The organism is Arthrobacter sp. cf158, assembly GCF_900106835.1.
Classification (GTDB): domain Bacteria; phylum Actinomycetota; class Actinomycetes; order Actinomycetales; family Micrococcaceae; genus Arthrobacter.
Genome location: NZ_FNNR01000010.1, coordinates 55944 through 166525, shown reverse-complemented (window position 1 = coordinate 166525; position 110582 = coordinate 55944). Strand labels below are relative to the sequence as shown.

The window sequence follows — 110582 nt, the reverse complement described above, 5'->3', positions numbered from 1 at the left end:
CGGAGCTTGTTCCTTGCCCTTTCGCTGCGGGGCTCGGAATCGGCGAGGATGGATTCGATGATGTCCTTGACCTGCTCGCGCATGGTCAGGTCATCCGCACAGGGTGTTGCATCATTGCCATGCTGGCGTGCGTCATCCGCCCCGCCACCGGGTGAGAGAGAGCCCTCGTCTTGAGCCATCGGCTATTCCTTTATGTGTGTCCCCCGCTGGCTATGCCAGACAACTGCCCGCCCACAAAAGTGTGGGCACTGTCACGAATCTAACAGAGAAAGCTCAAGGCCCCCTTCATGCCGGACGCGCCTCCGGCACGGAAGTTCCCCAGCACGGAAAACTGTGTCGCTGGGGCACTACCCCTGAGATGCTTGAGAGGTGACCTCCCTTTCGACGGACGCACCCCGGACCGCACTCAGCTGGAAACTGCTGCCCGCCCTGCTGCTTTCCTTGTCCGGCGTGCCACTCTTCGCATCGTTACCTCTCAGGACGCCGGGCAACGAACTGCTGGGATACGGCCTCCTGGCCACAAGCGTGGTCACTGCCGCCGTCATTGACCTGCGTCTGATGCGGCACCTGGCCCTGATCGCGGCAGGCATGACCATCTTCAGCCTGGTTCCACTCAATGCGGACCTGAGCACCGAACACATGGCACTCATGGGCGGAGCCTTGGCGCTGGCTGTACTGGTTCCTTGGCTGGTGTCCCGCTTCGTTTACCGTGAAGACATCATCAGGTTCCCGGTGAATACGGGCCGTAAATGGCCGCTGGCCGCAAAACTGTACCTCATGGGCGTCGTAGCGCTGGGCTACTTCATCCTGCCGGTGTACCTGATCAGCACGGGGGTCTACCAAAACTGGCCGGATGCTTCCGATCCCGAGGTCTTCTGGCGGCTCTTCCTGGGCGTTAACGCCGTGGGAATTTGGGACGAGCTGTTCTTCATCTGCACCACGTTCACCCTGCTGCGCCAACACTTCCCCGACTGGCTGGCCAACCTCCTGCAAGCCGTGGTGTTCTCGTCATTCCTGTGGGAGATCGGCTACCAGTCGTGGGGTCCGCTGCTGACGTTCCCGTTCGCGCTCTTGCAGGGGTACACCTTCAAACTCACCAAGTCATTCACCTATGTGGTGTCCGTGCACCTGCTTTTCGACTTTGTGCTGTTCCTGGCGCTGGTCCACGCACACAACCGGGAGTGGCTGCCGATCTTCCTGTACTAGATTTCAGCGGTATGAGGTTTTCAGCGCTACTGGAGTTTCAGCGCTCGTCGCACAACAAATGGAACCAGGCATCCGCCAGGACTTCCAAGGCATGTTCACGGTTGGGCTCCATCTTCCGGCGCGTCCAGAGGGTGGCCACGTAGTCCAGCTGGGTAAAGGCAAGCGTCCCCCGGATGTGCCGCGTTTCCTCAGGGAACCGGCCGGCCAGTTCCATGCCGCGAACAAGGTCTGAGATGACTTCCTCGTGCCACCCCTCCACCAGCGTCCGCACTTCACGGTCCACCGCCGCGGCTTCGTCCAGGACGTCGAGGTAGGGGCGGAAGACGGGCCACAGCGCAGCACGGGATTCCAGCCAGGCCAGGATTCCGGGCAGCTCGCCCGAGCACACCACGTCCACCAAATCGGCTGCGGTGGACGCGCTGTCCGGACCATTGGCACGGTCCAGGACCGTGTTCACGCGTGCCATGAAGTCCTTCATCAGATCACTGCGCGTGGGGTAGTACGCGTAGAACGTCACGCGTGTTGTACCGGCGGCAGCAGCGATCTCATCAATGGTGGTGGCGGCATAACCCTTGTGGGTGAAGAGCTCCAGCGCACGGTCAATAATGGTGTCGCGGGTCAGCTGCTTCTGGGCTTCGCGCAGTGAGGACATGGCCCAATCCTATCGGGGCAAGGCCGCCTCTCCCGGCCGAAGGACTCCTGGTCCTTTGTTCGCCAATGCGCGGAGTTTCGGGATGGGTATCCGGTAATTGATGGCCGCCGCGGTACCCGGATTGCCCGCCCCGGCCGGACCGCCGCTGCCGTACCAGCTCATGAGCAACGACTCCGGGTCACCGCCTGGGTCGCAATAGTCCGGGGCACCCTCCACTGGAGTGAAGCCCACCGCCTTGAGCGACAAACCGAAGCCCTCAGTCCAGAAATAGGGCTGAAGGTCACCCTCCGGCGCGGCGTCACCTCGAAGAAGTCCGACGGCGGCGACCTTGGCTTGGTCAATGGCGCTCGTCCACAGCGGGACCCGCCGTAGCCCGAGCCGTGTTGGGAAGTACGCGACGTCGCCCGCGGCGACAATGTCCGGCCGGAGGCGGCCCCGGGAGTCCACGCGCAAAGCCCCTCCCTCCAAGAGACCCGAGCCGGTCAGCCAGCCGACGTTGGGCTCATCACCGATGGCGGCCACCACAATGTCAGCCCCCAGTTCGGTGCCATCCGCCAGAGCCACCCGGGCACCGGCGTCGTGCGGTGAGTGTTCGTTTGTTCCCATCAGGCGTGCTGTGCCGCTGGTGACCAGCCTCAACCCGCGCCGCAGGGCTGCTGCGACGAAGATGCCGGACAGGTGCCCGCCAAGATGACGGGCCAGCGGCGGGCCGCTCGCGACCATCGTGACCTGGCACCCGGCGTCAAGGCAGCCGGAGGCGATTTCCATCCCGAGCGGCCCACCACCCACCACGATCACGGAAGGGCGGCCAGTGATGCGCTCTTTCAGGGTGATGGCGTCCTCGATGGTGCGGAGGGTGAATACGCGTGCGTTGTCACCCCCTGGATCACCTGCGAGCCGTTTCGCCCGGGCCCCGGACGCGATGACCAGGCCGTCGTACGGAAGCTGCCCGCCGTCGTCGAGCGTTAGCAGCCTGGCATCCACGTCCATACCCGTAACGCCGACACCGAGCAGCTCGATGGCCTGGTGGCCGGGCGCGGGGCGCTGATGCGCTGTGACGCTGTCCTCGCCGCCGTGCAGCAGCGCCTTGGACAACGCCGGGCGGCTGTACGGCTGATGCTGCTCGGCGCCCACCACGGTGAGTTCGCCGTCAAAGCCTGCCGCCCGGAGTGAGTCGCAGGCAGTGAGCCCTGCGATGCCATTCCCCACCACCACGATCCGGCGCATGGGGGCTGCCTTGCCAGTGGTCACGCCGCCTCCAACCTGAGCGCTGCCACCGGGCAGACGCGGACGGCGGCTTGAGCGGCGTCGAGATCGGCCCCGTCAACGTCCGGGGCGTCGATCAGGAGTTCGCCGTCGTCGTCCAGGTGCATGAGCGTGGGCGCGGCTTCCTCGCAAAGTCCGTGCCCTTCGCAGCGCGGACGGTCCAGGTGGATCCTCATGCGGCCACCACCTTCAGCACCTGGAGCCGCTCGTGGCTCCGGGTAATGTTGCTGGCTTCCCGGACTTCGCGGCCCAGCTCCAGGCTTTGCACACGGCGGGCAAGGGCATCGATGATCGCGTGGGCCTCGAGTTTCGCAAGGCCCTGGCCTGCACATCCATGAGGGCCGTAGCCGAAGGACAGGTGGTCCACTGGGTTGCGCGTGATGTCGAAGGTGTCGGGGTTCTCGTAGTGCCTCGGATCACGGTTGCCGGCGCCGATGAGCAGGCCCAGCTGGGCTCCGGCAGGGATGGTCACGCCATCCAGCTCCACTGGGACCGTGGTGGTGCGGCCCCAGATGTGGATGGGCGCCCAGTAGCGCAGCACCTCCGCGAAGGCCGCCGGGACAAGTTCGGGCTTCGCTCGGAGCCGTTCCAGCTGCTCGGGGTGGCGTCCGAACAGTGCCACGATGTTGCCGATGGACGCGATGGTAGTGTCCACGCCGGCACCAAGATACTGGTGGATGATGTGCCCCGCGGAGCCCTGGGGGATGTCTCCACGCGCTTCGGCATCGAAGATCCCGCGGCCGATGGAGCCGGGGGTAAGGTCCTGGGCCGTCACGGAGGAGCACCAGCCGTACAGTTCACCAGCGATGGGGAAGCTCTCCTGGGTGCGCTGGTTCATGGGCCCGATGACCTGCATGGCAGCCTGGCCCCAGCGCAGCATGTTGCCCTTAACATGCCCGTTGAAACCGATGAGGTCCGCCACGATCTCCAGCGGGAAGGCGCGTGCCAGCGAGTCAATGGCCTCGAAACTGCCGGTGGCAACAAGCTCCGCCACGAGCTTGTCCGCTTTCTGGTCGATCACCACTTTCAGGCCGCGGAGAGCCCGTGGCGTCAGGTTCTCCGACAAAGTGGCCCTCAGCTGAGTGTGGGTGGGTGGATCGGAGGCCAGGGAGGTGCCTTGGAGGGCGTCGTTCACCATGGGATTGAATCCGAGGGTCGTGGACGAGAAAGTGGCGGGATCGCCGAGGACTTCGCGGATGGCGTCATAACGGGTGATGACGTAGAGGTGGTTCTTGGGCAAGTGGACTACGCCGCCCTGTTCGCGCAGTTTCGCGTAAGCGGGGTAGGGATCAATCAGGAGCTGATCGTCCCAGATGTCCAGGTCTGATGCGGTGGGAGCAGTCACGGTGTTGGCCCTTTCAGATCGCGGGTTCGGACGTGGTTGTCTCGGCTGGAGCGGCGGCAGCGGCCGGCGCCGGTGCCGCCGACTTGGAGGAGATGAAGACGGTCAGGAGGGCCGAAACCGTGGCAGCAATGGCGGCCACGAGGTAGACGACGTGGAAGCCTTCGCCCAGCGAGGTTCCGGCAACGCCCTGGATCTGTTGCTGGACAGAGGCCAGGGCCTGGGTCATCCCGTCCACGGCCTGGCCGGAAGCGCCCGCAGCTGCTGCCTCGCCGGAGGCTTGGCCCACCACGCCGTCCCATCCGGAGAGATAGCCAAGCGGCGGCACATGGGCCAGACCGGCCACGGCATCTGCGGGCAGCCCCGTACCGCCGAGGATCCTGTTAAGCGGAGCTGCGAAGGCCGAGGCGCCCACTCCGAAGGCGATGGCCGAGCCGATGACCGGACCCAGCGCGAAGCCGAGATCGCGCAGGAGGTTGGTGGTGGCCGAGGCCATGCCAATGTGCTGCGGCTGCACGGTATTGATGGCGACGGCGGTAATGGAACCTACCGTGAGGGCGAACCCGATCCCCAGCAGCAGGAGCGGCGGAATGAACGCGGTCCAGGCTGTGCCGCCGAAGGCTTCGGGCGTGCCGAGCGTGAAAGTGGACAACCAGAAACCGGAGACCGCCATGAAGGCGAACCCACCGGTGAGCGCCCAGCGCGGAGCCACGTGGTGAATGAGCCATCCCACCACGGGGATGAGGACGAAGGCCGGGCCCTGGATGAAGACGAACAGCACGCCCACTTTCCACGCCTCGGCGAGCGCGAGGCCACCTACGGCGACGCTGGTGCTGTAGCAGATGGCGAGGAACGCAAACATGCCGGTGACCGCAACGATGCCCGTGATGGAGTAGGCGCTGTTCTTGAATAGGGAGAGATGGATGAGGGGCTGCTCTGTGCGCATCTCGATGATGACGAAGGCCGTCAGCAGGATGCCGCCCACCACGTAACTGGCCACCACCTCTATGGCACCGAAGCCGGCGTCAACTGCCTGGACGGTGGCGAACAGCACGGCAATGAGTCCCAAAGCCAAGGTGATTTGGCCAGGCAGGTCCAGCGCGCGTCCCTTGGCGGCCGCGGAATCCTTGGCCCGGAGGGAAACGAGGAAGACGATGACGGCGATCACTGCAGCTGCCAGGTAGGCCACGCGCCACCCGCTGAAGGCGTTGGGTTGGCTTGCGGTGGCGCCGGGAACGGTGAAGAACTGCGCCGTGAACCCGGCCAGCAGGGGCGAGATGACGGCACCGAGGGACAGGAAACCTGCCCAGGTGGCGATTGCTTTGGCCCGGGCCCTGTGATCGGGAGTGATGGCGGCCAGCATGGACAGCGAAATGGGGAACAGGATGCCTGCCCCGATGCCGCCGATTGCCTGAGCCGCGATCATCATCCCTGTGGTGGTGGCAGTGGCCGCCACGACGGACCCCAGGACGCTGAGCCCGGCTCCGGCGTACAGCAACTTCTTGCGCCCGAAGAGGTCACCCAGGAGTCCCCAGCTGAGCTCGAAGACAACGATCCCCATCATGAACATGCCGGCGATCCAGGTCAGTCCTGCACCGGATGTTTGGAACTCGACGGCGAACGTTCCGTTGAGCGCGCCTGGTAGGGCGTTGGTGATTTGGGCGAGGGTAACTGCGCTGTAGGCGGCCACAAAGGTGGCTGGCACGGAGCCGCGGCTCGACACTGAAATGGTCTGGCTCATCGATGAAACTCCCTTGTTTCGGGTCGATTGTGGAATGGAGTGCTTTCGCTCACAGTCTGGATGCAAACTTTACGTCATGTCAAGAGATATACGTTGAGATTAATTCTTTGACACTGTGTAAAGATTTGTGTGATGCTGACTGCACATCAGCACCCAGGACTTCAAGGGAGAAGCCAGTGATCTACCCACTTTCCGTCGATGTGTCGGCAGCCGTCGCCACGACAGTCCATGAGACCGTCACTACGGTCCTCGGCCCCGTGCCGGCCCACGAACTCGGCGTCACCGCCGTCCACGAAGCGTTGCTTTCCGTGGTCCCCGGAGCCCAGTTCGCGCCGGATATCGCCATTGATCGGGCGGAGATCTTCGAGGTCCTGGCGGCCAAGCTCCGGGATTTCCGCGAACACGGCGGCCGGACCATCGTGGACAGCACCGGCATGTTCCACGGCCGGGACGTGAACCTCTACGAGGCACTCTCCCGCGCCACTGGCGTGCACATCATCGCCTCCACCGGCATGGGTCCCGAAGAGATGTTGGGCGGCTACTTCCTCACTCCCCAGACAAATCCACCCACGCCATGGCCCGCAGAAAAGTTCGCTGAGCTCTTCAGGAAGGAGATCACCGAGGGCATGGTGGTGCCTCGGGTGGAGCGCCGGGGACCCGCCGGGCTCGTGACCACAACGGCTGACCCCAACGGAATGACTCCCACGGAGGAGAGCTTGTTCCGGGGCGCAGCGAGGGCCGCCCTGGACACCGGGGTGCCGCTGTCCATTCGCTATGGGGCCGATGCCCTGCATGACTTGGGCATCGTCCTGGACGAGGGGTTGCCTGCCGGGCGCGTGCTGGTGGGCGGGCTGGACCGTGCGGATGCCGATGGTGCCGCATTGGAAGTAGCCAAGCGCGGAGCGTTCGTCGGCTTGGACCACGTGGGCCTCAACGACCACCCCAACTACATCAACGATGCCCAACGGACGAGCCTGGTCATGGAACTCGTCAACGCAGGCCACAGCCACCGGATCATCCTCTCCAGCAATGCCATCGGCGTGGCCAAGGGGCTGCCGGAGTACCACCTCCCGTTCAGCCACGTCCTGTCAACGTTCGTGCCGTTCCTCAAGCAACAGGGCCTCAGCGACGAGGATGCCCACCGGATCCTGGTGGACAACACCCGCGAACTCCTCACACATTCCTGAAGGGGGAAATAGACGTGTCAAAAGTAAATACAGTGCTGGGAACCATCCCGGCTGAAGAGCTGGGACTCGTGGCCATCCACGAGCACATCGGATACGGCATGCCCGGCAGCGAGCTGGATACCACCTGGTGGAAGACGCCGGAGGAACGATACGCGGAGACGGTACCCAAACTCCGCGCCTTCCACGAGTACGGTGGCGGCACCTTCGTGGATGCCACCGGCATCTGCAACGGCCGCGACGTTGACTACTACAAGTCGCTGTCCGCCAAGACCGGAGTCCACATTGTTGCCTGCACTGGCTTCGTGGGCGGAGACACCGCCCTGCCGCATTTTGCCCGCGCTTCGGTGGACTACCTGGCCAAGGTATTCATTCACGAGATCAGTGTGGGCATCGGCACCACGGGCAGCCGCGCCGGCGTCATCAAGGTGGGCGTCAGCCGCGGTGGTCGCATGACGGACCTGGACAAGCGGATCTACCGGGCGGCCGCGCGCGCAGCCATCCAGACCGGAGCCCCTGTTCTGACGCATCTGGCCATAGATGCCGAGAATGCCATTGCCATTTTCCAGGAGGAAGGATTGCCGCTGGACCGCGTCCTCTTCGGACACGTCGACGACGGTGTGAACGCCGAAAACACGCGGGACACCTGGATCGCGGAGCAAGGAGGCCGGGTGGGATTCGACACCTTCGGTTACGAGACCGAGCTGGAAGACCCTCCCTTCTGGGCCCGCCCCAGGCAGGAACGCCTGGACCACTTCCTCCGCTTCCTCAACGCAGGCCATCTGGACAAGGCCCTGGCCGGTGCCGACGCCAACTGCAGCCCGCTCGGGTGGGCCGGCGTGAAGGGCCACACCGTGAACTACATCTTCGAGGACCTCATCCCGGACCTCCGCAAAGCCGGCTTGGAAGAAGACGCCATCAGGACGATCTTCGTGGACAACCCGGCCACCTTCCTCACTCTCAGCGCCTGACCCAGAAAGCACAGAATCCCATGAAGACTTCAGAGATCAAGAACCTCAAGATCGCCATCATCGGCGGCGGCTATGGCGGAGCCTCGGTAGCTAAAGCCCTGCAGAATATCGGCGCAGAGAACGTTCACGTTTACGAGCAAGCGCCCGCGTTGGCCCAGGTGGGCGCGGGCATCGGCCTTCGCCCGCCGTCGGTGGAACTGTTCCGCACGTGGGGCATCTTTGACCGCATCGCCGCCGTGAGCTCGCCCAGCGACCACCTCGAAATCCTCACGGCGGACGGCAGCCACATCCTCGCGAAGGAGGAATGGCCGTTCCTGCGCGCCTACCAGCAGGTCAATCACAACCGAATGATCCACCGCGGAGACTTCATCGACGCCCTGCTCGGCGCCCTCCCCGAGGGCATGGTGCATCTGGGCTACAAGCTGAACACCATCCAGGACCATGGCAACCATGCCACGCTCACCTTCCAGAACGGCGAGGTTGTCACAGCTGACCTCGTCATCGGCGCGGATGGCATTCGTTCCACAGTTCGCCATCAGCTCTTCTCGCAGAAAGAACCCGTATTCTCCGGCGAGCACGCCTACCGCGCTGTCATTTCGATCGAGGACGCCCACGGCTTGGTGACGGACGATAATCCACGCTTCTACATGGGCAGCAACGGCACCATCGCCTACAACCTGCCATTGCGGCACCGCGGCGAGCTCTCGTACGACATCACGGCCGCTTCCGACGACGCCTCTTGGGCACCGGAGATCACCAATGACTACCTGGTGAAGCTGCTGGAAGGTTTCGACGAGCGGATCGTCCAGGTTGCCCGGGAACTGGACCTGAGCACGGTGACCAGCCGCTCAGTATTCGACATCGATCCCATCGATTCCTGGCACACCGGCTCCGTGGCGTTGCTGGGCGACGCCGCCCACGCGATGCTGCACCACCAAGGCCAGGGCGCCAACTCGGCCATCCTGGACGCCGGCGGTTTCGCTGACGCGATGATCCAAGGCGACTCCGTGCAGGATGCCCTGTCCATCTACCAGGCCACCCGAAAGCCGGTGACTGATGAACTGCAGCGCGTATCCCGCCAGGGTTGGCACGCCGATGCGGTGGACTCCGCCTTCCCGGCCAACGCCTAAGGACGGGCCTGGAATGCCAATCCACCCACAGATCGCCAAAATCCTCGCCACTCTCCCTGCTCCCGACGGTTCGCCGCTGGACCCCGCCGCACTGCGCGCAGACGAAGCAGCCCGGATCCTGCCGGCCGATAAGCGGCTGCAGCTCCACGCCGTCGTCGATGCCACAGCGGTGACCTCCGCCGGTGAGGTTCCGGTTCGCATTTATACGCCCACCGACGCGGCGGAACACAGCATTATTGTGTACTTTCACGGCGGCGCCTTCTTCCTGGGCAGCCTGGACTCCCACGATCACGTTGCCCGGGCACTGGCGTCGGAAACGGGCCATAAAGTCATCTCAGTCGGTTATCGTCTGGCTCCCGAAGCACCCTTCCCCGCGGGGCTGGAGGACTGCTATGCCGTGGTCCGCTGGGCTGAATCCGACGGAGGAATGCTCGGCTGGGACGGCCGGAATCTTGCGATTGCCGGGGACAGTTCGGGCGGAAACTTCGTGGCAGCGGTCGCCGCTAAAGCGCACGACGACGGCTTCCACCACATCACCCACCAGATTCTGTATTACCCGTCGCTGGACCTGGATTTCGATGCCGACCGCTATCCATCCCTGCGCGAGAATGCTGAGGGCTACGGCCTGGAGACAGCCGGCCTGAAGCCCTTCAACGCCTTCTATCTCGACGGCGGTGCGGAGCCGGGCGACCCGCTCGTCTCCCCTATCAAACGGGCTGACCTGACCGGGCTGCCACCTGCGCTGATCGTCACCGCCGAGTTCGATCCCCTGCGGGATGAAGGCGAACTGTACGGACAGCGATTGGACGAGGCGGGCGTGGACACCACAGTCAGCCGGTACAGCGGCGCCAACCACGGCTTCGTCCAGAACTTCTCCTGGATCCCGGAGTTCCACCGCGTGTTCGCGGAGACCTCGGAATTCCTGAACCGGAGTCCCCGGAAATGACGCAGCCAGTACGCGTTCATCCGATCGTCTCTCCGTGGGGCCGTTTTGGCCTGTACAGCTTCTACATCGACGCTCCCGAGCCCGCCATTGTGGACACCGGAATCGCGTCCTCGCCCGCGGAGGGCATGATCCCCGCACTGGAAGCGATCGGCCGCCGCATAGAGGACGTCCGTTGGATCCTGCTGACCCACGGGCACATCGACCACATCGGCGGAGCCCATGCCCTATGGGAGCTCACGGGACGGCAGGCCAAGGTGGTCATCCACCAAGCCGACGCACCGATGCTGCGGTCACGCCGCGCCCATGTGGACGAATACCTGGCTGGCCGTGGGCAGTACTTAACGGACCCCGACGGCGCGTCCCGGGTTGGCGCCGCGGCGGACGCCGTCATCTCCGGGGAAATGGAGCCTGACCTGCTGGTCCAGGGCGGCGAAACCATTTCCCTGGGCGGTGACGTGACAGTGTCTGTCCACTCAGTACCGGGACACACTCCGGGCTCGGTGGCCTATGTCATCGACGGCCAGAACGATGTGTTCGTGGGCGACGCCGTCCAGGTTCACGGAGCGGCCAACGGTTTTCCGGGATTTGTGGATCCGGCGGCGTACCGCGCCAGCCTGCAGTACCTTCGCGATGACATCCGGCCGCGGCACCTCTACCTGGGTCATCCGTACCGGGGCGCGGATGGTGAGCCGTTCGGCGTCGAGCTTGACGAAACACAGGCGCGCCGCGCCCTCCAGGAAAGCATCGACGTCGAAACCCGCGTCAGCAGCGCCGCGTGCCGCTGCCTTGAGGCAGGGCTGGAAGGCACGACGTCGGCCTACTCGCCTTTCGCCGCAGTGGCAGAGGACCTTGGCTACACCGGAGACCCCAGTCTGGAACCGTCTCCGTTCTTCACCACCCTGCACGGGTACACCACACACTTTTCGAACCGGTTTGAACGGAAGGCTACCCATGGATGACATCCAGTTTCTCAGTGCCGGCGGCGAAAAAATCGCGGTCCAGAAGGACCTGCGCGTCCCCATGCGGGACGGCATCGAACTCGCGGCGGACGCCTACCAGGGCACCGAGGAGAAACCCCGGCCAGCGCTGGTTGCCCTGAGTCCCTACGGCAAGGAGTTACAGGCGCTGGCGTTGACTACCCCTCCACAGCGTCGTCCGAGCCCGATGTGGGATGGATGCATAGAAGCGGGCGACATCGCCCGGATCGTGCAGGAGGATTACGTCCATGTGATCGGCGACCTCCGCGGGTCCGGCCATTCCGGCGGTGAGCACATCGGCAATTACAACGCCGGCGGGGTTTCCCTGGGCCAGGATGCCTACGACTTCATCGAGTGGGTAGCCGCGCAGCCTTGGTGCGACGGCAACGTGGGCATGGTGGGCATCTCCTACTTCGGCTCCATGCAGGTCCTCGCTGCGGCCGAGCGCCCGCCGAGCCTGAAGGCGATCTTCGTTTCCGGTGGCCACTACGACTTCTACGAGACCACGTACCACGGCGGCATCATGTGGTTCATGCCGCGCGCTGCCCGGGAAGGCCGCGGTGGGGACTCGGGCTGGGCGTTCACGGACAATGTGAAGTCGCGCATGATGGAGAAGTACTCCCCCGACGAACTGAAAGACCTCGTCCAACAACGCCTGAAGGACCCGGACGTAGCCGCCTGGCCCAATCTGGTCCATGTGCTGAACTACCCCAAGAACCATGAGGCCTGGTTCGACATCGTCATGAACGAACTCGATGGCGAGTGGTACGAGGAACGGAATCCCATCACCCTCGCGCCAAATATCGACATTCCGGTGTGGCTGCAGATCGACCAGGGCCGGGGGTGGACCATGGATGGCACCATCGAATTGTTCGACTCGCTGAAAGGTCCCCGAAAACTCGATATCGGACCCTATCCGCCCATGCAGTCCCGGCCGTTCATCGAAGAACACGACAAGATGTTCAGGTGGTATGACTACTGGATCAAGGGCATCGATAACGGCATCATGGACGAGCCGGCTGTCAGTGTCTTCGTGGAGGGCTCACGCGAGGTGGTCACCGCCGATCAATGGCCGCCGAAGGATATCGAGTACACCTCGCTCTACCTGCGCCCCCGGCACAAGCTCTCCACCGAACCTGAGTTGATGGGTGCGGAGTACGCTGCACCGGACGGCTTCTACCAAGCTCCCCTCACCGTGACGGACAAGGTGGAAATCCTCAGCTGGAGCACGCCGCCGTTTGAGCAGGATACGGAGATGATCGGGGCCGGTGCCGCGCATATCTTCGCAGAAATCGACCAGCCGGACACCAACTTCATCCTCCGGCTGTGGGACTACGCGCCCAACGGCAAACGCCAACTGATCACCAGCGGATACCTCAAGGCATCACACCGCGAGCTGGACGAACGGACCACCGAGGGCAGCCCGTACCACCCGCACACCAAGGAAATTCCGGTGGAACCCGGGCAGATCGAAGAGTACGTTCTGCGCCTCTACCCGTTCGCCAACACGTTCAAACCGGGCCATCACCTCACCGTGGAGCTCTCGAACAGCGAGCCCTTGGCTGACGAGCACAATGCCCTGCTCCCGCCGGATGCCTTCCACCTGCCGGTGGGCAGACCCGTCACGCACAAGATCTACCGGGACGCGGCGCATCAGTCGAGGCTTGTGTTGCCGTTCACCACTACTGGCTAGGAGCGGTACCTGCCCAAGCGTCGTCGGAGACGTCAATCTCCTCCGCCATGTCATCCAGGAACCGCATCACCGTGTCCCGTTCCGTGGATGTCAGCCGCGCTGCGGCCAGGAACCGCTTTGCCTGCTGCCGCCCGACGGTCCGCATCGCGGCCTCGTGCGTCTCGGGGGTGATCGCGATGGCAAGGGCCCGACGGTCGGAGGGGTGGGCACGTCGCGTGACGTGACCCGCCTTTTCCAGCCGGTCCAGCAGCTTGGTGGTTGACGCCGTCGAGATGTGGAGCCGCGCCGCTATTGCGCCCGGCGTGGCGATCACATCATGGTTGGCGCAAACAATCAGGTAGTGCAATGCGCGCATGTCTGACTGGTTGAGTTTCATGTATCGCAAGGAGGCGTCCGAGAGGCGCTGCTCAGCTTCCCGCAGCCTGCCCAGCGCTGCCATGAGGTGGCTGATCTGCTGGACGTCCTCTTCGGAAAGCCCTGATCTGTCCACCAGTTCCTGATGGGGATCGTTGGCGTCCAGGTGATAGATGCCGAAGGAAACCGGGGTCCCGGCTTCTTCAGGAATCTCTTCAGGACTGGACATGTTGAGTATGTTACACCTAACTTCCTACATGGTAGCCTTTCTTCTAGCTTGTCTAGCAATATCCAGCTGCGGCGAGGCAAAGGTTCCCGGAGGAAGGCGCACAATGAACGCGACAGAGATGGTGGTCCTCCTGGATGACGCGGGAACACCCATCGGCGAGGCCCCCAAAGCGGCCGTTCACACCTTGGAAACCCCGCTCCACCTCGCCTTCTCCTGCTACCTGCTGAACGACGCCGGAGAAGTACTGCTCACCCGCCGATCACCCGAGAAGAAAACGTGGCCGGGCGTATGGACCAACAGTTTCTGCGGGCACCCGGGACCGGGGGAAGCATTTGAAGATGCCATCATGCGGAGGGCCCACTTTGAACTGGGAGTGGACGCAAACCGCATCGAACTGGTCCTCCCCCACTTCCGCTACCGGGCAGTGGACCCCACCGGAATCGTCGAGAATGAGGTCTGTCCCGTCTACGTGGCACGGATCAGCGGCCCGCTCCAGCCAAACCCCAGTGAGGTAGCCGACTGGGCCTGGATCTCACCCGCGCTGCTCGCCGAAGCCCTGGACCACACGCCTTCGGCATTCAGTCCGTGGCTCGGATTGCAGTTCCCGCAGCTCCTGGAGGCCCGCGCACTCCCGCTCCACAGCGGAGCTCGGGCATGACCATCACCTCCAACGCGCTCAGCAGCCGCACCGAGCTTTGCACCGCCGTCGAAAATGAGCTCAGCGGGCTCATCGGCAAAAGGGCCGGCGCCGCGACGGCTTACGGACCCCACTTCGCCCGGCTGTGGGCGCTTGCCGGCCAGAATGTCCTGGGCGGGAAGTTCGTCCGCCCCTTGCTGCTCATGGAGACCTACGACGCCCTGAAACCGCCCGGCTCCACACCGCCAGAGCAGCGGGAAACCGCCATCACCATCTCCGCGGCCATCGAACTGCTCCACTATTCCTTCCTGCTCCACGACGACGTGATTGACGGCGACCTCGTCCGCCGCGGGCACCCCAACCTGATCGGCTCCCTCCTTGCTGAAGCGGGCGCACTTCCGGGCAACATTGACGGTGCACGCACCGGAAGCGATCTCCATTGGGCACAAACCGGTGGAATCCTCATGGGCGACATGCTGCTGGCCGCCACCCACCAGGCGTTCGCCCGGGCCGACCTTCCCCATCAACTGCGCCTGCGGCTCCTCGATCTTCTGGAACACACCATCAACGAGACCGTAGCCGGCGAACAGCTGGATGTGGGCCTTGGCGACGGCATCATCGCCCCTGACCTGGAGACCATCCTGGTGATGTGCGGCTACAAGACGGCAACGTACACTTTCGAGTTGCCGCTGCGTGCCGCCGCAGCGCTTTCCGGTGCTGATTTCGCCGTCGAGACCGCGCTGGCCACGGCCGGCAGGCATCTGGGGCTCGCCTTCCAGCTCCAGGACGATCTTTTGTCCACCTTCGGGGATCCTCGCCGCCACGGCAAGGATCCTTTTTCCGACCTCCGCGAGGGCAAGGAAACCGCCATCATTGCCCACGCGCGGACCACCAGCGCGTGGCCGGACATCGAGCCGTTCTTCGGCAGCCCGGAACTCAACGGGACAGAAGCCGAACACGTCCGCCAGTGCCTGAGCGACTGCGGGGCGGAGACCTTCGTCCAAGGGCTCATCGATGAGCAACTGCAGGCCTTCAACCACCTGCTGACCAACACGATTCCGCCGAGTGCCCGGAACGTCCTGCTGGACCTCGCGGCGCAACTGGAAGGACGGCAATCATGAGTATCGCCACCGATACTTCCTTAACTCACTTCACCCGCACCGCCGAGCGTGCTGCCAACCAGGTGATCGCCGCCTACTCCACTTCCTTCGGCCTGGCCTGCAGGCTGCTCGGCTCCAGGCACCGCCAGCACGTCCGGAACATCTACGCCCTGGTACGCGTGGCTGACGAGTTGGTGGACGGAGTCACCGCCGAAGCTGGCCTTAGTTATGAGGAGCAGTGCCAGGCCCTCACCCACTTCATTGATGAAACGCACAGCGCCGTCAACATCGGATACAGCAGCGACCTCATCATCCACGCCTTCGCCCAGACCGCCCGCGCGGCCGGCATTGATGAAACACTCATCGACCCCTTCTTCGCTTCCATGCGTACCGATCTCGGCGAGCGCAGCGCTGCGCCGGCCGTGCCCCTGCGCTTCGATTCCGAGGCGCACCAAGGCTACGTGCACGGTTCGGCCGAGGTGGTTGGGCTGATGTGCCTGCGTGTCTTCATGCGGGAGGAAAACATCGACGACGCCGACGCTGCGGCCCTGGAGTACGGCGCCGGAAGGTTGGGTGCTGCTTTCCAAAACATCAACTTCCTCCGCGATCTGGCGGACGACACCCACCGGCTCGGGCGCAGTTACCTTGGCACTTCGGACCACCTTGAGGACCGTGACCGCGTTGAATGGGTGGGCACTATCCGCGCCCAACTTGCAGACGCGGGCGCCGTCATTCCGCTGCTGCCCCACGACGCCCGGGCCGCGGTTAGAAGCGCTCTTGCCCTCTTCTCGGCATTGACGGACAGGATTGAGCAGACCACCGTCGATGAGCTTTACCGCTCCCGTGTCCGCGTGCCGGATGCCGTGAAAGCCGGGCTGGCCGCACGGGCCGTCGCCTCAACCTGGATGGAGCTGCACCGATGACCCGCACAGTAGTGATCGGCGGTGGCATTGCCGGGCTTGCCACCGCCGCCCTCCTGGCCCACGAAGGTCACGAGGTCCAGCTCCTCGAGCAGCGCGAGCGGGTAGGCGGGCGCGCGGGCAGCCTCGAACGGGACGGCTTCCGCTTTGATACCGGCCCGTCCTGGTACCTCATGCCTGGTGTGTTCGACCATTTCTTCAAACTGCTGGGCACCTCCACTGCGGAACAGTTGGACCTGCGAACGCTCAGCCCCGCGTACCGCGTCTTCAGCGAACCAAACCACGACGGCGTACGGCCGGATCCGCTCACTGTCCCGTTGGGCAGCGATCAGGTTTTGGAGACCTTCGAAAGGGTTGAGCCCGGCAGCGCCAAGGAACTCTCCGCGTACCTGGCCTCCGCGCGGCACACGACGGAGATGGCTGAACGTTTCTTCCTCTACAACCCGTTCACCAAGCTGCCTGCCCTGCTCCAACCGGAGGTAGTGAGGAGCCTTCCCAAGCTGGCACAGCTTCTCCTGACTCCGTTGGACAAGTACGTCGCCCAACGGTTCCAGCACCCGGTACTCCGGCAGGTGCTGGGATACCCGGCTGTTTTTCTTGGCACCAACCCGTCCGCTGCTCCTGCGATGTACCACTTGATGAGCGCTTTGGACCTTGGCGACGGAGTGCAGTACCCCATGGGCGGCTTCTGGGAGCTTGTGGGCAGGCTGGAAGCTTTGGCCCTGGCTGCCGGCGTGCGGATCCACACAGGTGCGGAGGCCCTCAAAATCACCACCCGTGAAGCGGCGCACATCAAGAAACTGGGGCGCTTTGACGGCCTGAACCTTCCCGCCGGTTTGTCCGGCAAGGATAGCCGTGAGGTCACGGGCGTGAAATGGCGCGACAGTTCCGGCGCAGAGCACTACAGTGTGGCAGACCAAGTAGTCTCCGGCGCCGACCTCCACCACACCGAAACGCAACTGCTCGGCGTCCGGGACCGCAGTTACGGCAGCAAGTACTGGCAGAGCCGCACCAGTGGGCCCGGGGCAGTCCTGGTGATGTTGGGCGTCAAGGGCAAACTCCCGGAGCTGCCCCATCATTCCTTGTTCTTCACCCGGGACTGGGAAGCGAATTTCGCGTCGATCTTCGGCGAGGAGACCAGCATCCCGGACCCGGCATCCCTCTACGTTTGCAAACCCAGCGCCACCGACGCCGGTGTCGCACCGCAGAACCACGAGAATCTCTTTGTCCTTGTTCCCGTCCCTGCCGATCCCTCCCTTGGGGCCGGCGGCCCTGATGGCAGCGGCGATCTCCCCATCGAACGGACCGCCGACGCCGCCATCGACCAGATCGCCCAGTGGGCCAACATCCCGGACCTCCGCGAGCGCATCGTCGTGCGGCACACCATCGGCCCGGCCGACTTCGCCCGCGATTACAACTCCTGGCGCGGCGGCATGCTGGGACCAGCACACACTCTCCGGCAGAGTGCCATGTTTCGCGCCCAAAATGCCTCCAAGCGCGTACGCGGCCTCTACTACGCCGGTGCCACCACGGCACCCGGCGTCGGTGTCCCCATGTGCTTGATCAGTGCAGAGCTGGTTTTGAAGCGGATCCGCGGCGATCACAGCCCCGGCCCTATAACCGCGAGGCCTGTAGCCAGCAGGATTGGCTAATGGGTGTTCTCTATTTGCTCTCCTTGGTGCTGGGCATCGCCTGCATGCTCTTGCTTGACCACCGCTTCCGTTTGTTCTTCTGGCGCGACGCCAAAGCAGCGGCGATCGTGACCGTCGTCGGGGTTTTGTTCCTCCTAGCCTGGGACCTTGCAGGAATCGGGCTGGGGATCTTCCTCCGAGGTGAAGGAACCATTGCCACCGGCCTGCTGATCGCGCCTGAGCTGCCCCTTGAAGAACCCGTGTTCCTGCTGTTCCTGGTGCTGTGCACCATGGTCCTGTACACGGGCGCGCGTCGTCTGCTTGACCTGATCCCTGCCAGACGCAGGGAGAGCGAGCGGGAGCGTGAGATCGTATGACCTACCTGTGGCTCGCCCTTGCCTTCATCGCGGCAGCTGCCGTCGCGGGCGTGATTTTTGCCCGCCAGGGCACCCGGTCAGGTGAAGCGCGGTCAGGTGAGGCGCGGTCAGGTGAAGCAGCCAAGCACTGGAAAGCAGTTGCCCTCGCCTTCGCCGCACTGGCCGTCCTCACGGCAGTGTTCGACTCCGTCATGATCGGCATGGAACTCTTCCACTACGACGCCTCACACATTCTTGGCCTCAAGGTTGGGCTGGCGCCCATCGAAGACTTCGCCTATCCGCTGGCTGGCGTGGTGGCGCTGCCCGGCTTGTGGATGTGGCTGACGCGCAAGCGTTCCGGAGGCCGGGGTGACGAATCCCGGAGTGCGGGACACAACCTCAAAGGCCTGGTGCCACAAGCACTGCTCGCGTCCCGCCCGGTCAGTTGGATCAACACGGCCTATCCGTTCGCCGCGGCCATGCTGCTGACCACACGGGAGATCGACTGGGTACTGATCGTGGGCACCTTCTACTTCCTGATCCCCTACAACCTGGCCATGTACGGCATCAACGACGTCTTCGACTACGAGTCGGACCTCAAGAATCCGCGCAAGGGCGGCATCGAAGGTGCGCTCCTCCAGCCGCACCTTCACCGGCCCATGCTCTGGCTCGCGGCGATCACCAACGTGCCGTTCCTTCTGGTGCTCGCCTTCGCGGGTGGGCCCGTGGCGTGGATCAGCCTGGCCGTGAGTGCATTCGCTGTGGTGGCCTACTCCGTGGCCGGCCTGCGCTTCAAGGAACGCCCGGTCTTGGACTCTCTGACGTCCAGTACGCACTTCGTGAGTCCCGCCGTCGTCGGCCTGGCGCTGGCCGGTGCCGACGTGACGCCGGGTCTCCTCGTTCTGCTGGCCGCCTTCTTCCTCTGGGGCATGGCGGCCCACGCCTTCGGCGCCGTCCAGGACATCGAACCCGACCGGCAGGCCGGCATCGGCTCCATAGCAACAGTCATCGGTGCACGCCGGACGGTGAGGCTCGCCGTCGGACTCTGGCTTGTTGCCGGTTTGGCCATGCTGGCCACGCCGTGGCCCGGGCCGCTCGCGGCAGTCATCGCCCTCCCCTACATCGTTAATTGCGCGCCCTACTGGAACGTCACGGACACGACGGCGGCACGCACCAATGTGGCCTGGCGCCGGTTCATCTGGCTCAACTACGGTTCGGGATTCCTGGTGACACTCATTTTCATCCTGCAGTGGAGCCTCACGTCATGACTGGGACGGTTCCTGGGGGTCTTCGTCAATGGTGTCCAGGGCCTCGCGCATGTGCTGCAGAAAGTTCACCACGATCTGCGACTCGTCCGGGTTCAAGGCACAGGCCGCGTCCAACATCCGGCGGTGCATTCCGCCCAAGGTATGCCGCACTTCCTGGTCCGATCCCGGCGTTGCCTTCAGGATCAGGGCGCGACGGTCCGTGGGGTGCGGCTCGCGGCGTATGTGGCCGGACTCCACCAGGCGGTCGATCAGCGTGGTCATGGATGCGGACGTTATCCCCAGCTTGTCGCCCAGGTCCTTCGGCTTCATCACTTTGCCGGCAGCCTCGGCTTCGAACAAGTAGCGCAGGGCCAGCAAGTCCTTCTCACCCATCCCCATGGAGGATCGCGTCCGTCGGCGCATCGCTTGCTCGGAGGCGCGGTAATCCCGCAAGGCGTTCAGCACGTCAATGGCAATTGCCTTCTGACCTGGGTCTTTGCCGTACCAGTAGCCCTTTGCGTGGCCTTCCGAGTCCATCCGTTGTTCCTTCGATAAACGTAAAGCTTGTCTTACTAGCATTTTGATACTAAGTCACCTACCTCCCTAATGCATGACACCGCACATCCCATAAGGAAAGAGGCCCTGCACATGGAAACTCGAAGCCCGGATCTGGCCCGGCAGATCACAGTGACCGTCAGCCTGGTGATCTGCATTGTTGGCTCGATGATCGGCGTCGGAGTCTTTGGCGGAACCCCTATTGCCCAGGCTGCCGGCGGAGCGTTGGCGGCCGACTCCACCCTCCTTGCGCCAGCCACTCCTGCCTTCTCCATCTGGTCAGTTGTTTACGCCGGACTGGTGGCCTTTACCGTGTGGCAGTGGTTGCCTTCACAGCGGGCCAACTCGCGGCAACGTTCGCTGGGGTGGATCGTGGTAGTCTCCATGGTCCTGAATGCGGCCTGGATTTTGTCCGTACAGGCCGGCTTGCTCTTGGTCAGTGTCGTGATCATCCTGGCGCTGCTGGTGACCCTTGTCCTGGCGTTCCTCCGCTACAGTCAGAGCCGCGCTGCCTCGTGGGTTGAGGCCATAGTTGTTGACGGAACGTTGGGGCTGTACCTGGGGTGGACCAGTGTGGCCGTGTGCGCCAACATCGCCGCGGCTTTGAAGGCTTCCGGCTTCTCCGGCTTGGGCCTGCGTCCCGAAATCTGGTCTGTTGCCGTACTGGTGGTAGTAGCGGTCGTAGGCATCGCTTTGGCCATCAAGGGCCACGGCCGCTTGGCCCTGGCGGCAGCCATCGCCTGGGGCCTCGTATGGATCACGGTTGGCCGCAGCACCGACGCACCCGAGTCATTCCCGACGGCGGTAGCCGCGGCTGTTGCTGCTGCCCTGGTTCTCGGTGCGGCCATCACCGTTCGGGCCCGGAGTGTTATGGCGGGGGCTGGTTTGGGGGCAGGGGTTTCCGCCGGGCGGTGACGAGCCGGGGTTAACCGTCACACACACCGCAGTAGGGCAGGAGCTCCTCGCTTCCTCGTGCTCCTTTGGGCGCGAATCCGGGTGCTTTTCCACATAGGCCGGGTGGGGTCTTATAGGCTCAACTGCCTGCTGGAAGAGTCGAGGCATGGAGAAGATTCGGGCCACGCAGATGCCGTCAGGCGATGTGCTCGATCGAGCCGCGAAACCTCTGCCGGACGACTCCACGCCCCCAGCCTCAGCGCCTCTGTTTGGTTCGTCAGCGCCCCGGGTTTCTGACCTGATCTCACTCCTTGGATCTGTTCCTTTTGGCAGCTCCAGCGGCGAGCTGATCGAACAGATCAGCGGGCTGGAGAACATGAAGTCGGCCATCAGCGGGCTGCAGGCACGAATGGCTGTGGCCTTTGATCTTGCCCAACGACAGGAACAGGCTGCTGCTGGTGTTCCGGCTTCGGAGCAGGATCAGGGTGTGGGTGCTCAGGTGGCGTTGGCTCGGCGGGAGTCCCCCAACCGGGGATCCCGGTTGTTGGGCTTCGCGAAGGCTGTGGTGACCGAGATGCCCCGCACACTGGCCGCCCTGGAATCCGGACAGCTCAATGAATGGCGGGCCACGCTGCTGGTGAAGGAAACAGCGTGTTTGTCGGTTGAGGACCGGTGTGCGGTGGATGAAGAACTCGCTCCCGATGCCGGGACTTTCGAAGGGAAAGGCGACCGGGCAATCATCGCTGCTGCGAAGGCTGCCGCGTACCGTCGTGATCCCCGCTCGGCGGCTCGTCGTGCGAGCCACGCAGCCACCGAACGAACAGTGAGCCTGCGACCCGCTCCGGACACCATGACCTACCTCACGGCATTGCTTCCGGTGGCTCAGGGTGTGGCTGCATACGCGGCGTTGACCCGGGCGGCGGACTCAGCCCGTTCCCGCGGCGATTCCCGTTCCCGCGGCCGGGTCATGGCCGACACCTTGGTGGAGCGGGTCACCGGAACCCCGGGCGGGTTCTCCGGGATCAACCTGGACCTTGTGATGACGGACCGCACCCTGTTCCAAGGCGACAGCGAACCAGCCCGGCTCAAGGGGTACGGAATCGTCCCCGCCGAATGGGCCAGAACACTGCTTGGCACCGGCAATGAGCCGCCAAACAGGCAGGGGCAAACGGGGGCTCAGGAAGCGCCGCACCGGCAGGTGCCTGCGGGGCTCCAAGAAGCGCCGGGCGGGCTTCCAACCACGGGTGCGCAGGATGATGAGTTCACCGTGTGGCTACGCCGGCTCTACACAGCACCCGCCACAGGCGAGCTCCTCAGCATGGACTCCAAAGCCCGGCTCTTCCCACCACGACTCAGACGATTCATCGAAACCCGCGACGATACCTGCCGCACCCCATACTGCGACGCGCCCATCCGACACATCGACCACATCATCCCCTGGCACAAAGGGGGCACCACCACCCTGAGCAACGGCGCAGGACTCTGTGAAGCCTGCAACCACACCAAGGAAAATCCCGGCTGGACCACCAAACTGCTCTCAGGAGAGGCCCACAGCATGGAGCTCAGCACACCAACAGGTCATACGTACCAATCCACTGCGCCACCATTACCGGGGTATGCGCGTGCCTTAGGAGGCGAAAGCGACGCCACATCATCGGGTGACGCATCATCATCGGATGGCGAAGCATCATCGGGTACCGCGAGGCCAACGCCTGCAAGACAGGAACCGCCTCATCGTGCCCGCGGGCAACTCGTCCGCACCTAGAGGCGAATCTGTGGGATACCGGGCGCTTCGGGCAGCCACCGCATCACCCAGCAATTACTACGGTGCGCAGGCGTCCTTCAGTGCCTGGACTGACTCAGCCGGCACTTCGTCTCCTGCTTCGGCGATCTGGTTCAACGGCGTCGTGATTTCTGCGGGGACGCCAGCTGTGCTGGCGGCCGAGACCAGCCCGGCAAGGACCTGCTTGTCCTGAACGCTGACCAAACCATCCTGGACCACTGCGCAAACCTGCTTGGTGACCTCATCAGCGGCGGCAGTGGCCACCTTTGAGGCTGCATCGCTGGCTGCGCTTGTGGCAGCCTCTTCCACGGCTCCGCAACCGACGAGCAGCAGCAAAAGGGGGACGGCGGAAAGTGCTGCAAGTCGACGGGTCATGAGTCCAGCCTAGCAATCCGACTACGAGCGGCCGTTCCACTAGTCCACCGCTGCCGGCGTTGATCCGCTCACCGCATGCGGCTCCGCCCGATCGATATCGTGGATGTCTTCGTCTACCTTGTGGTGCTGGGCGTATTCATTCAGTTGTTCCCGGCCGTCATTTCCGAGTCATTCCTGCTGGCCTTCTGACCAGACCCTAGCGTTCAATGAGCCTATAGACGGACACGTGGCTCCGCGAATCTGCCGTAAATTCGCTGCGGTCCCAACCAGCCCACCTGGCTTCGAGTTCGAATCCGGCTATCCGCGCCATGAGGTCCAGTTCGCTCGGCCAAATGTAGCGGTGGGGTGTCCGCCCAATCCGCGCATCCCGGCCATCGGACAGGTCAGGACCGAACCGCACGTGGTGGGAGACGACGTGTTGCCGCAGCACATCGTAGGTATCCACCAGGAGATACCCGGGCTGGCTCACCTCAACCGTGCCTCCGTGTCCCGGAGGCAGCGATCGCAATTGCGGCACCCAGAGTTCGACGACGAACCGGCCACCGGGCGCCAGATGGCTGGCAGCATTCTCGAAACACCGGACTTGTTCGTCCTGTGTCAGCAGGTTGGCAATGGTATTGAAGACCAGGAATGCCAGTGTGAAGCTGCCCTCTGCCCGCACGCTGGACATATCGCCCTGGACCACTGGGATGCGGTCCTCGTCCACTTTTTCGCGGAGCCTTGCGATCATCGCGTGGGACAGCTCGATGCCGCTGACCTGGACTCCCGCCTCCGCGAGCGGGATGGCGACACGACCGGTACCAATGGCGAACTCAATGGCCGCACCATCGCCCGCCAGCTCGGACAGGACCTCCACCGTAGGGCCCAGCACGTCGGGTGAAAACATGCCTTCCCCGGGGGTGTCGTACTGCTTGGCCGCTTCGTTGTCCCACAGCTGTTGCTGGTTGATCATGCTTCCACTATTGCAGGCAGGTACGTACTGCGGGCAAGCAACGGCGGCTCGGCAGGGCGTCCCCACCTATGCTTGACGGATGGAAGAAAAGCCGGTGGACCACAAGGCATTGGCCGTGTGCATGATCGATATTTCGTCCGATATTCGGCGTAAGTCGCTCAACGAAACCGGCGTCCGGCCCATTTCCAACGGCGTCCTGGAGATCCTCCGCGTCATTGAAAGCCATCCGGGTGCCACTGTGGCTGAGGTAGCGTCCCGTTTGGGCCGCCAACTGAGCAATGTGAGTGTCCAATTACGTGAGCTCGTGGCGGCCGGACTGGTGACGCGGGTCAAGGACGCCACGGACAAGCGGTACGTTTCCCTTCACCCCACAGATGAATCCAAACGGATCAAGGCCCTCCTCGAAGGTGCATGGGCGGATGCGCTCATCAAAGCCAGCGACCGGCTTCTCCCGGAGGAACGTGAACAGATTGCGGCCAGCCTTCCGGCGCTGCAACGGCTGGCCTCGTTCCTCGCGGAGCCCGAAAACCCAACCTAGGAACACGTAAGGCACATCACCCGCACAGCTCTTATGCGCACATCCCAAAGTACTTATACTTTCATAAGTATTACTACTTACTAAGTATGGGAGACGCGTGGCATCACAACTACTCGAATCGGCTGGCGCTCAGATCCGGCCGGGCAAAGACAACCAAAAAGGCATCGGCTGGCGATCGCTGCCCTTCCTTGCGCTCGCCCAGTTCATGGTGGTTCTGGACGGCACCATCGTGAACCTGGCGCTCCCCCGCCTCCAGTTGGAGATGGGCATCAGCGACTCCACCCGCGCCTGGGTCGTCACGGCGTACGCCCTCGTCTTCGGCGCGTTCCTGCTGCTGGGTGGCCGGATCGCGGACTTTTGGGGACGGAAACGGACCTTCATCACAGCCTCGGCGGGCTTTGCCATCGCCTCCCTCATCGGCGGCCTCGCACAGCAGCCATGGGAACTCATTGGGGCCCGCGCACTGCAGGGAGTCTTTGCAGCGCTCCTGGCCCCAGCCGCCTTGGCCCTCCTCACAGTCACCTTCCCGGGAGGCAAGGACCGCGGCACGGCGTTCGCCATCTTCGGCTCCATCAGCGGCGTGGGCGCTGCGGCAGGAGTTCTGCTGGGCGGCTTCCTCACCCAGTACGTTTCATGGCGCTGGTGCTTCTTCGTCAACGTGCCCATCGCAATGGTCGCGCTCATCGGCGTGTGGAGGCTGGTGAGCGAAAGCAAAGCCGGCGGCTCCACCAAATACGACTGGCCCGGCGTCGTTCTGGCCGCAGTGGGCCTCGGCTCTTTGGTCTACGGCTTTGCCAACGCAGAACACGGGTGGGATGCCATCGAGTCCTGGGGCTTTATCACCGCTGGCATGGCACTGCTGGCGCTTTTCGTCGCCATCGAGCGCAAGGTCAAGCACCCGTTGCTGCCGCTTCGAGTGGCAACGGAACGCAACAGGGGCGCAGCCTTCCTCGCATCATTCCTTGCCGGCGCAGTCCTGATCGGCGGCATCCTGTTCATCAATTTCTACCTCCAGATTGTCCTGGGATTCGCGCCTTTCACCGCCGGAATTGCTTCCCTGCCCATGACAGTGGTGCTCATCATTACCGCGGGCCTGGTGGCGAAAAACCTGCCCAGGCTGGGAGCCCGTATTCCCAGTTCGATCGGCCCGGTTTTCCTGGCCGCAGCCATGCTGTGGCTCACGCAGGTAACGCCGGACGGCACGTACGCAGTCACCATGCTGCCCGCGCTGGTCCTGATGGGCATCGGGCTGGGCATGGTCTTCGTCCCCATGCAAAACCTGGCTCTCTTCGGGGTTAACAAGGACGACTCCGGCGTTGCCAGAGCCTTGGTCAACGCGTCACAGCAAATCGGCGGCTCACTGGGCATTGCACTCTTCAGCGCCATCGCGGCGGCCACCTCTGCTGCGGCGCAAACAGCGGCGGCCGACGGCGGAAGGCTCGCTGCACTGACCTCGGGCTACTCGCTGGTCTTCCTCTGGGCTGCCGGAGTCGCAGTGTTGATGGTCCCCGTCGCACTGCTCCTCATCAGGATCGACCGCAGGACGTTCAGCGGATCTGACCACGCACCCCACGTCCACCTGGGCTAAGCCGAAGGCGCCGCCACCCGCGATCGGGAAGGCGGCGCCTGATGCTGTGGTGCGAAGCGATGAATGACGACGGCGAACGCCTCACGTAAACATTGGCGTGAGATAACTCACATTCTGTAAGCTGAATTCAAAGTCACGCAGCCGGCTTCCCTCGCTTCACGTTTGGCAGGTCCCCAATGGCCCCCAATTCACTCAAGGCCGAAATCCTCCTGGCCCATGGTGTCGGCCCCTCCGCGGCCAGTGTTGCTCGACGAAGAGCAGCAGAAAACCATGGCCACCATCGCACCCCCAACAAACCTGACGCCCTCCTGGGTGCCTTAGCGGTGAGGCAACTCTTCCACCGCTGGCCCTTGGTCCCGTCCCGGGAACTGGAGCGCATCCGGCACGTCCTCGTCCACTGCGACCAGCTTGGCTCACCGGATACCCATCACTTGTCCGAACCGGCCCAAGCGCTACTGGACCTGATCAACGGCGAGTTGGACCGGCGTCGTGCCTTGGCCAAAACCCGGCAGGAAACCGCAAGCAGCAATTAGCGCGGACCGGTCCCGGGGATAGCAGCCACTACGTCAATCTCCACCAGGCCCCGCAGGGACGGATCACCGGGCGGACGGGTACAAGCACAGCATCAGAGGAAACAAGGAGCCCGCCGTCCTTCGCTACCGGATGATGGGGAGTCCCGCCGTCGGGAAGACGCTGGGGAAGATCGACGGCGGTGGGACCGGGACAGTTTCCAGCGGCACTGTCACGGTTTCAGAACCCACCGTGACGCTGTAGTCCCGCACGTGAATGGCCAGCGGTTCGTCGCTGTAGTCCGGCCCTGTCACGAGCGTCAGGGCGATGGATCCCTGTTTCAGGTCCACGGCCAGCAGGCGTCCCTGAACCTTAAGCGTGAAGGACAGGCCTTCCCACTCCACAGGAAGCCGGGGATCGAAGCGCAGCATCTCGCCTTGGTCGCGCATGCCCGCGAAGCCGCACACCAACGAGCTCCAGATGCCGCCGGTGGAGGCAATGTGGACGCCGTCGATCGTGTTGCCATGCGAGTTGTCCAGGTCGATGAACAGAGCCTCGGTAAAGTGCTGCAGCGCAACATCGCCATACCCAACCTCGGCCGCCATGATGCCCTGCACGCAGGCGGACAGGGTGGAGTCGCCGGTGGTGATGGGATCGTAGAAATCGAAGGCGCGCTGCTTCTCCTCAGCGGTAAAGTCCTGCCACTGCAGGAACATCGCCAGCACCGTATCGGCCTGCTTGAGGACCTGGTGGCGGTAAATCACCAGCGGGTGGAAGTTCAGCAGCAACGGGTACTTGGATTTGGGAGTGTTCCAGTCCCACGGCTCCAACGTCATGAAGTCGTTGTCCTGGCTGAACACCTGCAGGTGCGGATCGTACGGGAGCGACATACGCTCGGCTGCCTGCCGCCACACCATGCGCTCGGTGTCGGCGATCCCCTCGTGCTCCAGCGCCGCGGCGGCACGGAGGTTAAAGCGCGCCATGACGTTGGTGTACAGGTTGTCATTGACCACGGCGGTGTACTCATCCGGTCCAGTCACGCCATGGATGTGGAACATGCCGTCCTTGCCGAAGAAGCCCAGCGATGCCCACATGCGCGCCGTCTCGATCAGCAGGTCGGCACCCAACTCCCCACGGAAGGTGTCATCGCCACTGGCCCACTGGTAGCGGTTGGCTGCGAAGGCGATGGCCGCGGCGATGTGGAACTGGGCGGTACCGGCAGCGTAGTAGGCGCTGGCTTCCAGGCCATTGATGGTGCGCCACGGGAACAGCGCACCATCAACGCTGAGCTCCTTGGCGCGAACGCGGGCGTCCGGCAGCATGGCATGGCGGGATTCCAGCACTTTCCGGGCTCCGCACGGGTTGGTGTAGGTCAGGTACGGCAGGAGGTAGATTTCCTGGTCCCAGAAGTAGTGCCCCTCGTACCCGGACCCACTCACACCCTTGGCAGGAATGCCCGCCACACCGGCGCGTGCAGTGGCCTGCGCCAGCTGGAACAGGCCCCAGCGCACGGCCTGCTGCATCTCCGGCTGACCTCCGATGGAGATGTCCGCCGTGGTCCAGTACTGCTGGTAGTGCGCCTCGCTCTGCGCCAGGATCTCGCCGAAGGACACCAGATTGGCTTCCGCGTCAGCGGCAAGGCTCTCCCCGCGGTCCTCGGCGTCAGTGGAACCGGCCACCACGTAACTGACCGTTTTCTCCAGACGGAAAGGGCCGCCGTCGTGAATTGCCAAAACGTAACGTACGGACGATTCGTCTTCCGCCACCAGCGTCTCGAAGGGCTGGCCTTCGGCGGAAATCCAGTGGTCCACGGCCATGGCGACGCGTTGGCGCGACTCCGAGGTCTCCCATGCGAGGCGGAGCGAACCGTCGGCACCCTGCAGGTGCAGCGGCAGCAGCACTCGGCCGGCGTGCCGGCCGGAGCGGCGCGGGTCATGGACCGAGTGGTCCTCCACAGGCTGGTCCTGCCGGTTCACGACGCCGGACGTGATGTCTGCGGATACGTCACGGTCCGCGGAGACAGACAGTTCCAGGCCAAGGCAACCGCGCGAATCGAACCCGACCGCGCGGCGCTCAACCGTGGTGACGGTAGCGCCCGAGCGACAGGCCCAGGTGATGCTTTCCTCGTAGATGCCTGTGGAGAAGTCCACGCTGCGGTGGTAATCCACCACAGTGGACTCGCCCAGGCTCAGGGCCTCGCCGTCAATGGAAACCGTGAAGTTGTTGGCGTCCGGAACGTACACAATCCGCTGGCCCGTGCGGGCAAAACCGTAGGCATTTTCTGCGTGTTTGATGTCCCAGATCTCATGAAAACCGTTGATGAACGTGCCGGGAAGCTCGCCATCCCCCGTGGTTGAATGCGAGCCACGGATGCCAAGGTGGCCGTTGCCAAGCGCGAACAGCGTTTCCAGCGTTCCCTCGTCACCGGGGACGTGGATGTTTTCCACGAGCTTCCAGGGCTCGCAGGGGAAGCGCAGCCGATCGGAGCTGATGAGTGCCATGGGCTGATGAAATCCTTCGAAAAAAGTAGGGTCAGAGAAGATCGTTGAGGTCGTCGACCACCAGTGTGGCGCCGGCGTCCAGCAGGGTTTGGCGGCCTGCCCCGCGGTTCACACCGATCACGGCGTAAAAGTTGGCGCCCGCTCCGGCCTGCACACCGGAAACTGCGTCCTCCACCACGATGCATTCCTCCACAGGCACGTCCAGAAGGCCCGCTGCGTAGACGTACGTTGCCGGGTCCGGCTTGCCGGGAAGCCCGACGCCGGCCGCCACCTGTCCGTCCACCACCACCTCGAAGTGGTGGTCAAGGCCAGCGGCCTTCAGCACGGCGGGAGCGTTACGGGAAGAGGACACCACGGCCACCTTCAACCCCAGCTCCACGGCGGCATTGATGAACTTGACCGAACCTTCGTATGGCTCAACACCGCGGGAGTTCACAATCTCATTGAAAATGGCGTTCTTCCGGTTACCCAACCCCTGCACGGTCTGGTTGTCCGGGTGGTCATGGACCGGACCTTCGGGCAGCGTGATGCCGCGGGACGCCAGGAAATCCCGGACGCCATCGAAGCGCGGCTTCCCATCAATGTGGTCGAAGTAGTCGCTCTCCTGGTAACCCTGGGGATGGCCCGCCTCTGCGAGATAGCCGTCGAACAGTTCCTGCCACGCATGCTCGTGCACCACGGCAGTTGGCGTCAGCACGCCGTCGAGGTCGAACAGCAGCGCAGTGGCGCCAGTCCAGGCATTACGAAGATCAGTCATGTGCATTGTTCCGTTCAGCGCTTGTGGCGCGTGGTCTTGCGTTCGATGAGCTTGGTATCGAGCAGGTGGTTGGAGGGTTGATGGGGGGATTCAGGATTCAACAGGTGTTCACACAGCAGGTTTGCCGCGAAGGCACCTTGGTCGGCAACGGGCTGCGCCACAGTGCTCAGGCCAAGGAACCAGCTCATGGGGTGGTCGTCTATACCGATGACGGACACGTTCTTGGGCACGGAGAAGCCGTACTCACGGAGCGCGGTTAACGCACCGAATGCGGCTTCGTCGCAATGGGCGAACACTGCCGTGGGCCTTGCACCGCGGGTGATGAGTTCAGTCATTGCCCGCCGGCCGTCGTCGATGCTTGGCCCGGCACCCACCACAGAGTCCGGGTGGACGGTGAGGTGGTGTTCATCCAGCGCACGCCTGAAGCCACGGAACCGAGGGGTCTCAGTCACAACGGAGTGTTCATTGCTCGAGAGAACGGCCAAGTCCCAATGGCCCAGCCCCAGCAGGTGTTGGGTTGCCTGCCAGGCCGCGTGCTCGTCATCGATACCTACATTGTCCCACGGAACATTTCCCATCCCCACGCTGGCTACCGCCAGCCCGGAGGCTTCCAACGCTTCCACTTCTCCGGGGGCGAGGTCAATATTGAGCAGGAGCAGGCCATCCACCCTCTGGGCCAGGTTCTCCAGGTCCGCAAAGAACTGCTTCCTCACGCTGGTCTTGTTGCGCAAGCTGATGAGGACGGTGTCATAGCCGGCATCGCCGAACACTTCCTCTGCCGCTTCCACAGCCTGGGCGAAAAACCAGGCCGTGGCCGTCGGGGCGACGATGGCCACCGATCCTGTGGTTCCGCCTGCCAGCCTGGAGGCTGCGGCCGATGCTTTGTAGCCCAGTTTGCTGGCGGCTTCCGCCACCTGTCGCTGGGCCTTCCCGGAAACGTTGGGGAGGTTCCTCAGTGCCCGCGATACCGTGCAAATGGACAATCCGGAGAGGACGGCGACGTCCTGGATTGTCACTCTGTGAGTCCTAACCATGCAACACGGCCTCAACCCTTTCCCTACTCGCCTGACGCCTTTGCGCATGTCCCGAAGCGGGCCACCAGCCAAAAGTGTAAGCGCTTACAATTTTGTCATTCAATAGAGTGCCGACGAATACGAAATTGTGACGCGAATCTCACCGGGAGGTTGATTCCCGGGCGCGGATGCCTTCTAATCCCCGGCGGATTAAGCCAAGACGTAGTACTTAAGGAAGGCACTGACGTCCACCAGCTCCGGCGGCTCGATCCTGTGCCCCATGCCCGGATACGTCCGCGCGGTCAACGCAACGTTGGCCTGAAGCCACTCCTTGGTGTGCGCAATCGCATCCTCATTGATCACAGGATCAGCCTTGTCCCTCCCCCAGAAGAACGGAGGCGGTGCGTCAAAGGATTCACTCAGGGCCAGGAGGTCGTTGTCCATCACAAAGCCGGACAGGCCAACGGTGGCTTTGAAGTCGTTCGGCCGCAGGCGCAGGAGCGTACTGGCCATGGCCATGCCCTGCGAATAGCCCAACAGGCTCACGCTGCTGTGGTTTTTCTTTACGGAATTGATCCAATCGAACACCCGGTTGGTGGAGGAAATGACGTCCGCGAAATCGTTGGTGAGGAAGTAATCCAACAGAAACCAGCCGTAGTGATCGCCGATGACCTTGGGCCCGCGCAACGCTGCACAGGTGAACTGGTCCGGCAAGTGCGGAAAGAGGTCCACCATGCGCTGCTCACTGGTGCCATAACCGTGCAGCATCACCAACAACGGGGTGCCCGCGCGCTCATGTTCCGGCTTCGACCACACCACTGAATCCATGGGCACGAGCCTAGTAGACTGACGCCATGACTCCGCAGGAACTGGCCAACCTGGCCCATCTGCGGCGCGCCCGCGACTTCATCGATCGCGAATATGCGCGTCCTTTGGACGTACCCACCATGGCCGCCGGCGCCCTGATGTCCCCCGCGCATTTCTCCCGCCAGTTCAAGGCTGCGTACGGCGAATCTCCGTACAACTACCTCATGACCCGGCGGATCGAGCGGGCCATGGCCCTGCTTCGCGCGGGAACCAGCGTCACGGACGCCTGCATGGAGGTCGGCTGTACATCGCTGGGCTCCTTCAGCACGCGCTTCACGGAAATCGTTGGGATCAACCCGAGCGAATACCGGTCCCGCGAGCATGAGGCCGTGAAGGCCATGCCCAGCTGCATCGCCAAGCAGCACACCCGGCCGGACCGCAACGGAACACCAAACCTGAGCAGGATTGAAGAAGCGCCCTCCGCACAGCTGCAATAGCGTGTGATTCATGAACATTTCACTGAAGTACGCACACGTCACTGTCAACGATGTTGATGAATCCCTCGCCTTCTACCGCGACGCCCTGGGCTTCGAAGTCCGCAACGACGTCGGCTCCGATGGGCAGCGCTGGGTCACCCTGGGCAGCGATGCCCAGCCGGACTTGGAACTGGTCCTGTCCCCTCCGCACGCCGGTCGCTCGCAGGCCGACGGCGACGCGATCCAGGAACTGCTCACCAAGGGCGTCATGCCGATGCTTGTCTTCACCACGGATGATCTTGACGGTACCTTCGAGAAGCTCCGCGCATCCGGCGCCGAAGTCCTTCAGGAACCGATCGACCAGCCGTGGGGACCGCGCGACTGCGCCTTCCGCGACCCGTCAGGCAACATGATCCGCATCAACCAGGGCTGATTTACCGGGCTGCTTAACAGGGCGCCGGCCGGCTAGAGACTGAGCAGGCCGGCGTCGGACAATTCGCCGTCTTCGTGAGTGGACGCGATGGCGGCCGAGACGACGTCGGACAACCGCAGACGCCGGCTGAAGGCCTGTCGTTGGAGTCGCTCGCCGGTTCCCCGGCGCAGAATAGTGGCCACTCCGGCGCGGGCGAGCGCAAAATCCCCGGCTGCGGTCAGGGCAGTCCTGACATGCCGGAGCAAGGCGCTGGCCACTTCAGCGGCCGGATACGGCCGCTGTTCAAGCGGGTGGAGCACATGGTTGTTGACGCCAAATCGGCTCGCCTTCCAGTTGGCCATCCGCAATACCTGAGTGGGCATGGCCGACGCCGGAACTCCCCTATGCCATTCGTCCGCCGCGGTCTCCACCAAAGCCCTGGCAATGACTGCAATGGTCAGGGCATCTTCTGCGTAGAGGCAAACGTCAGCAATCCGGACCTCAACAGTTGGGTGGCCCCGGGACAGGCGTGCGTCGAAGTAGATCATGCCTTCATCCAGCGGGACTCCCGTGCCGAGAAGCGCAGCAAGCACGGAACGGTAGCCGTCTGCCGAACCGAAAACGTCCATGGGACCAGCCGTGGGCCACCTGTTCCAGATCTGCGTTCGGTAACTCGCAAAGCCTGTGTCCGCACCCATCCAATACGGGGAGTTGGCGCTCAGTGCCAACAGCACAGGAAGCCAGTGGCGCATGCGGTCCAGGACCGCGACACCTTCGTCGGGAGACTCGATGGAGACGTGGACGTGGAAGCCACACGTGAGCTGCTCGCGGGCTATCAGTCCAAACTCGTTGCCCATGGTGGCGTACCGCCGGTTGCCGGAGGTTGGCGTCGCGTGGAATACCGGTGGCGTGGCCAACGCCGCAACCCGTGCTCCCAACGCCCTGGCCGCAGCATCAGCAGCAGCTCTCCCGTGGCGGATTTCCGTCCGCAGTTCAGAGGCAGTTCCGCAGGGCCGCGAATTGACCTCGACTTGTTCCTGCTTGAACTCGGACTTCAGGGTCAACGCCTCCGTGCCTGACTCCTCGCTGAGCCCACCATCGGTGGCTGCAACGTCCAGGAGGTCCGCCGCCAAGGCCAAAGGGGAGCCATCCGCGGGATCCGCGATCAGAAGTTCTTCCTCAACGCCAAAGGTACGCATTGCCACCACTCCCACTTGTGAGTTATTCAGAGCCGGCGGTCATCAAACGTGGCGGGGAACCTCCATTTGGAAACCGCAACGGCAATGCAGCACCTGGGTCTGCAGGTAGACCTCCAACAGATTGGGGGTCTCCGGATCGTCAGTGGTCCGGGGAGCCTCAATCACGCGCTCAGTGGGACGGCCCAGCGTCATGGGCTCACCACAATGTGTGCAGCTGAACCAGAGTCCGGCTGCGGAAGTGGACAGAAAGTCCCTTTGAATCTCCGGTGTCAGCGTGTCCAACCGGACAGCGTGGGCATAGAAGGTGTCGCATTCGCTGCAGGTGTAGCTGACGTCGACAACTGTCGACTCACGTGGCTCAGCTTCCACCACTGTTTCCACGAAAATGTAGGAATCCGTGGCGCAAACAGTGCACCACGGTTGAACCCCGGCAGGGGCACTTGCGGGTTCCGCCCCTGGAGCAGGTTTCGGGACGGGAAGGGATCCAAGCGTCATTGCCATTCTCCTTTTACTCTCCAAGGAGCCTGCAGGTGTGCACGCGGCGAGCCGGCCGATGGCGGCCACGGCTGAAAGGTGCAGTTCTTGGACCATCAGGGATGGCGCCAGGTCAGGAGACTCCAAGGGCTATCTGCTTAACCCACCTAAAATGTAGTTCACGGTGGCGTACGTCACAAGTCATGGGTTCGCTGGCTGTCGCCAACCCGTTGGGATCAGGGTTCGAAATGGGCCATGGGCGCCTGCTTGGCCACACTCGTGATGAGCGATTCGGCCACGTCCCGGAGTTTCTGGTTCCGGGTACTGGACGCTTTCTTGAGGATTTGGAATGCCTCGTCCTGCGTACAACGGTTTTGTCCCATGATGATTCCGCAGGCGAGATCGATGACCGTGCGTGTCTGCATGGCAACCTGGAGGTCCTCAGCGTGCTGCTGCTTCACGCCAATGCGGACAGCCAACCGCAGCGAGCGCTCGGCCTGGCTGGCGTAGAGCTCGCAATTGAGGATGGTTGCCGGGTCGAAGACCTTGGCTTGAGGGGCAAAGAAGTTCAGAGCCGCAGTGGCGCCCTCGTCCAGCTCCAGGGGAACGCAAAGAGCTGACAGGTGCCCGCGCTGCGCGATGACTGTGCAGTACTCGGACCAGCGGTCTTCGATGGACGTGTCAGGAACGTGCACGGTCGCATGGCTTCGCATTGCCTCCAAGCAGGGACCATCGCCATATGCCTGCTGGACCTCGTCGATCAGTCTGGCCTCATGGGTGCTTCCTGCCACCGTGGCAGTGCGGCGCCGGCGACTCAAGGTGATGCCACAGAGCACGTTCATGCCCACGGCCTCGGACACAGCGGCCGCCGAGAAAACCGCGAGTTCATTCAGGAATCCACCTACGTCATCACTGTCGATCACGAGGTCCTGCAGCTGCTCGGGCACCGAAACATCGTCGGGCGCAGAGACAGAATCAGGCGCCAAAATATCGATGTTCATTTCATCCATGCCTTAGTTTACGGTCGTCCAACCCCTGCCCGTCACCCCCATAATGACTGGCCATAGAATCCTTGCATATGCGGTGCACCTATGTGCACAATCTAGCTAAAGTTCCCATCAGAGGACCTTGCTTTCAGCTCAAGCAGACGGGCGACCCGCATTTGATGCAGAGGTACATGCCCATGCCTGCCCAGCCAGCGTCCAGAGTTCCGGACGAAGCCCACCAACCGCCTGACGAGCCTCTTTGGTGTGCGCACTGCGACACGGACAAGCATCTTCTGGTGAACTCCATCCAGTCCCACTATCCCCCCGCTCCCAACATGGTGGACGTCGCCTACGAATGCCACGCCTGCAGGTATTCCTACCGGCAGATTTCGTCCGTCCAGAAAGTGGCCGCGGTGCTGAACCGCCCCGGAGCCCAGCAAGGAGTGCTTCAGTTCGGCGGGCAATACCTGCACTGCGGCGAACCAATGAAAACCAGGAGCTGCGAGCTCCGGAGGATCCAGGCGCCCCTTGTGCTGAAGCCCGGCAGCAAGTTGCGGATGTACGAGGTACTGATCAACACGCGCATTCTGGGATGCCACTGCGGCTTCCGCATGGAAATCCCGGATTGACCCCGGGGCCGCGACACGGGGAACAAGACCACAGTTTTGGAGCTACCTGGAGGTAAAGCATGGACGCAAAACCACAGACGACGGACCCCTCCGTCCCGGGCGCCAGGCCCGAGCAGCCCAGCGCGCAGTCCGGACAGCCCAACGCCCAGTCCGGACAGCCCAGCGCCCAGCCTGGGCGCGCCGGCTTCCAGTCCGGACAGCCCAGCAAGCCCAGCCTCCCGGATCCGCCGGACCCGGACAACCTGCCCATTGATTACCTCCTGCCCCACCATTCCACCAGCAGACGGAGCGCACACTCATGAGCGAATTCCCGCCGGACCCCTCATATCCTGATCCCACCCGGGACCCCAGCCCTGACCCAACCCGCGAACCCGGGCCAACACCAGAGCCGGTCCCCTTGCCGGAGCCGGGGCCGTCACCCATCCCGGAGCCCACTCCGGACCCCTCATATCCTGATCCCACCCCGGGCCCGACGGTGCCACCGCCGGGACCCACTCCCCTGACATAGGAAAGGCCCCGGCCCCCTCGCACGAGGCAGCGCCGGCGGTTCACACCTGCAAGGCCGGATCCTGGCAAATCCCCCAGTCAGGATCCGAACGAGGGCATGTCGCGCTACAGGGAGCGCGGCATGCCCTTTGCTGTGCCCGGGAGCGGCTGTGCCCAGGAGCGGCTGTGCCCGGAAGCGGCGAGTGCTGTGTTCAGCTGCGGCGGACGGGACCTTGGCGCACCCACCACACGGTCAATCTTTGTTTATGTTGGTTTCTATTGACTTACCAACGCAAACAAAGATAGAGTCAAGCAATTCCACATCGTTGTGACAGCAGTCACGGCAGTGGCTGCACTGAAATCTTGGCTTTACCGCAATGGAGGGTAAGTGTTCGCAGAAGAGCGCCAGCAACTGATCTCCGCACTCGTCGCAGAGCGCGGACGGGTGAGCGTGACAGACCTCGCCGACCGTTTCAGCATCACCACCGAGACCGTTCGCCGCGATCTGGCAGCCCTCGAGGTCTCCGGCGGCCTCCGGCGTGTCCACGGTGGCGCCGTTCCTTCGGACCGCCTGAGCACCCGGGAAGAAAGCATCCTGGAGCGTGCCGTCCAGCGCCAAGTCGAGAAACTCCGCATCGCCAACGCAGCCTTGGCCCTGATCCCCGAACTCAGCAGCGGCAGCATCCTCCTGGACGCCGGTTCCACCACGGAAACCCTTGCGGATCTACTGGCCCAGCGGACCCCGTCCGCCAACGCCAACGGAAACGACGAACTGGTGGTGATCACGCACGCTATTCCCATCGCAGGCAAGCTCTCCTCCACTCCGGGCATTGCGCTCCAAATCCTCGGCGGCCGTGTCCGCGGACTGACGCAGGCCGCCGTCGGGCAGTCCACCGTGGAAGCCGCTTACCGCTTGCGTCCGGACATCGCCTTTGTTGGAGCCAACGGGATCCACGCGACCTTCGGGCTCAGTACGCCCGATCCCGAGGAAGCCGCCGTCAAGGCTGCCTTCGTCAAGTCAGCCCGCCGTGTGGTGGCCCTGGCCGATTCGTCCAAGCTGGACGCCGAAACCCTGGTCCAGTTCGCCACCTTGAAGGATGTTGACACGTTGATTACAGACAACCAGCCCTCCGCAGAGCTCGCCGCAGCTTTGGCCGATGCCGGCGTAGACCTGGTGATCGCATGATCGTCACCTTGACGGCCAACCCCAGCTTGGACCGCACGGTGGAACTCCCCGGCGCCCTGGCCCGCGGTGAAGTACAGCGCGCTGTTGCCGTACACCAGGAGTCCGGCGGAAAAGGCGTCAACGTCTCACGCGCACTGGTTGCCTCCGGCCTTGAAACCGTGGCCGTCCTTCCGGGCGCAGATTCGGACCCCGTCCTTTCCGGACTGCACGACGGCGGCGTGCCGTTTGCGGCGCTGCCCATCGGTCAGGCGCTGCGCAGCAATGTCACGCTCACCGAACCGGATGGCGTCACCACCAAGATCAACGAACCCGGCCCGGAGCTGAGCGGTGAACAGCAGGAAGCCCTGATCGGGCTGCTGCTGGAGCGCTCCCGTGGCGCCAGCTGGGTGGTCCTCGCGGGATCGCTCCCACCAGGAGTGCCCGCGGATTTTTACGCCACAATCACGCGTCGGCTTCGGTTGACCGCGGATGGTACGGCCGCACCCGGCATCGCCATTGACTCCTCCGGGGCACCGCTTGCGGCGGCCTTGGTGGGCGATGCCTCAGGAAAGCCGGACCTCCTCAAGCCGAACGCGGAAGAGCTCGCAGAGCTTGCCGCCGCTGCCGGTTTCGCCAATGTCTCCACAGCTGACGAACTGGAAGCGGACCCGGCCAAAGCCGCCCAAGCCGCTGCCGCCGTCGTCGCCAGCGGTGTGGGCGCTGTTCTGGCAACACTCGGGTCCAAGGGAGCAATCCTGGTGACGGCGGACGGAGCATGGCTCGCCACGCATCCGCCCATCAAAGCCGTCAGCACGGTGGGCGCCGGGGACTCTGCACTGGCCGGATACCTGCTGGCTGCAACCCAAGGTGGCTCCGCGCAGGACTGCCTTCGTCAAGCCGTGGCACATGGTGCCGCTGCTGCTTCCCTGCCGGGCTCCACTGTCCCGGCAGTCCACCAAACAACCCCCGACGCCGTAACCATCACGGCCCTCCAGAAGGACTCACAGTGACCCAGCTGATCACACCCCAATTGGTCACCCTCGACCAAAACCTGGGCGACTCCCCTGCCGACGTCATCCGCGTCCTGGCCGGCAAGGTTGCCGCCGCTGGCCGGGCTTCCGAGGTGGAAGGCCTCTTTACGGATGCCTTTGCCCGCGAGCAGAAGACCGCAACCGGTGTGCCTGGCGGCATCGCCATCCCGCACTGCCGCTCCGCAGCCGTCACGGAACCCGCCCTGGCCATGGCCCGCCTTTCGCACAGGGTGGACTTCGGCGCCAAAGACGGCCCGGCTGACCTCATTTTCTTCATTGCAGCTCCGGACGGCGCAGACCAGGAACACCTGAAACTGCTCTCCAAGCTGGCCCGTTCGCTGATCAAAAAGGACTTCACGGCAGCACTGCGTGCGGCGTCTTCCCCTGAAGAGATCGTTGAACTGGTTGATGGCGCCTTGGCCGACAAACCGGCCGCTGCACCTGCCGCTGCTGCGGCCCCCGCAGCAGGCACGACGACGACCTCCGCACCAAAGCGCATCGTCGCCGTGACCGCTTGCCCCACCGGCATTGCGCACACGTACATGGCTGCCGACTCGCTGGTGGCCGCTGCCAAGGAAATGGGTGTTGACCTCCAGGTGGAGACCCAAGGTTCCTCCGGCGCCAAGCCTCTGGACCCGGCAGTGATCGCTGCGGCAGACGCGGTGATTTTCGCCGTCGACGTCGATGTCCGCGGCAAGGAACGCTTCGCCGGAAAACCGGTCATCAACGCCCCCGTCAAGCGCGGTATCGACGAGCCCACCAAGATGGTCCAGGAAGCACTCACCGCCGCAGAGGACCCACATGCACGCCGGGTTCCGCACTTCGGTGCCGAGGAGCAGGCAGAGCGTGCCGAGGAGGAAAAGGGCGAGCACATCGGCCAGAAGCTGAAGCGCGCGCTCCTCACCGGCGTCTCCTACATGATCCCGTTCGTGGCCGGTGGCGGTTTGCTGATTGCCCTTGGCTTCCTCATGGGCGGCTACCTGATCACCAACTTCGCGGACAAGATCGTTGTGGATAACAGCATCTTCAACCTGCCCACCGAGTTCCCCGAGAATGCTTGGGGACCCCTTGGTGCCTACATTGGCGCGGTCCTGTTCAAGATCGGTGCGCTCTCCCTCGGGTTCCTTGTTCCTGCGCTGGCCGGCTACATCGCCTACGCCATCGCCGACCGCCCCGGTATCGCCCCCGGCTTCGTAGCGGGTGCCGTGTCCGGATTCATGGGCGCAGGCTTCCTCGGTGGCATTGTCGGCGGCCTCCTGGCGGGCTACGTGGCCTACCAGATCGGCAAACTCGATGTCCCGCGCTGGCTGCGCGGCCTCATGCCCGTGGTGATCATTCCGTTGCTCGCATCCCTTGTGGCATCCGGACTCATGTTCCTCATTCTGGGCCGCCCGATCGTGGATTTGACCAACGCCCTCAACGCCGGTTTGTCCAGCCTGACGGGCGCCGGCGCAGTGGTCCTCGGGATCATCCTGGGACTCATGATGTGCTTCGACCTCGGTGGTCCTGTCAACAAGGTTGCCTACGCATTTGCTGTTGCAGGGCTCGGCGCCGCGAGCGTCACCAACCAGGCACCGTGGCAGATCATGGCGGCAGTCATGGCCGCCGGCATGGTTCCCCCGCTTGCCATGGCCCTGGCCACGGTTCTGGACAAGAAGCTGTTCTCCCTGGCAGAGCGTGAAAACGGTAAGGCCGCCTGGCTCCTGGGCGCATCGTTCATCTCCGAAGGTGCCATTCCGTTCGCTGCGGCCGATCCGCTTCGCGTCATCCCGGCCAGCATGCTGGGCGGTGCAGTAACCGGAGCTCTGTCCATGGCCTTCGGAGTCACGTCCAAGGCTCCCCACGGCGGCCTGTTCGTGTTCTTCGCTATCGACAACTTCCTGTTGTTCTTCCTCGCGATCGCCGTTGGCGTGGTAATCACCGCGCTGTCGGTCATCGCCCTCAAACGTTGGGCTGTCAAGAAGCCGGTAGCTGCGGAACCCGTTCCGGCAACCGCCAGCGTCTAGACTTCCCACAAAGCCACCCACCACCACAAAAGGAGCTCCAATGCCAGAACGTACAGCAACCATCGCAAGCCGTGTGGGCCTCCACGCCCGCCCGGCCGCCATCTTCGCGGAGGCAGCCGGCGATCTTGACCTCGACGTCACCATCGCACGTCAGGGCGAGCCCGCCGACGACGCCATGGACGCCGCCAGCATCCTGTCCCTGATGAGCCTGGGTGCGGCCCACGGCGATGTGGTGGTGCTGCGCGCCGAGGGCGAAGGGGCGGACGCCGCCTTGGACAGCCTGGTGAAGATCCTCGAAACGGACCACGACGCCGAGTAGGGGCACCAACCCCTCAGCGACACGCAAAGAGCCTGACGGCACCCGGATGTGGGTGTCGCCAGGCTCTTGGCGTTTCACTTGGCGGATGGTGCGCCTCTGAAGAGGCTCGGCTAGCCCGTTTCGCCGTTCAGATAGGCCGCAATCGAGGACTCCGTGGGTTTCACGTCCTTCAACTCCCCTTCGAGGTAGCCCTCGATGATCCGGGGGTCCACATAGGAGGAGCGCGCTACCGAAGGAGTATTGCCCAGGAGTTCAGAGGTCTCCTTGATGGCCCGCACAATCGCTTGCCTGGGCGTCCCTTTGTGGCCCGATTTGATGAGGCTAAAGGCCGCCGCAGCCGTCCCCCTCCACGTCCGGAAATCCTTGGACGTGTACGCCTCCCCAGCGATTCCCCGCAGGTACTCGTTGATCATGGAGGCATCGACGGTTACCCAAGTGCCGTCGGACAGATAGGCCAGCAGGCGTTCCTTTCCCGGCCGCTCCACCAGTGGTTCCAGGAACGCTGCCAGCGCGGGATCGTGGATGGACGTGTCCCACAGCTGACCACTTTTGCCGGGGAACTTGAGGAAAACGTCCGGCCCCTCCACGCGGGCATGCCGGCAGCGGAGGGTGGTGAGCCCGTAAGAGCCGTTTTGCTTCATGTAGATCTCTGAGCCCACCCGCAGGGCACCCAGGTCCATGAACCGCACGGCGGCAGCAAGGGTCTGCTGCCTGGGGTCCTCCGAGTCCTGGAGATGCACGGTAACGTTGCGGCGTACCGCAGGCAGCACCAAGCCCAGCTTGGCCGCCCTGATGAACTTCTCGGTGTCCTTCCGCTCCCGCCAGCCCGGGTGGTAAATGTATTGGCTACGCCCCGCAGCATCCACACCTGTAGCCAGGATGTGCCCATGTTCGAAAGGGCTGATCCACACATCGGTCCATGCAGGCGGGATCGCCAGCGCACTGATGCGCTGGCGATCCTCCTTGCTGACCAGACTCCCGTCGGGGTGGCGGTAGCTGAACCCTTTGCCTACTCTTCGCCGGACAATGCCGGGCTTGGAGAGGTCGCTTCGCTTAAGCCTGGGCATGGTCTGTCTGCCTTGCTCGCAAGCAGCCGGGGCCGGGTTTCTGCTAGGCCTCGTCCGGGTCCGTGACGGCTGCGCCGGCATTCATGATTTCCGCATTGATCATCCACACCAGTTGCTCCAGGCGGGAGATGAACGCGTGCAGCAGGTCCGCTGTGGTGGGGTCTTCCTCGTCTACCTGGTCGTGGACGTCGCGCATGGTCTGGACAGCGCGTTCCACACGGTCCGTGACCAGCTTGACGGCGTTCTTGGTGTTAACCAGTCCGGCCGGGAACTCCTCCAGACGGGTGCCCTTGGCGATGGTCGCGCTGCGGCCGTCAGGAAGGGCATGGAGCGCCCGCATACGCTCAGCGGTGTCGTCCGCAAACTGACGGGTGGCGAGAACCAGCTCGTCCAACTGCAGGTGGAGGTCCCGGAAGTTGGGCCCAACAATGTTCCAGTGAGCCTGCTTTCCCTGGAGCTGGAGCTCGATAAGGTCTGTCAGGACGATCTGAAGGTTGTCTGCAAGCTGCTGTGACGCTTTCATGTGTTCCTCTCTTGGACGTTCATCTGAGCGAAAAAATTTCGTGCCGGCGATGTAGCTCCGGCAACCGCCCAATCATCAAGTGACGACTTCCATTAGCCTTTCATAAGGGTGCTTAGTAGTACAATGAGGACAGTTGCTGTTCACGACCGGCGAACTCCCGCCCATTCGACGGAGGCCGGAACGCAATGGCGGCAAAGGCACTTGGGGCCGATAAATGCCCCTTGTACCGGCATAACTAAATCGAAGTAAGCAGGAATGCATAGTTGGGAACCGGCGACAATCGTCAATGATTCCCCCAGAAAGGAATGTGCTGACCATGAATACGCTTCTGATCATTGCTGGTGTAGTAGCAATTGTTCTCCTCCTTGTGGGTGGCTTCACCCAGGCCCTCAACTGGCTGCTATGGGTAGGCGTCATCCTGCTCGTCGTTGCGGCCATCGGCTGGCTGTTGAGCTACATGTCCGGCCGCCGGGGCCACACGGTCTGAACGCGTCACGTTCTCCCACGCACCGAGGCCCCCACGCGACGAGGCTCCGCGCCAGCGCCGGTCCCCGGCGTGAAACGACCTCCCGTGTGACCACCCGCCGCCCAAAAGCGCTACCGGTTGCTGAGGGCGGCGGCGGCGCGTTCGGGATCCGTGATCTTTCCTCCGATCCCCCGGTCTCTCCTCCTTGGATTGAGTTGATGCCCAATGAAACGCCGGGGGGCACGCTGACAGTACGACCGCCGACATTCCGACCGTAGCCCGGTGCACCGTCGGCGTCCATCACTACGCGGAGGTGCACCCATGGCAGAGCCGGAGCCGGCCCCCAGATTCGGCAGAAACGAATCCACCGAAGAACGGATGGACCGGAACTGGATGGAGTTGATCCAGGAACTGCGCGTCCTGCAAACCGGAGTGCAGATCCTGGGCGGCTTCCTGCTGACGCTGCCATTTCAGCCGCGTTTTGGGGATCTGGACGACTGGCAGCGAAGCCTCTACTTGACCAACGTGATGGTTGCCGCCCTGACAACCGTCCTCATTGTGCTTCCCGTCAGCGTTCACCGACGACTCTTCCGCCGGGGCCTCAAGGCCGTCCTGGTTTCCAGCGCGGACACCATTACCAAATGGGCGCTGGCTGGCGTTGCCCTCCTGATTACCGGCTCGGCATCACTGGTCTTCGACGTCACTGCAGGCAGGACCGCTGGATTGGTGGCGGGCGGCTTCATCATCCTGGTGCTGCTGGTTCTGGTGGTGGGGATGCCTCTGTGGCTCTACCGTCAGGGGATGCGCAGCAATGGTGAGCCCAAGGATGAGTGAGCCCAAGGATGAGCGAGTGGTGCTGAAGCGCATCAGGAACCATGGCTTGCTGCTGGCGAACGTGGGACTGTTCGTGGTGTTCTTCGGCGGGATGATCATTTCCGGCGCTGCGAGCTACAGCGAGGAACAGCAAACCCACGGCGGGCCGCCCGTCAGCATCCTCGAGTATCTGGCTACAGGACACTTCGTGGAAGCCGTCTTTGAGAACTGGGAGTCGGAGTTCCTGGCAGTAGCAGTGCTGGTTGGAGCTTCTGTCTACCTGCGCGAACGGGGTTCGCCGGAATCCAAACCCGTCGCCGAACCGCACTATGAGACTGGGGCCTAGCGGGAACCACCATCTGCACAGGAAACATGCCACATCAGTGAAAGGAAAACGCACCATGCCGGAAAAGAAGAATCCCAGCATCAAAGATCCCGAACTGTACGAAGAGCTTCGCGAGGATGGCGCATCCAAGGAAAAGGCAGCGCGCATCTCGAATGCCGCGGCCGCGCGGGGCCGCAAGGAAGTGGGCCGAAAAGGAGGAAAGTCGGGAGACTATGACGATTGGACGGTGGACAAATTGAGAGCCCGCGCCAAGGAACTCGGCCTCAAAGGTTATTCGGCCAAGAAAAAATCAGAACTCATCTCCATGTTGCGGAACCATTAGGGCCGCCATTGTGAATTGACGACGCCGGTTCACGCCTTTTTCTTGGCCCGTGCCTTCGGTTTACTGGCCGTTTTGCTGGCGGCAGCATCGTCGTCGTCCGCTTTTTCCTTGCCGCGTTTCTTGTCCAGGCTGCGCTTGAGCGCCTCCATGAGGTCAATGACGTCGCCGCCTTCACCTTCACCTTCCACCACGCCAAACGTGGCCTCGGTGTCCAGGGCCTCGCCCTTCTCCAGTTTGGCCTCGATCAACGTCTTCAGCTGGGCTTGGTAATCATCGGTGTAGGAATCGGGGTCAAAGTCGTGCGCCATTGACTCCACCAGGGCGGATGACATTTCCAGCTCTTTGTCCGAGATCTTGATGTCCGTCTCCAGGGACGGGAACTTGGCCTCGCGAACCTCATCCCCCCACAGGAGCGCCTGGAGCAACAACACGTCCTCACGAACGCGGAGCGCCCCCAGCCGGGTCTTCTGCCGCAGCGCGTACTGGACGATCGCGATCCTGTCCGTGTCCTCCAGCGTCTGCCGCAGCAACATATAGGCCTTGGGCGACTTGGAATCCGGCTCCAGGAAATAGCTGCGCTCGTACATGATGGGGTCCAGCTGCTCGGCGGGGATAAACTCCACCACCTCGATTTCGCGGCTGTTCTCCTCAGGCAATGACTTCAATTCAGCCGAGGTAAGGACCACAGTGCGGCCCTCTTCTTCGTAGGCCTTGTCGATATCCTCGTACGCCACAACATCGCTGCAAATTTCGCATTTGCGCTGGTACCGGATGCGCCCGCCGTCCTTATTGTGGACTTGGTGCAGGCCAATATCGTGATCCTCCGTGGCACTGTAGAGCTTCACTGGTACGTTGACCAGACCGAACGCGATAGATCCCTTCCATATGGCCCTCATGCACACAGTCAACAGCACAAGACAGCAGAGGAGAAGAGGTGGCAGGCAAGCAACAGGAGCGGGTGAACGTGGAAGGCCACGAGCTCACCCTCACCAACCTGGGCAAAATCATCTACCCGGAAACCGGCACCACCAAGGCCGAGGTGCTGGAATACTACGCCGCCGTGGCGCCCTTCCTGATCCCCGCCGCTGCCAACCGTCCCGTCACCCGCAAACGCTGGGTCAACGGTGTGGGCACCGCCGAGCACCCCGGCCAGGTGTTCTTCCAAAAGAACCTTGAGGACTCTGCGCCCAAGTGGATACCGCGGGCCACCATCCACCACTCGGACCACAGCAACGATTACCCCATGGTCAACAACCTGGCCACGCTCACCTGGATGGCGCAGATCGCTTCCCTGGAGATCCACGTTCCGCAGTGGCAGGTGGACGCCTCAGGGAAGCCGCTCAGACCGGATCGCTTTGTGCTGGACCTCGATCCCGGCCCCGGCGCAGGCCTCCCCGAATGCGTGGAAGTGGCCAAGCTGGCCCGTTCCATCCTGCAGGACATGGGCATGGACCCGGTCCCGGTCACCAGCGGCAGCAAGGGCATCCATCTCTACACGGGGCTGGACGGGACGCTGAAGTCCGAGCAGGTCTCGGCCTTTGCCCACGAACTCGCCCGCGCTTTGGAGTCCGACCACCCTGAGCTGGTGGTCAGCGACATGAAGAAGTCGCTCCGCGCGGGCAAAGTCCTGGTGGACTGGAGCCAAAACAGCGGGAACAAGACCACCATCGTGCCCTACTCCCTTCGCGGCCGCGCCTTACCCACTGTTGCCGCACCGCGCACCTGGCGCGAACTCGCCTCGGCCACGTTGGACCATTTGGATTACACCGCCGTGATGAAACGCGTCGCCACAGGCAAGGATCACTTCGCGTCCATTTCCGATCGGCACCTGCCGCCGCACGGGGAGGATGAGAAGGACGACGGCGGTGCTGCTGGAGGCAGTCCACGCACCGGCGTGCCCGGCACCTCCCGAGAAAGCGTGACAGTTCAGAACCGTCTCGCCAAATACGTGGGGATGCGCGATCCGGACAAGACTCCGGAACCGTTTCCGTCGTCGTCGGCTTCTTCTGCATCCCCGAAATCCGCGGGCTCCTCCCCTGACCAGCCAAAGCCCGGCGACCCCTCGCCACCGGGCGGCATCTTTGTGATCCAGGAGCACCATGCCCGCCGCTACCACCTGGACTTCCGGCTTGAACATGAGGGCGTGCTGGTTTCCTGGGCCTTACCGCGCGGCGTCCCGGAAACCGTGGACCGCAACAACCTGGCCGTTCACACAGAAGACCATCCCATGGACTACGCAAACTTCGCAGGAGTCATTCCCAAGGGTGAGTATGGCGCAGGGACGGTCAGCATCTGGGATCGCGGCGAGTTCACCTGCGAGAAATGGCGTGACGGCAAGGAAGTGATCGCCACCCTCACGGGCCAGCCAGGTGGAGGACTACAGGGCACCAAGCGGTTCGCGCTCATCAATACGGGCCAGAACTGGCTGATCCACCTGATGAAGGAGCAACCAGGGGGGCGGCGGGCAGCGCCGTCACATGGAACGCCGGCCGGCGCCCGGCCGCCCGTCACGGCCGCTCCCCAACCCATGCCGGACTACGCCCCCATGCTGGCCACCTCGGGATCCACAGCCGAACTCCACGGCGGCGATTGGCTGTTTGAACTGAAATGGGATGGAATCCGGGCGATCATCACGGGCACCGAGGGCAAGATCCGCCTCATGAGCCGTAACGGGAACGATCTCACTGCCACCTACCCGGAGCTCACGGACCGCGCGTGCTGGCCTGAAGGAGACTTTGTGGCCGACGGCGAAATCGTGGCACTCGGCAAGGGCTCCCGGCCTGACTTTGGGCGCCTGCAGCTCCGGATGAACCTGGTCAAGTCCGCAGACATTGAGCGTGCCCGGGCTTCGGTTCCGGTGCAACTCATGGTGTTCGACCTCTTGTACGATGACGGCACTGACCTGAGCGGCCTGCCCTTCAGCGAACGACGGGAGAGACTCACCGGGTTTATGGACCGTCTGCGCGCACCATGCCCACTCCATCTTTCGGCGGTCCTGGACCACGATGTGGAGGACCTCATGGCCAGCGCTGCCGAGCTCGGCCTGGAAGGCGTCATGGCGAAGAAGGCCGACAGCCGCTATGTCACCGGCCGCCGCAGCAGGTCATGGATCAAGCTCAAGCTGGAACAGAGCCAGGAAGTGGTGGTGGGTGGCTGGCGGCCCGGAGCGGGGGCTCGAAGCCAGACCTTTGGAGCGTTGCTGCTGGGCATCCCCGACGGCGACAAGCTGCACTATGTGGGAAGGGTGGGCAGCGGGTTCAAGGATTGGCAACTGCGGGACATCCTGGACAAGCTGGAGCCCCGGGTGGTGGCTGATTCCCCCTTCGCCGACATCCCTCGCGAGGATGCTGCGGGTGCCCAATGGGTGGAACCTGACCTCGTGGCCGAGGTGACGTTCGGCGAATGGACGGGACCCGGACGGCTGCGGCATCCGGTGTGGCGTGGCTGGCGCCCGGACAAGTCCCCTGACGACGTGAGCCAGCCCAACTAAGCAGCGGGTCAAGTGCCGCTACTTGGTTGGGCTGGCTACGGGGTTGGGCTGGCTACGGGGTTGGTTCGGGTGGCGTCAGGAGGAGTGCGGCATTTGCGGACGACTGGTCCTGTGGATCGCCGTCACTGCTGCACCTTGGCCCATGCGTCCGTGGGCTTGGTCGCGTTCCTTCGGGTGGCGGCGTTTGCCGTTACCGTCCGGCCACTGTTTGCCCTGGTCAACGCCCAGCGCAATCGCGACTGTTGCGGGTTCGGGCATCGGAGCCATGTCCATGGACTCCACCAAGTGGTTGGCCACCTCGGGATTGATGTTTTCGGCTGAGTGCTTGGCAGTCATGGTTCTTCCTTTCTGCAATGAAACGAAGGGATTTCAATACTAGGTGCGCTGGAGACTGTTGTCTGCAGCTTTTACCAGCGGACTTTCTTCTCCGTCTTGGCCTGCTTGCCGCTGGCGGACGTGGGCTTGTGGCCCTTGCCGGTGCTTTGCCAGCCAGCGGGCGCGCCACCGCCGGACTTACTGGCAAGCATTGCCCTCTGGGCGTCGGTCAGTTTGGACTTGATGCCGCCGGCGGCCGGCGTCTTGTTGCTGTCGGAAGGGTTGGCAGTCATGTGGACTCCTAAGAGGTGTGAAGTCCTGAGGAGACACTTATCCCATGGCGTTGCGGTTCGAGAAAAGACTTCGACAACGGGAACGGCATGGAGGCAGGGCCTCAACAGGCGTGGATTTTTGTCAGGTCAAACTCAGCAGCATGCTCAGTGGCACACGCCGGTCTACTCAAAAATCAGTGTTCCCATGCTCTATACCCTAACCAACAAAAGAGAAGTTTGGGAACCCCTTGGCTAGCATGGCCACCATGACCCGGGGAACCGAGATTGCCACTGCCCTGCGTGCCGCAGGCTGTGTATTTGCCGAGGACGAGGCCCAAGTCCTCATCGATTCCGCCACGCATCCGGACGAGCTCAACCGCATGGTGGAGCAACGCGTCCAGGGGCTGCCCTTGGAACACATCGTCGGCTGGGCCGATTTCTGCGGGAAACGCATGGCGGTGGGCCCGGGTGTGTTCGTGCCCCGGCGTCGCACGGAGTTCCTGGTGCGGCAGGCGGCGATGATCGCCACACTGTTACCCACCGAGCGCCCTGCCGTCATCGTCGATCTCTGCTGTGGTTCCGGAGCGATTGGTGCGGCACTCAGCGATCAGCTGGCGAGTTACCGGTTGCACGCGACGGACATCGAAGCGGCAGCGGTGGCCTGCGCTCGACGCAATGTGGAGCCACGCGGCGGGCGGGTCCACCAAGGCGACCTCTATGACGCTCTCCCTCGTGAACTGATGGGTCGCGTGGACGTGCTGCTGGCGAACGCGCCGTATGTGCCCACCGGATACATCGGATTGATGCCGCCGGAGGCGCGCCTCCACGAGCCGAGGGTAGCGCTCGACGGCGGCGCTGACGGTTTGGATGTCCAGCGGCGGGTGGCGCGTGACGCGGCAACGTGGCTGGCGCCCGGCGGGGTGTTGCTCGTGGAAACCTCGGAAACACAGGCCCCGGGAACTGCCCGGGCCCTGGCCGGGGCCGGGCTCCTGGCGTCCACGGTTGCGGACGAGGAACTGGGCGCCTGGGTGGTGCTCGGTTCCGTACGATCCATCAGTTTTTGACCCTGTTTTGCTCCCATTACGTGGGCTTGGCTAAACAATTTGGTAACAACGCGCCGTGCGGGGCAAAACGGGCCAACATCCGCATGATTCCAAGGCAAGAGCGGGTAATGAGATGCAACACAGCTAGGCAATTTGCGCCCCAAAACGGGCCAAAAATACGATCTCAACTCGGGTTTTGGGCCAAAAACCCGTAAAATTGAAACCCTGCCCAGAGCGGGGCAGCAGAAGTCGCAAGCAAATGACCTCCCTAGGAGAAGCCCAAATGCCCACAGACCAAAGCAACACCGTCTCTCCGGATGGCGCAAGGAACGCCACCGGGAATCAGGTATCGGCAGGCCGCACCCCGGCCGCCACGAACGCAGCAAACGCAGTAAAGAACGCAGCTAAGAAAACGAAGCTTCGCCCGAAGCGCCGGCTCAAAGAGTCCGACGTCAATGTGGTGAACAAGCCGATGCTGCGCAAAGCGCTCGGCGGAACCATCGTCGGCAACACCATGGAATGGTACGACGTCGGCGTTTTCGGCTACCTCATCACCACCATGGGCCCTGTCTTCCTGCCGGAAGCAGACAAGTCCGTCCAGACACTCTTCCTTCTGGGCACCTTCGCCGCAACCTTCATCGCGCGCCCCCTTGGTGGCGTCGTGTTCGGTTGGCTCGGCGACAAGGTGGGCCGCCAGAAGGTACTTGCAGCAACACTGATGCTGATGGCGGCAAGTACGTTCGCCGTCGGCCTCCTTCCCGGCTACGCGCAGATCGGCATCTGGGCCGCCGCGTTGCTGGTCATCCTGAAGCTCATCCAGGGCTTCTCCACCGGTGGCGAGTACGCCGGTGCCACAACCTTCGTCAGCGAATACGCCCCGGACAAGCGCCGCGGCTACTTCGCCAGCTTCCTTGATATGGGCAGCTACATCGGCTTCGCCCTCGGCGCAGCCTTGGTTTCCGTCCTGCAGCTCACGCTCGGACAGGCAGCCATGGAGGAATGGGGCTGGAGGATTCCGTTCCTGATCGCTGGTCCGCTGGGCCTCATCGCGGTGTACTTCCGTAGCAAGATCGAGGAATCTCCCCAGTTCCAGGCCACCCTGGACGCCCAGGAAGCCTCAGCCAAGGACGCCGCATCCCAGGATGCAGCCGTTGCCAAGGGACCCATTGGCATCATCAAGGCGTACTGGCGCCAGATCGTACTGGCCATGATCCTGGCGGCCGCAGCCAACACCGTTGGTTACGCACTGACCTCGTACATGCCCACCTACCTCACGGATTCCAAGGGTTACGATCCCGTCCACGGCACCCTGCTGACCATCCCGGTCCTGGTGATCATGGCCGTTTGCATCCCGCTGACCGGTAAGTTGTCCGACCGCATCGGCCGCCGCCCGGTGCTGTGGATTGGCGCAGGCAGCACCATCGTCTTTGCCGTCCCGGCCTTCCTGCTGATCGGCATTGGCGAGATCTGGTCCACACTGGCCGGCCTTGCACTGATCGCTTTCCCTGTGACGTTCTACATCGCCAACCTGGCTTCGGCCCTCCCGGCGCTGTTCCCGACGTCCAGCCGTTACGGCGGAATGGGCATTGCCTACAACTTCTCGGTTGCGATCTTCGGCGGAACCACGCCGTTCATCGTGCAGGGCCTGATCGAGGGCACCGGCGACGACATGATGCCGGCGTACTACCTGATGGCCACCTCCATCGTGGGTGCGATCGCCATCTACTTCCTGCGTGAATCCGCCCAGCGCCCGCTGCCGGGCTCCATGCCCAGCGTGGACACCCAGGCGGAAGCACGCGAGCTCGTAGCAACGCAGGACACCAACCCGCTCATCAACCTGGACGAGATGCCGTTCGACGGCCAGCCAATCGATGACGCCGTGTTCGGCAAAGGCAACAAGGACCTGACACCCGCTTAGGAACTCATTGCCTGCAACTTCTGCGCAGCGACACTGATAGTTCGCGGCAGCTTGCCGCCCACCGTAGCCACCAGCCTCAAGGCGCTCTCCTTGACGTTGGTGGCTACGTCTGTTAAAAGGCGCACGGCTGAAGGGCGTACGACGGCGGGTCCCCGGCTTATGCGGCGGGTCCCGGTCCGTTTGGGCTGGCAAAGTGCAGCCAGGTCCGGAGCAGCCATTCCTCCAGCTGGATCCGGTCCCAGCCGATGGCAGTCCTCATGAGGAGGTAGGCGTCGGCGGACGCCAGCAGCCCGGTGGTGTCTGCCACCCAAGCAACATCGACGTCGGCACTGATCAGCCCGTCGCGGGCAAGGCCCTCCCACATGCGGTGCGAGGCGGCGATGGTATCCCGCCGGGCGGCGTCGAAAGCGGCAGCGATCAGGGGCTCACTGGCCTCAGCTTCACGGGCGACGGCAAACAGCGGCCCGGTGCGGATCATGGTGTCAGCCACTCCTGCGGCGAATGCCCGGAGCCGGGATTCCAGTGACTCTCCAGCGGGCTGTTCGGCCGCAACTTCGCGCTGACCTGTTGACTCATGGTGCCCCGCATCTACCGGGCCCCGGAACGTCTGGTCTACGACGCGTTTGAGTAGCTCTGCTTTGCTGCTGAATCGCAGGAAGAGGGTCCGCTCGGCGCAGTCGGCTTCCTGTGCGATCTGGCTCATGGTGGTGGCGGCGTAGCCCTGGCGTTCGAAGAGGACCCGGGCTGCCGCGACGACTGCCCTTTCGGTCCTCCGGATTCTCGGGTCCACGCTGGAACTCTTGTCATCAACGCTCATGAAGTGCAGTATAGGTGCATTAATTCAGTCTTGCTGCATAAGGAGTGATTGAGATGACATCTGACATGGTTCCGCCGTCACTGGGGCTCCGTGGGGTGAAGCTCCCCGTGGTTGATCTCGAAGCAACACGGAGCTGGTATTCCTTGATTTTCGGATGGGAGACCGTCATGGAATTCCCCGATGCCAGTGGTGTGGTCCAAGGGGCCGCGGGCCGCGTGCCCGGCCCAAATCCGGTGGGCTTGTCCTTCCGGGCCAACCCTGAGGCGGTCCCCCAGGAAGGGCTGGAGCTGGCCTTCGACATCGAAACCCGCGCAGACCTCGAGGCGTGGTTGGATCACTTGGACCGCCACAACGTGCAGCACTCACCCATTATTGATGCGACGGTGGCGTGGCTGGTGGTTTTCAAAGATCCCGACGGCCACGAGATCCATCTCATGACCCGCGAGAAGCATGGGATCGATCAAACCGGGCGGCCGGGCTACGGCCGGGTGAACGCCTAACTCTTCACCTGCCGCTGCACTGCCTCGCCGATGATCCGCGCACCCTCCGGGAACGCGCCAGGGTTGGGCCCCGCGTAGTTGAGCCGGATGTACGGGCCTTCCGGTTCTGCGGGGAACCATTCCGTGCCGGCAGCTATGAGCACCCCGGCCGCTTCGCAATCCTTGGTGAGCTGTTCGACGTCGAACCCGTCCGGCATCCGCAACCACAAGTTCAAACCGCCCTTGGGCAGGTGACTCAGGTGCGCCTGGGGAGCGTGTTCGCGCAGGCTGGTGACCAGGAGGTCGCGCCGCGACTGCAGTTGATGGCTGAGCCCGCGGAGGTGGGTTTGCCACCCGGGTTGCGTCACGACGTCGAGCGCTGCTGCCTGAAGCAGGCCGCTGACGTACATCGACTCCGCCGCCTGCGCACCCATGATCCGTTCCCGGGCCGGACCGCGGGCGATGATCGCGGCAACACGGACCGACGGCGAGACGCTCTTTGTCAGGGAGCGAATGTAGACCACGTGGCCCGAATCGTCCTTGGCAGCGATCGGCACCGAGGGAGCTGTGATGCCAAAGTCGTGCGCCCAGTCGTCCTCCACAAGGAATGCACCGTGGCGTTGGACGATCCGCAGTACCTCCTCGCCGCGTTCCGCCGACCATTGCGCTCCCGTGGGATTGGCGAAGTTGGGCTGGGCGTAGAACAACCGTGCACCCGATTCCTCGAAGGCCCTGTCCAGCTCTTCCGGGTCCGGCCCCTCCGGGCCGCTCGGAACAGGGATCACATTCACTCCCGCCTGACCCGCGGCCAGCAACGCTCCCCAGTAACTGGGCGATTCCACCAGCAACGGCTGGCCGTGCCCCACCAGCCCGCGGAAGATGGAACTCAGCCCGCTCTGACTCCCGGGAAGAACGACGACGTCGCTTGGCTGGGGCGGCGTGACGCCCACGGGCGTTGAGGTGCTGAGCTCCTGCGCGAACCACGATTGCAGCTCGGGAATGCCTTGCGCCGGAGGCCTTGAGAGGGCAGCGTCTCCACGGGCGGCCCGCGTTAGTGCCGCACGGACGAGCCGCTCCGGGAGCAATTCGCGGGCCGGATAGCCGGAGTGGAACGCGATCACGTCGTTGGAGGCGCTGCGCATGGCGGCAGAGTTTAGGGGCCGCGCGGCCTGGGCTGCCCTCAAGGCCGCCGTCTGCCAGCCGTAGTCCGAAGGCCGGGCTGTGCGATACGCCCGGACAAACGTTCCGACGCCCGGGCGGCTCTCGATCAGACCCTGGGCGGTGAGCGTTCGCAGGGCTTTCTGAACGGTGACCGGGCTGGCCTTGTGTTCGGCCACGAGCTGTCGGGTTGATGGCAGTTTTGCTCCCGGCGCTGCCCCCGCGATCCACTCTTTTACTCGCGAGACAATCAGGGAACTGCTATCGTTGTTCATGAGTCACAATAGTAGCGCTACTACACTTTCGCGGCCAGTGGTATCCACCCGGACATCGACCGGAATCTGGTGGGGCCTTCTGGGCGTTGTTGCTTTCTCCTTCACCGTGCCGCTCACCCGCGTGGCTGTGGAGGGAATGTCTCCCCTGTTCATCGGGGCCGGCAGGGCCGTCGTGGCGGCAGTCCTTGCGGCGTTGGCCCTGGCGCTGACCCGGCAGCGTTTCCCACAAGGCGTTCAATGGTTCCGGCTGGCCGTGGTGGCCGGCGGCATTGTGGCCGGATTCCCCTTGCTCACCACCTTCGCCCTTACCAGCACCTCCGCCAGCCATGGAGCTGTGGTGATCGCACTGCTGCCTGCGGCCACGGCGATGGCAGCAGTCATCCGGGGCCGCGAACGCCCCAGGCCGTTGTTCTGGGTCCTGACGGTGATCGGGGTGATGGCCGCCCTGGTGTTTGCCCTGGTTCAGTCCGGCGGCTTTGGTTCCCTCCATTGGGCAGACCTGTTGTTGCTGGGCGCTGTACTCGCGGCGGCCATTGGCTATGCGGAAGGCGGTCTTCTGGCCCGGGAACTCGGCGCTTGGCAGACCATCTCCTGGGCGCTGGTGGTTGCCTCGCCGGTGATGATCCTGCTGACGGTGTTCTCGCTGGGTTCCGGAATACCCTCCGCCACCCCCGTCCAGTGGTGGTGCTTCGCGTACCTGGGCGTGGTGAGCATGTTCCTGGGCTTCTTTGCCTGGTACCGAGGACTCGCCATCGGGCCCATGGCCCAAGTCAGCCAGATCCAACTGGTCCAGCCCGTCATGAGCATCGCATGGGCCGGCCTGCTGTTGGGTGAGTCAATGACCTGGACCACCGTTGTGGGTGGCCTCGCAGTGGTTCTCTGTGCAGGTGCCGCTGTCCGCGTCAGGCTCATCCCGCCGTCGACCTCCTGAAACCCGCACCTCATCAGAAAGGGACCCCCTATGTACACCCCCGCACATTTCGCTGCTTCTCCTGCGGCGGTTGCCTCACTGCTGAATTCTGCGGGCGCCGCCAACCTCGTCACCATGGGACCGGGCGGGTTGCAGGCTACGCTGCTGCCGTTCGTCCATGACCCCGCCGTGGGTGAGCACGGCGCGCTGCAGGCACATATGGCGCGGAACAACACCCAGTGGTCCTCGCCGGTCACAGGCGAGGCGCTGATGATCGTTCAGGGTGCGGATGCCTACATCTCCCCGTCCTGGTACGCCTCCAAAGCGGAGCACGGCCGCGTGGTGCCCACCTGGAATTACTCCACGGCGCATGTCTACGGTGAGCTGGTTATTCATGACGACGCCGAGTGGCTGGGCCAGCACGTGCGGCGCTTGTCCAATCAGCACGAGGCCGGCATGGCGAAACCCTGGTCCGTGGACGAAGCACCTCAACGGTTCATTGCCGGGCAACTCAGGGCGATTGTGGGCGTCGAACTTGTGATCTCCCGGGTGGAGGCCAAGACAAAACTCAGCCAGAACCGTACTCCCCAGGACGTTGAGGGCGTCATTGCAGGACTGCGGGCTGCCGGCGATCCGGCGAGCGCAGCCGCTGTGGAACGGGCCCGGACCTCGTAGACTCGGCGCATGCGTGAGGTTGCTGCAGAGTCCGCCGGCCCGGTTGGGTCCATCCACCATGTTGAGATCTGGGTGCCACATCTTGACCGCGCCCGCGAGGAATGGGGCTGGCTCCTGGGCGAGCTCGGCTACGAGGCTTTCCAGGAGTGGCCCACCGGATGCAGTTGGAAACTCGGTGGCAGCTACGTCGTGGTGGAATGTTCTGACGCTGTTACCGGTACCGCGCATCGCCGCACTGATCCGGGAGTCAACCACCTTGCCTTCCACGCCGGAACCCGGGAGAACGTTGACCGGATCCGGGCTCGTGGGGCAGACGCAGGCTGGTACGGGATGTTCGAATCGAAGTATCCGCATGCAGGCGGCACGGAACACTATGCCGCATACCTGGTCAACACGGACAGTTATGAGGTGGAGCTGGTAGCTGGCAGCTAGGGTCTTCCTGCAGGTTGCAGCCGTGCCATCGCGGCGAGGTGGTCCGTCCCCGGAGAAGAGATGACCGATGCTTCGGTCATGGTGAACCCGCGGAACAGAATGTGGTCCGGTCGGGTGGCTGGAAGGCGAGCCGGCCAGGTGAATCCGAAGCCGGCCCTGGCGTCGTCGAGTATTTCCAGCAAAGGGGCCAGGGAGCGGTCAGTGGTGGCAGTATTGAAGTCGCCTACCACCAGGATGCGCGGCGAAGGATCCGCCTCCACTATGCGGGTGAGTTTCGCGAGCCCTTTGTTCCTGTTGCTGACTTCGCTGGGCCGGACAGACGGCAAATGTACGCCATAGAGCTGGACGGGGCCGTCGGGCGATTCCACGTGCACGCTCATGGCCCGCGACCAGCCAAGACCCAAGGCGAGCGGCTCTCCCTGGCTCAGCGGATACCGGCTCCACACTCCAACGGTTCCAGCCGTCTGCTGATACCCGAACGTACCGTCCAACAGAGGAGATATTCGTTCCAGCGTGGGCCCGGTGAGCTCCTGCAGGACCACGACGTCGGCACCTGACTGGATCAGTTGGTGGACGGCCGCGTCGGCGTCAGGATTTCCTGCACGGAGGTTTTGGGTCGCAATAGTCAATCCGCCGGCCTCGCTCTCCTTCGTGGTGTCCGCAGCGGGAGCCGGGGCGACGCCCGTCATGAGGACCGGCAAGAAGACGACGCACCAGGCCATGAGCGCGGCCGCCACGGGGATGGCGCCGAACCAGGATTTCGAAAGCAACGCCACAATCAGCAGCGCAACCATGACCGCCCCCAGCCACGGCAGGAAACTCTCGATGACCAGGCCCGCTCCGTTAGCCTCCGGCACCAGTGCGTGGCCGAAGAGCAGCACCGTCATGGCGCCCGCCAAGACGCCTACAACCCAGTCCCTGGCCCGCGGACGGCGCCGCCGGGCCTCAAGCATCCCGCGCTGGGTGGGGGTTGCATACGTAGTTCCGATGTCCGTATCCATAGCCCCATGGTTCAGAAGGGAACTTAAAGGATTCTGAAACCCGGCGAACTATGCTGGTGCCCATGACGGAGCCGATAACAGTCCTGGTTGTCGACGATGATCCGGAAATCAGGAGCTCCCTGCACTCCCTGCTTGAAGCTGCCGGCTACGTGGTGGAATCGGCCGCTGATGGCAGGGAGGCGCTCGAAAGGGTGGCCGCAACGTCCCCGGATCTCCTGGTGGCGGACGTTTTGATGCCCGTGATGGACGGGCTCGGCCTCTGCCGGATGCTCCGGTCCGCCGGCAACACGGTTCCCATCCTGCTGCTGACGGCCCGCAGCGACGTTGCTGACTGCGTTGCAGGTTTGGACGCAGGAGCGGATGACTACCTTTCCAAGCCGTTTGACCCTCATGAGTTGCTGGCACGGTTGCGCGCCATGGCACGCCGAACCACCCACCTTCCGCATCGTCCCACTGGATACCACGGCTTGGAACTGGTACCCGAGGCTCACGCTGTGAGGCAAAACGGACGGTGGATTGACTTGAGCAGCACCGAGTACGCACTGCTGTGCGTGCTGGCGGAAAACCCGGAGCAGGCACTTACCCGGGGCCAGATCAGTGACGCGGTGTGGGGGTATGCGATGACCCCGGCTTCCAACTCGCTGGAGGTTTACATCAGCTACCTGCGCCGGAAGCTCGAAGCTGAGGGCGAACCACGGCTCATCCAGACAGTACGCGGAGTGGGCTACCGGCTGGCCGCATCATGACGCTGAGATTGCGAATGACGCTGGTGATCGCGGCCGCCATCACCCTCACAGTTTTGGTGTTCGCCGTACTGGTTTATGCCCTGGTAGGGCATGAACTGCGCAAGAACGAGGATCTGTCCCTGAGGCGGGAATCGGATCGCATCATCCAACTGATTCAGACCGATCCAAACTGGCAGGGCTTTTCGCAGTGCACGTGGGTCCGTTCGCCGGCATGCGCGCAGCTCGTGGCGCCAACGCCCAGTGATGACCCTGATGCTGGTGCCGGGCCGGCATTGCCCATTACCGGGCAGATGCGCGAGGTGGCCTCCGGCGGGAGTCCGGCCTTCTTCACGGAAGCGACCATCGGCGATGATCCAATCCGCGTGTACGTCAGGCCGCTGCCCAACCAGAGAGCACTGGTGGTTGGAGTCAGGGACGACAGGGTGTTGGCGTCCTTTGAGCGTCTCGGTTGGCTGCTGGTGGCCACGGTGTTGGGCGCCTTGGTGGTTGCGGCGGGCACTGCCTACCTGGCCGCCAGACGCGGACTGCGCCCCGTGGATCGGCTAACAGCGGTAGCAGAGGGCATCGCCCGAACCGGGAACACAGACATCAGGATCCCTCGGAGCAGCACCACCGAGATCCACAGGCTCGGCAGCGCCTTCAACACGATGCTTGGCGAACTGGAGCAATCCCGCCGCCAGCAGGAACAACTGATTGCCGATGCCTCCCACGAGCTGCGGACTCCCCTGACATCGCTGCGGACGAACGCTGCCATGCTGAGGAATCCCGAACTGGAGCAGAGCAGCAAAGAACGCATCACGGGTGCCTTGGAGCATGAACTGATGGGTATGCAGTCCCTTGTTGAAGACCTCATCGATCTGGCCCGCCATGAAGAGGCGCCGGCCTTCGTCGAGGACATGGACCTCCACGAACTTGTTCTCTACTGCATGGACAACGCCAAACGGCGGTACCCCGGAATCGAGTGGTCCTTGGAAGGATCCCAGGACCATATCCTGGTGAGCGGAGAACGCGCCAGACTGGCCCGGGCGATCGCGAATCTACTGGATAATGCCGGTAAGTTCACCCCCGCCGCCAGCAAATTCACACCCGAGGCCCGCGAAGTTACGCCAGGACCAGGCCGGGTCAGGCTGGTGCTCAGCGTCTCCAAGACCAACGTCACTCTTGATGTGCGGGATACGGGACCTGGAATCCCGGAACAGGATCTGGCCCATGTTTTTGACAGGTTCTACCGTTCAACCAACGCGCGGAGCGTGGCCGGATCCGGGCTGGGACTCGCCGTGGTGCACAACGTGGCAATCGCACATCACGGCACTGCCAGAGCGCATCCGAGTCCCAGCGGAGCGCACTTCAGCCTCACCCTGCCGTTGGCCCAAGGCAGCTAAGCCCCTGGACGACTATGCGGGGTTCGGCGGGACCACCGGGCGCCACATCGCCACCCGCGGCCAGCGCGTCAAACCCAGCTCTGCCTCATGCTCCATCAGGCGGGATAACTGCGGACCCCAGGCACCGGCGTCGAGCACTTCAAACCCAAGGCGCCGGTAATAGGGAGCGTTCCACGGCACGTCCCTGAAAGTGCTCAGGGTCTGCCGCTGCATTCCATGGCCCCTGGCCCACACGCGTGCGGCATGCAGCAGTTCCCGGCCAATGCCCTGGTGTGCCTGGTCCGGGTGGACACTGACCTGTTCAACGTGTCCATTGCCGTCCACGATGTCCGCCAGCAAGTAGGCCACCGGGTAGTCGAGGCCGTCAACGTAGACCCACGCCCGTCCGCCAGCCACGTAGGCGCTGAGTTCGTCGATGGAAAAGGGCTCGTCCTCAGCGATGGAGTCCATTCCCAAAGACCTGAAAGCCTCGCCCGCGGCACGCTCGATGTCCTGCAGAATCAGCAGGTCGTCCGCATGCGCGAGCCTGATCATTGCCGGGTGTCCAGCGCTGGAGGTGCCTGGGCCACCAGGAATTCATTGCGCTTCTCAATCAGGTTCTGCAGGTAGCGCGCCAGGATCAGCTTCTCCACCAGCCGTCCCAGCGGGCCGAACGGGGCAGCGAACTCCACGGTATCCACCATCAGGGTCCCGCTGCCGTCGGGCCGGAACTCGTGCGTGTGGCGGAGGTACTTGAAGGGGCCCCTCACCTGTTCATCAGAGAACGACGCCGGAGCGTCCATCCGCGTGATGCGGCTGGTCATGCGGAACCGGACTCCGAGGTGCCACGCCTGCCAAGTAACCGTGTCACCCTCTGAGATGAGTCCCGTGGTAACGCCGTCGATCGCTTTCTCACGGCTTTTAGACATGGATCCCACGTGGGCATCAATGTTCCGGGAGAGATCGAACAACTCCTGCGGCGGCATGGCGGAACGGGTGCGGCAGACGAAAGCGACGGGCATACCTCGATCTTCCCAGACCTTACCGGCTCCGTGTGCCTCAGCTCGCTACAGCTTGTGACCGGGCTTATGGCGGCCCGGCGGTGGTCCTGATAATTTTCAAAGACAACCCTGGATGATTGGTGGTGTTCTCCTGTGCCCGCATTGATAATGCACGCCCGCGAGCTCCACCGGCTTGGCCCGGCCAACAACGATCGCCTGTCCGCCGTCCGGGTTGCCCTGAGCGTCGCAGTCCCCGGGCTGTTCCTGATCCTCATCGGGCGTCCGGACCTCATGATGTACGCCGTCTTCGGCGCGCTGACGGGAATGTATGGGCGCAACGAAACACATCAGCTCCGGTTGAAGCACCAGTCCCAGGCGGCACTCTTCCTGGTAGGCGGGCTGGCAATCGGCGTGTTCCTGTCCGTCAACCACATCCACTCGTGGTGGTTGGTGCTGGTGGCTACCCTGTTCGCCGGGCTCGGCTCCCTGTACGCCGACGCCGTCCGCCTCAAACCGATTGGACCGTTCTTCGGCATCCTCGCGTTGGGCGCCTGCGCTTCCGTGCCCACCGACGTTCCCTTCACGACGGCGGTGCTCATCGGAGCCTCGTCGGCAGCCTTTTCGATGGTGGTGGGCTTTTCCGGCTGGCTCCGGCGCCGTGAATGGGAAGCCGGCGCAGCCCGGGACGTGCCCGTGCTGCGCGGCCCGCTTCGGCAGGCGGCCTTGGTCCATGCGGCCCGGTACGCCCTGGCTGTCAGTGCGGCCGGAGTTATTGGTGTGCTCAGTGGCAGCGGCCATCCGCACTGGGCCATGGCCGCAGCAGCGGTCCCCCTCGCCGGCGCCGATCTCCCCAGCCGCGTCCACCGGGGCATCCACCGCATCGTGGGGACGTTCCTCGGGTTGGCGGTGGTCGCCGTCGTACTTTTTCCCAGTCCGCTCTCGCCGCTGCAGTACTTCCCCGGCCAAACAGCGGTGGTCCTCGCTGTCCTGGTGGTCCTGTGCCAGTTCCCTACCGAGCTGTTCATGGCCCGGCATTATGGGTGGGCCATGGTGTTCTTCACGCCCGTCATCCTGCTGATCGCACAGCTTGCAGCTCCCATGGATCCAGGCGTGCTGGTGATGGAGCGGGCCATTGAGACGTTCGTGGGTGCGGTGGTGGGGATTGCGGTGGCGGTACTGGTGCGGGCACCGCGCGGACGGGTTCCGGGTTCCGGGGCTCCGGTTCCAAAGGCTCCCGCGGTTCGAGGATCCTCAGTTCAGGACTCCTAGGACATACTGGTTCAATGCAGGCGACGACTGTCTTGGTCGAGGGCGAGAGTGACCGGCTTGCGGTCCAGGCACTCGCAGTTCGTTGTGGGCACGACCTGAATGCTGAGCACGTCTCAGTGGTCCCCATGGGAGGTGCCACCAGCATTGTCCGTTTCCTGGATCGCTATGGTCCTGCCGGCGAAAACCACCGGCTCCTGGGCCTATGCGACGAACGCGAGTCACGTGGAATCGCCAGGGCCCTGGACCGGGCCGGCATTGGCCCGGGTCCGCTTGATGAGCTCGGCTTCCACGTTTGCCACACGGATCTGGAGGATGAACTCATTCGCTGCTTGGGCATCGACGCCGTGCTCAATGTCATCGACGCCCAGGGTGAGCTGGCGTCCTTCAGGCTCCTCCAGCGGCAGCCGTCACAGCGGGAGCAGCCGGTGACGAAGCAGTTGCAGCGCTTCTTCGGAGGGCGGAGCGGCAACAAGGTCCGCTACGCGCCGCTGCTGGTCGAGGCGCTGCCCACCGGGCGGGCACCCCAGCCGCTCGCGCGGCTCGTCGCCTCATTTGCCCCCGAAGCCTAGGGCTTCAGATGCCGGCGGGGCGGGCCTGACGTCAGCTTGGCGGGCAGTGCCCGTGCAAAGAAGCTGACAACTTTGTACCGCCTGGTGGGGATGGAGACACCTTTCCCTTTGGCGTTGTCTTCCAGCCCTTCACGCACCACACGCTCGGCGGTGAGCCAGAGGAACCGGGGCGCTACGGACTTGTCCATGCCCATGCGATCGTGGAATTCGGTATGCGTGAATCCGGGGCACACCGCCGTGACCTGCACTCCGGACTTGGCATAGGCGATGTTGGCCCAGCGGCTGAAGGTCACCTGCCACGCCTTGGCTGCCGAGTACGTGCCCCGGTTTGCGAACGCGGCAACGCTGGCCACGTTGATGATGCGTCCCTTACCGCGCGCCAACATGACCTCCAGGGCTGCGTGGCAGAGTTCCATGGGCGTTTGGACGTGGAGCCTCAGGTGGCGCCGCTCCTCGTTCAACTCGTTTCGCTCGAACGACTTCAAAAGCCCGATTCCGGCGTTGTTCACCAGCACATCCACGGGCCGTCCGGCGTCCCTGAGGCGGTCCGCCACCGCTGAAACCCCGACGTCGGTGGTCAGGTCTGCGGATAGGATCTCCACCGAGATGCTGAAGTCGCGCTCAAACTCCTCGGCTTTTTCCTTGAGGCGCTGCTGGTCACGTGCCACCAGGACCAGATGGTGCCCGGCCTCGGCAAGCTGGCGGGCGAACTCGGCGCCGAGCCCGGCGGTGGCCCCTGTGATCAGGGCGGTCAGTTCGTTGGCTCGAGTCGTCATGCGCCAAGACTAGTCGCCACTCCGTCCCGCGCCGAGTGCCGCTTCATGACAATGTCCGCGAGCGGGGTTGGCATCTTGTGTCACGTCGGTGCGCAGGATGGGCTTTGAAACGATGCAACGGCCCCTCGGTGAGGAGTTGGCTTCCGGGTTCATCAACCCTCCACAGCGCCTACCCCTCACCGCAGGAATTAAGCGAACTTGGCCAGCGGGTTGGCCAACCGTCCCGCCATCTGGAGCCCGCCGGAGGGATCCGAGATGTCCAGCATCTGCTGGTTGTTCCGCAGCTGCAGGCGGTTGAGGCAGGACAACTCAAAGTCCGGCGCAAACAGATCGTGCATGGCGAACTGGTCCGCGAGCTCCGGATGGCGCTGCTGGTATTCGCGCAGCACGGAAGCAGCAGTTCCCCAGAACTCGTCCTCGCGCAGCGTCCCGTCCTCCACAAGGATGGCTCCGAGGAAGCGGAAGATGCAGTCGAAGACGTCCGTGAAGATGGCCAGGACCATTTCCTCGGCAGGGATCTCGGCCTTGACGCGGGAGACGTCCTCCGGCAATTCCAGCCGGTCCCCCATGACCACGATTTCCTCGGCGATGTCCTTCATGATCGCGCGGACAGGCACGCCGTCTTCGAGGATCAGGATCACGTTTTCGCCGTGCGGCATAAAGGCGAGCTCGTACTCGTACAGGCAGTGCACCAGCGGCACGAGGTAGGCCTCGAAGTAGCGTCGCAGCCACTCGGTGGGCGCCAGGCCGGACCGCTCGATCAGGGCGGAAACCACGGAATTGCCGGTGCCATCAACGTGCAGCAATGACGCCATGGTGGCCAACTGCTGCCCGTCCTTGAGCAACGGCAGTGGGCTTTCCCTCCACAGGGCCGAGAGCATCTTGCGGTAGGGGGAACCCTTGGCCGAAGCAGCCTCGTAATAGTGGTTGTGGTACCCGATGGCCGCGGTTTCACGGATCATGGCCAGGCCCCGGTTCTGGAGCTCCTGGTCATTGCCGATCAATTCCTGCAACCAATCGTTGATGGCAGGCGTGGCCTTCATGTACTGCGGCGACAGTCCACGCATGAAGCCCATATTCAGCACGGACATGGCCGTCTTCACGTACGCCTTCTCCGGGTGATCCGTGTTGAAGAACGTCCTGATGGACTGCTGCGCCTGGTAGGAGTCCTCACCCGTTCCCAGGTTCACGATGTGGCGCTGGGCGATTTCTGCCGCGAACGTCACGGTGAGCTTGTTGTCCCACTGCCACGGGTGCACCGGCATGAGGAGGTAGTCCTCGGGATCCAGTCCGGATGCCGACAGCTCCGCATTGAACCAGGCCAACGTGGCCGGCCCAAGTTCAGCCTCAAAGTGCGTGCGGTAATCCAGCCCGGCGCTCGAAGTGAAAACAGCCTTGCTGCGGTGTACTGCGATCCACTGCAGCTTGACCGTGGCACCGGTTTCCGGCGCGAACGCGTGGTAGTCCGCAATCCCGAATCCCAGCCGGCCATTGTTGGCCACGAAACAGGGGTGGCCCTCGGTCATGCTGTGCTCAATGGCCTGGAAGTCAGCGGCCCGGTCAGTCCCGCCCGTGATGCCCGCCGCCAATTCAGCCGAGCTGAACGGCTTGCCCTGCTTGTAGGCGTGACTGGCCAGCGTGCTGCTGATCTCTTCGAGGTACACCGGGAGCATTTCCATCCGGATGGCCAGTGCCTCGTGGAACTCCGCAATGAAGTCCAAAGCGTCAAGGGGCAATTCCTCACCGTCACGGAGGCGGGCTATGGAATCAGCGGCGACAGACCAGTGTTCAAGCTGCAGCACCCGGGCGCGGAAGCGGTACTCCGTGGCGTCGTCATCGCTCACCACCTTGTACAGGCCCACGCCGGCACCCTCATCACGGATCAGCTCCGGAACCAGGATGCGCTCGTGCGAGAACTCTGCGATCGCTTTGCGGACCACGTGCCGGTTGGCAGCGGCCCAGCGCTCAGGGGTCAGGTGGGACACGGAATCGCCAGCGGTGGCAGTCGCGTTGTCGGCAGTGGTGGTCACAGGGATTCTCCTCTGGTCGCCGCGGCAGGCGCGGCCAGAATCGGGGTCAGGGTAGCAAGGAAATCCTCGCGCGTGCAGAAGCTCAGGAGCCCCTGCTTGTGGTCTTCGGCAGGATCGACGGCGGGAAGCGTCACCACGCCGTGCGGCCGGAAGCCCACCTTTTCGTTGAGGACATGGATCTTGTGGTTGCGGGCGTCAGGCTCGACGACGATCCGCTGCGTTGCGGGGTCCTGGAACAGTTCCGTCATCACGGACTGCATGACGGCGGTGGTGAAGCCTGGTTGCGGATCACCGCTGGGCGGGGACACCAAAAGGTGCATTCCGACGTCTCCGTCCTGGACCTCGTAAACGTCCGCCAAGGGCGAGGATTCAGGACGGTACCGCTCCATCAGGAAGGCAGGAACGCCGTCGTCGAGCCCCAGGAACGCTTGGTGATGGCCCGATTCCGCGATCTTTGTGTACTCCTCCACAACGTCCTGCTCAGTGGCCGAGACCATGCCCCAGAACCGTGCGTACTCCTGGCTCACCCAACTGTGGAGGACAGGTGCGTCCGCCACGGGGTCGATGGGCCGGAACGTGAAGCTCATACGGTTGCTCCTGCGGTTTCCGGGACGGCAGCGGATTCTGTTGTCATTGCCGGAGCGGGAGCACCGAACTGCTGGAACGCGATGCTGCGTTCGATCGGGTAAACCTCGCGGCCGGTGATTTCCCGCAGGATGCAGGAGTTGCGGTAGGCGGCCATGCCCAGGTCCGGGGTGACGAAACCGTGCGTGTGCAGCTCGGCGTTCTGGACGAAGATTTCGCAGGGTTCCACGCCGGTTCCATAGTTGCGCTCCACATCGAAACGGCCCTTGGAGTCACGACGGATGCGATCGTGGATGCCGGCCAGGAACGCAGGCTCTTTATAGGTATAGCCGGTGGCCAGCACCACGGCTTCGGACTCCAGGCTGTAATCGCGGCCGTGTTCTTCGTGGCGCAACTGGAGCGTGTGGGTGCCGGCGGCGGCATCCCAGTCGGCGGCAGTGAGCGAGGAGTGCGTGTGCAGTTGCGTGTCCACCATGCCGGAGAGGCTCTTGGTGTACAGGAGATCGTAAATGTCGTCGATCAAGTCCGAGTTGATGCCCTTGTACAGGTTCTTCTGGCTCTTGATCAACGAATCGCGCTGCTCCCCCGGGAGCGAGTGGAAGTAGTCCACGTACTCCGGCGACGTCATTTCAAGGGTGAGCTTGGTGTACTCCAGCGGGAAGAAGCGGCCGGAACGGGTCACCCAGTTGAGCTGGTAGCCGTACACGTCGATTTCCTGGAGGAGTTCGTAGTAAAGCTCTGCCGCGCTCTGTCCGCTGCCCACAATGGTGATGCTGCGCTTGGACTGCAGCTCACTCTTCCTCGACAGGTAGTCGGCGTTGTGGAGGACCAGTCCGCCGGCGGGCACTATTCCTGCACAGGAATCCGGAACGTAGGGGGACGTGCCGGTGCCCAGGACCAGCTTGCGGGCGCGAAGCACCTCAGCACCGTCCGGACCCTGCACCGAAAGGCGGTACACGCCGTCGTCGTAGGTCACATCCAGCACATCCGTGCTAAAACGAACCGACTCAAGCTGGCCGGCCACCCACTGGCAGTACTGGTTGTACTCGGCGCGCAGCGGGTAGAAGTTCTCGCGGATATAGAAGCGGTACAAGCGGCCGGTCTGCTTCAGGAAGTTCAGGAAGGAGAACGGGGAAGTGGGATCGGCCAGCGTCACGAGGTCTGCCATGAACGGGACCTGGAGGTGCGCCGGTTCCAGCATCATGCCAGGGTGCCAGTCGAAGGATTCGCGCCGATCCAGGAACACGCAGTCGAGGTTCTCCACGGGCTCGCTCAGGGCCGCTAGGCCAAGGTTGAAGGGCCCGACGCCGATGCCTGCGACGTCGTAAATCCTGCCGTTGTCCTGGGTGCTCACGCGGCGGCCTCCGTGGTGTTTGCGAGGAGGCTGTCGCCGGTCCTGCGGATCAGTTCGATGATTTCCTGGATGTCCCTCAAGCTCGCCTCGGCGTTGAGGAGGGTGAATTTGAGGTAGTGGCGGCCAGCCACCTTGGTGCCGGCAACCACGGCCTCGCCGGAGGCGAAGATCGCGGCGCGGATGGCGGGATTGAGGGCGTCTGCAGCGTCGTCGTCGAGGGCCGCACCGTCCACCACCGGGCGGTAGCGGAACACCAATGTGCTCAACTGCGGTGCGGCAGCGAGCTCGAATTCGGCGTCCTCAGCCAGCAAAGTTCCTACCCGGGCGGCGAGGTCAATCGCTTCGTCGAAGAGCGCACCGATTGCGTCGGCGCCCATAATGCGGAGGGTCAGCCACAGTTTCAGCGCATCGAAGCGGCGGGTGGTCTGAATACTCTTGTCCACCTGGTTGGGAATCTCGGCCTTCGCCGCGCTTTCCGGATTCAGATAGTCCGCGTAGTACGTGACATGGCCCATCATGGAGCCGTTGCGGACCAGGACTGCGCTGGAGCTCACCGGCTGGAAGAAGGTCTTGTGGAAGTCCACGGTGACAGAATCCGCCAGGTGGATGCCGTTCAGGAGGTGCCGGTGGCGGCCGGACACGATGAGGCCGCCACCATAGGCGCCGTCAACGTGGAGCCAGGAATCGTAGGCGCGAACCAAGGCGGCCATCTCGGACAGCGGGTCTACCGATCCGAAGTCCGTGGTCCCGGCGGTGGCTACAACCGCCATGGGCACCAGCCCGGCGTCGTGCGCTTCCGCCAAAGCAGCCGCAAGGGCGGTGGGATCCATGCGGTGGTCTTCGGTGGTGGGCACTGCGACGACGGCGTCGAAGCCCAGGCCCAGCATGGATGCCGACTTCTGAATGCTGAAGTGGCTGTCCACAGAGGTGAAGATCCGGAGCCGATCCAGCAGGTGCGGCAGGCGGGCGTCCACATTCGTCGCCCGCAGCTTGGCGACCGCGTGGTTGCGGGCAATGAGCAGCGCCTGGAAGTTGGACTGGCTGCCGCCGGAGGTGAACACGCCGTCAGCGTCCGCGTCGAAACCGATGCGCTCCGCGGTCCAATCGATGAGGCGGCGCTCGATCATGGTTGCACCGGCGCTCTGATCCCAGGTGTCCATGGACGAGTTCACGGCCGAGAGCACGGCTTCGCCCACCAGGGCGGGGATGACCACCGGGCAGTTCAAGTGTGCGGCGTAGCGGGAATCGTGGAAGTAGATGGCGTCCTTGAGGTAGAGCTCATCCAGCTCCTCCAGGGCAGCGGCCGTGTCCGGCAGGGGGCGTTCGAGGTCAACGGCGCCAACCTTGGCTTTCAGTTCGGCATGCCCGACGCCGGTGAAAGGTTGGGTGGTCCGCTGGACTTTGGTGGAGACGGCGTTGACTCCTTGGAGAACCTGCGCGACGTAACTGGGCGAATTTCGTGCGTTGAACAGCTGGTTGGTGGCAGCGAGGGCCAGTTCCACTTTGGAGCCAAAATCCTGCTCCTGAGCGATCCGCTCTTCGACACTAGGTGACGTCACGTCAGCTTCCTTCCATTGCGTTGGGGCGCTTATTAGCAAGGTAAGCCTTACTTAGGTAAGCCTTTCCGTCAAACTTTTGTGACCTATTTCGCTTAGAAGGCGGTTTCTCGCGGTTCTACCGCGCGGTAGCACGTCATTGACTTTTCTTAAAGCCCCTTTGGGTGCAAAATGTGGCACTCTTTTCGGCCACGGAATTGTCTTTTTGGGCCACCGGCATCCTGCCCGGGGTGGACTCGCCACGAGGAGTAGAGTGCTAGGACAATCCAGTCAACGGTGGGGGACCCTATGAAGGACCACGTCCACGAGCACATCGGTTTCCGCGAAATCGACCAGCACGGCAACGCGGTGCAGGCCATCAGCCCCCATGTACCGGAGCCTCCGGAGGCGGACCCGGCGCGAAGGCGGCCTTCCGTCAATCCGTTCATCGTTGCGCTCTGGGTGCTGGATGCCGGGCTGGCCTGGTTTGGACTGTGTGCGTTCACTACTGCCGCGGCCACGATCATGTCGCCGGGAAGTGCCGAGGCAGCCCAAGTGAATTACATGCTTCTCTCCAACGCGCCCTATGCGCTCCTTGCTGCCGCCCTGATCACCGGCGGCTTGCTGTTCTGGCACGCAATGCAGTGGCAAAAGAAGAGGCTCCCGCCAACAAACGATCGTTAACTGCAAAATGCGCGGCAACCGGGGTTGGGGCCCCGGCTGCCGCGCACTTCACGTCCTATGCCCCTGAACGCCTCCGGCGTCCGGCGAGGTACAGGAACAGCCCCGAACCAACAACCAGAAGGCTGGTGGGCACCACGGTGAGAACAACTCCCGTGCTGGCCAGCAATCCTTCGGATTGGTCCGGAACCACCGACGGGAGGCTCACCACTGCACTTGCAGGTGGAGTGGTGGCAGCCTCTCCCGTCGGAGATGTGCCCGCGGTGGTCCCGGTCGCTGTGCTTTCAGGTGGCGTGTTGCCAGCTGATCCGGCCGGGGATCTGCCCCCGGTTGTTGCCACAGGCGGGAAGGTCACCACCACAGTTGCAGGCGGAGTGGCGACCGTAGATCCGGTGGAAGCCGTACCCGTTGCAGTAGCCGTGTTGCTGACCATGCCTGCGTCGGTGTCCGCCCGGGTGATGGCGTAGGCTGCCGTAGCCGTCACCGTTTCACCGGGCAGCAGGGTTCCCGCAGCACCGGGCCAGTGGTAATCCAAGGCCGCCAGGCCCAGCATCCGGTCCTGGGCTGCAACCCCTGTGATGGGCACGGTCCCGGTGTTCTTCAGGGTGAACTTGTAGGTGATCACATCCCCTTCCCGGGCTGGGTCACCCACTCCGGAAGCGTCGGCCGACTTGGTGAACTCCAAGCCCGACCGCGTTTTCAAGGGGGTATCCGTCTCACCCGGCGGAGGCGCAACGGAAGGTCCCCGGACGGGTGTTCCCGTGGTGGTGGCGGTGTTGGCGACATGACCGGCGTCGATATCCGCTTGGGTTACCGCATACGTGGCTGTGGCCATCACCCTCTGGCCGGGGAGGAGCACTCCTGGAACTCCCGGCCAGGTGTAGTTCAAGGCTGAGAGTCCGGCCAACGGGTCATGAATGGAGACGTTCTTCAAGGTGACGTTTCCACTGTTCTTCGAGGCGAAAAAGTAGGTGATGACGTCGCCAACCTTGGACTCCGCATCGCCAACGGGCGCCTGGGCCGACGTGCTGAACTGCATTCCCGCGGATGCGTCCAACGCGGTACGGATCTCACTGGGAGGCGGAGTCAGGGGAGGTCCGGTGGGCGGCTTGCCCGTGGTGGTGGCGCTGTTGGCGACATAACCGGCGTCGATATCTTCCTGGGTGATCTGGTACGTTGCCACGGCAGTGACAGTTTCGCCCGGCAACAGCTCGCCGGGGGTTCCCGGCCAGGAGTAGTCCAGGGCCGATACGCCGGCCATCGGGTCATCAATAGCCACATCGCTCAGCTTCACGTTGCCCGTGTTCTTCGATGCGAACGTGTAGCTGATCCGATCATCCACCCCGGCAGGCGACTGGACCGCTGAAATGTCAGCAGAGGCACTGAAATCCAAGTCCGGGGCCGCCACCGCTCTATTGCCCAGCACACAGCTGATGTCAGCTCCGGTAACGGGAGTGAGCGCCAGCGAACCGTTAAAAGCGTCGCCGTTGGGCAGGCCGGGCTGAAGGCCGGAGGCATCGGCGCAGGTGATGGTTTTGTCGTAACCGGACAGGTTGCTGCCCGATTCCGTCAGGTAATACGTGGCGCCTTCGGTTGCGATGTATTCGCCGGTAATGCCAGTACCTGGACTAACGGCGGCTCCCGAACCGGTGGTGGTGGAGTTGGCCGTGTTGCTGACCACCGGCCCTGTGGCCGAGCCCGTACGAATTTCAGCGGTGAACTGGTCCAAATCCCGGGCCCGCCGACCGTCCAGTTGTGTGCTCAGTTCAAGGCGTGGGGCGCGGACAGTCAAGGTAGCGTTTGCCGGCGGGTTCAGGTTGGTCACGATGCTGGCGGGACCACCGACGTAGCTTCCCTCGGCAGCAGCAGTCACCTCAACCGTGACGGTGCACGATGTCATTCCCTGCGCCAGATCGCCGCCGGCAACGGAAAGGGTTGCGCTTCCAGGGAGAGCCGTGCGCGCCAAAGCATTTGTTCCAGGAGCCTGCGCACAGGTGCCCCGACGTTGGGGGTGCCAGCCACAACAAGTCCCGCAGGAAGGGATTCCGTGAGGGACCAATCGGTTTTGGTGAGCAAATCCGCCGTATTGGTGACAGTCAATGTCATCCGGGAGGTTCCGCCGGGCCCGATGAGGGACGGCGTGAAGGACTGATCCAGCTGGGGTGTGACGTCCACAATCTGTGGGAGGTCAAAAGCGACGTCGTTACCGAACCCGGTGGTGGCCTCGTTCCGCAGTTCCAAGCCAAGTGACGGGTTGATGGTGCCGAGCGGAATCTGGTACGCCGCCGATTGAAGCCTGGTGACCTGGACATCGGGCCGCGTGCTGCTGCCGCAGGGATCCAGCCCGGCGCTGAGGACGTGCCGTGCCCCGTTGATGAGGAGGCTGAAGGTCTCGCTTGCGTGTGCTGCATGGCAGTTGACTTGGGCGAAGTATCCGGACACGGCGTAGTAGTGGCCAGCGATCGCGGGGATGGTGTTCGACTCCGTCCGGAACTGGACGCCGGCATCAAGGCTTCCGGAGGCGCTGTTGGTGTATTCGGACAACGCCTGGTTGCGGGCGGCTTGGGTTGCAGTCTGCCCCTGGGCCAAGCCAAGGGCCACTGACATTTGCTGAAGCTGACCCCAGCCGGCCGGCTGATTCCTGAGGCAGCCGGAGTCGGAGGTGGGCAACGGCGTGGAGGAGTTCAGGATCCACCCGTCGCATTGTCCGCCTGCCGGGGTGTAGGGCGTGTCAGCTGTATAGGTTTCATTGGCTGCAGCGGGGCCGCCCTCGTATCGCAGGATGCTGATGGCCCCGGCTGTGGCGTCCTCATTGGAGAAGCTTTCAACGTAGACAGTGGTGCCGGGCTGGACCACGTCGGGAGTTCCCGGGGTGGTGGCCAAGCCCGGGGGCGCCAAGGCGCCACCCACCCCCAGCGACATCATCGCCGTAACGATGATGGCCGCCAGCAGCCTGCGTGGACGTGCGTACTTCATGGGTTGTCTCCAGGGCGTAACCGAAGGGTGGTGTCATTGGACCTACAAGAAATCCAATGAGGGCACCGACAAACACGGAGACCCGAATGATTAGTGCTGGCAACTCATGAATCGTGACGCGGAAATCTGAAAAACTTTTGGGAGAGTTTTCAGCGCTTCTTCACCGCCGAATGACGCCGGTGCAAAGGCCTAGTGGAAAGCGTTGGCGAACGACGTAGCGGCAACGCCTTGACCGCTGAACCGGTAGTTCAACACTCCGCCCTCTGCGGTTGCCGGCATGGCAACGCCCAGCGTGAAGGCGAGGTCCTGGGTGGCCAGCAACGCGGTGGTGCAACGAATCTGCTGCAGCTCAGTACTGGCACAGGTCCAGCCCGCTGGCGCAACGGTTCTCCCCGCCACGAAGGTCGCTTGGTCCGGCAGGGCAAAGACAGCTTCGCCCGTAGTGGGGCTCCCCTCCCCTTCCAGCGAGAACTGCACGTGGAGCTCCCGCTCCGCCGGACCGGAACCGGACGCCGCCGCGAACGTCGCATCAACGGTTTGGGTGGGCTGTACCGCAGGGGTCGAAGCCATAGGCGACGTGGAGGAGGAAACAATGCCTGAGTCCACCACAACAGCGCTCCGTGGCGGCACCGCCGGTGGAATCACGACGGCGGACGGCTGTGGCACCACTGTTGCCGTCGGGACCGTTGGGGGAACCTCGGCTGGGCTGGAGTTCGTTGCGAACGTCGGTTCAGGGCTCGGCGTTACTACAGGGGCCAATGTTTCCTGGACCGGGGGAACATTGGTGGCGGCCTCGCCCGAGGCCGTTGATTCGTTGGCGGACGTCGGCTGAAGCAACCACGCAACCACTCCAGCGAGCGCCACCACTGCCAACACCATGGCAGCAGTCAGCTTCCATGCCTTGCTGACACCCTTCACTGCGGTGGCGCCTGCCTGGCCCGGCCCGGCCGTGACTCCGGTCCCGGAAGAAACCCCCACAGCAGTTGCACCCGATCCGATGGCCGCAAGGGCGCCTGGCGTGAAGGCGATCCCGGTAACCAGAGGGAACAGGATGGCCCTCATGCCGCCTTGGACGTCATTGAGCTCAATCAACAACGCTGTGCACTTGGCGCATCCATCCAGGTGGTCGTTGACTTTTTCCTGGGACGTGCGTTTCAGCGCATTGCGTGCGTACTTGCCCAACTGGCTGGCGTATTCGTCGCATGCTTCGTCCACGGTCTGGCTGATGTGCTGCTGCAGGTACGCCTGCCGCAGCCCTTCCCTGGCTCGAATGGCCAACGACGAAACTCCATTGGGGGTCAAGCCAACAAAGGGAGCGGCCGCGGCAGGCTTCAAACCCTCAATGTCCAAGTGCCACAGAACCGCTTGCCAGCGCTCGGGCAGCGATTTGAAGGCCTTCGCCATAATGCTCGACTCAAGGTCACTGAGGACCGGATCGGTGTCCATCACGGCAGAATCCAAAATCGCGTCATCCGCCGCCGTTGGCATGCGGCGTGCCTTGCGGTTCCGGTCGTGCGCTGTGCGCCGCACCACCGTCAGGAGATAGGACCGGAAGAACTCCTTCGGCCCCTTGCCTTCCTTGAGAAGTTGGAAGATTGACGCAAAAGACTCAGCAACCACATCATCGGCGTCACTGGGGTTGTCCGTCTGGGAACGGGCCACGTATTGGGCGATCTTGAAGTGCCGTTCGTAGAGCACATCGAAGGCGTCTGTAACCCCTTGGCGCACCATGGAAATGATCTCGGGATCGCTGCCACCAGCAATCGCCAACGCTGGGGAGGCGGCGCCATCGCCCCTTACCGCAAATACTTGATCCATAAACAATAGTGTGACATCAGAAGCCGCATGACTTGAATCGAGCCATTTATACCTGTAAAGAAGCCACTTTTTGCATATTTCGCGTCACGAATCAGATGTTGGTGCCACTTATGAGGCGTGAACTTTCCTACCCCTGGAGCGACTCAAGGAAACACGGAGATCCGGCGGCGCCGCCCCCTCCTGAAACTGTCGCGCGCACTCCAGCACAAGACGGCCCAGCACCGCTCAAGCCTGCTTGCGCGAAAGAAGAATGCGGGACATGTCGCCCTGGTCTACGGGGCGGACCGGCCGCTGGCTATCCCGGGCGATACTGTCATTTTCACGGCCTGGATCACCAATGACTCTGCGGGCTATCTCCGTGACGTCACCCTGATACCGCGTTCCTTCACCAACGAAGGCATGGAGATGCTCCAGTACACGTCAGAACCGGTGGAACGGGACCTTCGGATCAGCCTCCTTGCTCCGGGCCAATCCGCCATGCGGAGCTTCTCCTACGTGGTCACGGATTCCGATCATCTCCACGGGGGAAGCCTGGTCAGCGCGATGCAGGTCCACGCCAACTGCCGGGGCCAACGCATTTCCGATGAGCACGATGCCATCGTCTCCCTGTGCGGGACACGGCGGGACTGGCCCTTCCCCTCAAGCCATGCCGGGCGTGCTCAGAAGCGGTGGAAGGGCTATGACCAATCAATGCCGATGTAGGCCTACTCGTTGTCCGGTTCACCCACCGGCTTCTCGGCGGGCCAGTCAACGTCCTGCTCGTAACCCTCGTGCTTCTTCAAGTACGCAGCGATGTACGGGCAATGCGGGATGATGCGCTTGCCGGACGCCACCACGTCATCCAGCGCAAAGTGGGCCAACACTTTGGCCAGGCCCTGACCACTGAACTGGGGCCTGGTTTCTGTGTGAATGAAATCGATATGTCCTGGCCGGTCGAGGAACTGGGAGATCACCGCCAGCTCTCCGTCTACATGAAGCTCATAGCGGTGAAATTTGTCATTGCGCACCGTGGTGACGTCGGGGCGGAACGACTCTGCCAGTGAATCCGTGAACTCGGTCATGTTTCGAGATTGGCACGTAAACCGGCCTCTGGCAACGTGGACAGGGGTGCCTCCCGCAGATCCGCAACTTTTCCTTGAGGCGGCTGCAGCACCGGGGTCGGAACCCTGCCGAGAAGCAGGACCGCAAGAGCGAAGCACGCCGCTCCCCCGCCCAACAGCGCAAGCGTTAATCCGTTGAATGCGGCGTCCGCCACCGGGATCAAAACCACGACGACGGCCGTCACCACAGCGGCACGGGACGGACCCCGGGCGTGGCTGGCCGCCGTCGGACGCTTCTCCAAACGCCCTAGAATCAACACCACTGGCACCAGCAGGGTGACTACCGCGAGGAACACAGGTATCCGCGCCCACCACCACTCTGCGGTTCCGGCCCATGGTTTGGGTATTTCGGTGAGCAACAGCAGTCCTGACATGCCTACCAGCAAGGGCAAGTGCCATAGGTAGACCGTCATGGACCGGCGGCCGGCAACGGCAATGATGGACTGGATCCAACGAACACCTGCAATCCACCGGATGCCCCGCTGAAGAAGCTGCAACGTGGCCGTCTGGGAAATGCCCAGCAGCAGCAGGCACAGGTTGGGCGGATTGATGTTCACCACCATGTTTCCCGGGTAGACAGCCACCCCTGTGACGAGTCCCAGCAATAGGTTGCTGGAGACGATGACGCCCACCAGCCACGCCCGGCTTCGGTGTTCGAAGAAGCCGTCAGCCATGAGGAATCCGAGTTGCTGGACCGCGCACCAAACAAAAACCATGTTGGCGAAGGCCAGCACCGGAAGTGCCCCGCGGAGGGAATCGACCGTAATGATCAGTGCCACCAAACCGCCAAAAGTCAGCATCGGTGCCTGTTCGTGAAAGCGTGCCAAGAGCGGAACGCTGAGTTGCGCCGTCAAGTAGGCCGCCAGGAACCACAAGGGCATCGCAGCCCCGGCCGTCATCAGCTGAATCACTTGCGGGTGGACACCCAGCAGCAACGCAATCCAGAGCCCGCTCCACATGACCGCGAGCAGCGCCATCGCCGGGCGGATCAGGCGCAGGAGCCGGACCTGGGCGAAGTCGAATCCATTTCCCCCGCGAGCACGCAAACGCCGCCAGGACTGCAGCCCGGTCACGCCTCCCAGCACGAAGAACAGCGGCACGATCATGAGCGCCCAGGCAACGGGCACAAACCAGCCCTCTTCCATGAGGACGTTGTGGGTGGTGACCGTTCCGTCCCTGTGCAAAACAGGGCTGACCATCATGCAATGGCATGCCACCACCAGCAGCAGGCAGGTGAAGCGGACAAGGTCGATCGCCGGGTCCCTCTGCGCAGCCGTTGCTGCGCTGACCGCAGGATACGTGTCCCTCTCCATTGCTCTCCCAACGAGGCACGCTTCTGCGTGCTGACTCCATTGTCCGCCCGTGCGGACAATGGAGCCAGCAGGCTGGCCCCTACCGCGCCTTGTGCAGCAGGCGTTCGCGTTGCTCCGGGTCCAGGGCCGCCGCACAGGCCGCCGCTGCCATGCCAAACGATCCGTCCAGAACTGCTTGGTCAGCTCCGGCCGAGGCACCGAATGCAGCGAACTCGGCAGTGTGGTGGGCGGCGCCCCGGACGTCGTAACCCACCATCGGGTGGATGGACGGCACCAATTGCGAGACGTTTCCCATGTCCGTGGAGGCCACAGGATCGGCGTTGAAAACAACGTCCCTTCCCCTGGCTTTCATCGCTTCCTGGTAAGCCGTGGACAGATACCGGTCCTGGCGCAGTTCCGCATAGTCATTGCCCTTGGGAGTCACCTGCAGCGTGCAGCCGCTCGCGTGGGCGCCAGCCTCCAGGCAGCGCCGGACTTTGTCCTGGATGACGCGCAGTTGATCAATCCCGGGCGCCCGCATTTCAACGCTCGCCCGGGTGCGCTCGGGGATAACGTTGACGGCGCTGCCGCCCTCGGTGACGATCAGCGACACGATGGAGCCCACCGGCAGTTGCTGGCGCGCCAAAGCGATGGCTAACTGTGCCACCACCAATGCGTCCAGCGCGTTGACTCCCTCAGATGGCGCCGCTGCTGCGTGAGCCGGACGGCCCTCGAACAGCACGTCCCACATGGACATGGCCAGGGACGAGCCTCCCACCACATCTGAAGCGCCGGCGTGGACCATCATGGCCAGCGAGACGTCGTCAAAGAAGCCTGCCTCCATCAAATCCACCTTTCCTCCAGTGGTCTCCTCCGCCGGCGTGCCAAGAACTTTGACCGTGATGTCCAGCTGCTCCGCCACCGCGGCCAACGCCAGGGCTGCCCCCACGGCGCTGGCCGCGTTGACGTTGTGCCCACACGCATGGCCGATTGCGGGCAGGGCGTCGTACTCCACGCACAGTGCCACCACGAGTTCGCCGGATCCGCAGCGGGCACTGAAAGCCGTGGGCTCCTCAGGCTGCGCTTCATCGAACGTGAAACCCGCCTTGCGCAGAACCCTCTTAACCCGTTTGACCGCGCGGAACTCCTGCCCACCAAGCTCCGGGTCGGCATGGATGGCGTGGCTCAGGTCCAGAATGTCCGGTTTCCAGCGCTGCACCTCATTGTCCAGGGTGGCGTGAAAGTCTGCTGGAGAGGACATGTCTGCTGGAGAGGACAGCACGACGGCGGACCCTTGGGTCACGCTGTTCAGCCCGGCGATCATGCGGTCACCCCGGCGGCCTGTCGCTTGGGGTACTGGGCGCTGGCCGCGGCGGCGATCAGCGCCGCCACAGCCAGGGCTCCCCAGATGGTGAACAACCCGGTTTCGGTGATGCGTCCGGACTCCACTGATGCTGACGACAACAGCTTGACCACTGCCGCGCCTACTGCGATGCCCACGGAGAGAGCCAATTCATTGAGGCCTGCGGCCGTTGAGGTTTCTTCCAAGGGGACACCTTCAACGGACAGGGAACGGGTGCCCGCTTGATACATTCCCAAGCTCAGGTTGAACATGGCGAAGCCGATGCAGTATCCGGCAAAGGAGCCGTGCGCGAGCATCATCACCAAGAATCCGCCTGCCAGCAGAACGCCGGCGAACACCAGTGTGGCCCGTTCACCGAACCGTCGCATCGCCCGCGCTGTCAGCAGGGAAGATGCCAAGGACAGGACGGATGCCAGGGCAAGGACAATCGCGATCATCAGCGGGCTGAGGCTGAACCCATAACCCGTCTTCTCCGGGTTGGAGTGCAGGAAGATGCCGTTGGTACCGAAGTAGCTGATGGAGGCAAAGCCAAAGAAGAAGGTTGCTACGGAGATGGCTCGGATCCGCGGAGTGGCCAGCATGCGCAGGTCCATGAACCGCTGCCCGGCGGTACCGCTGTAATCACGCCTTGCCCAGAACGCCAGCAGGGCGAGCCCCAACAGGCCGGCCGTGAGGGTACGTGCATCCAGCCAGCCCCATTCCGGCGCCATGGACAACGCCACAACAAAACCAATGAGACCCAGCGAGCATGCCAACAGCGGTGCCAGGGCAATGCCCTCACGGGTCGGGACCCCGGCGTCGGGCAGCAGGAAGGAGCATACGAAAGCGATCACCGCGAACGGGACCGCCACCCAGAATCCCAGCGTCGGATCGGTGACGCCCACAATTCCGGCAAGCAGGCCGCCGCCGCCCACCATGATCATCAGCATGCCGATCATGACGCTGACGCCGGTACGGGTGTGTGCCGGGCTGGTGACACGGAGGATTCCCATCATCAGCGGGATGAACCCCACCACGCAGGTCAGCATGACGACGCCCAGCGTCACTGTCCACAGCGACGGCCACAGCGCCATTTGCAATACGCCGACCGTCACTACGCCCGTGGACCAGCGGAGCACGAGCCGGTAGCCGTAGCTGTCCCCGAGCCTCGAAATGATGGGCGTCAGGACGGCGAAGCTGACGTTGGAGATGAGGAAAATGCCGTTGATGGTGGGGTCGTCAATCTCGAAGACCGGTCCCAGCGCGGGCAGGATGGGGTTCAGGTACCCCTGGGTCACGCCACTGAGTGATTCGATGAGCGCCATTGCCAGAATCATTCCTGCGATGGTCCTGCGCGTGATGGCCGCGGCCGCAGGTGGTGCTGTCTTGCTTGCCATGAGCTTCCTTGGGTGTTGATCCGGTTGAGATGGCCGTAGGTGCCGTTGGTGATGCGAGTCACAACGATATGGCCGTCGATTACACTGGCTTCCAGATTGTTTGAATCTCACACAAGGCAGCTCACATTGAACGAATCAGCCATAATCTCAGAGCTCGACCTCGAAATCGTCAATGCCCTCCAGATCAACCCGCGGGCGGAATGGAGCCGGATCGCGGACGCCCTGGGCTTGTCAGCTCCCACTGTCGCGAGGCGCTGGAACGTGTTGGCGCAGCAAGGATCGGCGTGGATTACACCGTCTCCGGGACAGCGCTACCTCAGTGCGGGCTGGTCGGCGTTCATCCAACTGTCGTCATTGCCCGGCGAGAGCGAAGCCCTGATCCACAGGCTGTGCGCGGAGCCCGCGTTCGGTACCGTCTCCATGGTCACCGGCTCCCACGATGTGTTCATGGATTGCTTCGCATCCAGCCACGAGGAACTCATGGACATCGTCACCGGAGCCTTTCCTGCGCTGCCGGGAGTCACCCACCGCGAAGTCGTCTTCGTCACCAAGCTGTACCGGCAGGCCTCGGAGTGGCGCAGCGGAACACTCGAACCCGCACGCGCGCGTTTGGTCACCTCCGAAGCCAAGCCCGCACCGGCAGGCTACTCGCCGGATAGCTTGGATGCCGCGTTGCTTGAGGTACTCGCCAACGACGGCCGCGCAAGTTGGGCCGAGCTGGGTGCCGCCTGCAGCGTTTCACCTCAGACCGCCCGACGCCGGGTGGAACGGTTCCTGGCATCCGGATACATCACGCTGAGGTGCGACGCGTCCACGGCAGCCAATCGGGGCCTCCGCGAGGTGACTCTCATGCTCAATGTCCCGGCCCAGTTCGTGGACGACGTCGGCCGCTATTTCGCCGCGCAAACGAATTGCCGGCTCAGCGCCCAGGTTCTTGGTGCGCAAAACCTGGTGGTCACACTGTGGGTCCGCGACTACTTGGAGGCACAGGCTTTTGAACGCGAACTCGCGGAACGGGCACCCGGCAGCATTGTGATCTCCCGGCAAGCGGTGGTCCGGACGTACAAGCGCCTGGGCCATATTCTCGACGAGTCGGGACGCAGCCTGAGAGTGGTGCCGCTGCCGCTGTGGAGGGAGGGGCCTGGACGGGACTGACCAGGTCTGGACTGAACAGGTCTGGACTGAACAGGTCTGGACTGAACAGGTCTGGACGGGGCGCCGAAACCCCGGCAGGATCAGACGCATGACTACGTCCATTTTCGTCAATCTGCCCGTGAGCGATCTTGAAGCATCCAAGGCTTTCTACACGGCCCTTGGCTACTCCATCAACCCGAACTTCACTGATGAGACAGCGGCCTGCGTCGTCTTCAGCGACACCATCTACGCAATGCTCCTGACGCATGCCAAGTTCAGCGAGTTCACCAAGCAGCCCATTGCGGACACCAAAAACTCGACGGCGGCAATTGTCGCCCTGTCTGCCGACAGCCGTGAAGCTGTGGATGCGCTGGCCACCAAGGCCCTGGAAGCCGGCGGGTCCGAAACCTACGACGCCCAGGATCTCGGGTTCATGTACAGCCGGGCCTTCCGCGATCTGGACGGCCACCACTGGGAAGTGCTCTGGATGGATGAAGCCGCAGCCCAGGCCGGCCCGCCGGAGCACTAGTTCCGCGGGCTAGCCCAGCGTTACCGCCAACACTCCGAGCACGACGGCGAGCAGCGGTGTGGTGCCTTGGAGCGTTGCTGCGCGGAGGTACTTCTTGCCACTCGCAGCGAGGACCAGGGCAGCCAGGAGCATTGAGCCGCAGCTGCTGAAGACGAGGGTCCAGCCCACTTGTGGAGCGCCGGCCCAGACGGCGATGATGCCAACCAACGCGCCGATGGCCAGGAACAGGTTGTAGAAGCCCTGGTTGTAGGCGAGCGACTTGGTGGTTTCGGCATCAGCCTGGGTGGTGAGGCTGAACCGCTTCCACGTAGCCGGCTTTGTCCAGGTAATGGACTCCATGGTGAAGATGTAGACGTGGAGAAGGGCGGCAATCGTCGCAAAAATCAGGGAGGCCAGGATCATGTTTTGATCCTAGCCTCCCTGTCATGACGGGATTGTGTGCCGCGCTACGAGCCTGCGCTGAGCAGCTGCAGCGTGCTGCCGGCGAATGTTCCGGCCGAGCCGTTCCAACGGGCCAACAGGCCTTGAAGATTCTCGCCGTCGGCCCGGTGCGAAGCAGTTTCAGCCTCAAGCGTCGCGAGGATTCCCGTGCGCAGTTCGGTGTTGACGTTCACCTTGCCCACGTGCAGGGAGGGAGCTTTTGCGAGTTCCGCGGCGGGGATGCCCGATGCTCCGTGCAGCACCAACGGGACATCGGTCTCAGCCGCCACCTCCTGCAGTACGTCCCAGCGGATATTTGGCTCGCCCTTGTACTTGCCGTGCACGTTTCCCACGGCAATGGCCAGCAGTTGCGCACCCGTTCGCTCCACGAAGTCAGCCACCTGTGCAGGGTTGGTGAGTCCCGCAACTGAAGTGCCGGCGTCGTGCGCTGCATCACCGGCACCGAACGCCTTGTCCTCATCACCCGCAAGGCCGCCCAGTTCCGCTTCGATCACGACGTCGGAGGCGCCTTGCGCGTCCAGCGCGGCACGGACTTCGCGGACCAGGGCGATGTTGTCCTCGTAGGGCAGGGACGAACCGTCGGCCAGGACGGCGTCCGCACCCGCGGCCACTGAGTCGAGGATGACTTTGAGGTCCGAGGCGTGGTCAAGTTGGACCGAAACCGGGACGCTGGCGTCGTCGGCGAGGCCACGCAGGGCTGAGATGAGGCGCAGTCCGTTGGGCGTGGACGCAGTTTTCGGAGCCACCAGCAGGATCACGCCCAGCCGGGCTTCCTCCGCCGCCGACACTACAGCCAATGCGGTGGTGAAGTCGTAGCAGGTGAAGGCCGGAACGGCGGAGCCGGATGCCAGCGCTGAGCCGACCAGCTGGTCGAGTTTGGCGCGCATCAGTGGGCCAGGCCTCCTACCAGGATCCAGGCAACGTATGTCAGGGCAAAGCCAGCAAGGCCCAGGATGGTGGTGAGGACGGTCCAAGTCTTGAGGCCGTCGGAAACCGTGAGGCCGTAGTAGCGGATCACGGTCCAGAAGCCCGCGTCAGTGACGTGGGACAGGCCCAGCGAACCGAAACCGATGGCGATCACGATCACTGCGATCTGGGCTGGCGAGTAGCCGCCCTCCATCACAGCTGAGGTGAGCAGGCCGGTGGTGGTCACGATTGCCACCGTGGCCGAACCCTGCGCGGCGCGCAGTGCCAGGGAGATGATGAAGCCGAGAACGATCACCGGCAGGCCGAGGCTGTCCAAGGTGTGGGACAGTGCGGCCCCGATCCCCGAGGTGCGGAGGACTTCACCGAAGACGCCGCCTGCGGCGACCACCATGAGGATGGATGCGATGGGAGGCAGTGCGCCTTCGAAGATTTCGCCGGTTTCCTTGAGGGACCAGTTGCGGCGTACGGCCAGCAGGAAGAAGGAGAGGGCCACAGCGACCAGGAGTGCGAAGAACGGGTTGCCGATGAACGCGGCCACGCCGTACCAGTAGTTGTCCTTGGCGATGGTCAGCGTACCCACCGTGCCGAGGAGGATCTGGACGATCGGGGCGGCGATCAGGAACATGATCAGGCCGGGGCGGGGAGGAGCAATTGCGCGGGCGCCCGGACCATCGTGGCCCACGTGGACCAGGGAATCGGAACCGAACTCTTCCACCTGCTGCTTCACGCCGGGGAGAAGCTCGTAGTCCTTGCGGTTCATGATGCTGGCAACCCAGTAGGAAAGGAATCCGAGGGGGATGCAGATGATCAGCGAGATCATGGTGATGAGTCCGATGTCCGCGCCAAAGACGCCGGCGCCGGCCACGATGCCCGGGTGCGGCGGGACTGCAACGTGGATGGACAGCATGATGCCGGCCATGGGCAGGCCGAACTTGATGGGGTGAACGTTCGCGATCTTGGCGAAGGCGTAGACGATGGGGACCAGGACGATCACGCCAACCTCGAAGAACACGGGGATGGCCACCAGGAAGCCCACGGCCGTCAGAGCGACAGCAACGCGCTTTGCTCCGAGCTTCTCCGTGAAGTGGGTGGCCAGCGACTGTACGCCGCCGGAAACCTCGATCATGCGGCCAAGGATGGCTCCGAGGGCGATCAGCAATGCCACCTTACCCATGGTGCTGCCGACGCCCGTGGTCACCACGGTGAAGATGTCCTTGAGCGGAATCTGGGCTGCGACGCCCACCAGGATGCTGACGGCCAGCAGGGCTACGAAAGCCTGGATTTTGAAGCGGATGATCAGCACCAGCAACAGGGCGATGCCGGCCGCAGCGATGGTCAGCAGAAGGGGTGTTCCCAGCTCCACTGCAGGCTTGATGGCGGGGGCGTCGGCCGCCTGAACCATCAACGAGTTAACGAGGGGATTCATTGGGGGTGTCTCCTTTGACATACCAGTCTAGGGAAGACCGGCGGAGGTGGCGACGACGGCGAAGGGGGGACCGCCGTCGTCGCGGGTTCTTTGTTGGGAGTGGTTAGGCGGTGCGCTTGGAGGGCGCAACAACCTTGATGACGGCGGAATCGTCGGCGGCGGCGAGGCCCTGGGCCTGGCCGAGAAGGTAAAGCTGTTCAGCAGCGGCAGCAACGGGTGCGGCGAGGCCGGCGGCCCGGGTTGCCTTGCCCACGATGCCCATGTCCTTGACAAAGATGTCCAGGCGGCTGAGGACCTCGGCACCTTCCTCGGTGTAGGCCTCGAGGATGCGCGGGCCGCGGTTGGAAAGCATGAAGGAACCGGCGGCGCCTGCTTCCAGCGCGGCGAGGGTCTTGGCCTGGTCGAGGCCGAGGGCGTCGGCGAGGGCCATGGCTTCTGCGGCGGCGGCAATGTGGACGCCGCACAGGAGCTGGTTGACGGTCTTCAGTGCCTGGCCATCGCCGGGCTTGTCGCCCACGATGCTCAGGGTGGACGCCAGCAGTTCAAGGGCGGGGCGAGCCTTTTCGAGTGCCTCGGGCTCGGCGCCGACAACGATCAGCAGGTCACCTTCGCCGGCGCGCTTGGGGCCGCCGGACAGCGGAGCGTCAACCAGCGAAACGCCGTATTCGGCCAGCTTGGCGACCGTGGCCGGGATGGCTTCCGTGCCCACGGTGCTGCCGAGGATCACCACGGCGCCCGGCTTCAGCACCGAGGCCACGCCGTTCTCGCCGAAGAGGACATCGTTGAGCTGTTCGCCATTGCGGACGGCCAGGAGCAACGCGTCGGCATCCTGCGAAGCTTCGCGGGCTGAGGCGAACGTCTTGATGCCGGCCGCGGCAGCGAGCTCCAGGCGGGGTTCGGCGATGTCGAAGCCGTGGACGGTCAGTTCCGAGGCCAAGCGGGTGGCCATGGGCAGGCCCATGGCGCCGAGGCCCAGGACGGTGATGGTGTAGTTGCTGCTGGTCATGGTGTTCTCCATTGAATTTTGGCTGTCAGAAAGTGGCGCTGAGCTTGCGGGTGACGTGGGTCAGTGATTGGTCGTCGCCCACGTTGCCGGCGAAGACGATGTACGGAATGCCCTTCGCGGGACCGTCCACCGGCTCCCACAGCGAGACGATGCCCGGGAGCATGGGGCCGCGGACAATCGCGTGGCGGATTTCCAGGCCGTGCGCTGCCACGTCGGAGGACGTGATGCCGCCCTTGGCGATGACGAAACGCGGGGGGAAGGTCTTCAGCGTGCGGTTCACAACAGCCACGACGGCGGCCGAGACGGTGCGGGCGATCTTCAGGCTCGCTGCGGCGTCGTCGGTTTTGATGAGGAGGCGGCTGGTGTGGACGATGACGTCCCCTTGGTGGAGGGCATCAACGACGTCGGACACTACAGTTCCGATGTACGCCTCGGCTTCCGCTTCGCCCTCGGTTTTGGTTCCGGCAATGAGCTTCTCCACATCGATCTCAATGGTCCGGGCCGAGCTATGCGCGGAAGTGAGGTCATTGAGCTGCCGGGTGGTGACGCCAACGTGCGAGCCGACCACGATCAAGCCCCCGGCTGTGGAGGGAGTGTTGCCTGCGAAAGCTTCTTCGGAAGTCAGGGCCGTACGGATTTCCTGACCGATGCGTCCGCGGACGAACGGCGGACCCACGCGGTAAAGCAGCTTCTTGCCGCGGCGTTCTGCCTCCTCCAGGCCCAGGGCCAAGGCACGGAAGTCGTTCTCGGTGACGATGTCGGCCACGATCGGCGTGGAGTTGGTGGCGGGCTCCAGTGCGTCGGCGATTGCCTTGGCGGAAATGGTGGGGTCCTGGGCCGAGGCACCGGCGCGGATGATGTTCAGGTCCAGGACGATCACGTCACTCGCGGGGAATCGGCCCTGCGACTTCTCCTCCACGTACTTGGCCATCTCCGAGTTGGCGAAGCCGAAGCTCGCGTCCTTGGCGAATTCTGTCTCTGCGACGGGAGTAAGGGAGCCGAGGTTTTCTGCTGCGCCACGCATGTAGTGCACGCCGCCGATGGTGACGCGTCCGGCGTCGGGGAATGCGGGAACGATCACCACACCGTCGGTGGCTTCGCCGGTTTCGGCGGCCACGGTGGCGGCGATGACGTCCGGCTCCAGCGGGTAGTGGCCGCGGAGGGTGGAGTCGCTGCGGCTCACGAAGCCCAGCGCCAAACCTGCCGGCGCTGCTGCGGCCAGCGCATTGCGGACGATTTCCTCGTTGCGCGCTGCGGCTTCGGCCGGGTCCAGGCTTCGGGTGTTCGTGAGGACGTAGACAGCAGGCTTGGTCTGGTTCTCACGGATGTGGGTGAAAGCCCAGGTGAAGTCCGCGACGTCCCAGCGTGTGAGGACTGCAAGATCGGCAACTGACTGCGTGCCTGTGGGGTCGTCGTCGAGGACCACAAGTACGCGGGGGGACGTTGCCGAGGACGCCGCAACGGCGTCGGCAACCAACTGAGCAGGAATCTGGACTTCCGCCGGGAAAGCGGCCAGAACGTCGGCTTCAAGGGTCACTGTGCACTCCATCGTGGGAAATCTCTGTTGCGGTTTAGTGAATGTAAGATGTCAGACATCTAACATTTGAATCAGTGTGACACACGGCTCCTCACCACGCAAGGTGCCCACCGTCACTAGGCTGGGTGCATGGCTGACGGTGTTGCTCCGCTCCCGTTCGTGGACGTTCGCACACCTGGCGTTTCCGCAGGTGAGCCCGTTCCCGCAGTGCTGATCCATGGCTGGGCGTCCGGGTCCGTGTACTGGGACCCCTTGGCACAGGAACTGCTCGACGCCGGTCGTGAACTGTGGATTGTGGACCTGCCCGGCTACCACCCGGGAGAGGAACTGCCGCCGGTATTCGACTGGACACTGGACTCGGCTGCGGCTTCAGTAGCGGCATTTCTGGAGGACCGCGCAAACGGCCCGGTGCACCTGGTGGGTCACTCTATGGGTGGCAGCGTCTCCCTGACCCTCGCCGCGCACAGGCCGGAGTTGGTGGCAACAGTGACCCTGGTGGGCATGGTTCCCGCACCGCAAAACGAGGGCTTCAAGAGCCTTCTGGTGTCCCAACTGGAGCAAGGGTTCTTCGACCCAGCCACCAAGGCGAAGCTCATGAATGCCTGGTACGGAGACCTTTCCGGGCAGGACATGGAGTTGCTCAGCAAGGGATTCGAGGTGCCCTTCCCGGTGCTGTCCGCCAGCGCAATGGCGGCCATGACCGGCGTCGAACCTTCAGTGCCCCGGCGCGTCCACGCGCCGCTGATGGTCCTCGCAGGAACCGGGGACCGTGTGCGATCCATGGACCAGATGCATCAGTTCGTGGCCGAAGGTCCGGACCGGCACCTGGCAGCCATTCCTGGCGCCGGTCATAACGTCCACTGGGAGCAGCCGCAGGAATGTGCCGGGGCGTTGCGTGAGTTTTGGAGAACGAGCTGGCCACTGCCAGCGTAAGATGTCTGACAACCAACCGGTCCCGGGGGAAAATCCACGGAGCGCAGGGCGGTCTGAAGTACAGGAAATGGGGATACATGGCACGCAAGTCGCTGGTGGGCGTCGTAGCTGATGAGTTGCTGGACCGCATCGTGGCAGGCGAGTTTCCGCCGGGAACGGTAGTCCCGGGCGAGCTTGAGCTCAGCGCCAAGCACGAGGTGAGCCGCATGACCGTGCGTGAGGCCATGAAAACTCTTGAAGCGCAGCGGATCCTCAGCGTTGAGCGCGGCCGCGGAACGTTCGTTAATCCCCTGAACCAGTGGGCGTCACTTGAAGCTGTACTGCGCGCCGCCTCGGAAGGAACCAAGGACGCGGCCGCTGCGATTCAGCTGATCGAACTCCGCAGGATGCTGGAGACCGGCGCCTGCGAGCTGGCCGCCGAACGCATCTCCGACGCTGAGCTTGCCGCGCTCAAAGAGCACGTGGAGAAGATGCAAGCAGCGCACGAAGTCAACAACCTGGCCGGCTTTGTGGAAGCCGACCTCGCCTTCCACGACGTGATCCTGCATGCCTCCGGCAACGTGTTTGTGGCCGTCCTCTTCGAACCGCTTCATCGAGTCCTCGAGGCCCGCCGCACGGAGACCTCGGCTTTCCCTGAGATCCAGGAACATGCCATTGGCCACCACCGGAAGATTGCCGCCGCACTGGAATCCCGCAATCCCAACGAGGCGCGGCTCGCTATGGACGCACACATGCAGCAAACGCTGGATGACCTGAAGACGTACGTGCTGGAGGCGTAGGCGCCAGCCATGTCAGCGGCGGAGGCTCTCCGAGGGCAGTTCGCCGAAGGTCTTCAGATACAGCGCAGAGAAGCGCCCCTGATGCGTGAAACCGCACAGTTCCGCCACCGCGGTGACGGTCTGTTCGCGTGGGCCCGCTTCGAGCAGCATCTCGCGGGCACGGTCCAGCCGGATACTTCGAAGCAACTCCGACGGCGTCGCGCCGGCTTCCGCACGGAGGGCCGTTTGCAGGGTCCGGACTGAAACACCCAGGCACTCGGCGATGTCCGGGACGGTCAACTCCTCAAAAGCGTGCTTTTCCAACAGTTCGCGGCACTCGCGCACCAGACGGCTTTCGGAATCGGCATCCCGAGGCTCCTCCGCGGAAGGCTGCATGGCCATCAGCAGCCGCGAGACCATGCTGTCCGCCAGCAAGCCCTGAACAAATGCGGGAGCCATGGATTGTGGCCGGCTGATCATGTCGTCATGAAGTTCGACGACGGACCTCAAGAACGCGCGGCCGGCGGCACCTGAAAGGTCCATGCCATAGCCCAGATCCACGGTGCCATCGCCGTAAAGCTGCCCCGCCACGCGCTCCACCGTTGAACGGCGCACATAGACAATCAAGTGCGGGCTGCCGCCGTCCCAGCTCATGGAGAATGGGCGGTCGATGGGTGGGACTGTCGCCATCCGCGGGCTTGATTCCACCGTGCTCCCGCCAACCTGCATGGTCGCATGCCCTGCAAGCGGGATCTGCACCAGATGGAAGTCCTGGAGGCCCTCGGGTTCGATCCGAACATCCGCACCGTAGTCCAGGAACTCGATCCCCACGTCGCCCCGATGAAGCGAGCGCAGTTTCATGTCTACTGCTGACGTGCGTGTCCGCGGCGCGAGCTCGTGGCTGCAGAACAGCTCGGAGATCCTGGCGTGGGCCTCGTCCACGTCAGTTGTTGCCGTTGTTGGCCGTCCCCGCAGAACGTCACGAGGAAGAATCCTCACCATCCGCCACCTACTTCACGGGTAATTGCGTCACACGGTTTTTGGAGCTTTTCGCCTTTCGGATGATCCCCGCGCCAAGTGGATATTCCGGAGTGCAGCGTCTGTCTAGAGTCGCTTTTAGGACAAGTATGACGCAGCTCACAAACCATACCAACAGCCGAAGCGAGGTGAGGACCAGTGAAGAACATCAAGGTGGTACATGACCGCAGGGACGAATGGGACAGGAGCCACTTCGAACTCTGGGCGGCGGAGCTTCAGGCCAGGGAAACCCACCTCACTTCCGCGGCGTGGGTTGGTTGGCACGAGGAAGAGGAAGACCCTGCGTAATTCGGATAATTCCCGCGCCAAGTGGATATTCCCTCCGGAAGTGGCTGCCTAGAGTCACTTGCAGGGTAAATATGACGCACGTCATATTTACGTAACATCGTTATCGCGAGAAAGGGTTTGGCACATGGCAGCACTCGAAGGCAGAACAGCGATCGTCACCGGTGGAGCCACCAAGGTGGGCCAGGGTGTGGTGACCGCACTGCGGAACGCCGGAGCCACGGTGGTGGTTGCGGATATCAACCCCGACGGCGGTTCACTCACCGCTGCGCTGGGCGAGGGAGTCCACTACTCCCACACGGACATCACTGATGATGACGCTGTGAACCTGCTGGTCAGCGGGGCGGCTGCACAGCACGGCAGCGTGGACATTCTGGTGAACCTCGCCTGCACCTACAAGGACGATGGCGCAGCCTCCGGGCGAGCCGACTGGCTCGAAGCCCTCAACGTCAACCTGGTGAGCGCGGTGGTAGCAAGCAACGCGGCCCGGCCGTACCTCAAGGCTTCCGGACATGGCACCATCATCAACTTCACCTCGATCTCCAGCTCGGTAGCCCAGACCGGCCGCTGGCTGTACCCGGCCAGCAAGGCAGCGTTGGTCCAGGTAACGCGCAGCATGGCCGTGGATTTCGCAGAGGACGGCATCCGGGTCAACTCGGTCAGCCCGGGCTGGGTATGGAGCAACATCATGGACTCCCTGAGCAACGGAAGCCTGGAGAAGACCGACTCCGTCGCGGCCCCCTTCCATGCACTCAAGAGGGTTGGCCGCCCCCACGAGGTGGGTGACGTCGTCGCCTTCCTGGCCAGCGACCAAGCCAGCTTCGTCACGGGGGCAGATTGGGCCGTGGACGGCGGTTACTCCGCGCTGGGGCCCGAACGCGCCGAAGAAACCATCCCACTGCTGGCCGCCAACTGACACCGCAAACAGACCAAGAGAGAAAGGCAACACCATGACGCAACGTCACATCACCATTGTCGGAGCCGGCCAGTCCGGGCTGCAGCTGGGCATCGGGCTGCTGGACGCCGGCTACCAGGTGACCACCATTTCCAACCGCACACCCGAGGAAATCGCTGGGGGCAAAGTAGCTTCCAGCCAGTGTATTTTCCACAATGCCCTGGAGCACGAGCGGGCACTGGGGCTCGATTTCTGGCCGGATGCACCCACCGTGGACGGCATCTCGTTCACCATCCCGCACCCCGAACTCCCCGGCGAGAAGGCGATCAGCTGGGCGTCACGCCTGGACAACCACGCCAAGTCCGTCGATCAGCGGGTGAAATTCCCGCGGTTCATGGAGGAGTTCACGGCACGCGGCGGAGAGCTGGTCTTCGAAGACGCGGGCGTAGCCGAGCTGGAGAAGTACACGCAGAACTCGGATCTGGTGATCGTGGCCGCCGGCAAAGGTGAGATCGCCCAACTGTTCACCCGCGATGCCGAACGCAGCACCTACGATGCTCCCCAGCGAGCACTGGCATTGACCTACGTGACAGGCCTGAAGCCCCGCGAAGAGTACTCAGCGGTCTCGTTCAATCTCATCCCCGGCGTGGGCGAGTACTTCGTTTTCCCCGCACTCACCACCACCGGCCCCTGCGAAATCATGGTCTTCGAAGGCGTGCCCGGCGGCCCCATGGACACCTGGAAGGGGCTCAGCCCGGAGGAGCATCTGGAGAACTCCACGAACATCCTGAAAACCTTCCTGCCGTGGGAGGCCGAGCGTGCCACGGACGTCGAACTCACCGATCCCAACGGCGTCCTTCAGGGCCGTTTCGCCCCCACCGTCCGCCACCCGATTGCCACCTTGCCGAGCGGCCGGCAGGTACTGGGCCTGGCCGACGTCGTGGTTTTGAACGATCCCATCACCGGGCAGGGCTCCAACAATGCGAGCAAGTGTGCGGCGTCGTATCTGGAGAGCATCATCCAGCACGGTGGTGGCGTCTTCGATGCGCCGTTTATGCAGACCACGTTCGAGCGCTATTGGGATTACGCACAGCACGTTGCACACTGGACAAATGCCCTCCTGGCCCCACCACCGCCGCACGTCCTGGAGCTCCTGGGCGCAGCAAACCAAGAGCCGCACATCGCGCACCGCTTCGCCAATGGCTTCAACCATCCCCCGGAATTCCAGGACTGGTTCATGTACCCGGACAAAGCCGCCGACTATCTGGCCAGCCTTTCTGCCGCCAAGGTTTCTTAGCACACCCCTGCCATCAAGGACTCAACCATGCGAAAAATAGCAATCGTCGGGGCCGGCGAATCCGGCGCCCAACTGGCCTTGGGGCTGCAGCGGGACGGCTATGCGGTGACGCTGTTGTCAGACCGTTCGGCAGCCCAAATCCGCACCGGCAAAGTCATGTCCAGCCAGTGCATGTTCTCCACAGCCCTGGACGCCGAGGCCCACTTGGGAACGGCACTCACGGAGTTCTACGATTCCGGATCAGTGCCGGACATCAACTCCATCCGGCTCCGTGTGGAAGCCGAGGAACCCATCGAGTGGCAAGCTCCCCTGGATGGTCCCGCCCGATCCATTGACCAGCGAATCAAGAGTGCCCTCTGGATTGAGACGTTCGTGGCAGGCGGCGGGGACTTCCGGATAGAGAAGGTCACCCCGCGCATGCTCGAAGAACTGGCCCGCGACTACGAGCTGGTCATCGTCAGCACGGGCAAGGGCGAGATCGGCCAAATTTTCCCGCGGGACAAGGCAAAGTCGCCCTTCGACCGGCCGCAACGGGTCCTGGCACTGAACTACGTCACGTCCTCCAGCAGCACCGAACCGGAGGGCGACGCCATCCGCATGTCCATGGCCCCCGGCGTCGGCGAGTTCTTCACGTTTCCGGGCCTCACTGTCTCCGGCCCGTGCCGCATGATGGTGTTCGAAGGCATGGTGGGCGGCCCCATGGACCGTTGGACCGACGTCGGAAGTCCCGAAGAGCAGCTTGAACGCTCCCTGGAGATTCTGCGCGACCACTTCCCGCACGAGACCGAAAACTTCGTGGGCGCCGAGCTCACCGACAGCGGCGCCACGCTCCTGGGGCGTATCACGCCTACGGTGAGGTCCGCGGTCGGCGAACTCGATAACGGGAAGCTGGTGTTCGGGCTGGGCGACGCCGTGGTCCTCAACGATCCCCTCACCGGCCAGGGTTCCAACAACGCCACGCTGGCCGCCAAGTACTATCTCGATTCGATTGTTCGCCGCGGGCAGCAGCCCTTTGACCGCGCGTGGATGGAACGGACGTTTGACGAGTTCTGGCGCGGCTGGGGGCAATGGGCGGTGGAGTGGACCAACGATCTCCTTAAGCCCCGCAGGGACCACCAGCAGACGCTGCTGCGCGAGGCTGCCGGGCATCCGGCGCTGGCGGCGAGCATTGTGGGCGGCTTTGACGATCCCCGGACGTCGTACCCGTGGTGGTTCGACCCCACCGCCGCCGCCGATTTCATGCAGGCCCGCAAGGAAGACGATACCGCCGTCTTCGACATCCGGGATTTCCGGGGTGCGCTGGGCCAGTTCGCCACAGGCGTCACGGTGGTGACCACCGTGGCCGCCGATGGCCGGAAAGTGGGCATGACCGCGAATTCCTTCACGTCCGTGTCCATGGAGCCCCCGCTGGTGCTCTGGTGCCCCAGCAAGCGCGCGCCCAGCCTGGGTGATTTCGAGGACGCTACGCACTTTGCCATCAATATCCTGGCCAGCGACCAACACGTCCTCTCCCGCCAGTTCGCCACGCCTGCCTCTGACAAATTCGCAGGCGCGGAGACCACCGAGGGCATCGCCGGTGTCCCGTTGTTGGACGGCGCTGTGGCTACGTTCCAGTGCCGTACGGTCTCGCGGCATGACGCCGGCGACCACGTCATCTACGTGGGTGAAGTGGAAAGCTACAACTACGACGGCGGCGCTCCCCTGGTGTTCCATGCCGGCAAGTACCACGCCACCGCCAGCCACCCGGATTTCTAGGCACCGTGAAAGGAACGGCTATGGACGATCCTGTTGACATCGCGATCATTGGCTCCGGCATCAATTCCCTGGTGGCGGCAGCCGAGCTCGCCCTGGACGGAAAACGGGTGTGCATCATCGAGCGCGCGGACCGGCTGGGCGGGTTCATCCACTCCGCGGAGCGGACCCTGCCAGGTTTTGTCCACGACACTTTCTCCTCCTGGCATCCACTGTTTGTGTCAGGTGGCGCGTATTCGGCACTGGGAAAGGAGCTGCACGCCAGGGGGCTGGAATACTGCAACACCACGGCTGAGGTGACGGCAAGCGTCGCCGCGGATCCCGCCACGGGCGCCCACCGCGTGGTGATCGCGCACCGGGCTCCGGCAGAGACAGCCGCTGCTTTCAAAGAGCCACGGGATCAGGCAGCTTACCTGGCCATGCTCGATGATCTGGGCCGCAATGCCGGCACCGTCTTCGGGGCGTTTGGGGCTGAGCTGCGATCGTTTGCCGAGGTAGCGAAGATTGCCTTCGGGGCCGTGCGGCGTGGGCGGCTGGCCGGAACGGAGGCCTTTGTCCGGGACTCCGTGATGAGCGGCCGGAACTACGTCCGGAGCCGCTTTGATGGCTGGGAAGCGGATCAGCTCTGGTCACCCTGGTTGCTTCATGCCGGGCTGGGTCCGGACCAGGCCACTGGCGGTGTGATGCTGCCAGTGATGGCCATGAGCATGCATGGCTTCGGGCTCCCAGTGGTGAAAGGCGGGGCTTCGCGGTTTGTAGCGGCTTTTGAGTCGCTGTTGCGTGACAACGGGGTCCGGATCCTGCTGGGCACCGAGGCTGAGGAGATCCTGGTTTCGGGCACAGCTGTGACCGGCGTCCGGACCTCCCAGGGTGTGGTCACTGCTGACATCGTGCTCGCCAACGTTTCGCCGCAGGCCCTCTACACACAGCTGCTCCGCCAGCCTCCTGCGGCGACCGCCCGGGCCGCAGGGAAATACCAAAACGGCCGCGGAGCCATGCAAATCCACGTGGCCTTGGACAAGCCCGTGGAGTGGCTTGATCCCAGGCTCAATCGCGTTCCGCTGGTGCACATCAGCAACGGCTCGGACAGCACGGGGGTCGCGTGCGCCCAGGCTGAGGCCGGGTTGCTGCCAAAGGAACCCACGGTGGTGGTGGGCCAGCAATGCGTCCTGGATCCGTCCCGGGCACCGGAGGGCAAGGCCACATTGTGGCTGCAACTCCAGGAAGTCCCCTTCATTCCGGTGGGTGACGCTGCCGGAGAACTCGACGTCAGCGGCGGCTGGACCGAAGAACTGAAACAGGCCTACCTGGACCGGATCCTCACCCGGCTGGAGCAGTTCGCACCCGGCACCAAAGCTACGGTTCTGGCGTCGGATGTCATCGCCCCGACTGACTTGGCTGCTGCCAATCCCAACGCTGTGAACGGCGATCCTTACGGTGGCTCCGCTGAGTTATTCCAAAACCTCCTCTGGCGCCCCTTCCCGGAAGCGGCAGGTCACCGGACCGCCGTCGAGGGTCTCTGGCACATCGGCGCGTCAACCCACCCCGGCCCCGGGCTTTCCGGGGGCTCCGGACACCTGGTGGCGCAGAAACTGACCGCCAAGCCTTCACGATTTTCCCGCATCCAAGCAGCACTGAAATTAAGCAAGCGATAGGAGAACAATGTCTGTTCTGGCCGGGCTCACCGCAGCCCTTTCGAATGGTTCGGTGGAGATCCTCGACCTCACCACACCGCTCAGTTCCGAAACCCCCATCCTGAACCTGCCCCAGCCGTTCGCGAACACCGTGGGACTCTCCGTGTCGCCGGTGAGCAATTTCGACGACGCCGGCCCCGCCTGGGCGTGGAACGACGTCACCGTGGGTGAGCACGCCGGGACGCACCTGGACGCACCGGTCCACTGGATCACAGGCAAGGACGGCAAGTCAGTGGACCAGATAGAACCACACCGCTTGGTGGGTCCCGTAGCGGTGATCGACAAGACCGCCGACGTCTCCGCGGACCCGGATTTCCTCCTGGAACCAGAGCATTTTGAGCAGTGGCAGGAGGATCACGGCGCGTTCCCGGAAAACTGCTGGATCATCTTCCGGACCGGGTGGGCGGCCCGTGGCGCTGACGCTGCCGCTTTCGTCAACGCGGACGACGCCGGACCCCACACTCCCGGGGTCTCTGCGGCAGGTGCCAAGTGGCTCGCCGGAAATGCCTCGATCAGCGGTTTCGGCGTGGAAACCGTGGGCATTGATGCGGGACAGGCGGGCGCCTTGGATCCCATGTTCCCCGTCCATTCGTTCCTGCTGGGCGCGGACAAGTACGGCGTCACGTCACTCCGGAATGTGGACCGGCTCCCCGTCACGGGTGCCACCCTGGTGGTGGCTCCGCTGCCGATTGTTGGTGGCACCGGAAGCCCCAGCCGCGTGTATGCACTGGTGGAAAAAGTCGCGGTGGAGACGGCATGAGTGAGCAGCCAAGGGTTTCCACTCTGGTCAGCAGGACGCTGGCGAAGCTCGGCGTCGGGCATGTCTTTGGAGTGGTAGGCAGCGGCAACTTCGACGTGACCAGCGCCCTCATGGCTGAAGGCATCCCGTTCACCGCCGCGCGGCACGAGGGCGGCGCGGCCACCATGGCAGATGCCTATTCCCGGATGTCCGGCAAGGTTGGCGTGGTCACCACGCACCAAGGCTGTGGGCTGAGCAACGCCATCACGGGGATCGGTGAGGCAGCGAAAAGCCGGACGCCCATGATCGTGCTGACTGCCGATACCCAGGCCGCGGCCATCCGTTCCAACTTCAAGATCGATCAGGACTCCTTGGCCCGCAGCGTGGGTGCGGTAGCGGAACGCATCCACTCCCCCGCAACAGCCGTTGCCGATACCGTCAGGGCCTTCCGGACTGCGGTGAATGAGCGCCGAACCGTGGTCCTCAGCTTGCCGTTGGATGTCCAAAATGCCACAACCCCCACCGCCGGGGACGAGGTGGGCGCCGTCGTCGTGCCTCAACAGCTGAAGGTGCGCCCCGACGCAGCCGCCATGGAGCAACTGGCCGCCCTGATCGCGCAGGCTGAGCGGCCGGTGTTCGTCGCCGGGCGTGGTGGGCGTGGTGCGGGCGAGCAAATTCTGGCGCTGGCGCAGCACGCCGGGGCGCTGGTGGCAACGTCCGCGGTGGCGAGCGGCCTGTTCAACGGCGACCCGCACAATCTGGGTATCTCCGGCGGCTTCTCATCCCCTGTCACAGCGGAGTTGATCAGCGGCGCGGACCTGATCGTGGGCTGGGGTTGCGCGCTGAACATGTGGACCATGCGGCACGGGCGACTCATATCCGCCGGCGCCAAGGTTGTGCAGATCGACGTCGAGGATTCCGCCCTGGGCGCCAACCGGCCTATCACTCTGGGCGTCTTGGGTGATTCGGCGCTGGCCGCCGTGGATGCTTTGGAGACGCTGCGCGGCCTGCAACCCGAACCGGCCGAAAAGTACCGCACCGAAGCCAACGCCCTGGCCATCAAACAGGGCTCGCGGTGGCGGGATGTGGAGACGGAAGACCTGTCCACGGCCACCTCAATTGACCCGCGCGTCCTCACCCGCGAACTCGATTCCATGCTCCCGGCGGAGAGGATCGTGGCGGTCGATTCCGGCAACTTCATGGGCTATCCCAGCCAATACCTTGCGGTGCCGGACGAGTTCGGGTTCTGCTTCACGCAGGCCTTTCAGGCGATCGGACTGGGCCTGTACACAGCCATCGGCGCCGCACTGGCCCAACCGCACCGGCTGCCGATCCTCGGGGCGGGCGACGGCGGATTCCTCATGGGAATCAGTGAGCTGGAAACCGCAGCAAGGCTGCAGCTGCCGCTGGTGTGCATCGTGTGCAACGATGCCGCCTACGGAGCCGAAGTCCACCACTTCGCTGCGGAACATTCGGAGGAGGACCTCTCCAGCGTGGTGTTCCCGGACACGGACATAGCCGCGATTGCCCGCGGATTCGGGGCCGAAGGCGTGACCGTCCGGACGCTTGCGGACCTGGAGGCCATCCGCCCGTGGATAGCCGGCTATGAAGCCGGCACCCAAGACCGCCCGCTCGTCATCGACGCCAAAATCGCCTCCGACGGCGGCTCGTGGTGGCTGGCTGAGGCGTTCCAGGGCCACTAGCGCAGGGAACGCCCACCGGGGAAACAGAAGATGCCGTTGCGGACGCCCGCAACGGCATCTTCTGTTACCCGCGTGGGTGGTTTATGCGTCCACGTCCGTGTTCACGATGTAGACGTCGCACGGAGCACCGTGTGCCACACTGTTGGCGATGCTGCCCAGGACGCGGCCCAGGCCCTTCATGCGCTTGTTGCCCACCACGATCAGCGAGGCGTTGTTGGTCTCGGCGTAGTTGATCAAGGCGTTGGCAGGAGTGCCGCGGGCAGCGAAGTACTTGATGTTGCCGGCGGGAACGTCAAGCTCCTCGGAAACCTTGCGGGCTACGTATTCCGCGGAATCCGCAGAGGAGACGGTGATGCGGTCGCTGCCGCTGCCGAATTCTTCGATGCGGTCGTCGGAGAAGCCGCTGATCACGTGCAGTTCGGCACCGAGGGCGGTGGCGAGCTTCGCTGCTGCCACTGCTGCCCGCTTGGCCGTTTCGCTGTTGTCAACGCCGACCACAATTACTTCTGACATGAGTACTCCTGGTTGTGGGGATTCACTGGGTGGTGCTGCAAGAAATCTACACTCACCGGCAAGGACTGGGGAGAAAGCCGGGCCAAGGGGACTCTGGCCGCACGGACATCCGTGGGCTAATCTGCATGGACGGCCTGCCACGCGGGCCGGTTTCCAGAGATTCAGGGACGATGATGAGGAGCACCATGGCTGGCCACACATATAGCGTTTCCGAAATTGTAGGCACTTCCACCGAGGGCGTTGACGACGCCATCAAGAACGGCATCGCGACAGCCTCCCAAACCCTGCGGAACCTCGACTGGTTCGAGGTCAAGGAAATCCGCGGCCACCTCGAGGACGGCGCAGTGGCCGACTGGCAGGTCACCATCAAGCTTGGTTTCCGCCTGGAGCGTTAGTCCCCCTACGCGGGTTGCCAGTTAGTGCCAATGTTTCTGGAAAACATTGGCACTAACTGTCGTCCCGGCGGGCGGGTACCGGTACGTGGGTTTGGGTGCCTACGTCACCAAAGTTGAGCAGCGTCAAAGCGTCCGACGACGGCGAGCCGGCCTTCGCGGAATACACCCTCAGCACTTGGTCGGGGTCGTCCGGGAGACCCAGGTTTTCAAAGTTCAGTTCTAGGTCTCCCACCACCGGGTGGTGCAACCGCACGGTACCAGCTGAGCGGGTGGCCACCCTGTGCCCGGCCCACCATTGACGGAAGTGTTCGCTGTGGACGGCGAGTTCGCCTACAAGTTGGTTGGTCTGGGGATCGTTCGGGTGCCGGCCCACGTCCATGCGCAGCGATCCAACGGCCTCGGCAGCAACCGTCTTCCAGTCCCTGAACAACGCTCCTGCCGAGGGATCCAGAATGATCCAACGCGTTAGGTTTCGCTCCGGCGCTGGGAGGGCCGCGAAGTCGGTGAAGAGCAGGTGGGCCATCCGGTTACCCGCCAGGACATCTGCCCGCCGGCCCAGCACCATGCCGGGAACATCCCCCACGGCGTCCAGCAGTTGCCGTAAAGCCGGCCGCACTTTTTGCACGGGACCGGGATTGCCCGCAGCGGAGCTGGCGCAGTGCTCCAGCAGGTCCATCATGTGCGCCTGCTCCCCGGCGTCAAGGCGCAAGGCCCGTGCCACCGATTCCAGAACGGCCTTGGAGGGGTGGATATTGCGGCCCTGTTCCAACCGCGTGTAGTAGTCCGTGCTCACGCCGGAAAGACGGGCAACCTCTTCGCGCCGGAGCCCGGGCACGCGTCGGGAGCCGCTGGACTCCTGCGCCCCGGCATCTTCAGGTGAGAGGCGGGCACGCATGACTTTGAGGAATTTACCGAACTCGGCGCTTTGACCCATCCGTCCATTCTGCCGTCCGCGGTGTGTGAAAGACCACCATTCTGGGTAGGACTACCAGACCTAGGAAAAACAGGATCAGGCTGGATTGCTGACTCTGCCGCCAAAACTGCATAGGCTCAGTACAGAGCCTCCGAAAACGCTTTCTGGACCCCGCCTTCACCAAGGAATCCAGGAACGTGGAGCGCCCCGGACTAAGCCATCCCGTCGAAGGAGACCGTCATGCCAGAGCTGACATTGAATAACGGCGTCACCATCCCCCAGCTGGGATTTGGTGTCTTCCAGGTTCCTGCGGACCAAACCCAGAAGGTTGTGGAAGACGCGCTGGAAGCGGGGTACCGCCACATCGACACAGCAGCCGCGTACCGTAACGAGGCAGGCGTCGGTGCTGCCATTGCCGCTTCGGGCATCCCCCGGGAAGACCTCTTCATCACCACCAAGCTCCGCAACGGCGAACAGGGGGAAGCCCACGATGCCTTCCAGCGGAGCCGGGATGCCCTGGGCCTTGAGGTCATCGATCTCTATCTGATCCACTGGCCGGTCCCGTCGCAAGGCCTCTTCACACAGGCGTGGAAGGAGATGGAAAAGCTGTACCAGGACCGGCAGATCCGGGCCATCGGCATCTCCAACTTCCTGTCGGACCACGTGGACACGTTGCTCAAGGAAGCGGAGGTGGTGCCTGCTGTGAACCAGATCGAAGTCCACCCGACGTTCCAGCAGGACGAACTTGCCACCAAGTGCCGCGATCTGGGTATTGCCGTTGAGGCATACAGCCCGCTGGGGCAGGGTAAGGACCTGAACGCCGAGCAAGTGGCCCTCGTTGCAGCGGCCCACGGCACTACTCCTGCACAGGTGATCCTGGCCTGGCACCTCGCGCAGGGAACCATCGTGATCCCCAAGTCCGCAGACTCCCACCGCATGCGCGAGAATTTTGGCGCAGCCGACCTCAGCCTCAGCGAATCCGAACTGGCAGCAATCACGGCGCTCGAGGCGGGCGCCCGCATCGGTTCCGATCCCGCCGTCGCAGCTTTCACCCAGTTCTAAGAACCCACGAACAAACAAAGGAATCAACAGTTATGCAGTACACGCATCTGGGCCGTTCCGGCCTGAAGGTTTCACGTCTCTGCCTGGGCACCATGAACTTCGGCCCGCAAACGGACGAGGCAACCGCCCACTCGATCATGGATTCTGCCCTAGAATCCGGCATCAATTTCTTTGACACCGCCAACGTGTACGGCGGCACGGAGCACCGCGGCTGGACCGAGGAAATCATCGGCCGCTGGTTCGCGAAGGGCGGCGAGCGCCGCGAGCGCACCGTCCTGGCCACCAAGCTGTACGGCACCATGACGGACCGCCCTAACGAGTCCAAGTTGTCCGCCCTGAATATCCGCCGCGCGCTGGATGCGAGCCTGAAGCGTCTGCAGACGGACTACATCGACATCTACCAGTTCCATCACATCGACCGCGATACGCCGTGGGATGAGATTTGGCAGGCCATCGAGGTAGGCATCCAGCAGGGGAAGATCCTCTACTCGGGCAGCAGCAACTTTGCGGGCTGGCACATCGCCCAGGCGCAGGAAGCTGCCCGCAAGCGGAATTACACCGGGCTGGTCAGCGAGCAGTCCATTTACAACCTCTTCAAGCGTGAGGTGGAGCTTGAGGTGATCCCGGCAGCGCAGCAGTATGGCCTTGGTTTGATCCCCTGGTCCCCACTGCAGGGTGGCTTGTTGGGTGGGGTGCTGAAGAAGGCAGATCAGGGCGTCCGCCGCACCGAGGGCCGGGCACTCGAAACCCTCAAGAAGCACGAGGACCAGATCCGTCAGTACGAGGATTTCGCGGACGAACTCGGCCATGCGCCTGGCGATGTCGCGCTGGCTTGGCTGCTTCACCAGCCGGCCGTGACGGCACCAATCGTTGGCCCACGCACCCAGGAGCAACTGGACGCGGCCATCCGGGCACTGGACGTTTCCCTGAACGATGACGCCCTCAAGCGTCTGGACGACATCTTCCCGGGACACCGCCCCGCTCCCGAAGACTACGCCTGGTGAGCACCCTCCTCCCCGGCAGCCTTGGAAAAGCGGCGGACACCGTCTCACCACGGAACATCCTCTTCATCGGCGGCACGGGGGTCATCAGTGCGGCGGCGGCTGAACGCGCCGTCGCGTTGGGCCACCGGCTGACCATCCTCAACAGGGGGCGGTCAGCCGGGCGGCCGGTCCCGGACGGCGCAGAGGTCCTGCATGCGGACGTCCGCGATGCCCAGGCTGTGCGTGAGGTACTTCAGGGCAGGGAGTACGACGCCGTTGCGGACTTCATCTCCTACACCCCGGACCAGGCGCGGACCGGCGTGGAGTTGTTCCGTGGGCGGACGGGCCAGTACGTCTTCATCAGTTCTGCGTCGGCATACCAGAAGCCTCCGACGACACTTCCCATCCGGGAATCCACCCCGCTGAAGAACCCATTCTGGCAGTACTCGCGGGACAAGATTGCCTGCGAGGAATTGCTATACGAGGCCTACCGCGAGCAGGACTTTCCAGTGACCGTAGTGCGGCCGTCCCACACCTATGACCGGACCAAGATCGCCATGGTGGGTGGGTGGACTGACATCCACCGGATGCGGGCAGGGATGCCGGTCATGGTGCACGGGGATGGCACTTCACTGTGGACCCTGACCCATAGCCGCGATTTCGCCAAGGCCTTTGTTGGGCTTCTGGGCCGTCCGCAGGCCGTTGGCGAGAGCTACACCATCACCTCAGACGAATACCTGCCGTGGAACCAGATCTATCGCCTGTTTGCGCGGGCGGCGGGTGTTGGGGAACCAGACCTGTTTCACGTTTCTTCGGAGACCATTGCGGCACATAGTCCAGAGCTGGGTCCCAACCTGCTGGGCGACCGCTCGCACTCCGTGGTGTTCGACAACACCAAGATCAAGGCCCTGGTCCCTGACTACCGGGCCACGATTCCTTTCGCCGACGGTGCGCGTGAGATCGTCGCGTGGCATGATCAGCATCCTGAGCTGCAAGTGGTGAAAGAGGACTATATGGAGCTCAGTGACCGGCTTTACGAGAGGAACGCACGCCCATGACACTTGCCCCACTCATTGAACTCAACGACGGGCACAAGATCCCGCAACTCGGCCTCGGCACCTGGCCCCTGAATGATGCCCAGGTTGCTGATGCCGTGGTGGAGGCGGTGGCTCACGGCTACCGGCACATCGATACCGCGGTGAAGTACGGCAATGAGAAGGGTGTGGGCAAGGGCCTCCGCGACAGTGGGGTGGTTCGTGGGGAACTCTTCATCACCACCAAACTGGACGGCGGATTCCAGGGTTCCGGAAAGGCTGTTGCCGGGCTGGACGGTTCTTTGGAACGCCTGGGATTGGACTACGTTGACCTGCTCCTGATCCACTGGCCCCTCCCCCGGCGCGGTGAGTTTATCTCCACGTGGAAGACCTTCGAGGAGCTTCAGGCCTCGGGCAAGGTACGCTCCATCGGCGTCTCCAACTTCAAGCCAGCGCACTTGGACCGGTTGTTCTCCGAAACCGACGTTGTGCCGGCGGTCAACCAGATCCAGGTGAGTCCTTCCATCCCCCGTTCAGTGGCCCGCGCCTTCAACGATCAGCACGGCATCATCACGGAGTCCTACAGCCCGTTGGGTGCCAGCAGCGATCTGCTCAACGCTCCCGTTTTGGCCAGTATCGGCGAAAAGTACGGAAAGACACCGGGCCAGGTGGTGCTCCGCTGGCACGTCCAGCAAGGGCTGGTGGCGATTCCCAAGACCGCCAACCCACAGCGGATGAAGGAAAACCTGGACGTCTACGACTTCCAGCTTGACCAGGACGATCTCGCCACCCTGCAAACGCTCGACGGCGGGCCTGACGCCGGCGTGGACTCCGACGTTCAGGGGCATTAGGCGTGGGTGCTTTGATCTGGACCGGCTGTTACACGGCGGACAGGAACGGCGACGGCAAGGGCATCACCGTCCTGGCAGCAGACAATGACGGCCAACTCACTTCCGTGGGCTTGGCCGTGGAAGCCAATTCACCGTCGTTCATCGCCTGGCACCCGAAGCTTCCGGTGCTTTACGCCGTTGCGGAGGAAGGCAAGACCGTGCGCGCGTACCGCCGGTCAGGCGAAGCGGAACTCGAGTCCTTCGGCGAGCCTTGGCCAGCCGGCGACGCCACCTGCCACGTCGCGGTGGATCCACACGGCCGCTTCATAGTGGCCACCAGCTGGGGCGACGGGCAGGTTGTCCTTTACGAACTAGACCACGACGGCGCCATCAGCTCGCGCACCAGCGCGGAAGTCGCCGTCGACCCCCATTCTCCGGCCCCTACGGACGCAGCGCGGCCCAGCCGGGCGCACTCCAGCCTCATGCTTCCCGACGGCCGTGTGATGACCACCGATCTGGGACATGACCTGGTCCGTGTGTGGAAGTATGCGCCGGGCGAGGGGCTGCTGCCGGACCATCACGTGATCCTGCCCAAAGGTTCCGGCCCACGGCACATGGCCCGGCATCACAGCGGGACCGTCTTGGTGGATACGGAATACTCCATTGAAGTAGCGGGCATACGAACACAACCGGACGGCACCTACGAGCTCACCGCTGTGGTTCCGGCCAGCGTCAACAAACCGTTCGACGGTGACTCCGCAGCGGAAATCGCGCTATCCCCTGATGGCCGTTTCGCCTATGTGGGTGTGCGGGGATCCAACAGGATCTGCGTGCTGAAGGTGTCTGCCGATGGCACCGAAATCGAGCCCTTCGCGGACGTGCCGAGCGGCGGCGACTGGCCCCGCCACCATCTGGTGACGGATAGCTGGCTGTACGTGGCGCACGAGCGGTCCAACACCGTGGTGAGTTTCAGGGTAGACCCGGAAACCGGGCTGCCGGACGGCCCCACGGGCCGGGTGGAGACAGGCTCGCCCAGCGCTCTGGTTCCGGCGCCTTAACTGACACCGAGATGGCACTTCATGACAATCATCCGCTCAGAAATTGTCATGATGTGCCATCTCGGCGGGTCTTTAGACGGACCAGACCTCAACGTCGTCCGTCCCGCAGATCAGCTTGCGGCCCGTCGGCTCGAGGACTACCCAAAGCAGTTCCTGGTGCTTGGAAACGTCGTCGACGCGACCCGTCCCGGCACCCCACGCGACGTCGTAGATCCACACAGGATCACCGCTGCTGAGCTCGGACCATTCCGCGGCCGGGACGTGGCGGTAATCCGCCGGCCGGTTCAGGATGGTGCTGGTCATGCTGAAACTTCGGCGGCAGTCCGCCGCCGCCATACCGTTGCCACGCCGTTGTGGGCGGGCAGCAGGTGGCCTTCAGGGAAGACCTGAACGGCATCGGGATCGGAGTCCGGGCTCCACAGTCCCGACGCCGGGCAGTGGGACCCGGTGGGCATGACACGGGTGGCTCGTTCGCGCAGGAGGGCGATGCTCTTCATCGTTGAAACTCATCCTTGGGGATAGATCGGGGCACTGCGTGGTGTGAAGCAGATCTCTTCAACCCTATGTAAGTCACAACCGCTTTGTTATGGACGGATGCATAACATTTTTATCCAGCATCATGCATCAGCACAGTGAATTGTGAACCCCACCCCAAGTAGGGCCTATTTGTAGCTCAGGCTCAGGAACATCGCCTTCAGTTGCGCGTACTGGGTGCTGCCCATCCAGGCTTTGGCCGCTCCGGGAGTGGCGAAAGTTGGTTGCTTGGCGGGATCGAAAACCGCGTAAGCACTCATGATGCCGTTAGGAACGCGGACTTGGTTGGTACCGGAAGAGCTGATTCCAGCGTTGAGCTCCGAGGAGAGTCGCACGTCCATGATGTACGTTGGGGGACCATCCGCAGGGCCGGTACGAGGTGACGGCATGCCCTCATAGGCAGGCCCTTCATAGGGGATGTACTGCGCCTGATTCGAGGAGAACCCGAACTCCACGCTCCCACCCGAGTTATCCCGAACTCCCGGCACAAGAGCCCGGTCCAGAATGGTTCGATCCACCAAGCCGCCCGTCCCATCCGCGTAGTTCCCATTGAAGATGCGGGCTACCTCTGCCCCAGCGCCATCGAAGACAGTCACGATCCGCGAGGCTTCCGCGGTCCCGGGCGGATCGAAGGGCCCCTGTTCCGCCCGGACACTCCACCCCACCGGGTATGTGAAGGACAAATGCCCGTCCGGGAACGTGAACGTCTGCGACGTCGGCACCGGCGGGACTACCGGCGCGGTGGTGGCCGCTGCGGGGACGGTGGCAGCCGGCGCCTGGGTTGGCGCGGTTGTTGGAGTCGCCTCCGGGGTGGACGAGGGCGTGGGGGTGACCGACGGCGTGGCGGTAGGCGATACGGAGGCACTCGGGGTGGGCGTCGCTTCAGAAGAGTTGACGCTCACCGCCGGGGCGGGAGCAGTTGTGAGCGGGCCGAAGTTGGCCGCCACCAGGACCCCTGCCGTCACGGCCGCAGCACCGAGCAGCAGCCCACCCGCAATCCTCGCTTTACGGCGCCTGCGGTCCTCAAGGGACACTACGGTGGCCGTCGGATTGTTGTCGCTGAAGACGCGCGGCCCAGTGAGCATGCGCGCCAAAGCCTCTTCCGAATTGACCTCCGTTGGCTGGTTCGCAAGCGGGTCGATCGCGGAAATCTGGCTCTTGATCGAATCCATCTCAGACTCCCATCTTCTGTGTAGTCGTTTCGGCACCGGCAGGCATCTGCTTCCGGAAAGCTGTCCGTGCCCTGTGCAGACGGACCTTGGCGGCGGATTCACTGCACTGCAGAACCCGCGCGATTTCAGTGGTGCCCAGGCCATCCCAGTAGGCCAGCTGCAAAATATCGCGGTCCTGTACCCGCAAACGATCCATCGCATCCTGTACCGCGACGTTCTCGGAGTGATCGCCATAGCGTTCCACCGCCGTCGTGCGCAGTTTTTCCTGCAGGGCTTGCTGCCGATCGCGGCTGCGGTAGGCATTGCCCACCAAGTTGCGCGCAACGGTCAGCAAGTAGGCGACGTCGGGCCGGGCATCATCCGACCACTTTTGCCAGACGACCCGGAAAACGTCGGCGGCGATCTCTTCAGCCATCTCCACTGATTCCACCCGCCTGCGGACAAACCTGAACACGGATGGATAGCTGTCCTTGTGAATGGCGATGAACGCCAATTCGCGCTCTGAAAGCACGATTTTCCCCCTGGTATTAGAGCCCTGAACTGCACAGGATACTTGTATAGTTTCCGGCCGGGGCGCCACGGTTACAGATGCTGCCAAGTTTCTTCAGACGGCCACGATAGATTCGAATCACAAACCCCCAAGCGAAAGCGTGACACAACGATGGTGCACTCAGGACCGGCAGCAGACTGGGCCCGCAAGCAGGTTGATGGTGGACGCGTGCCCGTTGCGGTGCTCGGAGTCGCCTCCAGCCAGGGCATCGAGGACGTTGTGGCGTTCGGGGCCGACGCCGGCAGGCAAGCCACAGCTGACGATCACTTTGCGCTGTTCTCAGTGACCAAGCCCATCAGCGCCCTGACCGTGATGCGGCAGGTGGAACGTGGGAAGTTGTCGCTGGGCAGCTCACTGGGCGATCTCCTCCCGGCCTTCGGTTCAGGTCGTACGGACACCGTGACGCTGGAGCAATTGCTCAGCCACCGGTCCGGCATCACAGATCCGGAACTCGACGACGGAGTCCCCCTCCGCGAGGCACTCACCGCCGCGGGGCAAACCTTCTACGCAGGTTCCTTGGTCCAGTACTGCAACATCGCGTTCGAGGGCGCAGCGGCCATGGCCGAGTGGGCCGATGGGCGGGCGTTCGAAGACCAGGTCCTCGCCCTGGCCAGCGATACCGGCGCCAACGGCCTCACGTTCGGCAGCGATTGCAACCCGCATACCGTCCACGGTACTGACGCGGCCGGCTTGACCGTGGATGCCATGTTCAAGAACCGGCACCCCGGGGCGGGGCTGTTCGGAACGGCCACGGATTTGCTCAACCTTGGCACGGAATTGCTCCGGGATTCCGGGAAGGCGGTCCATCCAAACACTCTCGCGGCCATGCGTCGGCCGAGAACCACGGGCGTACCATTTATCACCACGCGGCCCGCACCGGCACGGCACACCGGTTTGGGCTTCCAGATGCCCGCCAACGAATCCGAACTCCTGGCCAAAGGAATTTATGGGCATCCCGGCTGGTCCGGAACCGAGTGGTGGATGCTGCCCGAGCAGGACCGCTGCGTGGTGTTCCTGACCAACGTGCTGGACACCCCGGACCTCGGCGTGGACACCACCGAGTTGTTCAACGCGGTGGCAGTTTCCTAGCTCCGGCTCTTGGCACTCCGCCCTCGCCATGCGGAGACGGCCCAGACCATCACGAACAACCCCACCAGAATCAGACCGGCGTCGCCAAGATCAATCCCCCCAAGCCAGGTGGTAATGGGATCTTGGAGCTCAAACGCGGCGTTGATGAAACCGCCCAGCGTGATCACGGAGATGAACAGCGCAGAGACAGCTGAGATACCGGTAATCACGGCGTTGAAGCCGAGTTTGCGCTGCGGGTTGTGAATGGCAGATTTGTACATCTTCATCATGGCCACGCCATTGGCTGAATCGCACAACGTCATGGCGGCCGTGAAGGCCAGCGGGAGCGCCATCAAGGCGAGCGGCGAGACCCCGGCGAGGGACGCCGTCGTGGTGATGACCAGCAGCCCGATGGTGGTGGCGGTATCGAACCCCAGCCCGAACAGGAAGCCGATCACGTAGATGTTCCGTGGCCGCTCCACTTTGGACAGCGGTTTGGCCAGCAGCCGGGCCACGAAGCCCTTCGCCTCCAGGTCCTCGGGACGGACCTCGCCGCCAGCCTGCACATTCCGGTACGCCTGCGTGGCCCGCACGAACGCTGATCCGTTGAACAGCCCCATCGTCAGCAGGAACAGCCCGGACACTCCACTTCCTATCAGGCCCAGCACCTTGTTGCCCGTGGTGCCGTCCTCCATAAACTGCCCGATCAGCGTAGCGCCGGCCACCACCAGCAACCCCGCCAGGATCACCACAGAACTGTGGCCCAGGCTGAAGGCAAAACCGACACTCACGGGGTCCTTGTGCTGCGCCACGAACTTGCGCGTCGAGTTGTCGATCGCTGCTATGTGGTCCCAGTCGTAGCTGTGCTTAATGCCGGCCACGTAGGCGGTGATCACCAGCCCCAGCGCCAGCGGTTGTGCCGCACCTGCGGAACCGGCCAGCAACAGCACGACGGCGGCAAGGTGCAACGCGGCCACGGCACCGAACGTGAACAACAGCCGCGTCCGCAGGGACAACGTGTCCCGCTCCCGGTACATGGTGGCGAACTCGGTCAGCGCAGTCATCAGTACTTCCTCAGGTTCAAGGGTGCCTGACCGTACCAACGTTCGCGCAGAACGCCGGTGCAGGCACCCAGCAAATGGTTGAGTTCCTCAGTGCTGTTCGACAACGATCGCAGCACAAGCCCGGTACTCCCGGCAATAGTCATGGTCAAAGAAACGCCGGTGTAGGCGGCAAAATCCTCGGCTATCCGGGCCAGGTCATCCGCGAGCGCTTGATCAACCCGTGGATCCACCACCACTAACGAGCCCACGTGGCTGAAGCCCTCCATGAACCCCATCCCCGTCACGTCGTTGAGGGGTGGCCGGAGCAGGAGGTTGTCCAGCGCCAACAACTTCGCACCGTTTGGGTCCTCGACCCAGATCTCGTTGCGCAGCCGCACCTCTTCGTACTTAAAGGATGCGCCGTCCGGGGACCAACCCGGCGTGACCACCTCCGCCATGACAAGGCTCGACGTCGGGTGGAGGCTGATGTGCGAATTCTGCCGATAACTCGCCTCCCGATACGCAATCAACTGGTCCGGCATCAGCTCCAACCGCGAACCCTCCCCCAGCCTGATGTTCATCCGCTGCTCAGCGAACGATCCCGGAGTCCGATAAACCTTGGTGGCCGATTGCGTGGTCAACAACAATTCCGCCCCGGCCTCAACCTCCACATCAATGAGGAACAGATCGGCCCCAAGATAGGCCCCACCAGGATTGACCATGACATAGCAGAGCTGCCCGGACCGGTCCAAATAGTGCGGCCTGAGCACCCGCAAAGCGCCCTCATGGAACTGCCGCGAAGCAACGGACCTCCCACCACGCACAGAAACCCCGAGCTCCAACCGCCCCCGAACCGGCCCTTCGCCCAAGGCCAACGTGGAGTCAGGCCCCACGTTCCCCCAAGGACTGGAGTCGATGCTCGAGACCACTAAGTGCGTGCTCACACGTCACCCCCGCAAGGTGACTGGATCGCTGCGGCGGCGAAGCCGGATATAAGGGGCGGCGTGGCGGGCTTGTTGCCCGCGGGTGGGTTACCCGTAGAGCCGGCGGAGCCGGGTGATAGGGGCCGCGGCGTGGCGGGCCGCGCGGGGAGCCCACTACCGCGAGGGACCCGACTCGAGCTTGCGAGAGTTGGGAGCGGCTGGGGACGGGCACGGCCCCTATCACCCGGTGTAGCCGCCGGACTTTCGCCGACCGCCGAGCGGGAAAGCACTGTCACGACGCCAAGTCGAGCATTAGGACGTCGCGGCGGATCCAGTTGAGGACCTCCTCCAGGCCATCGTCCGTCTTCAGGTTCGTAAAGCAGAACGGTTTGTTGCCGCGGAATTCCTTGGAGTCCCGCTCCATGACGGCCAGGTCCGCTCCGACGTGGGGCGCGAGGTCTGTTTTGTTGATGATGAAGAGGTCGGATTTGATCATGCCTTGGCCGGCTTTGCGGGGGATTTTTTCGCCTTGGGCTACATCGATGATGTAGATGGAGAAGTCGACGAGTTCGGGGCTGAAGGTTGCGGAGAGGTTGTCGCCGCCGGATTCGACGAAGATGACCTGGAGGTCCGGGTGCCGCGCTTTGAGTTCCTCGATGGCTGCGGTGTTCATGGAGGTGTCTTCGCGGATGGCGGTGTGGGGGCAGCCGCCGGTTTCGACGCCGATGATCCGGTCCTCTGGCAGGATGCCGTTGGCGGCCAGGATTTTGGCGTCTTCGATGGTGTAGATGTCGTTGGTGATGGCGGCCATGGAGATGTCGCCGCTCATGTGCCGGGTGATGCGTTCCACGAGTTGCGTCTTGCCGGCTCCGACGGGCCCGCCGACGCCGATTTTGATGGGTTCTGTCATGTTTTTTGTCCTTTGCACTAGTTAGCTCATGAACATGCGGGCGCGTTGCCGTTCGTGCCGCATTTGTGAAATTTCCAGTCCGGGGCTCACGGCCCCGAAGTCGTCCCAGCACAGCCGTGCTACATCCTTGATGGCGGCAGCAACGACGTCGTGCGCCTGCCGAAGTACCCGTTGCCCGGCGTTCTGCCCTAATGGAATGGCTCGCACGGCGTTCTGCGTCAGCGAAGTGACCGTGGCAAACACATAGGCAGCAAGGGCTGCTTCGAAGGGAACCCCCAAAGACCGCGCAATGACCCCAAAAGCCAAGG

General features: G+C 63.5%; 117 protein-coding genes (2 of these 117 cut by a window edge). 61 read left to right on the top strand and 56 right to left on the bottom strand.

Features of this window, described 5'->3' with window-relative positions; translation table 11 throughout:
* Nucleotides 1-179 carry the start of an EAL domain-containing protein gene (locus tag BLW08_RS19325; RefSeq protein WP_091327322.1) on the bottom strand. Its footprint begins 928 nt before the window's first position, so only the first 179 of its 1107 coding nucleotides appear in the window; its start codon is at nt 177-179; its stop codon lies off the left edge, out of view.
* A 190-nt stretch (nt 180-369) separates the two neighbouring features.
* Between BLW08_RS19325 and BLW08_RS19320 the strand changes: the two genes are divergently transcribed.
* A complete protein-coding gene (locus tag BLW08_RS19320; RefSeq protein WP_091327320.1) occupies nt 370-1206 on the top strand; it encodes a CPBP family intramembrane glutamic endopeptidase in 837 nt (278 codons plus the stop codon).
* A 37-nt stretch (nt 1207-1243) separates the two neighbouring features.
* Here the strand turns inward: BLW08_RS19320 and BLW08_RS19315 are convergent, their stop codons facing one another.
* From BLW08_RS19315 to BLW08_RS19295, 5 genes are read right to left on the bottom strand one after another with little or no spacing between them, the layout of a single operon-like run.
* The gene (locus tag BLW08_RS19315) at nt 1244-1858 is read right to left on the bottom strand and encodes a TetR/AcrR family transcriptional regulator (RefSeq protein WP_091327317.1); all 615 of its coding nucleotides are present in this window, start codon (nt 1856-1858) and stop codon (nt 1244-1246) included.
* Nucleotides 1859-1867: 9 nt separating this feature from the next.
* Entirely contained in the window at nt 1868-3109 is a 1242-nt protein-coding gene (locus BLW08_RS19310) for an NAD(P)/FAD-dependent oxidoreductase (RefSeq protein ID WP_254779977.1), read from the bottom strand.
* Entirely contained in the window at nt 3106-3300 is a 195-nt protein-coding gene (locus tag BLW08_RS19305) for a ferredoxin (RefSeq protein WP_090823741.1), read from the bottom strand. The genes BLW08_RS19310 and BLW08_RS19305 overlap by 4 nt, the downstream gene beginning before the upstream one ends.
* The gene (locus tag BLW08_RS19300; RefSeq protein WP_091327315.1) at nt 3297-4469 is read right to left on the bottom strand and encodes a cytochrome P450; all 1173 of its coding nucleotides are present in this window, start codon (nt 4467-4469) and stop codon (nt 3297-3299) included. The genes BLW08_RS19305 and BLW08_RS19300 overlap by 4 nt, the downstream gene beginning before the upstream one ends.
* Before the next feature lie 13 nt (nt 4470-4482).
* Complete coding sequence (locus tag BLW08_RS19295; protein ID WP_091327312.1) at nt 4483-6207, bottom strand: MFS transporter; 1725 nt, start codon at nt 6205-6207, stop codon at nt 4483-4485.
* Nucleotides 6208-6383: 176 nt separating this feature from the next.
* On the opposite strand from BLW08_RS19295, the gene BLW08_RS19290 reads away from it, so the two are divergent.
* The 6 genes from BLW08_RS19290 to BLW08_RS19265 are packed head-to-tail and all read left to right on the top strand — an operon-like array spanning nt 6384 to nt 13108.
* On the top strand, nt 6384-7394 hold the full coding sequence (locus BLW08_RS19290) for a phosphotriesterase family protein (protein WP_254779976.1): 1011 nt from the start codon (nt 6384-6386) through the stop codon (nt 7392-7394).
* 14 nt (nt 7395-7408) lie between these two features.
* On the top strand, nt 7409-8362 hold the full coding sequence (locus tag BLW08_RS19285) for a phosphotriesterase family protein (RefSeq protein ID WP_090823748.1): 954 nt from the start codon (nt 7409-7411) through the stop codon (nt 8360-8362).
* Nucleotides 8363-8382: 20 nt separating this feature from the next.
* A complete protein-coding gene (locus BLW08_RS19280; protein WP_091327253.1) occupies nt 8383-9492 on the top strand; it encodes an FAD-dependent oxidoreductase in 1110 nt (369 codons plus the stop codon).
* Between the two features lie 13 nt (nt 9493-9505).
* A complete protein-coding gene (locus BLW08_RS19275; RefSeq protein WP_091327250.1) occupies nt 9506-10438 on the top strand; it encodes an alpha/beta hydrolase in 933 nt (310 codons plus the stop codon).
* Nucleotides 10435-11397: an MBL fold metallo-hydrolase gene (locus BLW08_RS19270; protein ID WP_091327248.1), complete on the top strand. Its 963-nt coding sequence runs from the start codon at nt 10435-10437 to the stop codon at nt 11395-11397. The genes BLW08_RS19275 and BLW08_RS19270 overlap by 4 nt, the downstream gene beginning before the upstream one ends.
* On the top strand, nt 11390-13108 hold the full coding sequence (locus BLW08_RS19265) for a CocE/NonD family hydrolase (protein ID WP_091327246.1): 1719 nt from the start codon (nt 11390-11392) through the stop codon (nt 13106-13108). Before BLW08_RS19270 ends, BLW08_RS19265 begins: the two co-directional genes overlap by 8 nt.
* Here BLW08_RS19265 and BLW08_RS19260 read toward each other — a convergent pair.
* Complete coding sequence (locus BLW08_RS19260; protein ID WP_091327243.1) at nt 13098-13691, bottom strand: MarR family winged helix-turn-helix transcriptional regulator; 594 nt, start codon at nt 13689-13691, stop codon at nt 13098-13100. The two genes, BLW08_RS19265 and BLW08_RS19260, sit on opposite strands and share 11 nt — an antisense overlap.
* A gap of 103 nt (nt 13692-13794) precedes the next feature.
* On the opposite strand from BLW08_RS19260, the gene idi reads away from it, so the two are divergent.
* Genes idi through BLW08_RS19230 form a run of 6 tightly spaced genes read left to right on the top strand, consistent with a single transcriptional unit; the run spans nt 13795 to nt 19603 of the window.
* Entirely contained in the window at nt 13795-14349 is a 555-nt protein-coding gene (idi, locus tag BLW08_RS19255) for an isopentenyl-diphosphate Delta-isomerase (protein ID WP_091327240.1), read from the top strand.
* On the top strand, nt 14346-15449 hold the full coding sequence (locus tag BLW08_RS19250; protein ID WP_091327238.1) for a polyprenyl synthetase family protein: 1104 nt from the start codon (nt 14346-14348) through the stop codon (nt 15447-15449). Before idi ends, BLW08_RS19250 begins: the two co-directional genes overlap by 4 nt.
* Nucleotides 15446-16351: a phytoene/squalene synthase family protein gene (locus BLW08_RS19245; protein WP_091327236.1), complete on the top strand. Its 906-nt coding sequence runs from the start codon at nt 15446-15448 to the stop codon at nt 16349-16351. The genes BLW08_RS19250 and BLW08_RS19245 overlap by 4 nt, the downstream gene beginning before the upstream one ends.
* A complete protein-coding gene (gene crtI, locus BLW08_RS19240; RefSeq protein WP_091327234.1) occupies nt 16348-18000 on the top strand; it encodes a phytoene desaturase family protein in 1653 nt (550 codons plus the stop codon). The genes BLW08_RS19245 and crtI overlap by 4 nt, the downstream gene beginning before the upstream one ends.
* Nucleotides 18000-18356 (top strand): lycopene cyclase domain-containing protein, encoded by a 357-nt coding sequence (locus tag BLW08_RS19235; protein ID WP_091327231.1) that lies wholly within the window; start codon nt 18000-18002, stop codon nt 18354-18356. Before crtI ends, BLW08_RS19235 begins: the two co-directional genes overlap by 1 nt.
* Nucleotides 18353-19603 carry a prenyltransferase gene (locus tag BLW08_RS19230; protein WP_091327230.1) on the top strand — a complete coding sequence of 417 codons (1251 nt, stop codon included), beginning with the start codon at nt 18353-18355 and terminating at the stop codon, nt 19601-19603. The genes BLW08_RS19235 and BLW08_RS19230 overlap by 4 nt, the downstream gene beginning before the upstream one ends.
* Here the strand turns inward: BLW08_RS19230 and BLW08_RS19225 are convergent.
* On the bottom strand, nt 19598-20119 hold the full coding sequence (locus tag BLW08_RS19225; protein WP_175538768.1) for a MarR family winged helix-turn-helix transcriptional regulator: 522 nt from the start codon (nt 20117-20119) through the stop codon (nt 19598-19600). The genes BLW08_RS19230 and BLW08_RS19225 overlap by 6 nt on opposite strands.
* 111 nt (nt 20120-20230) lie before the next feature.
* On the opposite strand from BLW08_RS19225, the gene BLW08_RS19220 reads away from it, so the two are divergent.
* Both BLW08_RS19220 and BLW08_RS19215 read left to right on the top strand, forming a co-directional pair.
* On the top strand, nt 20231-21052 hold the full coding sequence (locus BLW08_RS19220) for a tryptophan-rich sensory protein (protein ID WP_091327224.1): 822 nt from the start codon (nt 20231-20233) through the stop codon (nt 21050-21052).
* Between the two features lie 145 nt (nt 21053-21197).
* Nucleotides 21198-22796, top strand: a complete 1599-nt coding sequence (locus BLW08_RS19215; RefSeq protein ID WP_091327223.1) for an HNH endonuclease — start codon at nt 21198-21200, stop codon at nt 22794-22796.
* Between the two features lie 57 nt (nt 22797-22853).
* Here the strand turns inward: BLW08_RS19215 and BLW08_RS19210 are convergent, their stop codons facing one another.
* Nucleotides 22854-23189 (bottom strand): hypothetical protein, encoded by a 336-nt coding sequence (locus BLW08_RS19210; RefSeq protein ID WP_090823777.1) that lies wholly within the window; start codon nt 23187-23189, stop codon nt 22854-22856.
* A 196-nt stretch (nt 23190-23385) separates the two neighbouring features.
* Nucleotides 23386-24141, bottom strand: a complete 756-nt coding sequence (locus BLW08_RS19205; protein WP_091327220.1) for a class I SAM-dependent methyltransferase — start codon at nt 24139-24141, stop codon at nt 23386-23388.
* 79 nt (nt 24142-24220) lie between these two features.
* Here BLW08_RS19205 and BLW08_RS19200 point away from each other — a divergent pair, with 79 nt between their 5' ends.
* The 3 genes from BLW08_RS19200 to BLW08_RS19190 all read left to right on the top strand — a co-directional run bounded on the left by BLW08_RS19200 (nt 24221) and on the right by BLW08_RS19190 (nt 26800).
* On the top strand, nt 24221-24679 hold the full coding sequence (locus BLW08_RS19200; RefSeq protein ID WP_090823780.1) for a MarR family winged helix-turn-helix transcriptional regulator: 459 nt from the start codon (nt 24221-24223) through the stop codon (nt 24677-24679).
* A 97-nt stretch (nt 24680-24776) separates the two neighbouring features.
* Complete coding sequence (locus BLW08_RS19195; RefSeq protein WP_091327216.1) at nt 24777-26267, top strand: MFS transporter; 1491 nt, start codon at nt 24777-24779, stop codon at nt 26265-26267.
* Nucleotides 26268-26443: 176 nt separating this feature from the next.
* Nucleotides 26444-26800 (top strand): hypothetical protein, encoded by a 357-nt coding sequence (locus BLW08_RS19190; protein WP_091327213.1) that lies wholly within the window; start codon nt 26444-26446, stop codon nt 26798-26800.
* Nucleotides 26801-26923: 123 nt separating this feature from the next.
* On the opposite strand, the gene BLW08_RS19185 is transcribed toward BLW08_RS19190, so the two are convergent.
* The 4 genes from BLW08_RS19185 to BLW08_RS19170 all read right to left on the bottom strand — a co-directional run bounded on the left by BLW08_RS19185 (nt 26924) and on the right by BLW08_RS19170 (nt 31876).
* Nucleotides 26924-29278 carry a glycoside hydrolase family 65 protein gene (locus tag BLW08_RS19185; RefSeq protein ID WP_091327211.1) on the bottom strand — a complete coding sequence of 785 codons (2355 nt, stop codon included), beginning with the start codon at nt 29276-29278 and terminating at the stop codon, nt 26924-26926.
* Nucleotides 29279-29309: 31 nt separating this feature from the next.
* Nucleotides 29310-30041, bottom strand: coding sequence for an HAD family hydrolase (locus BLW08_RS19180; RefSeq protein WP_091327208.1), 732 nt, complete (start codon nt 30039-30041; stop codon nt 29310-29312).
* An 8-nt stretch (nt 30042-30049) separates the two neighbouring features.
* Nucleotides 30050-31051, bottom strand: coding sequence for a LacI family DNA-binding transcriptional regulator (locus BLW08_RS19175; RefSeq protein WP_254779975.1), 1002 nt, complete (start codon nt 31049-31051; stop codon nt 30050-30052).
* 207 nt (nt 31052-31258) lie between these two features.
* A complete protein-coding gene (locus tag BLW08_RS19170) occupies nt 31259-31876 on the bottom strand; it encodes an alpha/beta hydrolase (protein WP_090823802.1) in 618 nt (205 codons plus the stop codon).
* A gap of 26 nt (nt 31877-31902) precedes the next feature.
* On the opposite strand from BLW08_RS19170, the gene BLW08_RS19165 reads away from it, so the two are divergent.
* Both BLW08_RS19165 and BLW08_RS19160 read left to right on the top strand, forming a co-directional pair.
* Nucleotides 31903-32352, top strand: coding sequence for a helix-turn-helix transcriptional regulator (locus BLW08_RS19165; protein ID WP_090823804.1), 450 nt, complete (start codon nt 31903-31905; stop codon nt 32350-32352).
* A 10-nt stretch (nt 32353-32362) separates the two neighbouring features.
* Complete coding sequence (locus BLW08_RS19160) at nt 32363-32764, top strand: VOC family protein (protein ID WP_090823806.1); 402 nt, start codon at nt 32363-32365, stop codon at nt 32762-32764.
* Between the two features lie 32 nt (nt 32765-32796).
* Here the strand turns inward: BLW08_RS19160 and BLW08_RS19155 are convergent, their stop codons facing one another.
* From BLW08_RS19155 to BLW08_RS19145, 3 genes are all read right to left on the bottom strand, one after another.
* Nucleotides 32797-33942, bottom strand: coding sequence for a glutamate--cysteine ligase 2 (locus tag BLW08_RS19155; protein WP_091327200.1), 1146 nt, complete (start codon nt 33940-33942; stop codon nt 32797-32799).
* Between the two features lie 42 nt (nt 33943-33984).
* Nucleotides 33985-34437 (bottom strand): hypothetical protein, encoded by a 453-nt coding sequence (locus BLW08_RS19150; RefSeq protein ID WP_091327198.1) that lies wholly within the window; start codon nt 34435-34437, stop codon nt 33985-33987.
* A gap of 215 nt (nt 34438-34652) precedes the next feature.
* Nucleotides 34653-35426, bottom strand: coding sequence for an ANTAR domain-containing protein (locus tag BLW08_RS19145; protein ID WP_090823812.1), 774 nt, complete (start codon nt 35424-35426; stop codon nt 34653-34655).
* Between the two features lie 173 nt (nt 35427-35599).
* Here BLW08_RS19145 and BLW08_RS19140 point away from each other — a divergent pair, with 173 nt between their 5' ends.
* The 6 genes from BLW08_RS19140 to BLW08_RS19115 all read left to right on the top strand — a co-directional run bounded on the left by BLW08_RS19140 (nt 35600) and on the right by BLW08_RS19115 (nt 41038).
* Nucleotides 35600-36031, top strand: a complete 432-nt coding sequence (locus BLW08_RS19140) for a hypothetical protein (RefSeq protein WP_090824089.1) — start codon at nt 35600-35602, stop codon at nt 36029-36031.
* A 59-nt stretch (nt 36032-36090) separates the two neighbouring features.
* Nucleotides 36091-36333, top strand: a complete 243-nt coding sequence (locus tag BLW08_RS19135; RefSeq protein WP_090823814.1) for a hypothetical protein — start codon at nt 36091-36093, stop codon at nt 36331-36333.
* A gap of 572 nt (nt 36334-36905) precedes the next feature.
* Nucleotides 36906-37703 carry a DeoR/GlpR family DNA-binding transcription regulator gene (locus tag BLW08_RS19130; protein WP_090823816.1) on the top strand — a complete coding sequence of 266 codons (798 nt, stop codon included), beginning with the start codon at nt 36906-36908 and terminating at the stop codon, nt 37701-37703.
* Nucleotides 37700-38692, top strand: a complete 993-nt coding sequence (locus BLW08_RS19125; RefSeq protein WP_090823818.1) for a 1-phosphofructokinase family hexose kinase — start codon at nt 37700-37702, stop codon at nt 38690-38692. The genes BLW08_RS19130 and BLW08_RS19125 overlap by 4 nt, the downstream gene beginning before the upstream one ends.
* Complete coding sequence (locus BLW08_RS19120; RefSeq protein WP_091327193.1) at nt 38689-40719, top strand: PTS fructose transporter subunit IIABC; 2031 nt, start codon at nt 38689-38691, stop codon at nt 40717-40719. Before BLW08_RS19125 ends, BLW08_RS19120 begins: the two co-directional genes overlap by 4 nt.
* A gap of 40 nt (nt 40720-40759) precedes the next feature.
* Nucleotides 40760-41038 carry an HPr family phosphocarrier protein gene (locus tag BLW08_RS19115; RefSeq protein ID WP_090823822.1) on the top strand — a complete coding sequence of 93 codons (279 nt, stop codon included), beginning with the start codon at nt 40760-40762 and terminating at the stop codon, nt 41036-41038.
* A 110-nt stretch (nt 41039-41148) separates the two neighbouring features.
* On the opposite strand, the gene BLW08_RS19110 is transcribed toward BLW08_RS19115, so the two are convergent.
* Complete coding sequence (locus BLW08_RS19110; RefSeq protein WP_090823824.1) at nt 41149-42105, bottom strand: DNA topoisomerase IB; 957 nt, start codon at nt 42103-42105, stop codon at nt 41149-41151.
* A 43-nt stretch (nt 42106-42148) separates the two neighbouring features.
* Nucleotides 42149-42628, bottom strand: a complete 480-nt coding sequence (locus tag BLW08_RS19105; protein WP_090823826.1) for a Dps family protein — start codon at nt 42626-42628, stop codon at nt 42149-42151.
* A gap of 316 nt (nt 42629-42944) precedes the next feature.
* On the opposite strand from BLW08_RS19105, the gene BLW08_RS23735 reads away from it, so the two are divergent.
* The 4 genes from BLW08_RS23735 (at nt 42945) to BLW08_RS19090 (ending at nt 44575) form a co-directional block, all read left to right on the top strand.
* Nucleotides 42945-43115 carry a cytochrome c-type biogenesis protein gene (locus BLW08_RS23735; protein WP_139244934.1) on the top strand — a complete coding sequence of 57 codons (171 nt, stop codon included), beginning with the start codon at nt 42945-42947 and terminating at the stop codon, nt 43113-43115.
* Between the two features lie 300 nt (nt 43116-43415).
* On the top strand, nt 43416-43928 hold the full coding sequence (locus BLW08_RS19100; RefSeq protein ID WP_090823828.1) for a DUF6328 family protein: 513 nt from the start codon (nt 43416-43418) through the stop codon (nt 43926-43928).
* On the top strand, nt 43921-44253 hold the full coding sequence (locus BLW08_RS19095; protein WP_254779974.1) for a DUF6766 family protein: 333 nt from the start codon (nt 43921-43923) through the stop codon (nt 44251-44253). The genes BLW08_RS19100 and BLW08_RS19095 overlap by 8 nt, the downstream gene beginning before the upstream one ends.
* A gap of 55 nt (nt 44254-44308) precedes the next feature.
* Nucleotides 44309-44575 (top strand): DUF7218 family protein, encoded by a 267-nt coding sequence (locus BLW08_RS19090; protein WP_090823830.1) that lies wholly within the window; start codon nt 44309-44311, stop codon nt 44573-44575.
* Nucleotides 44576-44604: 29 nt separating this feature from the next.
* Here BLW08_RS19090 and BLW08_RS19085 read toward each other — a convergent pair whose 3' ends face one another.
* Nucleotides 44605-45471, bottom strand: coding sequence for a non-homologous end joining protein Ku (locus BLW08_RS19085; protein ID WP_091327189.1), 867 nt, complete (start codon nt 45469-45471; stop codon nt 44605-44607).
* Between the two features lie 38 nt (nt 45472-45509).
* Between BLW08_RS19085 and BLW08_RS19080 the strand changes: the two genes are divergently transcribed.
* Entirely contained in the window at nt 45510-48065 is a 2556-nt protein-coding gene (locus BLW08_RS19080; protein WP_091327186.1) for an ATP-dependent DNA ligase, read from the top strand.
* 75 nt (nt 48066-48140) lie between these two features.
* Here BLW08_RS19080 and BLW08_RS19075 read toward each other — a convergent pair whose 3' ends face one another.
* Nucleotides 48141-48401 (bottom strand): hypothetical protein, encoded by a 261-nt coding sequence (locus tag BLW08_RS19075; RefSeq protein WP_090823834.1) that lies wholly within the window; start codon nt 48399-48401, stop codon nt 48141-48143.
* 71 nt (nt 48402-48472) lie between these two features.
* The gene (locus BLW08_RS19070) at nt 48473-48673 is read right to left on the bottom strand and encodes a hypothetical protein (RefSeq protein WP_090823836.1); all 201 of its coding nucleotides are present in this window, start codon (nt 48671-48673) and stop codon (nt 48473-48475) included.
* Between the two features lie 245 nt (nt 48674-48918).
* On the opposite strand from BLW08_RS19070, the gene BLW08_RS19065 reads away from it, so the two are divergent.
* Together BLW08_RS19065 and BLW08_RS19060 are read left to right on the top strand one after the other, a co-directional pair.
* Nucleotides 48919-49716 carry a putative protein N(5)-glutamine methyltransferase gene (locus tag BLW08_RS19065; protein WP_254779973.1) on the top strand — a complete coding sequence of 266 codons (798 nt, stop codon included), beginning with the start codon at nt 48919-48921 and terminating at the stop codon, nt 49714-49716.
* Between the two features lie 262 nt (nt 49717-49978).
* Entirely contained in the window at nt 49979-51613 is a 1635-nt protein-coding gene (locus tag BLW08_RS19060; protein ID WP_091327180.1) for an MFS transporter, read from the top strand.
* On the opposite strand, the gene BLW08_RS24300 is transcribed toward BLW08_RS19060, so the two are convergent.
* Together BLW08_RS24300 and BLW08_RS19055 are read right to left on the bottom strand one after the other, a co-directional pair.
* Nucleotides 51610-51738: a hypothetical protein gene (locus tag BLW08_RS24300; protein ID WP_302846922.1), complete on the bottom strand. Its 129-nt coding sequence runs from the start codon at nt 51736-51738 to the stop codon at nt 51610-51612. The genes BLW08_RS19060 and BLW08_RS24300 overlap by 4 nt on opposite strands.
* Nucleotides 51739-51770: 32 nt before the next feature.
* On the bottom strand, nt 51771-52430 hold the full coding sequence (locus tag BLW08_RS19055) for a TetR/AcrR family transcriptional regulator (RefSeq protein WP_091327179.1): 660 nt from the start codon (nt 52428-52430) through the stop codon (nt 51771-51773).
* Between the two features lie 53 nt (nt 52431-52483).
* On the opposite strand from BLW08_RS19055, the gene BLW08_RS19050 reads away from it, so the two are divergent.
* Complete coding sequence (locus tag BLW08_RS19050) at nt 52484-52930, top strand: VOC family protein (RefSeq protein ID WP_091327176.1); 447 nt, start codon at nt 52484-52486, stop codon at nt 52928-52930.
* On the opposite strand, the gene BLW08_RS19045 is transcribed toward BLW08_RS19050, so the two are convergent.
* Nucleotides 52927-54342, bottom strand: a complete 1416-nt coding sequence (locus BLW08_RS19045) for an aminotransferase-like domain-containing protein (RefSeq protein ID WP_091327173.1) — start codon at nt 54340-54342, stop codon at nt 52927-52929. The genes BLW08_RS19050 and BLW08_RS19045 overlap by 4 nt on opposite strands.
* Here BLW08_RS19045 and BLW08_RS19040 point away from each other — a divergent pair.
* From BLW08_RS19040 to BLW08_RS19030, 3 genes are read left to right on the top strand one after another with little or no spacing between them, the layout of a single operon-like run.
* Nucleotides 54341-55273 carry a DMT family transporter gene (locus BLW08_RS19040; protein ID WP_091327170.1) on the top strand — a complete coding sequence of 311 codons (933 nt, stop codon included), beginning with the start codon at nt 54341-54343 and terminating at the stop codon, nt 55271-55273. The genes BLW08_RS19045 and BLW08_RS19040 overlap by 2 nt on opposite strands.
* 30 nt (nt 55274-55303) lie before the next feature.
* Complete coding sequence (locus tag BLW08_RS19035; RefSeq protein WP_091327167.1) at nt 55304-55927, top strand: FMN-binding negative transcriptional regulator; 624 nt, start codon at nt 55304-55306, stop codon at nt 55925-55927.
* Nucleotides 55928-55936: 9 nt separating this feature from the next.
* A complete protein-coding gene (locus BLW08_RS19030; protein ID WP_091327165.1) occupies nt 55937-56359 on the top strand; it encodes a VOC family protein in 423 nt (140 codons plus the stop codon).
* Here BLW08_RS19030 and BLW08_RS19025 read toward each other — a convergent pair.
* Nucleotides 56356-57360, bottom strand: coding sequence for an endonuclease/exonuclease/phosphatase family protein (locus tag BLW08_RS19025; protein ID WP_091327162.1), 1005 nt, complete (start codon nt 57358-57360; stop codon nt 56356-56358). The genes BLW08_RS19030 and BLW08_RS19025 overlap by 4 nt on opposite strands.
* 62 nt (nt 57361-57422) lie before the next feature.
* Between BLW08_RS19025 and BLW08_RS19020 the strand changes: the two genes are divergently transcribed.
* Nucleotides 57423-58106 carry a response regulator transcription factor gene (locus BLW08_RS19020; protein ID WP_175538767.1) on the top strand — a complete coding sequence of 228 codons (684 nt, stop codon included), beginning with the start codon at nt 57423-57425 and terminating at the stop codon, nt 58104-58106.
* Nucleotides 58103-59488, top strand: a complete 1386-nt coding sequence (locus BLW08_RS19015; RefSeq protein ID WP_091327159.1) for a sensor histidine kinase — start codon at nt 58103-58105, stop codon at nt 59486-59488. Before BLW08_RS19020 ends, BLW08_RS19015 begins: the two co-directional genes overlap by 4 nt.
* Before the next feature lie 12 nt (nt 59489-59500).
* Here the strand turns inward: BLW08_RS19015 and BLW08_RS19010 are convergent, their stop codons facing one another.
* Together BLW08_RS19010 and BLW08_RS19005 are read right to left on the bottom strand one after the other, a co-directional pair.
* Nucleotides 59501-60022: a GNAT family N-acetyltransferase gene (locus BLW08_RS19010; RefSeq protein WP_090823861.1), complete on the bottom strand. Its 522-nt coding sequence runs from the start codon at nt 60020-60022 to the stop codon at nt 59501-59503.
* Nucleotides 60019-60489 carry an SRPBCC family protein gene (locus BLW08_RS19005; RefSeq protein WP_091327156.1) on the bottom strand — a complete coding sequence of 157 codons (471 nt, stop codon included), beginning with the start codon at nt 60487-60489 and terminating at the stop codon, nt 60019-60021. The genes BLW08_RS19010 and BLW08_RS19005 overlap by 4 nt, the downstream gene beginning before the upstream one ends.
* A 132-nt stretch (nt 60490-60621) precedes the next feature.
* Here BLW08_RS19005 and BLW08_RS19000 point away from each other — a divergent pair, with 132 nt between their 5' ends.
* Entirely contained in the window at nt 60622-61737 is a 1116-nt protein-coding gene (locus BLW08_RS19000; protein ID WP_090823865.1) for an FUSC family protein, read from the top strand.
* A gap of 14 nt (nt 61738-61751) precedes the next feature.
* A complete protein-coding gene (locus tag BLW08_RS18995; RefSeq protein ID WP_090823867.1) occupies nt 61752-62306 on the top strand; it encodes a TOPRIM nucleotidyl transferase/hydrolase domain-containing protein in 555 nt (184 codons plus the stop codon).
* On the opposite strand, the gene BLW08_RS18990 is transcribed toward BLW08_RS18995, so the two are convergent.
* The 5 genes from BLW08_RS18990 to BLW08_RS18970 form a co-directional block, all read right to left on the bottom strand.
* A complete protein-coding gene (locus tag BLW08_RS18990) occupies nt 62303-63082 on the bottom strand; it encodes an SDR family NAD(P)-dependent oxidoreductase (protein ID WP_091327154.1) in 780 nt (259 codons plus the stop codon). The genes BLW08_RS18995 and BLW08_RS18990 overlap by 4 nt on opposite strands.
* Nucleotides 63083-63270: 188 nt before the next feature.
* On the bottom strand, nt 63271-65112 hold the full coding sequence (locus BLW08_RS18985; protein ID WP_091327151.1) for an IucA/IucC family protein: 1842 nt from the start codon (nt 65110-65112) through the stop codon (nt 63271-63273).
* On the bottom strand, nt 65109-65699 hold the full coding sequence (locus BLW08_RS18980) for a GNAT family N-acetyltransferase (RefSeq protein ID WP_091327150.1): 591 nt from the start codon (nt 65697-65699) through the stop codon (nt 65109-65111). Before BLW08_RS18980 ends, BLW08_RS18985 begins: the two co-directional genes overlap by 4 nt.
* The gene (locus BLW08_RS18975; protein WP_091327147.1) at nt 65696-67051 is read right to left on the bottom strand and encodes a lysine N(6)-hydroxylase/L-ornithine N(5)-oxygenase family protein; all 1356 of its coding nucleotides are present in this window, start codon (nt 67049-67051) and stop codon (nt 65696-65698) included. The genes BLW08_RS18980 and BLW08_RS18975 overlap by 4 nt, the downstream gene beginning before the upstream one ends.
* Nucleotides 67048-68610, bottom strand: a complete 1563-nt coding sequence (locus BLW08_RS18970; protein WP_091327145.1) for a pyridoxal phosphate-dependent decarboxylase family protein — start codon at nt 68608-68610, stop codon at nt 67048-67050. Before BLW08_RS18970 ends, BLW08_RS18975 begins: the two co-directional genes overlap by 4 nt.
* Before the next feature lie 285 nt (nt 68611-68895).
* Between BLW08_RS18970 and BLW08_RS18965 the strand changes: the two genes are divergently transcribed.
* Entirely contained in the window at nt 68896-69270 is a 375-nt protein-coding gene (locus BLW08_RS18965) for a hypothetical protein (protein WP_091327142.1), read from the top strand.
* A 55-nt stretch (nt 69271-69325) separates the two neighbouring features.
* Here BLW08_RS18965 and BLW08_RS24200 read toward each other — a convergent pair whose 3' ends face one another.
* From BLW08_RS24200 to BLW08_RS18955, 3 genes are all read right to left on the bottom strand, one after another.
* Nucleotides 69326-71167, bottom strand: coding sequence for a DUF7507 domain-containing protein (locus BLW08_RS24200; RefSeq protein ID WP_254779972.1), 1842 nt, complete (start codon nt 71165-71167; stop codon nt 69326-69328).
* Nucleotides 71164-72243: a DUF7933 domain-containing protein gene (locus BLW08_RS24195; protein ID WP_254779971.1), complete on the bottom strand. Its 1080-nt coding sequence runs from the start codon at nt 72241-72243 to the stop codon at nt 71164-71166. The genes BLW08_RS24200 and BLW08_RS24195 overlap by 4 nt, the downstream gene beginning before the upstream one ends.
* Before the next feature lie 189 nt (nt 72244-72432).
* Nucleotides 72433-74061: a sigma-70 family RNA polymerase sigma factor gene (locus BLW08_RS18955; protein WP_091327140.1), complete on the bottom strand. Its 1629-nt coding sequence runs from the start codon at nt 74059-74061 to the stop codon at nt 72433-72435.
* A gap of 117 nt (nt 74062-74178) precedes the next feature.
* Between BLW08_RS18955 and BLW08_RS18950 the strand changes: the two genes are divergently transcribed.
* Nucleotides 74179-74763, top strand: a complete 585-nt coding sequence (locus BLW08_RS18950; protein ID WP_254779970.1) for a hypothetical protein — start codon at nt 74179-74181, stop codon at nt 74761-74763.
* Nucleotides 74764-74765: 2 nt separating this feature from the next.
* Here the strand turns inward: BLW08_RS18950 and BLW08_RS18945 are convergent, their stop codons facing one another.
* From BLW08_RS18945 to BLW08_RS18930, 4 genes are all read right to left on the bottom strand, one after another.
* Nucleotides 74766-75122 (bottom strand): GNAT family N-acetyltransferase, encoded by a 357-nt coding sequence (locus tag BLW08_RS18945; RefSeq protein WP_090823886.1) that lies wholly within the window; start codon nt 75120-75122, stop codon nt 74766-74768.
* Nucleotides 75119-76474, bottom strand: a complete 1356-nt coding sequence (locus tag BLW08_RS18940; protein WP_091327138.1) for an acyltransferase family protein — start codon at nt 76472-76474, stop codon at nt 75119-75121. The genes BLW08_RS18945 and BLW08_RS18940 overlap by 4 nt, the downstream gene beginning before the upstream one ends.
* Before the next feature lie 79 nt (nt 76475-76553).
* Nucleotides 76554-77777: a M20 family metallopeptidase gene (locus BLW08_RS18935; RefSeq protein ID WP_217639255.1), complete on the bottom strand. Its 1224-nt coding sequence runs from the start codon at nt 77775-77777 to the stop codon at nt 76554-76556.
* Nucleotides 77774-79192 carry an MFS transporter gene (locus BLW08_RS18930; RefSeq protein WP_091327136.1) on the bottom strand — a complete coding sequence of 473 codons (1419 nt, stop codon included), beginning with the start codon at nt 79190-79192 and terminating at the stop codon, nt 77774-77776. The genes BLW08_RS18935 and BLW08_RS18930 overlap by 4 nt, the downstream gene beginning before the upstream one ends.
* A gap of 126 nt (nt 79193-79318) precedes the next feature.
* On the opposite strand from BLW08_RS18930, the gene BLW08_RS18925 reads away from it, so the two are divergent.
* Both BLW08_RS18925 and BLW08_RS18920 read left to right on the top strand, forming a co-directional pair.
* Nucleotides 79319-80347, top strand: coding sequence for an Lrp/AsnC family transcriptional regulator (locus BLW08_RS18925; RefSeq protein WP_175538766.1), 1029 nt, complete (start codon nt 79319-79321; stop codon nt 80345-80347).
* 88 nt (nt 80348-80435) lie between these two features.
* Nucleotides 80436-80855 (top strand): VOC family protein, encoded by a 420-nt coding sequence (locus BLW08_RS18920; RefSeq protein ID WP_090823894.1) that lies wholly within the window; start codon nt 80436-80438, stop codon nt 80853-80855.
* Between the two features lie 9 nt (nt 80856-80864).
* Here the strand turns inward: BLW08_RS18920 and BLW08_RS18915 are convergent, their stop codons facing one another.
* From BLW08_RS18915 to BLW08_RS18895, 5 genes are all read right to left on the bottom strand, one after another.
* The gene (locus tag BLW08_RS18915; protein WP_090823895.1) at nt 80865-81257 is read right to left on the bottom strand and encodes a DUF1304 domain-containing protein; all 393 of its coding nucleotides are present in this window, start codon (nt 81255-81257) and stop codon (nt 80865-80867) included.
* Nucleotides 81258-81301: 44 nt separating this feature from the next.
* On the bottom strand, nt 81302-82183 hold the full coding sequence (locus tag BLW08_RS18910) for a class II fructose-bisphosphate aldolase (protein WP_091327129.1): 882 nt from the start codon (nt 82181-82183) through the stop codon (nt 81302-81304).
* Nucleotides 82183-83649, bottom strand: a complete 1467-nt coding sequence (locus tag BLW08_RS18905; RefSeq protein WP_090823899.1) for a GntP family transporter — start codon at nt 83647-83649, stop codon at nt 82183-82185. The genes BLW08_RS18910 and BLW08_RS18905 overlap by 1 nt, the downstream gene beginning before the upstream one ends.
* Nucleotides 83650-83752: 103 nt before the next feature.
* Nucleotides 83753-84655: an NAD(P)-dependent oxidoreductase gene (locus BLW08_RS18900; protein ID WP_091327126.1), complete on the bottom strand. Its 903-nt coding sequence runs from the start codon at nt 84653-84655 to the stop codon at nt 83753-83755.
* A 25-nt stretch (nt 84656-84680) separates the two neighbouring features.
* Entirely contained in the window at nt 84681-86192 is a 1512-nt protein-coding gene (locus BLW08_RS18895) for a four-carbon acid sugar kinase family protein (RefSeq protein WP_091327124.1), read from the bottom strand.
* A gap of 129 nt (nt 86193-86321) precedes the next feature.
* Here BLW08_RS18895 and BLW08_RS18890 point away from each other — a divergent pair, with 129 nt between their 5' ends.
* Nucleotides 86322-87125, top strand: a complete 804-nt coding sequence (locus tag BLW08_RS18890) for an alpha/beta fold hydrolase (RefSeq protein WP_091327121.1) — start codon at nt 86322-86324, stop codon at nt 87123-87125.
* Between the two features lie 77 nt (nt 87126-87202).
* Complete coding sequence (locus tag BLW08_RS18885; RefSeq protein WP_090823906.1) at nt 87203-87904, top strand: FadR/GntR family transcriptional regulator; 702 nt, start codon at nt 87203-87205, stop codon at nt 87902-87904.
* Between the two features lie 12 nt (nt 87905-87916).
* Here the strand turns inward: BLW08_RS18885 and BLW08_RS18880 are convergent, their stop codons facing one another.
* The gene (locus BLW08_RS18880) at nt 87917-88885 is read right to left on the bottom strand and encodes an AraC-like ligand-binding domain-containing protein (RefSeq protein WP_091327118.1); all 969 of its coding nucleotides are present in this window, start codon (nt 88883-88885) and stop codon (nt 87917-87919) included.
* A gap of 174 nt (nt 88886-89059) precedes the next feature.
* On the opposite strand from BLW08_RS18880, the gene BLW08_RS23955 reads away from it, so the two are divergent.
* From BLW08_RS23955 to BLW08_RS18850, 7 genes are all read left to right on the top strand, one after another.
* Nucleotides 89060-89209 carry a hypothetical protein gene (locus tag BLW08_RS23955; protein ID WP_175538765.1) on the top strand — a complete coding sequence of 50 codons (150 nt, stop codon included), beginning with the start codon at nt 89060-89062 and terminating at the stop codon, nt 89207-89209.
* 124 nt (nt 89210-89333) lie between these two features.
* Nucleotides 89334-90122, top strand: a complete 789-nt coding sequence (locus BLW08_RS18875) for an SDR family oxidoreductase (RefSeq protein WP_091327115.1) — start codon at nt 89334-89336, stop codon at nt 90120-90122.
* Nucleotides 90123-90156: 34 nt separating this feature from the next.
* Nucleotides 90157-91398 (top strand): styrene monooxygenase/indole monooxygenase family protein, encoded by a 1242-nt coding sequence (locus tag BLW08_RS18870; RefSeq protein WP_091327113.1) that lies wholly within the window; start codon nt 90157-90159, stop codon nt 91396-91398.
* A 27-nt stretch (nt 91399-91425) separates the two neighbouring features.
* Nucleotides 91426-93153: a flavin reductase gene (locus BLW08_RS18865; protein ID WP_091327111.1), complete on the top strand. Its 1728-nt coding sequence runs from the start codon at nt 91426-91428 to the stop codon at nt 93151-93153.
* A 20-nt stretch (nt 93154-93173) separates the two neighbouring features.
* On the top strand, nt 93174-94805 hold the full coding sequence (locus tag BLW08_RS18860; protein WP_091327109.1) for a phytoene desaturase family protein: 1632 nt from the start codon (nt 93174-93176) through the stop codon (nt 94803-94805).
* A 7-nt stretch (nt 94806-94812) separates the two neighbouring features.
* Nucleotides 94813-95604: a cyclase family protein gene (locus BLW08_RS18855; protein ID WP_090823918.1), complete on the top strand. Its 792-nt coding sequence runs from the start codon at nt 94813-94815 to the stop codon at nt 95602-95604.
* The gene (locus BLW08_RS18850; RefSeq protein ID WP_091327106.1) at nt 95601-97286 is read left to right on the top strand and encodes a thiamine pyrophosphate-binding protein; all 1686 of its coding nucleotides are present in this window, start codon (nt 95601-95603) and stop codon (nt 97284-97286) included. Before BLW08_RS18855 ends, BLW08_RS18850 begins: the two co-directional genes overlap by 4 nt.
* An 81-nt stretch (nt 97287-97367) precedes the next feature.
* On the opposite strand, the gene BLW08_RS18845 is transcribed toward BLW08_RS18850, so the two are convergent.
* Nucleotides 97368-97799 carry a universal stress protein gene (locus BLW08_RS18845; protein WP_090823922.1) on the bottom strand — a complete coding sequence of 144 codons (432 nt, stop codon included), beginning with the start codon at nt 97797-97799 and terminating at the stop codon, nt 97368-97370.
* Between the two features lie 185 nt (nt 97800-97984).
* Here BLW08_RS18845 and BLW08_RS18840 point away from each other — a divergent pair, with 185 nt between their 5' ends.
* Nucleotides 97985-98194, top strand: a complete 210-nt coding sequence (locus BLW08_RS18840; RefSeq protein ID WP_011773002.1) for a dodecin — start codon at nt 97985-97987, stop codon at nt 98192-98194.
* A 52-nt stretch (nt 98195-98246) separates the two neighbouring features.
* On the opposite strand, the gene BLW08_RS18835 is transcribed toward BLW08_RS18840, so the two are convergent.
* Entirely contained in the window at nt 98247-99128 is an 882-nt protein-coding gene (locus BLW08_RS18835) for a helix-turn-helix transcriptional regulator (RefSeq protein WP_091327103.1), read from the bottom strand.
* A gap of 219 nt (nt 99129-99347) precedes the next feature.
* On the opposite strand from BLW08_RS18835, the gene BLW08_RS18830 reads away from it, so the two are divergent.
* From BLW08_RS18830 to BLW08_RS18810, 5 genes are read left to right on the top strand one after another with little or no spacing between them, the layout of a single operon-like run.
* On the top strand, nt 99348-100169 hold the full coding sequence (locus BLW08_RS18830) for an aldo/keto reductase (protein ID WP_090823926.1): 822 nt from the start codon (nt 99348-99350) through the stop codon (nt 100167-100169).
* A gap of 32 nt (nt 100170-100201) precedes the next feature.
* The gene (locus BLW08_RS18825) at nt 100202-101173 is read left to right on the top strand and encodes an aldo/keto reductase (protein ID WP_091327099.1); all 972 of its coding nucleotides are present in this window, start codon (nt 100202-100204) and stop codon (nt 101171-101173) included.
* Nucleotides 101170-102210, top strand: coding sequence for an NAD-dependent epimerase/dehydratase family protein (locus tag BLW08_RS18820; protein WP_091327097.1), 1041 nt, complete (start codon nt 101170-101172; stop codon nt 102208-102210). The genes BLW08_RS18825 and BLW08_RS18820 overlap by 4 nt, the downstream gene beginning before the upstream one ends.
* Complete coding sequence (locus BLW08_RS18815) at nt 102207-103037, top strand: aldo/keto reductase (protein WP_091327094.1); 831 nt, start codon at nt 102207-102209, stop codon at nt 103035-103037. Before BLW08_RS18820 ends, BLW08_RS18815 begins: the two co-directional genes overlap by 4 nt.
* 2 nt (nt 103038-103039) lie before the next feature.
* On the top strand, nt 103040-104074 hold the full coding sequence (locus tag BLW08_RS18810; protein ID WP_254779969.1) for a lactonase family protein: 1035 nt from the start codon (nt 103040-103042) through the stop codon (nt 104072-104074).
* Nucleotides 104075-104146: 72 nt separating this feature from the next.
* Here the strand turns inward: BLW08_RS18810 and BLW08_RS18805 are convergent, their stop codons facing one another.
* The 4 genes from BLW08_RS18805 to BLW08_RS18790 form a co-directional block, all read right to left on the bottom strand.
* The gene (locus tag BLW08_RS18805) at nt 104147-104377 is read right to left on the bottom strand and encodes a hypothetical protein (protein WP_090823933.1); all 231 of its coding nucleotides are present in this window, start codon (nt 104375-104377) and stop codon (nt 104147-104149) included.
* On the bottom strand, nt 104374-104571 hold the full coding sequence (locus BLW08_RS18800; protein WP_090823937.1) for a hypothetical protein: 198 nt from the start codon (nt 104569-104571) through the stop codon (nt 104374-104376). The genes BLW08_RS18805 and BLW08_RS18800 overlap by 4 nt, the downstream gene beginning before the upstream one ends.
* A gap of 165 nt (nt 104572-104736) precedes the next feature.
* The gene (locus tag BLW08_RS23950) at nt 104737-105780 is read right to left on the bottom strand and encodes a hypothetical protein (RefSeq protein WP_090823938.1); all 1044 of its coding nucleotides are present in this window, start codon (nt 105778-105780) and stop codon (nt 104737-104739) included.
* A gap of 1 nt (nt 105781) precedes the next feature.
* A complete protein-coding gene (locus BLW08_RS18790; protein ID WP_254779968.1) occupies nt 105782-106273 on the bottom strand; it encodes an RNA polymerase sigma factor in 492 nt (163 codons plus the stop codon).
* A gap of 168 nt (nt 106274-106441) precedes the next feature.
* On the opposite strand from BLW08_RS18790, the gene BLW08_RS18785 reads away from it, so the two are divergent.
* Nucleotides 106442-107419: a serine hydrolase domain-containing protein gene (locus BLW08_RS18785; protein ID WP_090823941.1), complete on the top strand. Its 978-nt coding sequence runs from the start codon at nt 106442-106444 to the stop codon at nt 107417-107419.
* Here BLW08_RS18785 and BLW08_RS18780 read toward each other — a convergent pair.
* The 4 genes from BLW08_RS18780 to BLW08_RS18765 all read right to left on the bottom strand — a co-directional run.
* A complete protein-coding gene (locus BLW08_RS18780; protein ID WP_090823943.1) occupies nt 107416-108462 on the bottom strand; it encodes a HoxN/HupN/NixA family nickel/cobalt transporter in 1047 nt (348 codons plus the stop codon). The two genes, BLW08_RS18785 and BLW08_RS18780, sit on opposite strands and share 4 nt — an antisense overlap.
* Nucleotides 108462-109334: an urease accessory protein UreD gene (locus BLW08_RS18775; RefSeq protein WP_175538773.1), complete on the bottom strand. Its 873-nt coding sequence runs from the start codon at nt 109332-109334 to the stop codon at nt 108462-108464. Before BLW08_RS18775 ends, BLW08_RS18780 begins: the two co-directional genes overlap by 1 nt.
* A 322-nt stretch (nt 109335-109656) precedes the next feature.
* The gene (gene ureG / locus BLW08_RS18770; protein ID WP_091327086.1) at nt 109657-110274 is read right to left on the bottom strand and encodes an urease accessory protein UreG; all 618 of its coding nucleotides are present in this window, start codon (nt 110272-110274) and stop codon (nt 109657-109659) included.
* Between the two features lie 21 nt (nt 110275-110295).
* Nucleotides 110296-110582, bottom strand: partial view of an urease accessory protein UreF gene (locus tag BLW08_RS18765; protein WP_090823948.1) — the 3' end only. Its footprint extends 382 nt past the window's final position; 287 of the gene's 669 nt are visible here — the last part of the coding sequence; its start codon lies beyond the right edge, outside the window; it ends in the stop codon at nt 110296-110298.

Coding starts and splice junctions, on each gene's coding strand:
- BLW08_RS19085 (WP_091327189.1), bottom strand. CDS start 45,471: ATGAGGGCCATATGGAAGGGATCTATCGCGTTCGGTCTGGTCAACGTA.
- BLW08_RS19030 (WP_091327165.1), top strand. CDS start 55,937: ATGCGTGAGGTTGCTGCAGAGTCCGCCGGCCCGGTTGGGTCCATCCAC.
- BLW08_RS19115 (WP_090823822.1), top strand. CDS start 40,760: ATGCCAGAACGTACAGCAACCATCGCAAGCCGTGTGGGCCTCCACGCC.
- BLW08_RS18900 (WP_091327126.1), bottom strand. CDS start 84,655: ATGACCAGCAGCAACTACACCATCACCGTCCTGGGCCTCGGCGCCATG.
- BLW08_RS18860 (WP_091327109.1), top strand. CDS start 93,174: ATGGACGATCCTGTTGACATCGCGATCATTGGCTCCGGCATCAATTCC.
- BLW08_RS18880 (WP_091327118.1), bottom strand. CDS start 88,885: ATGGTGAGGATTCTTCCTCGTGACGTTCTGCGGGGACGGCCAACAACG.
- idi (WP_091327240.1), top strand. CDS start 13,795: ATGAACGCGACAGAGATGGTGGTCCTCCTGGATGACGCGGGAACACCC.
- BLW08_RS19190 (WP_091327213.1), top strand. CDS start 26,444: ATGGCCCCCAATTCACTCAAGGCCGAAATCCTCCTGGCCCATGGTGTC.
- BLW08_RS18780 (WP_090823943.1), bottom strand. CDS start 108,462: ATGACTGCGCTGACCGAGTTCGCCACCATGTACCGGGAGCGGGACACG.
- BLW08_RS19275 (WP_091327250.1), top strand. CDS start 9,506: ATGCCAATCCACCCACAGATCGCCAAAATCCTCGCCACTCTCCCTGCT.
- BLW08_RS18930 (WP_091327136.1), bottom strand. CDS start 79,192: ATGGCAAGCAAGACAGCACCACCTGCGGCCGCGGCCATCACGCGCAGG.
- BLW08_RS18830 (WP_090823926.1), top strand. CDS start 99,348: ATGCCAGAGCTGACATTGAATAACGGCGTCACCATCCCCCAGCTGGGA.
- BLW08_RS19055 (WP_091327179.1), bottom strand. CDS start 52,430: ATGAGCGTTGATGACAAGAGTTCCAGCGTGGACCCGAGAATCCGGAGG.
- BLW08_RS18870 (WP_091327113.1), top strand. CDS start 90,157: ATGACGCAACGTCACATCACCATTGTCGGAGCCGGCCAGTCCGGGCTG.
- BLW08_RS19140 (WP_090824089.1), top strand. CDS start 35,600: ATGCCTGCCCAGCCAGCGTCCAGAGTTCCGGACGAAGCCCACCAACCG.
- BLW08_RS19105 (WP_090823826.1), bottom strand. CDS start 42,628: ATGAAAGCGTCACAGCAGCTTGCAGACAACCTTCAGATCGTCCTGACA.
- BLW08_RS19185 (WP_091327211.1), bottom strand. CDS start 29,278: ATGGCACTCATCAGCTCCGATCGGCTGCGCTTCCCCTGCGAGCCCTGG.
- BLW08_RS18885 (WP_090823906.1), top strand. CDS start 87,203: ATGGCACGCAAGTCGCTGGTGGGCGTCGTAGCTGATGAGTTGCTGGAC.
- BLW08_RS23950 (WP_090823938.1), bottom strand. CDS start 105,780: ATGGATTCGATCAAGAGCCAGATTTCCGCGATCGACCCGCTTGCGAAC.
- BLW08_RS19045 (WP_091327173.1), bottom strand. CDS start 54,342: ATGAACAACGATAGCAGTTCCCTGATTGTCTCGCGAGTAAAAGAGTGG.
- BLW08_RS19145 (WP_090823812.1), bottom strand. CDS start 35,426: ATGGATGAAATGAACATCGATATTTTGGCGCCTGATTCTGTCTCTGCG.
- BLW08_RS19280 (WP_091327253.1), top strand. CDS start 8,383: ATGAAGACTTCAGAGATCAAGAACCTCAAGATCGCCATCATCGGCGGC.
- BLW08_RS18805 (WP_090823933.1), bottom strand. CDS start 104,377: ATGACCAGCACCATCCTGAACCGGCCGGCGGATTACCGCCACGTCCCG.
- BLW08_RS19040 (WP_091327170.1), top strand. CDS start 54,341: ATGAGTCACAATAGTAGCGCTACTACACTTTCGCGGCCAGTGGTATCC.
- BLW08_RS24200 (WP_254779972.1), bottom strand. CDS start 71,167: ATGACATCGTGCACCGTCACGGTTGAGGTGACTGCTGCTGCCGAGGGA.
- BLW08_RS19050 (WP_091327176.1), top strand. CDS start 52,484: ATGACATCTGACATGGTTCCGCCGTCACTGGGGCTCCGTGGGGTGAAG.
- BLW08_RS18855 (WP_090823918.1), top strand. CDS start 94,813: ATGTCTGTTCTGGCCGGGCTCACCGCAGCCCTTTCGAATGGTTCGGTG.
- BLW08_RS19250 (WP_091327238.1), top strand. CDS start 14,346: ATGACCATCACCTCCAACGCGCTCAGCAGCCGCACCGAGCTTTGCACC.
- BLW08_RS19035 (WP_091327167.1), top strand. CDS start 55,304: ATGTACACCCCCGCACATTTCGCTGCTTCTCCTGCGGCGGTTGCCTCA.
- BLW08_RS18835 (WP_091327103.1), bottom strand. CDS start 99,128: ATGGGTCAAAGCGCCGAGTTCGGTAAATTCCTCAAAGTCATGCGTGCC.
- BLW08_RS18800 (WP_090823937.1), bottom strand. CDS start 104,571: ATGAAGAGCATCGCCCTCCTGCGCGAACGAGCCACCCGTGTCATGCCC.
- BLW08_RS19020 (WP_175538767.1), top strand. CDS start 57,423: ATGACGGAGCCGATAACAGTCCTGGTTGTCGACGATGATCCGGAAATC.
- BLW08_RS18980 (WP_091327150.1), bottom strand. CDS start 65,699: ATGAGCTTCACGTTCCGGCCCATCGACCCCGTGGCGGACGCACCTGTC.
- BLW08_RS18955 (WP_091327140.1), bottom strand. CDS start 74,061: ATGGATCAAGTATTTGCGGTAAGGGGCGATGGCGCCGCCTCCCCAGCG.
- BLW08_RS18865 (WP_091327111.1), top strand. CDS start 91,426: ATGCGAAAAATAGCAATCGTCGGGGCCGGCGAATCCGGCGCCCAACTG.
- BLW08_RS19180 (WP_091327208.1), bottom strand. CDS start 30,041: ATGCACATGACTGATCTTCGTAATGCCTGGACTGGCGCCACTGCGCTG.
- BLW08_RS19070 (WP_090823836.1), bottom strand. CDS start 48,673: ATGACTGCCAACCCTTCCGACAGCAACAAGACGCCGGCCGCCGGCGGC.
- BLW08_RS18890 (WP_091327121.1), top strand. CDS start 86,322: ATGGCTGACGGTGTTGCTCCGCTCCCGTTCGTGGACGTTCGCACACCT.
- BLW08_RS18935 (WP_217639255.1), bottom strand. CDS start 77,777: ATGATCGCCGGGCTGAACAGCGTGACCCAAGGGTCCGCCGTCGTGCTG.
- BLW08_RS19090 (WP_090823830.1), top strand. CDS start 44,309: ATGCCGGAAAAGAAGAATCCCAGCATCAAAGATCCCGAACTGTACGAA.
- BLW08_RS19235 (WP_091327231.1), top strand. CDS start 18,000: ATGGGTGTTCTCTATTTGCTCTCCTTGGTGCTGGGCATCGCCTGCATG.
- BLW08_RS19150 (WP_091327198.1), bottom strand. CDS start 34,437: ATGACGCTTGGATCCCTTCCCGTCCCGAAACCTGCTCCAGGGGCGGAA.
- BLW08_RS19170 (WP_090823802.1), bottom strand. CDS start 31,876: ATGGATTCAGTGGTGTGGTCGAAGCCGGAACATGAGCGCGCGGGCACC.
- BLW08_RS19005 (WP_091327156.1), bottom strand. CDS start 60,489: ATGCCCGTCGCTTTCGTCTGCCGCACCCGTTCCGCCATGCCGCCGCAG.
- BLW08_RS19200 (WP_090823780.1), top strand. CDS start 24,221: ATGGAAGAAAAGCCGGTGGACCACAAGGCATTGGCCGTGTGCATGATC.
- BLW08_RS19100 (WP_090823828.1), top strand. CDS start 43,416: ATGGCAGAGCCGGAGCCGGCCCCCAGATTCGGCAGAAACGAATCCACC.
- BLW08_RS19160 (WP_090823806.1), top strand. CDS start 32,363: ATGAACATTTCACTGAAGTACGCACACGTCACTGTCAACGATGTTGAT.
- BLW08_RS18785 (WP_090823941.1), top strand. CDS start 106,442: ATGGTGCACTCAGGACCGGCAGCAGACTGGGCCCGCAAGCAGGTTGAT.
- BLW08_RS19010 (WP_090823861.1), bottom strand. CDS start 60,022: ATGATCAGGCTCGCGCATGCGGACGACCTGCTGATTCTGCAGGACATC.
- BLW08_RS18815 (WP_091327094.1), top strand. CDS start 102,207: ATGACACTTGCCCCACTCATTGAACTCAACGACGGGCACAAGATCCCG.
- BLW08_RS18915 (WP_090823895.1), bottom strand. CDS start 81,257: ATGATCCTGGCCTCCCTGATTTTTGCGACGATTGCCGCCCTTCTCCAC.
- BLW08_RS19265 (WP_091327246.1), top strand. CDS start 11,390: ATGGATGACATCCAGTTTCTCAGTGCCGGCGGCGAAAAAATCGCGGTC.
- BLW08_RS19210 (WP_090823777.1), bottom strand. CDS start 23,189: ATGACCCGTCGACTTGCAGCACTTTCCGCCGTCCCCCTTTTGCTGCTG.
- BLW08_RS19315 (WP_091327317.1), bottom strand. CDS start 1,858: ATGTCCTCACTGCGCGAAGCCCAGAAGCAGCTGACCCGCGACACCATT.
- BLW08_RS18825 (WP_091327099.1), top strand. CDS start 100,202: ATGCAGTACACGCATCTGGGCCGTTCCGGCCTGAAGGTTTCACGTCTC.
- ureG (WP_091327086.1), bottom strand. CDS start 110,274: ATGACAGAACCCATCAAAATCGGCGTCGGCGGGCCCGTCGGAGCCGGC.
- BLW08_RS18990 (WP_091327154.1), bottom strand. CDS start 63,082: ATGACGACTCGAGCCAACGAACTGACCGCCCTGATCACAGGGGCCACC.
- BLW08_RS19260 (WP_091327243.1), bottom strand. CDS start 13,691: ATGTCCAGTCCTGAAGAGATTCCTGAAGAAGCCGGGACCCCGGTTTCC.
- BLW08_RS19060 (WP_091327180.1), top strand. CDS start 49,979: ATGCCCACAGACCAAAGCAACACCGTCTCTCCGGATGGCGCAAGGAAC.
- BLW08_RS18965 (WP_091327142.1), top strand. CDS start 68,896: ATGAAGGACCACGTCCACGAGCACATCGGTTTCCGCGAAATCGACCAG.
- BLW08_RS18875 (WP_091327115.1), top strand. CDS start 89,334: ATGGCAGCACTCGAAGGCAGAACAGCGATCGTCACCGGTGGAGCCACC.
- BLW08_RS19215 (WP_091327223.1), top strand. CDS start 21,198: ATGGAGAAGATTCGGGCCACGCAGATGCCGTCAGGCGATGTGCTCGAT.
- BLW08_RS19095 (WP_254779974.1), top strand. CDS start 43,921: ATGAGTGAGCCCAAGGATGAGCGAGTGGTGCTGAAGCGCATCAGGAAC.
- BLW08_RS24195 (WP_254779971.1), bottom strand. CDS start 72,243: ATGAAGTACGCACGTCCACGCAGGCTGCTGGCGGCCATCATCGTTACG.
- BLW08_RS19205 (WP_091327220.1), bottom strand. CDS start 24,141: ATGATCAACCAGCAACAGCTGTGGGACAACGAAGCGGCCAAGCAGTAC.
- BLW08_RS19305 (WP_090823741.1), bottom strand. CDS start 3,300: ATGAGGATCCACCTGGACCGTCCGCGCTGCGAAGGGCACGGACTTTGC.
- BLW08_RS19230 (WP_091327230.1), top strand. CDS start 18,353: ATGACCTACCTGTGGCTCGCCCTTGCCTTCATCGCGGCAGCTGCCGTC.
- BLW08_RS18945 (WP_090823886.1), bottom strand. CDS start 75,122: ATGACCGAGTTCACGGATTCACTGGCAGAGTCGTTCCGCCCCGACGTC.
- BLW08_RS18845 (WP_090823922.1), bottom strand. CDS start 97,799: ATGTCAGAAGTAATTGTGGTCGGCGTTGACAACAGCGAAACGGCCAAG.
- BLW08_RS19220 (WP_091327224.1), top strand. CDS start 20,231: ATGGAAACTCGAAGCCCGGATCTGGCCCGGCAGATCACAGTGACCGTC.
- BLW08_RS19125 (WP_090823818.1), top strand. CDS start 37,700: ATGATCGTCACCTTGACGGCCAACCCCAGCTTGGACCGCACGGTGGAA.
- BLW08_RS23735 (WP_139244934.1), top strand. CDS start 42,945: ATGAATACGCTTCTGATCATTGCTGGTGTAGTAGCAATTGTTCTCCTC.
- BLW08_RS19015 (WP_091327159.1), top strand. CDS start 58,103: ATGACGCTGAGATTGCGAATGACGCTGGTGATCGCGGCCGCCATCACC.
- BLW08_RS19065 (WP_254779973.1), top strand. CDS start 48,919: ATGACCCGGGGAACCGAGATTGCCACTGCCCTGCGTGCCGCAGGCTGT.
- BLW08_RS19155 (WP_091327200.1), bottom strand. CDS start 33,942: ATGCGTACCTTTGGCGTTGAGGAAGAACTTCTGATCGCGGATCCCGCG.
- BLW08_RS19025 (WP_091327162.1), bottom strand. CDS start 57,360: ATGGATACGGACATCGGAACTACGTATGCAACCCCCACCCAGCGCGGG.
- BLW08_RS19245 (WP_091327236.1), top strand. CDS start 15,446: ATGAGTATCGCCACCGATACTTCCTTAACTCACTTCACCCGCACCGCC.
- BLW08_RS19295 (WP_091327312.1), bottom strand. CDS start 6,207: ATGAGCCAGACCATTTCAGTGTCGAGCCGCGGCTCCGTGCCAGCCACC.
- BLW08_RS19075 (WP_090823834.1), bottom strand. CDS start 48,401: ATGACTGCCAAGCACTCAGCCGAAAACATCAATCCCGAGGTGGCCAAC.
- crtI (WP_091327234.1), top strand. CDS start 16,348: ATGACCCGCACAGTAGTGATCGGCGGTGGCATTGCCGGGCTTGCCACC.
- BLW08_RS18905 (WP_090823899.1), bottom strand. CDS start 83,649: ATGAATCCCCTCGTTAACTCGTTGATGGTTCAGGCGGCCGACGCCCCC.
- BLW08_RS18840 (WP_011773002.1), top strand. CDS start 97,985: ATGGCTGGCCACACATATAGCGTTTCCGAAATTGTAGGCACTTCCACC.
- BLW08_RS19165 (WP_090823804.1), top strand. CDS start 31,903: ATGACTCCGCAGGAACTGGCCAACCTGGCCCATCTGCGGCGCGCCCGC.
- BLW08_RS18995 (WP_090823867.1), top strand. CDS start 61,752: ATGCAGGCGACGACTGTCTTGGTCGAGGGCGAGAGTGACCGGCTTGCG.
- BLW08_RS19225 (WP_175538768.1), bottom strand. CDS start 20,119: ATGGACTCGGAAGGCCACGCAAAGGGCTACTGGTACGGCAAAGACCCA.
- BLW08_RS18910 (WP_091327129.1), bottom strand. CDS start 82,183: ATGCGCGCCAAACTCGACCAGCTGGTCGGCTCAGCGCTGGCATCCGGC.
- BLW08_RS18920 (WP_090823894.1), top strand. CDS start 80,436: ATGACTACGTCCATTTTCGTCAATCTGCCCGTGAGCGATCTTGAAGCA.
- BLW08_RS19270 (WP_091327248.1), top strand. CDS start 10,435: ATGACGCAGCCAGTACGCGTTCATCCGATCGTCTCTCCGTGGGGCCGT.
- BLW08_RS19110 (WP_090823824.1), bottom strand. CDS start 42,105: ATGCCCAGGCTTAAGCGAAGCGACCTCTCCAAGCCCGGCATTGTCCGG.
- BLW08_RS18850 (WP_091327106.1), top strand. CDS start 95,601: ATGAGTGAGCAGCCAAGGGTTTCCACTCTGGTCAGCAGGACGCTGGCG.
- BLW08_RS19135 (WP_090823814.1), top strand. CDS start 36,091: ATGGACGCAAAACCACAGACGACGGACCCCTCCGTCCCGGGCGCCAGG.
- BLW08_RS18940 (WP_091327138.1), bottom strand. CDS start 76,474: ATGGAGAGGGACACGTATCCTGCGGTCAGCGCAGCAACGGCTGCGCAG.